Source organism: Acinetobacter sp. 1294596 (genome assembly GCF_000582925.1).
Classification (GTDB): Bacteria; Pseudomonadota; Gammaproteobacteria; order Pseudomonadales; family Moraxellaceae; genus Acinetobacter; species Acinetobacter radioresistens.
Genome location: NZ_JFCC01000005.1, coordinates 1 through 115,343 on the forward strand (window position 1 = coordinate 1; position 115,343 = coordinate 115,343).

At 41.2% G+C, this 115,343-nt stretch carries 109 protein-coding genes, 6 tRNA genes and 1 pseudogene (1 of these 116 running past the window's edge); 67 read left to right on the forward strand and 49 right to left on the reverse strand.

Annotated elements, in window-relative coordinates; genetic code table 11:
* Window positions 1-407: 407 nt before the first annotated feature.
* Window positions 408-545, forward strand: a pseudogene (locus tag J502_RS17095) (KGG domain-containing protein); the annotation flags it as partial.
* Window positions 546-682: 137 nt separating this feature from the next.
* Here the strand turns inward: J502_RS17095 and J502_RS03420 are convergent.
* Window positions 683-2,137 carry a SulP family inorganic anion transporter gene (locus J502_RS03420; protein WP_005014988.1) on the reverse strand — a complete coding sequence of 485 codons (1,455 nt, stop codon included), beginning with the start codon at window positions 2,135-2,137 and terminating at the stop codon, window positions 683-685.
* A 328-nt stretch (window positions 2,138-2,465) separates the two neighbouring features.
* On the opposite strand from J502_RS03420, the gene J502_RS03425 reads away from it, so the two are divergent.
* From J502_RS03425 to rnhB, 7 genes are all read left to right on the forward strand, one after another.
* Window positions 2,466-2,687: a hypothetical protein gene (locus tag J502_RS03425; protein ID WP_005014986.1), complete on the forward strand. Its 222-nt coding sequence runs from the start codon at window positions 2,466-2,468 to the stop codon at window positions 2,685-2,687.
* 481 nt (window positions 2,688-3,168) lie between these two features.
* A complete protein-coding gene (locus tag J502_RS03430; protein ID WP_005014984.1) occupies window positions 3,169-4,488 on the forward strand; it encodes an NCS2 family permease in 1,320 nt (439 codons plus the stop codon).
* Between the two features lie 73 nt (window positions 4,489-4,561).
* A complete protein-coding gene (locus tag J502_RS03435; protein WP_005014983.1) occupies window positions 4,562-5,560 on the forward strand; it encodes an adenosine deaminase in 999 nt (332 codons plus the stop codon).
* 142 nt (window positions 5,561-5,702) lie between these two features.
* Complete coding sequence (locus J502_RS03440; RefSeq protein ID WP_034683145.1) at window positions 5,703-6,458, forward strand: HAD-IIB family hydrolase; 756 nt, start codon at window positions 5,703-5,705, stop codon at window positions 6,456-6,458.
* 14 nt (window positions 6,459-6,472) lie between these two features.
* Window positions 6,473-7,684 (forward strand): glycosyltransferase family protein, encoded by a 1,212-nt coding sequence (locus J502_RS03445; RefSeq protein WP_005014978.1) that lies wholly within the window; start codon window positions 6,473-6,475, stop codon window positions 7,682-7,684.
* 103 nt (window positions 7,685-7,787) lie between these two features.
* Entirely contained in the window at window positions 7,788-8,168 is a 381-nt protein-coding gene (locus tag J502_RS03450; RefSeq protein ID WP_005014977.1) for a hypothetical protein, read from the forward strand.
* A gap of 61 nt (window positions 8,169-8,229) precedes the next feature.
* Window positions 8,230-8,805 (forward strand): ribonuclease HII, encoded by a 576-nt coding sequence (rnhB, locus tag J502_RS03455; RefSeq protein ID WP_005014975.1) that lies wholly within the window; start codon window positions 8,230-8,232, stop codon window positions 8,803-8,805.
* 81 nt (window positions 8,806-8,886) lie between these two features.
* Here the strand turns inward: rnhB and csrA are convergent, their stop codons facing one another.
* From csrA to alaS, 3 genes are all read right to left on the reverse strand, one after another.
* A complete protein-coding gene (gene csrA, locus J502_RS03460) occupies window positions 8,887-9,141 on the reverse strand; it encodes a carbon storage regulator CsrA (protein WP_005014972.1) in 255 nt (84 codons plus the stop codon).
* Between the two features lie 254 nt (window positions 9,142-9,395).
* The gene (locus J502_RS03465; protein ID WP_005014971.1) at window positions 9,396-10,676 is read right to left on the reverse strand and encodes an aspartate kinase; all 1,281 of its coding nucleotides are present in this window, start codon (window positions 10,674-10,676) and stop codon (window positions 9,396-9,398) included.
* Between the two features lie 65 nt (window positions 10,677-10,741).
* Window positions 10,742-13,435, reverse strand: coding sequence for an alanine--tRNA ligase (gene alaS / locus J502_RS03470; RefSeq protein WP_171072012.1), 2,694 nt, complete (start codon window positions 13,433-13,435; stop codon window positions 10,742-10,744).
* 254 nt (window positions 13,436-13,689) lie between these two features.
* On the opposite strand from alaS, the gene J502_RS03475 reads away from it, so the two are divergent.
* From J502_RS03475 to J502_RS03500, 6 genes are all read left to right on the forward strand, one after another.
* Window positions 13,690-14,712, forward strand: a complete 1,023-nt coding sequence (locus J502_RS03475; protein ID WP_005014969.1) for a type I glyceraldehyde-3-phosphate dehydrogenase — start codon at window positions 13,690-13,692, stop codon at window positions 14,710-14,712.
* 81 nt (window positions 14,713-14,793) lie between these two features.
* Complete coding sequence (locus J502_RS03480) at window positions 14,794-15,114, forward strand: hypothetical protein (protein WP_005404224.1); 321 nt, start codon at window positions 14,794-14,796, stop codon at window positions 15,112-15,114.
* 326 nt (window positions 15,115-15,440) lie between these two features.
* Complete coding sequence (locus J502_RS03485; protein ID WP_005404223.1) at window positions 15,441-16,607, forward strand: ATP phosphoribosyltransferase regulatory subunit; 1,167 nt, start codon at window positions 15,441-15,443, stop codon at window positions 16,605-16,607.
* Between the two features lie 70 nt (window positions 16,608-16,677).
* Complete coding sequence (locus J502_RS03490) at window positions 16,678-17,997, forward strand: adenylosuccinate synthase (RefSeq protein ID WP_034683150.1); 1,320 nt, start codon at window positions 16,678-16,680, stop codon at window positions 17,995-17,997.
* A 144-nt stretch (window positions 17,998-18,141) separates the two neighbouring features.
* Complete coding sequence (locus J502_RS03495; protein WP_005014961.1) at window positions 18,142-18,450, forward strand: phosphoethanolamine transferase domain-containing protein; 309 nt, start codon at window positions 18,142-18,144, stop codon at window positions 18,448-18,450.
* A 317-nt stretch (window positions 18,451-18,767) separates the two neighbouring features.
* Complete coding sequence (locus J502_RS03500) at window positions 18,768-19,547, forward strand: M48 family metallopeptidase (RefSeq protein ID WP_005014959.1); 780 nt, start codon at window positions 18,768-18,770, stop codon at window positions 19,545-19,547.
* Between the two features lie 51 nt (window positions 19,548-19,598).
* Here the strand turns inward: J502_RS03500 and J502_RS03505 are convergent, their stop codons facing one another.
* Window positions 19,599-20,648 carry an NADP(H)-dependent aldo-keto reductase gene (locus J502_RS03505; protein ID WP_034683152.1) on the reverse strand — a complete coding sequence of 350 codons (1,050 nt, stop codon included), beginning with the start codon at window positions 20,646-20,648 and terminating at the stop codon, window positions 19,599-19,601.
* 239 nt (window positions 20,649-20,887) lie between these two features.
* Complete coding sequence (crp, locus tag J502_RS03510; RefSeq protein ID WP_005014956.1) at window positions 20,888-21,604, reverse strand: cAMP-activated global transcriptional regulator CRP; 717 nt, start codon at window positions 21,602-21,604, stop codon at window positions 20,888-20,890.
* 146 nt (window positions 21,605-21,750) lie between these two features.
* Between crp and J502_RS03515 the strand changes: the two genes are divergently transcribed.
* Both J502_RS03515 and clpB read left to right on the forward strand, forming a co-directional pair.
* Window positions 21,751-22,173 carry an OsmC family protein gene (locus J502_RS03515; protein WP_005014955.1) on the forward strand — a complete coding sequence of 141 codons (423 nt, stop codon included), beginning with the start codon at window positions 21,751-21,753 and terminating at the stop codon, window positions 22,171-22,173.
* Between the two features lie 236 nt (window positions 22,174-22,409).
* Window positions 22,410-24,989, forward strand: a complete 2,580-nt coding sequence (gene clpB / locus J502_RS03520) for an ATP-dependent chaperone ClpB (protein WP_005014950.1) — start codon at window positions 22,410-22,412, stop codon at window positions 24,987-24,989.
* Between the two features lie 69 nt (window positions 24,990-25,058).
* Here clpB and rlmKL read toward each other — a convergent pair whose 3' ends face one another.
* On the reverse strand, window positions 25,059-27,263 hold the full coding sequence (gene rlmKL / locus J502_RS03525; protein WP_005014949.1) for a bifunctional 23S rRNA (guanine(2069)-N(7))-methyltransferase RlmK/23S rRNA (guanine(2445)-N(2))-methyltransferase RlmL: 2,205 nt from the start codon (window positions 27,261-27,263) through the stop codon (window positions 25,059-25,061).
* Between the two features lie 301 nt (window positions 27,264-27,564).
* Between rlmKL and J502_RS03530 the strand changes: the two genes are divergently transcribed.
* The 7 genes from J502_RS03530 (at window position 27,565) to J502_RS03560 (ending at window position 34,957) form a co-directional block, all read left to right on the forward strand.
* Entirely contained in the window at window positions 27,565-27,900 is a 336-nt protein-coding gene (locus tag J502_RS03530; RefSeq protein ID WP_005014948.1) for a hypothetical protein, read from the forward strand.
* A 221-nt stretch (window positions 27,901-28,121) separates the two neighbouring features.
* Window positions 28,122-29,138 carry an aspartate carbamoyltransferase catalytic subunit gene (locus J502_RS03535; protein ID WP_005014947.1) on the forward strand — a complete coding sequence of 339 codons (1,017 nt, stop codon included), beginning with the start codon at window positions 28,122-28,124 and terminating at the stop codon, window positions 29,136-29,138.
* Window positions 29,139-29,148: 10 nt separating this feature from the next.
* The gene (locus J502_RS03540; RefSeq protein WP_005014946.1) at window positions 29,149-30,384 is read left to right on the forward strand and encodes a dihydroorotase; all 1,236 of its coding nucleotides are present in this window, start codon (window positions 29,149-29,151) and stop codon (window positions 30,382-30,384) included.
* 202 nt (window positions 30,385-30,586) lie between these two features.
* Window positions 30,587-32,047, forward strand: coding sequence for an OmpA family protein (locus J502_RS03545; protein ID WP_005014945.1), 1,461 nt, complete (start codon window positions 30,587-30,589; stop codon window positions 32,045-32,047).
* A gap of 293 nt (window positions 32,048-32,340) precedes the next feature.
* Complete coding sequence (locus J502_RS03550; RefSeq protein WP_005014944.1) at window positions 32,341-33,363, forward strand: lysozyme inhibitor LprI family protein; 1,023 nt, start codon at window positions 32,341-32,343, stop codon at window positions 33,361-33,363.
* 87 nt (window positions 33,364-33,450) lie between these two features.
* The gene (locus tag J502_RS03555; protein ID WP_034683186.1) at window positions 33,451-34,233 is read left to right on the forward strand and encodes a Rossmann-like and DUF2520 domain-containing protein; all 783 of its coding nucleotides are present in this window, start codon (window positions 33,451-33,453) and stop codon (window positions 34,231-34,233) included.
* Window positions 34,234-34,282: 49 nt separating this feature from the next.
* Window positions 34,283-34,957: a class I SAM-dependent methyltransferase gene (locus J502_RS03560; RefSeq protein WP_005014940.1), complete on the forward strand. Its 675-nt coding sequence runs from the start codon at window positions 34,283-34,285 to the stop codon at window positions 34,955-34,957.
* Between the two features lie 37 nt (window positions 34,958-34,994).
* Here the strand turns inward: J502_RS03560 and trmB are convergent, their stop codons facing one another.
* The gene (gene trmB, locus J502_RS03565) at window positions 34,995-35,711 is read right to left on the reverse strand and encodes a tRNA (guanosine(46)-N7)-methyltransferase TrmB (RefSeq protein WP_005014937.1); all 717 of its coding nucleotides are present in this window, start codon (window positions 35,709-35,711) and stop codon (window positions 34,995-34,997) included.
* A 262-nt stretch (window positions 35,712-35,973) separates the two neighbouring features.
* On the opposite strand from trmB, the gene J502_RS03570 reads away from it, so the two are divergent.
* A complete protein-coding gene (locus J502_RS03570; RefSeq protein WP_005014936.1) occupies window positions 35,974-36,585 on the forward strand; it encodes a glutathione binding-like protein in 612 nt (203 codons plus the stop codon).
* 48 nt (window positions 36,586-36,633) lie between these two features.
* Here J502_RS03570 and J502_RS03575 read toward each other — a convergent pair whose 3' ends face one another.
* From J502_RS03575 to J502_RS03595, 5 genes are all read right to left on the reverse strand, one after another.
* Window positions 36,634-37,419 (reverse strand): thiazole synthase, encoded by a 786-nt coding sequence (locus tag J502_RS03575; RefSeq protein WP_005025409.1) that lies wholly within the window; start codon window positions 37,417-37,419, stop codon window positions 36,634-36,636.
* A gap of 14 nt (window positions 37,420-37,433) precedes the next feature.
* Window positions 37,434-37,631, reverse strand: coding sequence for a sulfur carrier protein ThiS (thiS, locus tag J502_RS03580; RefSeq protein WP_005014927.1), 198 nt, complete (start codon window positions 37,629-37,631; stop codon window positions 37,434-37,436).
* Window positions 37,632-37,647: 16 nt separating this feature from the next.
* Window positions 37,648-38,013 (reverse strand): DUF423 domain-containing protein, encoded by a 366-nt coding sequence (locus J502_RS03585; protein ID WP_005014926.1) that lies wholly within the window; start codon window positions 38,011-38,013, stop codon window positions 37,648-37,650.
* A gap of 133 nt (window positions 38,014-38,146) precedes the next feature.
* Window positions 38,147-39,016, reverse strand: a complete 870-nt coding sequence (gene rpoH / locus J502_RS03590; RefSeq protein ID WP_005404220.1) for an RNA polymerase sigma factor RpoH — start codon at window positions 39,014-39,016, stop codon at window positions 38,147-38,149.
* A gap of 134 nt (window positions 39,017-39,150) precedes the next feature.
* Window positions 39,151-39,390 (reverse strand): sulfurtransferase TusA family protein, encoded by a 240-nt coding sequence (locus tag J502_RS03595; RefSeq protein WP_005014924.1) that lies wholly within the window; start codon window positions 39,388-39,390, stop codon window positions 39,151-39,153.
* Window positions 39,391-39,777: 387 nt separating this feature from the next.
* On the opposite strand from J502_RS03595, the gene J502_RS03600 reads away from it, so the two are divergent.
* Entirely contained in the window at window positions 39,778-39,990 is a 213-nt protein-coding gene (locus J502_RS03600; RefSeq protein ID WP_005014923.1) for a cold-shock protein, read from the forward strand.
* Between the two features lie 101 nt (window positions 39,991-40,091).
* Window positions 40,092-41,243 carry an ATP-dependent RNA helicase RhlB gene (gene rhlB / locus J502_RS03605; RefSeq protein ID WP_034683154.1) on the forward strand — a complete coding sequence of 384 codons (1,152 nt, stop codon included), beginning with the start codon at window positions 40,092-40,094 and terminating at the stop codon, window positions 41,241-41,243.
* Between the two features lie 58 nt (window positions 41,244-41,301).
* Here rhlB and J502_RS03610 read toward each other — a convergent pair whose 3' ends face one another.
* Window positions 41,302-41,685 carry a hypothetical protein gene (locus J502_RS03610; RefSeq protein ID WP_005014919.1) on the reverse strand — a complete coding sequence of 128 codons (384 nt, stop codon included), beginning with the start codon at window positions 41,683-41,685 and terminating at the stop codon, window positions 41,302-41,304.
* Between the two features lie 208 nt (window positions 41,686-41,893).
* Between J502_RS03610 and J502_RS03615 the strand changes: the two genes are divergently transcribed.
* The 12 genes from J502_RS03615 (at window position 41,894) to J502_RS03670 (ending at window position 54,299) form a co-directional block, all read left to right on the forward strand.
* Window positions 41,894-42,469: a nitroreductase family protein gene (locus J502_RS03615; protein ID WP_005404218.1), complete on the forward strand. Its 576-nt coding sequence runs from the start codon at window positions 41,894-41,896 to the stop codon at window positions 42,467-42,469.
* 38 nt (window positions 42,470-42,507) lie between these two features.
* Window positions 42,508-43,581, forward strand: coding sequence for an NAD(P)H-dependent glycerol-3-phosphate dehydrogenase (locus J502_RS03620; RefSeq protein ID WP_005404217.1), 1,074 nt, complete (start codon window positions 42,508-42,510; stop codon window positions 43,579-43,581).
* Between the two features lie 67 nt (window positions 43,582-43,648).
* Window positions 43,649-44,104 carry a SixA phosphatase family protein gene (locus J502_RS03625; RefSeq protein WP_005404216.1) on the forward strand — a complete coding sequence of 152 codons (456 nt, stop codon included), beginning with the start codon at window positions 43,649-43,651 and terminating at the stop codon, window positions 44,102-44,104.
* Between the two features lie 31 nt (window positions 44,105-44,135).
* Window positions 44,136-45,278 carry a type II secretion system protein GspL gene (gspL, locus tag J502_RS03630; protein WP_005405096.1) on the forward strand — a complete coding sequence of 381 codons (1,143 nt, stop codon included), beginning with the start codon at window positions 44,136-44,138 and terminating at the stop codon, window positions 45,276-45,278.
* A complete protein-coding gene (locus J502_RS03635) occupies window positions 45,278-45,757 on the forward strand; it encodes a type II secretion system protein M (RefSeq protein WP_005404214.1) in 480 nt (159 codons plus the stop codon). The genes gspL and J502_RS03635 overlap by 1 nt, the downstream gene beginning before the upstream one ends.
* A 90-nt stretch (window positions 45,758-45,847) precedes the next feature.
* A complete protein-coding gene (locus J502_RS03640) occupies window positions 45,848-46,852 on the forward strand; it encodes a quinone-dependent dihydroorotate dehydrogenase (RefSeq protein ID WP_005404213.1) in 1,005 nt (334 codons plus the stop codon).
* A gap of 3 nt (window positions 46,853-46,855) precedes the next feature.
* Window positions 46,856-47,443 carry a CvpA family protein gene (locus tag J502_RS03645; RefSeq protein ID WP_005014905.1) on the forward strand — a complete coding sequence of 196 codons (588 nt, stop codon included), beginning with the start codon at window positions 46,856-46,858 and terminating at the stop codon, window positions 47,441-47,443.
* A gap of 24 nt (window positions 47,444-47,467) precedes the next feature.
* A complete protein-coding gene (purF, locus tag J502_RS03650) occupies window positions 47,468-49,006 on the forward strand; it encodes an amidophosphoribosyltransferase (protein ID WP_005014903.1) in 1,539 nt (512 codons plus the stop codon).
* Window positions 49,007-49,086: 80 nt separating this feature from the next.
* The gene (locus J502_RS03655; protein ID WP_005404212.1) at window positions 49,087-50,976 is read left to right on the forward strand and encodes a M48 family metalloprotease; all 1,890 of its coding nucleotides are present in this window, start codon (window positions 49,087-49,089) and stop codon (window positions 50,974-50,976) included.
* A 131-nt stretch (window positions 50,977-51,107) separates the two neighbouring features.
* Window positions 51,108-51,782: a hypothetical protein gene (locus J502_RS03660; RefSeq protein ID WP_005404211.1), complete on the forward strand. Its 675-nt coding sequence runs from the start codon at window positions 51,108-51,110 to the stop codon at window positions 51,780-51,782.
* Window positions 51,783-51,803: 21 nt separating this feature from the next.
* On the forward strand, window positions 51,804-52,775 hold the full coding sequence (locus tag J502_RS03665; protein ID WP_005404210.1) for a 2-hydroxyacid dehydrogenase: 972 nt from the start codon (window positions 51,804-51,806) through the stop codon (window positions 52,773-52,775).
* A gap of 69 nt (window positions 52,776-52,844) precedes the next feature.
* Window positions 52,845-54,299 (forward strand): M48 family metalloprotease, encoded by a 1,455-nt coding sequence (locus J502_RS03670; protein WP_005405097.1) that lies wholly within the window; start codon window positions 52,845-52,847, stop codon window positions 54,297-54,299.
* An 18-nt stretch (window positions 54,300-54,317) separates the two neighbouring features.
* Here the strand turns inward: J502_RS03670 and J502_RS03675 are convergent, their stop codons facing one another.
* Window positions 54,318-54,764, reverse strand: coding sequence for a GatB/YqeY domain-containing protein (locus J502_RS03675; protein ID WP_005014888.1), 447 nt, complete (start codon window positions 54,762-54,764; stop codon window positions 54,318-54,320).
* Window positions 54,765-54,798: 34 nt separating this feature from the next.
* Window positions 54,799-55,014: a 30S ribosomal protein S21 gene (gene rpsU / locus J502_RS03680; protein WP_001136722.1), complete on the reverse strand. Its 216-nt coding sequence runs from the start codon at window positions 55,012-55,014 to the stop codon at window positions 54,799-54,801.
* Between the two features lie 147 nt (window positions 55,015-55,161).
* On the opposite strand from rpsU, the gene tsaD reads away from it, so the two are divergent.
* Window positions 55,162-56,178, forward strand: coding sequence for a tRNA (adenosine(37)-N6)-threonylcarbamoyltransferase complex transferase subunit TsaD (tsaD, locus tag J502_RS03685; protein ID WP_005404207.1), 1,017 nt, complete (start codon window positions 55,162-55,164; stop codon window positions 56,176-56,178).
* Between the two features lie 64 nt (window positions 56,179-56,242).
* Complete coding sequence (locus J502_RS03690; RefSeq protein WP_005404206.1) at window positions 56,243-57,064, forward strand: OXA-23 family carbapenem-hydrolyzing class D beta-lactamase OXA-813; 822 nt, start codon at window positions 56,243-56,245, stop codon at window positions 57,062-57,064.
* Between the two features lie 104 nt (window positions 57,065-57,168).
* On the opposite strand, the gene J502_RS03695 is transcribed toward J502_RS03690, so the two are convergent.
* The gene (locus tag J502_RS03695) at window positions 57,169-58,041 is read right to left on the reverse strand and encodes an ATP-binding protein (protein WP_005025424.1); all 873 of its coding nucleotides are present in this window, start codon (window positions 58,039-58,041) and stop codon (window positions 57,169-57,171) included.
* A 172-nt stretch (window positions 58,042-58,213) separates the two neighbouring features.
* Here J502_RS03695 and J502_RS03700 point away from each other — a divergent pair, with 172 nt between their 5' ends.
* The 8 genes from J502_RS03700 (at window position 58,214) to J502_RS03735 (ending at window position 61,311) form a co-directional block, all read left to right on the forward strand.
* Window positions 58,214-59,722, forward strand: coding sequence for a DUF3336 domain-containing protein (locus J502_RS03700; RefSeq protein ID WP_034683158.1), 1,509 nt, complete (start codon window positions 58,214-58,216; stop codon window positions 59,720-59,722).
* Window positions 59,715-60,509 (forward strand): protein kinase domain-containing protein, encoded by a 795-nt coding sequence (locus J502_RS03705; protein WP_171053869.1) that lies wholly within the window; start codon window positions 59,715-59,717, stop codon window positions 60,507-60,509. The genes J502_RS03700 and J502_RS03705 overlap by 8 nt, the downstream gene beginning before the upstream one ends.
* Before the next feature lie 117 nt (window positions 60,510-60,626).
* A tRNA-Leu gene (locus J502_RS03710) sits at window positions 60,627-60,711 on the forward strand.
* Window positions 60,712-60,773: 62 nt separating this feature from the next.
* A tRNA-Trp gene (locus tag J502_RS03715) sits at window positions 60,774-60,847 on the forward strand.
* Window positions 60,848-60,876: 29 nt separating this feature from the next.
* A tRNA-Leu gene (locus tag J502_RS03720) sits at window positions 60,877-60,961 on the forward strand.
* Window positions 60,962-61,023: 62 nt separating this feature from the next.
* Window positions 61,024-61,097 (forward strand) — tRNA-Trp (locus tag J502_RS03725).
* A 29-nt stretch (window positions 61,098-61,126) separates the two neighbouring features.
* A tRNA-Leu gene (locus J502_RS03730) sits at window positions 61,127-61,211 on the forward strand.
* Window positions 61,212-61,226: 15 nt separating this feature from the next.
* Window positions 61,227-61,311: transfer RNA gene (locus J502_RS03735), tRNA-Leu, on the forward strand.
* A gap of 144 nt (window positions 61,312-61,455) precedes the next feature.
* Here the strand turns inward: J502_RS03735 and J502_RS03740 are convergent.
* The 9 genes from J502_RS03740 to J502_RS03780 form a co-directional block, all read right to left on the reverse strand.
* Window positions 61,456-61,659 carry a hypothetical protein gene (locus J502_RS03740; protein WP_005014876.1) on the reverse strand — a complete coding sequence of 68 codons (204 nt, stop codon included), beginning with the start codon at window positions 61,657-61,659 and terminating at the stop codon, window positions 61,456-61,458.
* Window positions 61,660-62,006: 347 nt separating this feature from the next.
* Window positions 62,007-62,738, reverse strand: coding sequence for a hydroxyacylglutathione hydrolase (gloB, locus tag J502_RS03745; protein ID WP_005014874.1), 732 nt, complete (start codon window positions 62,736-62,738; stop codon window positions 62,007-62,009).
* Between the two features lie 125 nt (window positions 62,739-62,863).
* On the reverse strand, window positions 62,864-64,147 hold the full coding sequence (gene purD / locus J502_RS03750; RefSeq protein ID WP_005014871.1) for a phosphoribosylamine--glycine ligase: 1,284 nt from the start codon (window positions 64,145-64,147) through the stop codon (window positions 62,864-62,866).
* A 145-nt stretch (window positions 64,148-64,292) separates the two neighbouring features.
* On the reverse strand, window positions 64,293-65,867 hold the full coding sequence (purH, locus tag J502_RS03755) for a bifunctional phosphoribosylaminoimidazolecarboxamide formyltransferase/IMP cyclohydrolase (RefSeq protein ID WP_034683161.1): 1,575 nt from the start codon (window positions 65,865-65,867) through the stop codon (window positions 64,293-64,295).
* 69 nt (window positions 65,868-65,936) lie between these two features.
* Window positions 65,937-66,206: a DNA-binding transcriptional regulator Fis gene (fis, locus tag J502_RS03760; protein WP_005014868.1), complete on the reverse strand. Its 270-nt coding sequence runs from the start codon at window positions 66,204-66,206 to the stop codon at window positions 65,937-65,939.
* Between the two features lie 360 nt (window positions 66,207-66,566).
* A complete protein-coding gene (locus J502_RS03765; protein WP_050762825.1) occupies window positions 66,567-67,436 on the reverse strand; it encodes a DUF3426 domain-containing protein in 870 nt (289 codons plus the stop codon).
* Between the two features lie 16 nt (window positions 67,437-67,452).
* Window positions 67,453-68,355: a 50S ribosomal protein L11 methyltransferase gene (gene prmA / locus J502_RS03770; RefSeq protein ID WP_005404202.1), complete on the reverse strand. Its 903-nt coding sequence runs from the start codon at window positions 68,353-68,355 to the stop codon at window positions 67,453-67,455.
* Window positions 68,356-68,476: 121 nt separating this feature from the next.
* Window positions 68,477-69,358 carry a bile acid:sodium symporter family protein gene (locus J502_RS03775; RefSeq protein WP_034683164.1) on the reverse strand — a complete coding sequence of 294 codons (882 nt, stop codon included), beginning with the start codon at window positions 69,356-69,358 and terminating at the stop codon, window positions 68,477-68,479.
* A gap of 166 nt (window positions 69,359-69,524) precedes the next feature.
* On the reverse strand, window positions 69,525-69,872 hold the full coding sequence (locus J502_RS03780; protein WP_005014853.1) for a hypothetical protein: 348 nt from the start codon (window positions 69,870-69,872) through the stop codon (window positions 69,525-69,527).
* A gap of 252 nt (window positions 69,873-70,124) precedes the next feature.
* On the opposite strand from J502_RS03780, the gene mnmG reads away from it, so the two are divergent.
* Entirely contained in the window at window positions 70,125-72,005 is a 1,881-nt protein-coding gene (gene mnmG, locus J502_RS03785) for a tRNA uridine-5-carboxymethylaminomethyl(34) synthesis enzyme MnmG (protein ID WP_005404200.1), read from the forward strand.
* A 379-nt stretch (window positions 72,006-72,384) separates the two neighbouring features.
* On the opposite strand, the gene J502_RS17070 is transcribed toward mnmG, so the two are convergent.
* Window positions 72,385-73,383 carry a helix-turn-helix transcriptional regulator gene (locus J502_RS17070; RefSeq protein WP_005405104.1) on the reverse strand — a complete coding sequence of 333 codons (999 nt, stop codon included), beginning with the start codon at window positions 73,381-73,383 and terminating at the stop codon, window positions 72,385-72,387.
* 250 nt (window positions 73,384-73,633) lie between these two features.
* Here J502_RS17070 and J502_RS03795 point away from each other — a divergent pair, with 250 nt between their 5' ends.
* The 4 genes from J502_RS03795 (at window position 73,634) to J502_RS03810 (ending at window position 77,365) form a co-directional block, all read left to right on the forward strand.
* Window positions 73,634-75,220, forward strand: coding sequence for a circularly permuted type 2 ATP-grasp protein (locus J502_RS03795; protein ID WP_034683166.1), 1,587 nt, complete (start codon window positions 73,634-73,636; stop codon window positions 75,218-75,220).
* Window positions 75,221-75,248: 28 nt separating this feature from the next.
* A complete protein-coding gene (locus J502_RS03800; protein ID WP_034683167.1) occupies window positions 75,249-75,848 on the forward strand; it encodes an alpha-E domain-containing protein in 600 nt (199 codons plus the stop codon).
* Window positions 75,849-76,153: 305 nt separating this feature from the next.
* The gene (locus tag J502_RS03805; protein ID WP_005014845.1) at window positions 76,154-76,888 is read left to right on the forward strand and encodes a proteasome-type protease; all 735 of its coding nucleotides are present in this window, start codon (window positions 76,154-76,156) and stop codon (window positions 76,886-76,888) included.
* Between the two features lie 54 nt (window positions 76,889-76,942).
* Window positions 76,943-77,365 carry a BLUF domain-containing protein gene (locus tag J502_RS03810; protein ID WP_005404197.1) on the forward strand — a complete coding sequence of 141 codons (423 nt, stop codon included), beginning with the start codon at window positions 76,943-76,945 and terminating at the stop codon, window positions 77,363-77,365.
* Between the two features lie 15 nt (window positions 77,366-77,380).
* On the opposite strand, the gene alr is transcribed toward J502_RS03810, so the two are convergent.
* From alr to J502_RS03870, 12 genes are all read right to left on the reverse strand, one after another.
* The gene (gene alr, locus J502_RS03815; RefSeq protein WP_005404196.1) at window positions 77,381-78,451 is read right to left on the reverse strand and encodes an alanine racemase; all 1,071 of its coding nucleotides are present in this window, start codon (window positions 78,449-78,451) and stop codon (window positions 77,381-77,383) included.
* 687 nt (window positions 78,452-79,138) lie between these two features.
* On the reverse strand, window positions 79,139-80,584 hold the full coding sequence (gene dnaB, locus J502_RS03820; RefSeq protein WP_005014838.1) for a replicative DNA helicase: 1,446 nt from the start codon (window positions 80,582-80,584) through the stop codon (window positions 79,139-79,141).
* 190 nt (window positions 80,585-80,774) lie between these two features.
* Window positions 80,775-81,221 carry a 50S ribosomal protein L9 gene (rplI, locus tag J502_RS03825; protein WP_005014836.1) on the reverse strand — a complete coding sequence of 149 codons (447 nt, stop codon included), beginning with the start codon at window positions 81,219-81,221 and terminating at the stop codon, window positions 80,775-80,777.
* An 8-nt stretch (window positions 81,222-81,229) separates the two neighbouring features.
* Complete coding sequence (gene rpsR / locus J502_RS03830; RefSeq protein WP_004928375.1) at window positions 81,230-81,457, reverse strand: 30S ribosomal protein S18; 228 nt, start codon at window positions 81,455-81,457, stop codon at window positions 81,230-81,232.
* A gap of 11 nt (window positions 81,458-81,468) precedes the next feature.
* The gene (gene rpsF, locus J502_RS03835; protein WP_005014834.1) at window positions 81,469-81,855 is read right to left on the reverse strand and encodes a 30S ribosomal protein S6; all 387 of its coding nucleotides are present in this window, start codon (window positions 81,853-81,855) and stop codon (window positions 81,469-81,471) included.
* Between the two features lie 210 nt (window positions 81,856-82,065).
* On the reverse strand, window positions 82,066-82,944 hold the full coding sequence (gene cyoE / locus J502_RS03840; RefSeq protein ID WP_034683168.1) for a heme o synthase: 879 nt from the start codon (window positions 82,942-82,944) through the stop codon (window positions 82,066-82,068).
* 10 nt (window positions 82,945-82,954) lie between these two features.
* Window positions 82,955-83,281 (reverse strand): cytochrome o ubiquinol oxidase subunit IV, encoded by a 327-nt coding sequence (gene cyoD, locus J502_RS03845; protein ID WP_005014830.1) that lies wholly within the window; start codon window positions 83,279-83,281, stop codon window positions 82,955-82,957.
* Window positions 83,281-83,901, reverse strand: a complete 621-nt coding sequence (gene cyoC, locus J502_RS03850) for a cytochrome o ubiquinol oxidase subunit III (protein WP_005014829.1) — start codon at window positions 83,899-83,901, stop codon at window positions 83,281-83,283. The genes cyoD and cyoC overlap by 1 nt, the downstream gene beginning before the upstream one ends.
* A 4-nt stretch (window positions 83,902-83,905) precedes the next feature.
* On the reverse strand, window positions 83,906-85,888 hold the full coding sequence (cyoB, locus tag J502_RS03855; RefSeq protein ID WP_005014828.1) for a cytochrome o ubiquinol oxidase subunit I: 1,983 nt from the start codon (window positions 85,886-85,888) through the stop codon (window positions 83,906-83,908).
* 3 nt (window positions 85,889-85,891) lie between these two features.
* The gene (gene cyoA, locus J502_RS03860) at window positions 85,892-86,959 is read right to left on the reverse strand and encodes a ubiquinol oxidase subunit II (RefSeq protein ID WP_034683169.1); all 1,068 of its coding nucleotides are present in this window, start codon (window positions 86,957-86,959) and stop codon (window positions 85,892-85,894) included.
* Between the two features lie 292 nt (window positions 86,960-87,251).
* The gene (locus J502_RS03865) at window positions 87,252-88,019 is read right to left on the reverse strand and encodes an RDD family protein (protein ID WP_005014816.1); all 768 of its coding nucleotides are present in this window, start codon (window positions 88,017-88,019) and stop codon (window positions 87,252-87,254) included.
* Between the two features lie 630 nt (window positions 88,020-88,649).
* Window positions 88,650-89,138 (reverse strand): hypothetical protein, encoded by a 489-nt coding sequence (locus J502_RS03870; RefSeq protein ID WP_005014815.1) that lies wholly within the window; start codon window positions 89,136-89,138, stop codon window positions 88,650-88,652.
* Window positions 89,139-89,600: 462 nt separating this feature from the next.
* On the opposite strand from J502_RS03870, the gene J502_RS03875 reads away from it, so the two are divergent.
* Window positions 89,601-89,858 (forward strand): hypothetical protein, encoded by a 258-nt coding sequence (locus J502_RS03875; protein ID WP_005014813.1) that lies wholly within the window; start codon window positions 89,601-89,603, stop codon window positions 89,856-89,858.
* Between the two features lie 216 nt (window positions 89,859-90,074).
* Here J502_RS03875 and ppsA read toward each other — a convergent pair whose 3' ends face one another.
* The gene (gene ppsA / locus J502_RS03880; RefSeq protein WP_005014811.1) at window positions 90,075-92,453 is read right to left on the reverse strand and encodes a phosphoenolpyruvate synthase; all 2,379 of its coding nucleotides are present in this window, start codon (window positions 92,451-92,453) and stop codon (window positions 90,075-90,077) included.
* A gap of 154 nt (window positions 92,454-92,607) precedes the next feature.
* Here ppsA and ppsR point away from each other — a divergent pair, with 154 nt between their 5' ends.
* Window positions 92,608-93,444, forward strand: a complete 837-nt coding sequence (gene ppsR / locus J502_RS03885) for a posphoenolpyruvate synthetase regulatory kinase/phosphorylase PpsR (protein ID WP_005014809.1) — start codon at window positions 92,608-92,610, stop codon at window positions 93,442-93,444.
* Window positions 93,445-93,536: 92 nt separating this feature from the next.
* Entirely contained in the window at window positions 93,537-94,298 is a 762-nt protein-coding gene (locus tag J502_RS03890) for a hypothetical protein (RefSeq protein ID WP_005014807.1), read from the forward strand.
* Window positions 94,299-94,355: 57 nt separating this feature from the next.
* On the opposite strand, the gene J502_RS03895 is transcribed toward J502_RS03890, so the two are convergent.
* From J502_RS03895 to J502_RS03915, 5 genes are all read right to left on the reverse strand, one after another.
* Window positions 94,356-94,916, reverse strand: coding sequence for an NAD(P)/FAD-dependent oxidoreductase (locus J502_RS03895; protein WP_005014805.1), 561 nt, complete (start codon window positions 94,914-94,916; stop codon window positions 94,356-94,358).
* Between the two features lie 21 nt (window positions 94,917-94,937).
* Window positions 94,938-95,867 carry a hypothetical protein gene (locus J502_RS03900; protein ID WP_005014804.1) on the reverse strand — a complete coding sequence of 310 codons (930 nt, stop codon included), beginning with the start codon at window positions 95,865-95,867 and terminating at the stop codon, window positions 94,938-94,940.
* Window positions 95,868-96,068: 201 nt separating this feature from the next.
* Complete coding sequence (locus J502_RS03905) at window positions 96,069-97,073, reverse strand: LLM class flavin-dependent oxidoreductase (RefSeq protein WP_034683170.1); 1,005 nt, start codon at window positions 97,071-97,073, stop codon at window positions 96,069-96,071.
* Window positions 97,074-97,206: 133 nt separating this feature from the next.
* Complete coding sequence (locus tag J502_RS03910; RefSeq protein ID WP_034683171.1) at window positions 97,207-97,707, reverse strand: glycine zipper domain-containing protein; 501 nt, start codon at window positions 97,705-97,707, stop codon at window positions 97,207-97,209.
* A gap of 186 nt (window positions 97,708-97,893) precedes the next feature.
* Window positions 97,894-98,328: a glycine zipper domain-containing protein gene (locus J502_RS03915; RefSeq protein WP_005025482.1), complete on the reverse strand. Its 435-nt coding sequence runs from the start codon at window positions 98,326-98,328 to the stop codon at window positions 97,894-97,896.
* 364 nt (window positions 98,329-98,692) lie between these two features.
* Here J502_RS03915 and prfA point away from each other — a divergent pair, with 364 nt between their 5' ends.
* The gene (gene prfA, locus J502_RS03920) at window positions 98,693-99,781 is read left to right on the forward strand and encodes a peptide chain release factor 1 (RefSeq protein WP_005014798.1); all 1,089 of its coding nucleotides are present in this window, start codon (window positions 98,693-98,695) and stop codon (window positions 99,779-99,781) included.
* A complete protein-coding gene (prmC, locus tag J502_RS03925; RefSeq protein WP_005025484.1) occupies window positions 99,781-100,605 on the forward strand; it encodes a peptide chain release factor N(5)-glutamine methyltransferase in 825 nt (274 codons plus the stop codon). The genes prfA and prmC overlap by 1 nt, the downstream gene beginning before the upstream one ends.
* A 356-nt stretch (window positions 100,606-100,961) precedes the next feature.
* On the opposite strand, the gene J502_RS03930 is transcribed toward prmC, so the two are convergent.
* Window positions 100,962-101,987 (reverse strand): AraC family transcriptional regulator, encoded by a 1,026-nt coding sequence (locus tag J502_RS03930; protein WP_005025487.1) that lies wholly within the window; start codon window positions 101,985-101,987, stop codon window positions 100,962-100,964.
* A 173-nt stretch (window positions 101,988-102,160) separates the two neighbouring features.
* Between J502_RS03930 and J502_RS03935 the strand changes: the two genes are divergently transcribed.
* From J502_RS03935 to J502_RS03945, 3 genes are all read left to right on the forward strand, one after another.
* A complete protein-coding gene (locus tag J502_RS03935; protein WP_005014791.1) occupies window positions 102,161-102,931 on the forward strand; it encodes an SDR family NAD(P)-dependent oxidoreductase in 771 nt (256 codons plus the stop codon).
* Between the two features lie 17 nt (window positions 102,932-102,948).
* Window positions 102,949-104,085 (forward strand): acyl-CoA dehydrogenase family protein, encoded by a 1,137-nt coding sequence (locus J502_RS03940; protein WP_034683172.1) that lies wholly within the window; start codon window positions 102,949-102,951, stop codon window positions 104,083-104,085.
* 247 nt (window positions 104,086-104,332) lie between these two features.
* Complete coding sequence (locus J502_RS03945) at window positions 104,333-105,985, forward strand: AMP-binding protein (RefSeq protein WP_034683175.1); 1,653 nt, start codon at window positions 104,333-104,335, stop codon at window positions 105,983-105,985.
* Window positions 105,986-106,071: 86 nt separating this feature from the next.
* Here the strand turns inward: J502_RS03945 and J502_RS03950 are convergent, their stop codons facing one another.
* A complete protein-coding gene (locus J502_RS03950; RefSeq protein WP_005014787.1) occupies window positions 106,072-106,572 on the reverse strand; it encodes a pyridoxamine 5'-phosphate oxidase family protein in 501 nt (166 codons plus the stop codon).
* A 355-nt stretch (window positions 106,573-106,927) separates the two neighbouring features.
* Here J502_RS03950 and J502_RS03955 point away from each other — a divergent pair, with 355 nt between their 5' ends.
* From J502_RS03955 to J502_RS03970, 4 genes are read left to right on the forward strand one after another with little or no spacing between them, the layout of a single operon-like run.
* On the forward strand, window positions 106,928-107,668 hold the full coding sequence (locus J502_RS03955) for a HesA/MoeB/ThiF family protein (protein ID WP_005025496.1): 741 nt from the start codon (window positions 106,928-106,930) through the stop codon (window positions 107,666-107,668).
* Between the two features lie 46 nt (window positions 107,669-107,714).
* Complete coding sequence (locus J502_RS03960) at window positions 107,715-109,019, forward strand: ABC1 kinase family protein (RefSeq protein ID WP_005014783.1); 1,305 nt, start codon at window positions 107,715-107,717, stop codon at window positions 109,017-109,019.
* Window positions 109,020-109,038: 19 nt separating this feature from the next.
* A complete protein-coding gene (gene folB / locus J502_RS03965) occupies window positions 109,039-109,419 on the forward strand; it encodes a dihydroneopterin aldolase (protein ID WP_005014782.1) in 381 nt (126 codons plus the stop codon).
* The gene (locus J502_RS03970) at window positions 109,376-109,819 is read left to right on the forward strand and encodes a 2-amino-4-hydroxy-6-hydroxymethyldihydropteridine diphosphokinase (RefSeq protein WP_005014778.1); all 444 of its coding nucleotides are present in this window, start codon (window positions 109,376-109,378) and stop codon (window positions 109,817-109,819) included. The genes folB and J502_RS03970 overlap by 44 nt, the downstream gene beginning before the upstream one ends.
* Before the next feature lie 60 nt (window positions 109,820-109,879).
* On the opposite strand, the gene coq7 is transcribed toward J502_RS03970, so the two are convergent.
* Both coq7 and J502_RS03980 read right to left on the reverse strand, forming a co-directional pair.
* Window positions 109,880-110,515 carry a 2-polyprenyl-3-methyl-6-methoxy-1,4-benzoquinone monooxygenase gene (gene coq7 / locus J502_RS03975; RefSeq protein ID WP_005014776.1) on the reverse strand — a complete coding sequence of 212 codons (636 nt, stop codon included), beginning with the start codon at window positions 110,513-110,515 and terminating at the stop codon, window positions 109,880-109,882.
* A gap of 2 nt (window positions 110,516-110,517) precedes the next feature.
* A complete protein-coding gene (locus J502_RS03980) occupies window positions 110,518-111,837 on the reverse strand; it encodes an MFS transporter (protein WP_005014775.1) in 1,320 nt (439 codons plus the stop codon).
* A 170-nt stretch (window positions 111,838-112,007) separates the two neighbouring features.
* Between J502_RS03980 and J502_RS03985 the strand changes: the two genes are divergently transcribed.
* The gene (locus tag J502_RS03985; RefSeq protein ID WP_034683177.1) at window positions 112,008-114,764 is read left to right on the forward strand and encodes an autotransporter assembly complex protein TamA; all 2,757 of its coding nucleotides are present in this window, start codon (window positions 112,008-112,010) and stop codon (window positions 114,762-114,764) included.
* A gap of 29 nt (window positions 114,765-114,793) precedes the next feature.
* Window positions 114,794-115,343, forward strand: partial view of a translocation/assembly module TamB domain-containing protein gene (locus J502_RS03990; RefSeq protein WP_005014773.1) — the 5' portion only. 3,965 nt of this gene lie beyond the right edge of the window; only the first 550 of its 4,515 coding nucleotides appear in the window; its start codon is at window positions 114,794-114,796; its stop codon lies beyond the right edge, outside the window.

A 115,343-nucleotide genomic window follows, 5' to 3' on the forward strand; every position in this document is an offset into this window, starting at 1 on the left:
AAAGTAGGTAAAATTTACATTAAAATAAATGAAGCATTGATATTAAAGTAGTTATAAGTATGTCTAAATTTATATCCCAGAAGAATGATTATATAAGTATATTGAAGTCACACTTATGAATACCTAACTCAAATGCTTTAAATAAAACTCATCCTTAGTTATAACAAAACTTATTACTAGCTCCCTTATAGTGAAGATGTTCGTTTGATAACGACCAACCTGAAACCAACTCAATATTTGTTATGAGGTGTGAAATGGCTAATCAAGATAATAAACGCGACAATAACCAGCGCCAGCAACAGGGCAGCAATAATCAGCAACAGCAAAGTGGCAGTAATAATCAGAAACAGCAAGGTGGTGGCGGCCAAAATAGTCGTCAGCAAAGTCAACAAAGTGGCAATAACAGCTCAGGACGCGGCTTTGCTAGTATGGATGCAGATAAACAGCGCGAAATCGCTAGTAAAGGTGGTAAAGCAGCCCATGAAAGTGGTAATGCACATGAGTTTACCTCAGAGGAAGCTCGTGAAGCAGGCTCACAAAGCCACAAAAATGATAGATAATTATCAAGGACTTTAATTTTATTAAGAAGTCTTTAGATAATTTTCTAAAAGGAAAGGGTTGCTTGGAGCAACCCTTTCCTTGTACTTCTGATATATAATTTGGTATGAATCGGATGAGGGTGTCAGATCTTGGCGTGAGTTCCATATTTATCGATCATGATTGAACTTGCTTCATTTAAGCCAATTACTTCACAGGAAGTACCGCGCTCGGTAAATTTTTTGATAACGGAATCCAGCATAGCTACAGAGGTTACATCCCAAATATGGGAATGGGTAAGATCAATAATTACTTTTTCCACCTGTTCATTAAAATTAAAACTCTGGTAAAAACGTTCGGATGAACTGAAAAAGATCTGTCCCACCAAGCTGTAAATTCGGACACCTTCCTTCAAAGCAGATTCAACTCGAATATCATTTTCCAGTTTGTTGGCTAAAAACAGTGCAGAGAGCAACACACCAGTCAGTACGCCCAAAGCCAAGTTATGAGTGGCAACTACGACCACCACAGTTGCGATCATTACACTGTTGCTACTCTTCGGGTTTTTATGAAACTGTATGACTGATTGCCAGTTAAATGTGCTAATTGAAACCATAATCATGACTGCCACTAAAGCTGCCATTGGTATCAACTTAAGCCAGTCACTGATAAATACCACCAGAATTAAAAGAAATATCCCTGCACAGAAAGTCGATAAACGTTGTCGACCGCCAGATTTCACATTAATCATTGACTGTCCAATCATGGCACAGCCAGCCATACCCCCCATAAAGCCGGTAACAATATTTGCAATACCTTGTCCTTTACATTCTTGATGCTTATCACTTGAAGTATCAGTCATTTCATCCACAATACTGGCGGTCATCATTGACTCTAAAAGGCCTACTGCAGCCAGAGCAATAGAATAAGGCAAAATAATTCTGAGCGTTTCAAAGTTAAGCGGAATGTCTGGTATAAGAAATACGGGCAGACTATCAGGTAAAGTACCCATATCGCCTACAGTACGTATATCACTATTCAACCAGATTGAAAGCAGGCTAATCACGACAATACACACCAACGGGGAAGGTAACCAGCTGCCAAGTCTTGGAACATAGGGAAATAGATAGATAATACTAAGGCCTACAGCAACAAATAGATAAACCTGCCAGCTGACATTGATGAGTTCAGGTAATTGAGCCATAAAAATTAAAATGGCGAGGGCATTTACAAATCCAATCACCACAGATTTAGATACAAAACGCATCAGCTTGGCCAGTTTGAGGTAACCAGCCAGTATCTGGATGATGCCAGTCAGTATGGTAGCCGCAAGTAGATACTGTAATCCATGCTCTTTAACCAGAGTAACCATAACTAAAGCCATAGCTCCAGTTGCAGCTGAAATCATGGCAGGTCTGCCCCCTACAATGGCAATTACTACTGCCATAGAAAATGAAGCATATAAACCGACTTGCGGATCGACTCCGGCAATAATTGAAAAGGCAATTGCCTCGGGAATAAGTGCCAGACCTACTACCAGTCCAGCCAGCACATCAGCACGAATGTTTGAAAACCACTGTTCACGGAAAGAAGACAACATAAAGAAAGCCCGTATTTTTATTGGAACAGGCGAGTGAGGTGACAATATTGTGAAAAAGACATAATTACGCCACACCACTAACCTTTAATATAGCAATGAGAAATTACTTCTAGGAAATGAGTAATCAGGGTGGCGTAAGAAACATAGAAAATAGTAAGAAGGTTTAGATTATAGGGCACCGAGAATAACACGTTTCAAGTTCTTAGAAAATTGGTGCTGATCTTATCGGCCATAGTGTTAAAAGAAATTCAGTTTTAAAATGCATGAAGCATTACGCTTTTGATAAAATTACATCAAGATTTTTTGATAACAACTAAAGATAAGAGATATGAAAACAGTTATAACGGTAATCGCAGCAGTTACAGTCGTCTCGGTAGGCTATATAACCTATCATAGTATCCAGCAAAAACGTCAGCAGGAGATCAAGCAGGTCATCCAGGAAGCACAGAGCTCTTTAGAGCAGGCTCAGCACAACCCGCATCATCTCGAACGGAGTACTTTCCCGGCGCTTGATACTGCAGGGAAATCCGTTCAGACTGAAAAAATGTAGAGATTTTTATACTTTTTTGGGGTTAACGGGAGAGAAAATAAAAAACTTGCAAGTTTATTTAAAATTAAGCGCCTGATTTTAAATATTTTAAAAATAGTAAGTGTTCCAAATTAATCTAAGAAGATTAAACCTGATAATCAAAAATAAAATCAGTGTGTTATAATCTGGCCGAAAAAATTTAGCGGGTGGATTTAAGTTCACACTTTTTTCTACAGGTTAGATGAAAAAGCTGCATAAGATGATGCAGCTTTTTTGTTTGCCTCGCCTATTAGTGGCACTCATCAAGTGTTTAGTAAGTTTGGGCTCAGGTGCAGCTTGAAGATGGGAAGTAATTAGGATGGCATAGGTCTTGCTGTTTTATCCAGAATTACTTGCACAATATCTGATTTTGATGCATTTAAATTTTATAGCAGTGTGGTGATTTGAGGCTTTTCAGGCCGAGGATTCAATCGCAAAGATCTTAATTCTCAGGGGCGATGTAATGACAACTCCCAATACCTCAGCCGGTATGCTTGAGCGCTTGTTCAAGCTCAGCGAAAATAAAACCAGTTTTAGAACAGAAGTTCTAGCAGGTGTAACCACATTCTTGACAATGTGTTACATCATTATTGTTAATCCAATGATTTTATCCGAAACCGGAATGGATCATGGAGCTGTCTTTGTCGCAACCTGTCTTGCAGCCGCAATTGGCTGTCTGGTTATGGGAATTGTGGCCAATTATCCAATTGCCCTTGCACCAGGTATGGGACTAAATGCCTATTTTACTTATTCAGTGTGTTTAGGGATGGGGGTGCCTTGGCAAACGGCACTAGCTGCGGTATTTGTTTCAGGTCTGGTATTTATTGCTATCAGTATGTTCAAAATCCGTGAGGCAATCGTTAATGCCATTCCCATGTCATTAAAACTGGCGATTGGCGGCGGTATTGGGCTGTTTTTAGCCTTGGTCGCGCTCAAGAATGCCGGCATTATTGTAGATAATCCGGCTACTTTGGTAGGGCTGGGCGATATCAAACAGCCAACAGTTTTACTGGCCCTGTTAGGTTTCTTTCTTATTGTCATCATGCATCATTTTAAGGTCCGTGGTGCAATCATTCTCAGTATTCTGGTCGTAACTGCAATTGCAACTGCTTTAGGCCTGAATGAATTTAAAGGCATAGTAGGTGCTGTGCCATCATTGGCTCCAACATTGTTACAAATGGACTTTGAGGGCCTGTTTACGGCCAGTCTGGTAGGGGTGATTTTTGTATTCTTCCTGGTTGACCTGTTTGACTCTACCGGTACTCTTGTAGGGGTTTCTCATCGTGCTGGCCTGCTTAAAGATGGCAAGTTACCACGCTTGAAGAAAGCATTATTTGCTGACTCTACTGCCATTGTAGCTGGGGCCGCACTAGGCACTTCATCTACTACGCCTTATATTGAATCTGCATCGGGTGTGGCTGCAGGCGGCCGTACTGGCTTAACTGCTGTTGTCGTCGGTTTCATGTTTCTGGCGTGTTTGTTCCTGGCACCGTTAGCCCAGTCTGTACCGGGTTTCGCGACAGCACCGGCTTTACTGTTTGTTGGGGTATTAATGATCCAGGGTATTACCCATATTGAATGGGATGATATTACTGAAGCGGTTCCTGCTTTCCTGACTATCGTTTTCATGCCTTTTACCTATTCAATTGCTGATGGTATTGCTATGGGCTTTATCAGCTATGCACTGGTGAAGCTTTTTACAGGCAAAGCAAGTACGGTTCCTTACATGGTATGGATCATTGCCGTGTTATGGGTAATCAAATTTGTTGCTTTTGGTGGCTAATTTTTATACATCATTCAGGGTGTAAACGGAAGTTTGCACCCTTTTTATTTATTGCGAATTCCAAGGAGAGACCATGAGTCATACTGAACTCATTCGTGCTTTACCTAAAGCTGAACTGCATGTACATATTGAAGGGACGTTTGAGCCTGAACTCATGTTTGAAATTGCACAGCGTAATCAGATTGATATTCCTTATAAGTCTGTAGAAGAGGTAAGACAGGCATATAATTTTCATAACCTGCAGTCATTTCTTGATATTTATTATGCAGGGGCAAATGTACTCATTCATGAAGAAGATTTCTATGACCTGGCTTGGGCATATTTTAAAAAATGTGCTGAAGATCATGTAGTACACACTGAAATATTCTTTGACCCGCAAACTCATACAGATCGTGGCATAGCATTTGAAACAGTTCTGAATGGTTTGCAACGTGCCTGTAATGATGCAAAAACAAAATTGGGTATCAGCTCATACCTTATTATGTGCTTTTTACGCCATTTAAGTGAAGAAGCAGCATTGAAAACTCTGGAGCAGGCACTTCCTTATAAGAATCAGATTATTGCAGTAGGCCTGGATTCAAGTGAAGTCGGCCATCCACCAGCCAAATTTACCCGGGTTTTTGCCAAAGCCCGCGAAGCAGGCTTTTTGGTGGTTGCACATGCGGGTGAAGAAGGTCCACCAGAATATGTTTGGGAGGCTTTAGACCTGTTAAAGGTTAACCGGATTGATCATGGTGTGCGTTCTGAGGAAGATCCGGTACTCATGCAGCGGCTGATTCAGGAAAAAATGCCTCTTACAGTTTGTCCGCTGAGTAATCTGAAACTTTGTGTAGTGGATGATATGCAGCAGCATAATATCCACCGACTGTTACAGCAGGGCGTTAAAGTAACAGTAAATTCAGATGATCCATCTTATTTTGGTGGTTATATGAATGATAATTTCTTTGCTATTCAAAAAGCGCTAAATTTGTCTGAAGCTGAACTTAAACAGTTAGCGATTAATTCTTTTGAGGCAGCTTTTATAGACAATACTGAAAAGCAATCATGGATTAAGAAAATTCAAGCTCTGTAATCAATTAAAATGAAATCAATAGGTTTACTCTATGTAGGCCTGTTGATTTATTGTTATAAAAAGTAAGCTGAAAAAAATAGTGATAAAAGCCTTATATGATCAGGAAACAAATGTGCAATTTAACTGATCAATATTATTTATTATGCCTGATTATCTTATTTTTACAGATTTAGATGGAACACTATTAGGCCACGATACTTATACTTATACGGAAAATCTGGAGCTAATCAGACAGCTTAAAAGATGTTACCCTATTATTTTATGCAGCAGTAAAACCGCATTAGAAATTAAAAATTTACAAAAAAAATTAGGTCTAGTAGATATGCCGTTTGTTGCAGAAAACGGGGCATATATATTTTTTAATTCTTTCTATCAGTTTCAGAGTCCGGTCAGGCAGGCAGCCATTACTGAAGCATTACACCAACTCCGTATACAGTACCATTTGAATTTTCAGCTTTTTAGTGAACATACATCCCAGCAGATTGCTGAGTTAACCGGATTAAGCTTAGCTAAATCATGTCAAGCCCTACAACGGTTTTATAGTGAAGTGATTATCTGGGGTAGCAATCCACAATATGAGCAGCAAATTATTGCCCGGCACTTGGCCAAAAACTTGCATATAGTACATGGCGGGCGCTTCAGTCATGTATTGAGTACAGCATGTGATAAATCTATAGCAGTACGCTGGCTACAGCAATTTTATCCAGCTGAAGCTGTCCGGATTGGCTTGGGAGACAGTGAGAATGATATTGATATGCTAAAAGCCTGTGAGCATGCTGTGGTTGTAAAGCGTCCTTATAAACCGGTCCTTCAATTTGCGCATAATTCTGTCTACTACTCTCAGAAAATGGCTCCAGCAGGCTGGAAAGAAGGTCTTGAATACTTTTTAGAACAATAAATGGAGAGAAAATAATGGTCGATTTTGCACAAGAAGGTATGATTACGACGATTCATGATCTAAAGCAGCGCCAGCTGGAAGATTATGAAAATGAATTGCGTGAATTTACTAAATATAGACCGGTTACCTTAGTTTTACCTTCACTTTATTCTGAGCTGGAAAGGCCTGCACTTACTAAAATTGTGCAGGAATTGAAAGAAGCTGATTATATCCAGCAGATTATCATTGGACTGGATCAAGCTAATCCTGAACAATTTAAGCATGCCAAGGAGTTTTTTTCCGAGCTACCTCAGCCGCATACTATTTTATGGAACGACGGACCGCGTTTACAGAAAATCCATCAGCATCTTGAAGAATTAAAAGTTGCACCTTCGCAACGTGGAAAAGGCCGTAACGTCTGGTACTGTGCTGGCTATGCACTAGCTGAAAGTAACAGTAAGGTCGTGGCACTCCATGACTGTGATATCAGTACATATCAGCGTGATATGCTGGTGCGGTTAATTTATCCTATGGTTCATCCACAGTTTAATTTCCAGTTCTCTAAAGGATATTATGCCCGCGTAGCTGAGCATAAAATGAATGGCAGGGTATCCCGCCTGCTGGTTTCTCCACTCTTACTTGCACTCAAGAAAGTCTTTGGCCCACTGGATTATCTGCTTTATCTTTCAGCCTTCCGTTATCCACTTTCAGGCGAAATGGCAATTCATCTGGATGCATTACGTGATTTAAAAGTTTCAGGTGACTGGGGGCTGGAAATTGGAGTTCTTTCTGAAATCTATCGTAATTATTCTACCAAACGGATCTGTCAGGTAGATATTGCTGACCGCTATGAACATAAGCATCAAAATGTAGTGAATTCAAATGGAGAGGGTGGCTTGAAGCGTATGAGCCGTGATATTGCTCTAGCACTTTTTCGTAAACTTGCCACGCTGGGCGTTCCAGTTAGCCTAGATAATATCCGGATTCTTCGTGCAACTTATTATCGAAATGCTTTAGATATGATTGATCACTATTATTATGATGCAATAACCAATGGTTTACATTATGACCGGCATAGTGAAGAAAATACGGTTGAACTTTTTGCCCAGAGTATTGTTGAGGCGGGAGAGCAGTTTATGAATTTTCCGAATCAGCAGTCGTTTATTCCAAGCTGGAACCGTGTACATTCAGCTTGTCCAAGTATTTATAAGGATATTAAACAGGCAGTAGCGCTCGATAATATGTGATTTGAAGATTCTTTAGGCAGTTATTTACATTTAACAGTGTTGAGATACTTCATAATCTTTAAAATTGGTCCAAAATTTATATATACACTGATAAAGGATAAACATGAAGAAATCTATATATGTACTGGCACCTTTAGCCTTAATTTTATCGGCGTGTACAACTTCAGGAATAGAGCAATCGGCCAATACCATCACAACTACACAGCAATTAGGAGCAGCTGCCATTAAAGTGGCAGTAAATGCAAAATGTAATACTGAACTAAACAACCAGCCCGCTTGGCAAAATATAACTAAGGTAATGACAGCTGAGCAGAAACAGGCAGTTCAGGCCGATATTTGTGGTTGTGTGAGTGATAAAGCTCCACAAAATATAACAACTGTGGATCTGGCTACAGCAGCGATTGATCCGGCTGCACGTACCACCATCATAACCAATGCAGTCACTAAAACAATTAATGCATGTGTAGCAGAAGTTTTAAATTAAGTTTTTTCAGTATTGAGCAGGATGATACAATCAGCCTGCTTTTTTATGAGTAAATAGTTTGATGAAAATCGCAGGTGTAGATGAAGCAGGGCGTGGACCATTGGTAGGTGCTGTCGTGGCAGCTGCAGTCATTCTCGATCCAGCTCGTCCAATCGAAGGTTTGAATGATTCCAAAAAACTGACAGAAAAAAAACGTGAAAAGCTTTTTGTCGAAATTCAGGAAAAAGCTTTGGCTTGGTACATTGCAGAAGCAAGTGCTACTGAAATTGATGAAATAAATATCTTGCAGGCTTCATTACTGGCAATGCGCCGTGCTGTGGAAGGCTTATCAATTCAACCGGATAAAGTGCTGGTCGATGGTAATAAGGAACCTGCTGGCCTACAGATGAGCTGTGAAGCTGTAGTAGGAGGGGATGCTTTATACCAGGAAATTTCGGCCGCAAGTATTCTGGCTAAAGTAGCACGTGACCGGCAAATGGTCTTACTAGATCAACGTTACCCACATTACGGTTTTGCCAAACATAAAGGTTATCCGACCAAAGCTCATTTTGAGGCAATTGGTATACATGGTGTAATTGATGAGCATCGGCGTAGCTATGCGCCGGTTAAGAAGGTCTTGGCTTTGTTAAATGAGTAATAATTTTATCTAATTTCTTAATCACCTTAAAATATTAAAGCGGCCAATAAAGCCGCTTTACTAATCAAGAATGGCCATCTGCTATCGATTAAAATCATTTTGTGAATAATTCTCATCTTCGAAAGAAGGCTGATAGTCTTGGTCGAGGTGTTGAAGATGTTCATGCATCGCACGTTCATGCTGAATACGTTGGTAAATCTCTTCCCGGTGAACAGATACTTCTTTTGGAGCATTGACACCAATACGGACCTGGTTGCCCTTTACTCCAAGTACAGTAACACTGACTTGGTCCCCAATCATTAATGTTTCTCCGACGCGACGGGTCAGAATCAGCATGTTTATCTCCTTGCTAAACGCTAAACCTGCAAAAGCTCTAATCAAAAAAGCGAAAAGTCACAACCTTGGTATCAGAGAAAATTTTAACAGGATTATATGACAAATTAGGTAGCTGAATAAATTCTACTAAAATTTTCCAATAACCTTAATCGGTAATATAACAGAGCCACTATAGAAAAAACTATAGTGGCTTTGATTTTTTATTCTTATTCTCTGAAAGAACAGTATAACTATTGTTCTTTCAGAAAAGGCACTTAAGCGCGAACGCTGGATTCACCATGCTCGCGGTCTAGACCAAACGTAGTGTGTAAAGAGCGTACAGCCAGCTCCAGATAATTCTCTTCAATGATGACAGAGATCTTAATTTCAGATGTAGAAATCATCAGAATATTGATGCCTTCTTCAGCCAGACCAGTAAACATTTTGCTTGCTACGCCTGCGTGGGAACGCATGCCAACACCGACAATAGAAACTTTGACGATATCATCACGAGTTGCAACTTCACGCGCACCAATCGCTTTAGCTGTTTCTTCAAGAATAGCTTTTGCTTTAGCCAGCTCACCACGGTTAACAGTGAAGGTGAAATCCGTAGTTCCATCTTCTTCAACATTCTGGATAATCATGTCGACTTCGATATTGGCTGCACCAATCGGAGACAGAATTTTAGATGCAATACCCGGCTCGTCAGGAACTCCTAAAATAGTCAGTTTTGCTTCGTCACGGTTAAACGCGATACCTGAGATGATTGGCTGTTCCATGTTATCTTCCGCTTCTGTAGTGATGAGTGTGCCCACGTTCTTTTTGAATTCTTCGTCAAATGCGCCGTCTTCGTCATTGTCAAAACTTGATAATACGCGCAAAGGAACCTGATATTTACCTGCAAATTCTACAGAGCGGATTTGCAGTACTTTTGAACCAAGAGAGGCCATTTCCAGCATTTCTTCAAAAGAAATACGATCAATTTTTTTAGCTTTTGGAGCAACACGGGGATCAGTGGTATAGACACCATCAACATCGGTGTAAATCTGGCATTCATCTGCTTTTAGTGCTGCAGCAAGTGCTACACCAGTTGTATCTGAGCCGCCACGACCAAGCGTTGTGGTATTGCCCAGTTCGTCTACACCCTGAAAGCCGGCAACTACGATCACACGACCTGCATCGAGGTGTTGGGTCATAACGTCAGTGTCAATTGATTCGATACGTGCCTTGGTGAATGCGCTATCGGTTTTAATGCCAACCTGGCGTCCGGTCAATGATTTAGCGTCAACGCCAATAGAGTTCAGCGCCATTGCTAACATGGAAATCGTTACCTGTTCACCCGTAGAAACCATCTGGTCAAGTTCGCGTGGGTCAGGATTTTCGGTAATGGCTTTCGCGAGAGCAAGTAAGCGGTTGGTTTCACCACTCATTGCTGACACTACTACCACTACCTTGTGGCCGTGCTCATGCCAGCGCTTCACACGACGAGCAACATTTAAAATGCGCTCGGGGGTACCCATAGAAGTACCGCCATATTTTTGAACGATTAATGCCATAGTTGTTCCATATAAGCCATGACCCCGATTTCACCGATCAGGGTCAGTTACACAAAAAGTGAAGTTTATTTTGCTTCAAGCCAAGCAGTTAAATCTGCCATGACCTGTTCAAACTTCTCGTTAAGTGGCGCGCCACCTTGTGCCAAGTCAGGTTTACCTCCACCTTTGCCACCGAGTTCAGTTGCAAGATGTTTAATGATGTCACCTGCCTTGATAGATGAAGTGAAGTCTTTTGCTACAGATGCAATCAGGCTGACTTTGTCGCCGTCTACACCTGCAAGTACAATCACTGCATGGTCTAGTTTAGACTTGGTACTGTCGTGCAGGTTACGAAGAGATTTCGCATCCATACCCTGAACAGTGGTGATCAGTGTAGAACGCCCCGCCACAGTCTGAACTTGGCTTAAAAGTTCAGCTGCCTGGAAGTTTGCCAACTTTTGGTTGAGCTGTTCAATCTGCTTCTGTAATGCGGATACATTTTCAACCGCAGTTTGAACACGCTCTACAGTTTGATCTTTTTGTGCTTTTAACAAGCTGTTAATCTGATGAATATCAGAATCTGCCTTTTGAACCAGCTCAAGCGCTTTCGTACCTGTCACTGCTTCAATACGTCGAATACCTGCGGCCACACCACTTTCAGAAGTGATTTTAAATAGACCAATATCACCTGTACGTTTAACATGAATACCACCACAGAGCTCAACTGAGAAGTTTTTCTCTTCAATAATCGAACCCATAGATAACACACGTACTTCACTGCCATATTTCTCGCCAAACAGCATCATTGCACCTTTGGTTTTGGCAGTTTCAATATCCAGCAGTTCGGTAGTCACAGCAGTATTTGCAATAACCTCAGCATTAACAAGACGTTCGATTTGTTGAAGCTGCTCGAAAGTGACAGGCTGGTCATTGGCAAAGTCAAAACGCAAAATGTCGGAAGCAACCAGAGAGCCTTTTTGCTGTACATGCGAACCCAGAATCTGGCGAAGCGCAGCATGCAACAAATGTGTTGCTGAGTGATTACGCGCAGTTGCTGCACGAAGTTCTGCTTTCACGGTTGCTTCTACATTTTGAGTAACTTTTAGGTTACCCATCGTCACGATGCCCTGGTGAACAAAAGCATTGCCAGATTTTTTAGTGTCCTGAACTTCAAAAATACCTGTTTCATTTTTGAAGATACCTGTATCACCAATCTGGCCGCCACTTTCTGCATAAAATGGCGTCTGGTTTAATACGATTAAAGCTTCGTCACCTTCAGTGACTTCATCGACTAGAGTCCCATCTTTATAGATGGCAATAATCTGACCCTGACCTTCAATAGCATCATAGCCACTGAACTCGGTTTCATCTTCAACTTTAACAATGCTGTTATAGTCCACTGCAAACTTGCCTGCTTCACGCGCACGTTGACGCTGGGCAGCCATTTCTTTTTCAAAACCTGCCTCATCAATACTCAAGTCACGTTCACGTGCGATATCCGCTGTCAAGTCAACCGGGAAGCCATAAGTATCGTAAAGTTTAAATACAATTTCACCTGGAATTATTGAGCCTTTTAGCTGAGTCAATTCACCTTCAAGAAGTTTTAAACCTTGCTCGAGTGTTTTTGCAAATTGCTCTTCTTCTTTGATCAGTGCAGCTTCGATACGTGCTTTATTGGCTTCAAGTTCCGGATAAGCTGTACCCATTACTTCAATTAGCGGCTGTAGCATTTTATAGAAGAATGTACCTGTTGCGCCGAGTTTGTTTCCATGACGTACAGCACGACGGATAATACGGCGAAGAACATAACCACGGCCTTCATTAGACGGGTTAACACCGTCAGCAATCAGGAAACAGCAAGAGCGGGCATGATCTGCAACTACTTTTAAAGAAGCCGGGTAATGAACAGGCGTATTTTTTTCTTTAGCTTCGGCTTCAAGTGAAGCGGTATCTACACCAATAATTTCGGCAGCAGCTTTAAGTAAGTGCTGAAACAGGTCAATTTCATAGTTTGAATTAACATGCTGTAAAACTGCGGAAATACGTTCGAGTCCCATACCGGTATCCACAGAAGGTGCCGGAAGTGCATGTAAAACTCCGTCAGCAGTACGGTTAAACTGCATGAAAACGTTGTTCCATATTTCAATAAAGCGATCACCATCTTCTTCAGGAGTGCCTGGCAGTCCGCCCCAAATATGGTCACCGTGGTCATAGAAAATTTCAGAACATGGACCACATGGACCTGTATCACCCATTGCCCAGAAATTATCCGAAGCGTATTTTTCACCTTTGTTATCACCAATACGGATAATGCGCTCGGCATCCAGACCAATTTCCTTGTTCCAGATATCAAAAGCTTCATCATCAGTATGATAAACCGTTGCATATAAACGGTCTTTAGGAAGTGCCAGCCATTGCTCGCTGGTTAAGAATTCCCAGGCAAACTTGATGGCATCACGCTTAAAATAATCACCAAAAGAAAAGTTACCCAGCATTTCAAAGAAAGTATGGTGGCGGGCTGTGTAGCCTACATTGTCGAGGTCATTATGTTTGCCGCCAGCACGTACACATTTCTGGCTAGAGACTGCTCGTACATAATCGCGTTTTTCCGCACCTAAAAAGCAGTCTTTAAACTGGTTCATGCCTGCGTTGGTGAAAAGCAGGGTAGGATCATTGGCGGGTACTAGTGAACTTGACGCGACACGTGTATGCCCTTGCGATTCAAAGTAACGCAAAAATGCTTCACGAATTTCAGCTGATGTCATAAAACGAGTACTCACAACCAAGTCACTCCTTAGTCTTAATTTGGTTAGGTACATCTAATTCTAAGGTCAAAAGGTGACAGCTTAGCGATTGATGTAAAGGTAAAACTTTAAAAAAACGCCAAATTATACCGGAAAATATAAGGGGCACCAACGCTTTTACCATCAAAATAGCGATAAAACCAGGATTATTCAAAAATGCTGTGTCCAAGTACAAGCTGGATGTTTTAACATAGGCATCGTTCTTTTACTGGGTAAAACAAGGATCTGTCATGCAGCGAGTGGCCATCAATGGTTTTGGACGTATCGGTCGAAATGTACTGCGTGCCTGGTTTGAAAACCCGAAAGCCTTTAATTTTGATATTGTAGCCATTAACGATATTGCTGATGTAGAAACTCTGGTTCATCTGTTCAGGTATGATACTACTCACGGCCGTTTTGCTGGGAATGTAGAAATATCACAGAAAAATGAACAGATTGTGCTAAATATTTCTGCCGGTACAAAAACACTTAATGTGCGTGTATTAAATATCGCGGAACCGGCAGCGCTTCCATGGCAGCAGCTTAATGTTGATGTTGTACTGGAATGTACCGGACTATTCCGTTCACGTGAGGCGGCTACCCGACATATTAAGGCTGGTGCGAAACGCGTTATTATAGGTGCTGCACCTTTTGACACGGTGGATGCTGCAATTGTATATGGGGTGAATCATCATGAAATCAAAGCCAGTGACCAGATTATCTCTAGCGTGTCTTGTACCACGCAGGCTTTAGTACCACTCGTCAAGATTATTGATGACGCATTTGGCATAGATACGGCCATGATGACCGAGATTCATGCCGTCACTGCAGACCAGACCGTACTGGATAAAGCTCATCGCGATCTGCGTCGTGCCCGGGCATCAGGTCAGAATATTATTCCTACTACATCTAGTGCATTGGGGGCCTTAAAACGGGTTATGCCCAAAATGGAAAACCGGATTGAAGGTTATTCGATTCGTGTACCTACAATTAATGTCGCGGCTATTGATCTGACCTTTATTTCGCATACGCCTATTACAGTACATAAAATTAATGAAGTATTAATCAAATCCGCGCAATATGATTATGCCCAGATTATGGCGGTGACCGATGAGCCTCTGGTGTCAAGTGATTTTAACCATTCACCTTATTCATTAATTGTCGATCTATCACAAACTCTGGTGGTCGGGCACCAGGCTAAAGTGTTTGCTTGGTATGATAACGAGTGGGGATATGCCAACCGTTTGCTGGATTTATGCCAGTCTTTTGAATAACAGATATATAGAATGAATTGAGAAGGACAACCCGCAAAATATTTACAACACGGTCTTTAACTTTTTCTTGGGGATAATACGATGTTTTTACTGATGTGGGCTTTTATTGCTGTATTAATAATTGCGGTCATTTTTCTGTTCTGGCTAAACTTTCGTAAAGAACAGAATATGGAAACGGACTTGGATCAACAACACCATCTGGAAGAAAAAATTGTTCTTCTGGAAGGGAATCTGAAACGTACGCTAGAAATCATGCAGGAACTGGTTAAAAGTGTACATACTGATCGTGAAATTCTTAGCCAGACCGTAACTAAACTAAATGCGCTCGAACAACAAAATGCAGAGTTGGTGATTTTGCTTAAAAAATACCAAGCTTTGCTTGGAAAGACTGAACTAAAATAAAAGAGTAAAATTGATAATTTATATTTAAAACTGGCTTTATAATTTTGAATTTTCAAAAATTCATTTTATGCTTTGAAGTCTGATACAAAATATAAAGTGTAGCTGCTCTCTGTATGAAAAGTTTAGACAGTAGAGTAAAAGCTCGGTAAAAGTCTCTGTTTTATTTCATTAAACATAAAAATTAGGTCAAGCTTAGAAAGCTTTTATAAAACTGAAAAACTCTGGTGCATGACTGAAATGATCGTGCTAAGATAGGAGAAATCGGGTGTGTTCCCGATTTTTTTATGCGGATCATTTCCGCGCTGACAAGAATTTAGGTTTACCGCATGCCCATTTCAGAGACATGGTTATTACCTGATGGTGTAGCTGATGTATTGCCAGAACAAGCGCAAATAATTGAAAAACTGCGCCGTAAAGCTTTAGATTTCCTCGTCTCACGAGGTTATCAGTTAGTCTATACACCTTTTATAGAATATATCGAATCTCTATCTTCTCTTTCAGAAGCAAATCAAGACCTGGACCTTGCCACTTTCAAGGTAATTGACCAGTTAACAGGCCGGTTACTGGGTATACGTGCAGACATGACTCCGCAAGTAGCCCGTATTGATGCACATGTGCGTCCGGTAGAAGGTGTAGCTCGCTATTGCTACGCAGGTACTGTCTTGCATACTAAACCTCAGGGTTTTAGTGCCACCCGTGCACCGCTGCAACTGGGTGCTGAGCTTTTTGGTTCAGAAAGTATAGATGCTGATGTTGAAATGGTTGACCTGATGATCAGCCTGATTCAGAAAGCTGGCCTGACTGATGGTATTCACCTGGATCTGGGCCATGTAGGACTGTTCCGTAGTCTGGTAAAACAAGCGGCCTTAAATAAAGCTACTGAACACCAACTTTCGGATTTATACCAGCGTAAAGCTCTACCGGAGCTGGCAGAATTTACCCAAACACTTCATTTCGGTTCAGATTTCTATGTACTTGGACGCTATGCCAGTGATCTGGGTGCTTTAGAAGCAAATTTAAGTGCTGAAATTTTAAAGAATGCAGCTTTTAAACAGGCATTTGATGCAGTGAAAACGACGCAGTCTGAAATTCAGGCACGTTGGCCGAACCTGCATATCGGTATCGACGTAGTCGAACTGCGTTCTTACCATTATCATACTGGTCTGATGTATGCCGTGTATGCGCCAAACCGTGCAGCACCACTGGCACAGGGTGGCCGTTATGATGGTATTGGTGAGCATTTCGGACGGGCGCGCCCTGCAACTGGTTTTAGCTGTGACTTATATGCTTTAAGTGCAGGCCAGTTTAATGAGTTAAGTATTGTTGTTGCCCCTAAAGGTACCGATACCGACTTGTTAAAGATGATTGAGCGGTTACGTACAGAAGGGCTGAGTGTAGTTCAGCTGCTTGGACAAGATGACTTGAGTTCTGTGCCAAATGCAACACACCAGTTAGTGCAAGTTGCAGGTCACTGGAATCTCGAAAAAATTTAATCGCCTGTTTGAATGTTCATGTCATTCGAACTGGTTTTCAATTTTAACAGCATGATGTAATGAGGCTATTATGGGCAAGAATGTTGTGGTACTTGGTACCCAATGGGGCGACGAAGGTAAAGGTAAAATCGTCGATCTGCTCACTGATCAGGCGGCTGCAGTTGTTCGCTATCAGGGTGGACACAATGCGGGCCATACACTAGTGGTCGGTGGTAAAAAGACTGTTTTACACCTCATTCCATCAGGAATCTTGCGTGAAAATGTTCTGTGCCTGATTGGCAATGGTGTTGTGCTTTCTCCAGCAGCACTAATTGAAGAAATGAGTATTCTGGAAAAAGAAGGTGTACCGGTAAAAGAGCGCCTGCGTATTTCTCCTAACTGCCCACTTATTTTGCCTAACCATATTGCACTTGACCAGGCACGTGAGAAAAAACGTGGTAATGCTAAAATTGGCACGACTGGTCGCGGTATTGGACCTGCGTATGAAGACAAGGTTGCACGTCGTGCCATCCGCGTTGCTGACCTAGTACGTGGTGGTGAACATCTTACAGCTCAGCTGACTGAACTTCTGGACTACCATAACTTCCAGTTGACTCAATACTACGGTGTTGAAGCAGTTAAACTGGAAGATGTGCTGGCACTGTGTGATGAATGGCGTAAGGTTGTTGCTCCACTGGTTGTGGACGTAACTACTGAATTGCATAACTACCGTAAAAACGGTGACAACATCATGTTCGAAGGCGCGCAAGGTTCACTTCTTGACGTTGATCACGGTACATATCCGTATGTAACTTCTTCGAATACAACTGCTGGTGGTGTAAGCTCTGGTTCAGGTCTAGGTCCATTGCATCTTGATTATGTACTGGGTATTACCAAAGCGTACACAACGCGTGTAGGTGCAGGCCCATTCCCAACTGAGCTGGTGTATGACGCTGCAAATGACACAGGTGATGTAATTGGTAAACACCTAGGTACGATTGGTAATGAATTTGGTGCCTCTACTGGTCGTCAACGTCGTTGTGGCTGGTTCGATGCTGAAATTCTGCGCCGTTCAGTTGATGTAAACTCACTTTCTGGTATTTGCCTGACTAAACTTGACGTTCTTGACGGTTTGGAAGAAGTGAAAATCTGTGTAGGCTATGAAGCTACAGATTCTGGTTGTGTTGGTTCTTCTGATGCGCTTGCATTCGAAACTTTAAAACCGATTTACGAAACTATGCCAGGCTGGTCTGAGTCAACTTTTGGTGCGAAATCACTGGATCAGTTGCCACAAGCTGCATTGAACTATATAAAACGTCTTGAGCAATTGATTGAATGTCCAATCGACATCATTTCAACTGGTCCGGACCGTGCAGAAACTATTGTATTGCGCCATCCGTTTGATGCCTAAATAATAAACGGTTAAAAGCCTCGCTTCAGCGGGGCTTTTTTATGCACACCAAGCTACTCACCGACTAAAGTCGTGCTGTAAAAAATGTAAAGGCTAATTAATCTGCCTTTTAAAATTTTTAGTTGAATATGTTCAGGAAAGAAAATGCAAAGTAACACGTCTAAAACCATGTTTTACTCATTGCTTTTTGCCATTGGAGGCGCACCCACATTAGCGATGTGGATGATTTACATACAGACTAATGGTGCTCTTGAACAACACTGGACAACTTTACTGGCTTTATCTTTTGTACTGGCTGCGATCATTGCGCCTCTCATCCTGATTCAGAATTTTTATATATTATGGAAACGAAAAAAAGTTGATATTGAGGACAAGATTGAGCCAATTGCCCACTTTTATTTTGTACTGGATCTGGTGTGTTTAGTATCATGGATTCTTATCAGTTTTCTCTAATAATTCTATCCGGTTAAGATGAACTGGTTTATTTGAGATAGATCTTGAGAATAATAGGGAATAATGGAAAAAAAGCAATAAGCTCATTTTGTAAACCAAGACATGAGTGATATTAACGAAAACATCATGCCTTAAGCAGTTTAAACACTGATGCGCTTAGCCATTGGCTCTAAAGAATACCTTTATAATCAAAAAATACTAATTACATAAATCCTATGATTATGAAGCGTTTATATATTTTAAGGTGATGACGCTTTCAATATAATGCATCTGTTTATATTGAGGATGACCGTGTCATCCATGTGGAGAGCATTATAATGAACAACAAAATTCTACTCAGCTTTTTTGCTGCTGGTGCAGTGACATTATCAGGATGTAGCACACTTGCTGATTTTGCCGGCGCAGATACCGCGACCCTAAATGCAACAGCCGCACAAAGCTATAACCAAATGGTGCAGGAAGCACGTGCTAAGAATCAGCTAGATACGTCTTCAAGTACTTACCGTCGTGTAAATACTGTATTTAACCGTTTGCGTCCGTATGCTGACCAGATGAACCAGACTGGTGTGAAATTTGATTGGCAGCTAACTGTTTTGAAATCTGACCAGATTAATGCCTATGTTGCACCAGGCGGTAAGGTGGTGGTCTATACCGGTATTGTCAACAAGCTTAACCTGACTGATGCAGAAATTGCTGCAGTTATGGGGCATGAAATGGTCCATGCCCTTGAAGAGCATGCTAAAAGCAAGATTGGTGCACAGGCTTTAACTGGTTTGGCATTAAATGTAGGCAAGGCTTATGCTGGTGATGCTATTGGAAGCCTAGGTTCTGCAGCGCTTGACTTGGGTGCTCAGGTAGGCGTGGGTTTACCCTATTCACGTAGTCTGGAAAGCCGTGCCGATCAGGGTGGTTTAATATTAATGGCACGTGCTGGTTATAATCCGCAAGCTGCAATTACCTTATGGGAAAAAATGAACAAGCTGGAAGGGGCAGGTGGCTCTTCATGGTTATCGACGCACCCATCAAATGGTGAGCGTATTGCTGCAATGCGTAAGAATCTGCCAGCAGCACAGGCAATTTATAATCAGCGTAAATAAAATTGATTTTATAAAAAGGATGCCACGGCATCCTTTTTTTATTGGGCTGCGTTAAGGTGCCGGATTAGGTTGCTGCTTATGAATTTCTTCTATACCTTTCAGAATTTCTGGACTCAAATCTATTTTAAAGGCATCTATATTTTCTTTAAGCTGGTCTAGATTGGTTGCGCCAATAATTGTTGAGGTGACAAAGAACTGCTGCTTAATAAATGCCAGCGCTAGCTGGGTTAATGTTAACCCATGCTTTTCTGCAAGCAAAGCATACTGTTCGGTGGCCCATTCGGATTGCGGGTTAGAGTAGCGTGAAAAACGCGAGTAGAGTGTTACCCGTGCATTTGCAGGTCGTGCGCCATTGCGGAATTTGCCAGTCAGATAACCGAATGCCAGTGGGGAGTAAGCCAGTAAGCCGACACCTTCATATTGGGCAATCTCTGCCATGCCAATTTCATAAGTGCGATTTAATAAATTATAGGGATTTTGAACACTTAAAAATTTTTCTAGTCCCATTTTTTCCGCTAATTGTAAAAATTTCATGGTCCCCCATGGGGTTTCATTGGAAAGGCCAATATAGCGGATACGACCTTTCTTAATTTCATCATTTAAGGCAGTAAGTGTCTCTTCTAGTGGAGTAACCTGGTTAGATAGTTCTATATGCTGGTTACCATAACCAAGTTGACCAAAAAAATTGGTCGGACGCTGTGGCCAATGTAATTGGTACAGATCAATATAATCAGTTTGTAATCTTTGTAGGGATTGGTCTAGTGCAGTAGAAATGTCTGAAGCAATAAAACGGGTATTACCATCACGAATATGGCTACCGCCTTGAGAGGGGCCTGCAATTTTAGAAGCCAAGAATAATTTATCACGGCCACCATGCTGGGAAATCCAGTTACCAATAATACGTTCAGTGGCGCCTTGGGTTTTTGGTTTAGGCGGGACCGGATACATTTCTGCAGTATCCCAGAAGTACAGACCTTGTTCTAAAGCATATGCCAACTGTTGGAAAGCTTCGGACTGGGTATTCTGCTCACCAAAAGTCATGGTACCTAGGCAGATTTCTGGTAATTTAATCCCTGTCTGGGCAAGTGGATGAAATTTCATAATGGTCCCTTTAAAAGTCTGTTATTAGCATAATACAGGGTATAGAGATAGCCAACTTGGTCTTAAGGTGAGTTAAACGTTGCCTGATCTATAAATTCTGGATGAAAAAATAGTACTCGACACAATAATGAGAAATAGATAACTAACTGGTCGATAGTATGAGAATACCTCATGCAATATTACCAAGAAAAAGGCAAATCCGAAGATTTGCCTTTAATTCAATAGATAAAAACTAGAGTTTATTCTTCATCTTCAGTATCAAAATCTGAGGCAGATGATTCATTATTCTGTTCAAGTGAACTATCAAAGATCAGTATCGCTTTACCTTCTGTTTCAATCATACCTTGCTCCTCAAGAGTTTTGAGGACACGGCCAACCATTTCACGTGAGCAGCCTACAATACGGCCGATTTCCTGACGGGTAATACGGATCTGGCGGCCATTAGGTAAAATCATGGCCTCAGGCTGAGATGCCAGATCAATCAGGCAGCGCGCAATTCGTCCAGACACATCAATAAAAGCCAGATCAGTTACTTTACGTGTAGTGTTTTTCAGGCGGCGTACGAGCTGGGCAAATACTGCATAGCTTAAATCGGGAAATTGTTTACTCAGTTCATGAAAATTCTCATAACTAATTTCTGCAATTTCACACATCTCCCGGGTACGAACTTCAGCTGTACGTTGTGGATTGGCTTCAAAAAGCCCCATTTCTCCGAAAAAGTCACCTGGATTTAAATAGGCTACCACAATTTCACGGTCATCATCTTCGCGCAGTACAATAGAGACAGAACCTTTAAGGATGAGATATAAAGATTTGGATTCTGTACCGGCATCAATAATGGTAGTACGTTTTGGAAATCTATTAATTTTTGCTCGTTTTAGTAGTGCTTTCACCGATTCAGGTAGTTGACCTGGAGAAAGGGCGTCAGTACTGAGTTGTGAAAAATTAGAATTCATGCCTAGAGTTCCGAAGGGGATAATAAGAAGATCGCACAAGACCTAAGATGAACTTGTCACACAGCAGAGATGAAATTCCTTATCAACTCGTTTTATGTTAGTGTACAGGTACTTGGTAAATTTATAGCTTTTTTTAGGTAGTTGCAATGCAAACAAGTGTTCATTGGCTAGAGAATGTTGCTTTCGAAGCTAAATCTGAAAGTGGTCATAGTGTCATCATGGATGGGTCAGCGGAATATGGTGGAGAGAACCGTGGACCGCGCCCGATGGAACTTATCCTGATGGGATTGGGTGGATGTGCTTCATTTGATATTGTGACGATTCTGAAAAAATCTCGCCAAGATATTCAGGACGTGGTGTGTCAGCTTAAAGCTGAACGTGCTGATACCATTCCTGCTGTATTTACAAAAATTCATCTGCACTTTGTTGTAACGGGTAAAGATATAAAAGAAAAACAGGTTGCCAAGGCAGTTGAGCTTTCTGCTGAAAAATACTGTTCTGCCAGTAAAATGCTTTCCGATGGCGGCGTAGAAATTACTCACGATTATGAAATTATTGAAACGGTTTAAGCAGTCTAGACTGCCTGAATCAGCATGCCGGTTTTTACCGGCATTTTTTATTGTTTATTTTTATAAAAAAGAACTCCCTATACTTGAAACCTTCATGATGTGAGCTCATATTATAACTGAAATCTAATGTTTTTGTTTTAATAAGATTTTGAAAAATATATATAATTCTGTTTGAATTTTACAAAAGTGTTCCCATCTATTACTCAAGTACAGAATTTTTGTGAGGAATAACAAGAATGCGATTCGAAAAATTTACTAACCGGTTACAACAGGCTCTATCTGATGCCCAGTCTCTAGCAATGGGTAAAGATCATACTGCAATTGACAGTATCCATATTTTGGCAACTTTAATTGAGGAACCTTCCAACTTAAGTTTGCTACAACAGGCAGGTGCCAATCTTCGTGAACTACAGCAACGGCTTGAAAAAGCCTTCAATGATGCGCCAGTGTTATCTAACCCTACTGGAGATATTAATTTAAATCCTGATGCTGTAAAAATATTAAATCTGGCTGACCGTTATGCACAAAAGGCAGGAGATGAATTTATATCTACCGATTGGGTCATGCTGGCACTAGCAGAGTCAGGAAATAGTAAAACTATTTTAAACGGCGTGGGCGTAACTGCAGAGACGCTACGCCCTGTAATTGAAAAAATTCGAGGTAGTGAGAAAGTCATGAGTAATAATCATGAAGAACAACGCGACTCATTAAATAAATATACCATTAACCTCACTGAACGTGCACTGGCCGGAAAACTTGATCCGGTTATTGGCCGTGATGATGAGATTCGTCGTACGATTCAGGTCTTGTCACGACGTACCAAAAATAACCCGGTACTGATCGGTGAACCCGGAGTAGGTAAGACAGCCATTGTAGAGGGCTTGGCTCAGCGTATTGTAAACGGTGAAGTCCCAGAAAGCTTGAAAGATAAACAGGTACTGTCTTTAGACTTGGGTTCACTTCTGGCTGGTGCAAAATATCGTGGTGAATTTGAAGAGCGTCTAAAAGCGGTTTTAAATGACCTGGCTAAACAAGAAGGCAGGGTGATCCTGTTTATTGACGAGTTACATACACTGGTAGGTGCAGGTAAAACCGATGGCGCCATGGATGCAGGTAATATGCTCAAACCTGCTCTAGCCCGTGGTGAACTGCGTTGTGTGGGTGCTACTACACTCGATGAATACCGTCAGTATATTGAGAAAGATGCCGCACTTGAACGTCGCTTTCAGAAAGTTCTTGTAGATGAACCAAGTGTAGAAGATACCATCGCAATTTTGCGTGGTTTAAAAGAACGTTATGAAGTGCATCACGGTGTCAAAATTTTAGACTCGGCAATTATTGCTGCAGCGAAAATGTCGCATCGTTATATTACTGATCGGCAGCTGCCGGATAAAGCCATTGACCTGATTGATGAGGCAGCTTCACGAATTAAAATGGAGCTGGACTCTAAGCCTGAAGCTTTGGATAAACTGGACCGTCGTCTGATTCAACTGAAAATGCAGCTTGAAGCCGTTAAGAAAGATGAAGATGCCGGAAGCAAGTCTGAAGTCAACTATCTGGAAAAACAGATTGAGGAAGTTCAGAAAGAATATAATGATCTTGAAGAAGTATGGAAGGCTGAAAAAACGCTGGTAGAGGGAACCAAAAAAGCACAGGTGGAGCTGGATCAGGCTCGGGTTGCTTTAGAAAAAGCCCAACGTGAAGGAGACTGGGCTGAAGCCAGCCGTTTGCAATATGGTGTTATTCCGGAATTGCAAAAACAGCTTGAGCAGGACGAAGTGATTGAAGACCACGAAGAGCCTAAATTGCTGCGTAATAAAGTGACTGATAATGAGATTGCAGAAGTCGTCAGTGCTGCCACAGGTATTCCTGTCGCGAAAATGCTGCAAGGTGAGCGTGAAAAACTGCTGCATATGGAAGAGTTTCTGCATAATCGCGTAGTTGGGCAGGATGAAGCTGTAATTGCGGTATCCAATGCTGTTCGTCGTTCACGTGCCGGATTGTCAGATCCAAACCGCCCAAGTGGATCATTCCTGTTCCTTGGCCCAACGGGTGTAGGTAAAACAGAATTAACTAAAGCTTTAGCGAATTTCCTGTTTGATAGTGACGATGCCATGATCCGGATTGATATGTCTGAGTTTATGGAAAAACATTCAGTCAGCCGCTTGGTAGGCGCACCTCCAGGTTACGTAGGTTATGAAGAAGGGGGGGTATTGACTGAAGCAGTACGCCGTAAACCTTATAGTGTTATTCTGTTTGATGAAGTCGAGAAGGCTCATCCAGATGTCTTTAATATTTTATTACAGGTACTGGACGATGGCCGACTGACTGACTCGCAAGGACGAGTGATTGACTTTAAAAATACTGTCATTGTAATGACTTCGAATCTGGGTTCACAAGATGTTCGTGAACTGGGTGAAGGGGCCAGTGATGAAGAAATGCGTTCTGTGGTTATGAGTGCAGTAAGCCATCATTTCCGTCCGGAGTTTATTAACCGGATCGATGAGCTGGTGATTTTCCATTCACTGAAAAAATCACAGATTCGTGGTATTGCTGACATTCAACTGGAACGTTTACGTTCACGTCTGGCTGAACGCGATATGAGCTTGACAATAGATGATACAGCCTTTGATCTGTTAATTGATGCAGGTTTCGACCCGGTGTATGGCGCGCGTCCATTGAAACGTGCTATCCAGTCACAGGTAGAAAATACTTTGGCACAAAAAATTCTTTCTGGTGAATTCCAGGCTGGAGATAATATTTTGATCAAAGGGGAACATGGTCATCTTGAGTTTGATAAGCTCAAACTTAACTAAATTTGTATAAAAAAGCCCACATTCAATGTGGGCTTTTTTATTTTATACATAACTTTATCTAGATAAAATTTAATTTACTGGATAATGCTGGATTTTCCAGGCACGGTGGATTTTCTGATTGCGTTTGAAATCCGGCCCGATAGTCTCCTGAGTGATTTCTTCAATATCAAACATGGCTTCAATTTCTTCATCCATCTCGAAACCGCGGTAATTATTTGAAAAATAAAGCGTACCTTCGGTTGTGAGACGGTTCATGGCACGTTTAAGTAATGAAACATGGTCACGTTGTACATCAAAGGTTCCGTAGAACTTTTTCGAGTTTGAGAAAGTGGGCGGATCAATAAAAATCATATCATACTGTTCATGGCCTTCTTTAAGCCACTCAAAACAGTCACTGGCAAAGAACTGGTGCTGCTGGTCAGGATGGTCAACAGTTAAGCCGTTTAAAACAAAATTTTCTTTAGACCAGTTTAAGTAGGTATTTGACAGGTCTACACTGGTTGTACTGGCTGCCCCGCCGAGTGCAGCATGCAGGCTGGCTGTAGAAGTATAACTGTACAGATTCAGGAAGTGTTTACCTTTAGCCTCACGTGCAATACGTAGGCGCATTTGACGGTGGTCGAGAAACAGTCCGGTATCTAGATAATCTGTCAGGTTCACTAAAATTCTGGCTTGTCCTTCCTGAACAATAAACCGTTTGGACGCCGTACTCTGCTTTTCATACTGTGCTTTACCTGCTTGACGGGCACGGGTTTTAATAAATATCGCATCACGCCCCAGGCCCGTCACTGTCCGGATAGCGGCAAGTGCCAAATTAAAACGTTTCTTGGCTTTTTCCGGATCAATCGTTTTTGGTGGAGCATATTCCTGCACATGCAAACGGTCACCGTACAAGTCAACTGCAACGTTAAAATCAGGCAGATCTGCATCATAAAGACGCAGGCAGAACACACGATCCTTGGTTGCCCATTTTTTCAAGGTTTGCATATTTTTTTGCAATCGATTAGCAAAATCTTGAGCCCCTTCAATTTCTACATTTTGAGGCTGCCATTTTTCTAGGAAAGGTATGTTATCGGATGCAGGTTTGATAGTTCCAAAACGAATATAAATTGGCAGCTTACCATTCATTAGGCGTAGAGTTTCAGGATGCTCAAATGCCAGAACATCTGCCTGTTCTACTTGTGCCGCAATTATTGCTGCATATTGGTTAGGAAAGTGTTTCTGTAACTGGCCAGATAAACCGAGATAAAGTGCCCGGTTAGAAGCTTTCTCGCCTAAACGTTCGCCATATGGGGGATTGGTGACAATAAATGCAGTTTTTTCAGTAGCATCGAATTCAGGCCAGTCAGCAAGTGTACGTTCTTCTACCTGAATCTGTTCCAGCTGTTTCTCGAATCCGGCGGCGGCAATATTCTGGCGGGTAGCTTTAACCGCTTCCCAGTCCGCATCAAAAGCATAAAATTTAGGTAAAGGCTGTTCAAGTGCCTGCTCGTGGCGTTCTACTGCTTCGGCTTTAAGTGACATCCATAATTCACGGTCATGACCATGCCAGCCATTAAAGCCAAAACGGCGTACCAGGCCCGGAGCCCGGTCAGTCAGAATCATGAGAGACTCAATAATAAATGTACCTGAACCGCACATTGGATCTAAAATAATATCCGGCTTTCTTTTTTCAATACCAGCCTTATGTAATATTGCTGCTGCTAGATTCTCTTTAATCGGTGCATCGGTCATATAGCGACGATAGCCGCGTTTATGCAGGGAATCTCCGGATAAATCCAGACAATAAGTATGTTCAGTTTTACCAGCCAATACGTATAAGGTAATTTCTGGTTGCTTTGTATCAATACTAGGACGGCGGCCCACTGCTTCCATAAAGGCATCGACTACACCATCCTTAACACGTAAGGTGGCAAACTGGGTATTGACCTTAATATCACGCTCTACGTGCAGACGGATAGCAAAAGTACTTTGAGGTGCAAAAATAAGTGACCAGTCAAAGCTAAGCGCACCATCATACAGTTCTTCAGCCACATCGCGGGCGTCATGACTAAACTCGATTTCCTGGGTATGAATGGGTAACAATACGCGTGAGGCCAGACGTGACCACATACAGATACGGTAAGCAGTCTCCAGAGAACCTTGAAAAACTAACCGGCCTGGTTTGCGTTCTACATTTGACGCACCGAGTTGTGCGATTTCCTCTTCAAGCAAGAGCTCCAAACCATCAGCACAGGTGACCCAATAAGTAGATAAACGTTGCGATGCATTCATGCAAATTTCCAAACCAGACAAGCAAACGACAATTTTAACGTATTTTCGTTGTTTTAGGCGGATGATCTTAAGAAGTTATTTCAGAAATTGTTTATCTTCATTATCCCGTGCATTATTAAAGAGAATGATTTCTCTTGATGAAACTAAACAGGTTTAAACATAATTCCTTTCATATTTTAAATTTCTGGTATGTATCTTGCTAAATTCTTGAACATATTAGTGTTTATTTGCCATACAAGCAGATGTACTAACCATGTACAAAACTGACTTAATATTTTTTAAAATAAAACAAGGGGATTTTATGAATATTTTATCTTCAAATCACAGTGATATTTTTTCTATCGCAACTTTAATTTATACACGCTTACGCCGTGTATCTGGACGCGTAATTGATGTGATGTATATGGTGGAAAGTGAAAGCTACACTCAGTATGTCATGGAGTTGGCCAAAAAAACGCAGGATGCAGAACTCATCCGTTTGGTAACACGTCTCTCTGCTCTAGTTTGTCCACCAATCATGGCAGAGGTGGAAGCACAAAATAATGAAGAGAGCACTGAGTTGTTTGATAGAGAGGTGACGAAAGAGCCAGATTATCAGGCGCAGGTAGCTCATCATTATATTGGTGCACTCAGATAATAATGCTCTAAACAGGGAAGTTTTAAGACTTAATCTGGATTTAAATTTAAATAAAGAAAAATAATTTCTTAATATGAAGAACTGATTTAATTTATCTTTTTGAAATAGATGGTTAATAGTTCATAAAATAAATAATTCTACTAAAAATTTTGAAAAATCTGGCTGCCCAAACTGAGGGAGAATCTATATAATGCATTAACTTAACGTCTAAGGAATCTCTCATGCATTTGGCTGCACTGCATACGCCGAGTCAGATTCAGCTCAATCAATACGGTCATCTTAAACATTTTCTGACCATTGAAGGCCTTTCCCAGCAAACCCTCATAAAAATTCTCGATACTGCTTCTTCCTTTTTTAATGATCAAAACCAACTCATAACCTCACCTTTACTCGAAGGCCGTACGGTCATGAACCTGTTTTTCGAGAACTCGACCCGCACCCGCACAACTTTTGAAGCTGCTGCTAAACGTTTATCAGCCAATGTACTGAATATTGATATCGCCCGTTCCAGTACATCTAAAGGTGAAACCCTGCGTGATACGCTGTGGAATCTTGAAGCAATGGCGGCCGATCTTTTTGTTGTACGCCATTCATCTTCAGGTGCTGCACATTTTATTGCAAAAGATGTGTGCCCGAATATCGGGATCATTAACGCGGGAGATGGACGTCACGCCCATCCCACCCAGGCTATGCTGGATATGCTTACGATCCGTCGTGAAACTGCCCGGCCATTTGAAGAGTTAAGTGTTGCCATTATTGGTGATATCAAACATTCACGGGTAGCACGTTCGGATGTAGCCGCGCTACAGACCTTAGGCTGTAAAGATATCCGCGTCATTGCGCCGAATACCTTATTACCTTTTGGCTTTAAGGAATTTGGTCCGGAAGTCCGACTTTTTAATAACATGGATGAAGGCGTAAAAGATTGCGATGTCATTATTGCACTTCGCATCCAAAATGAACGTATTGATTCACCTGCACTTTCTTCACAGTCTGAATTTTATAAAATGTATGGACTGAATGAAGACCGGCTGGCATTAGCAAAACCGGATTGTATTGTCATGCATCCAGGCCCAATGAACCGTGGCGTAGAAATCGACTCCAGCATCGCTGATGGTCCGCAGTCAGTAATCTTGCGTCAGGTGACCAACGGTATAGCAGTACGTATGGCTGTGCTGGCACTAACAATGCAAGGGCAGTTAGAAGAGAAAGGTTTGATTGAAGCGCTGGCGATATAAGGGTAAAGAAATGAGTATTGTCAAAATTGAAAATGTACGCGTTCTTGACCCGATCGCCAAAACTGACAGGATTGAAACAATCTTTTTGCAAAATGGTACGCGTGTCGATGCCAGTGATGATGTCGAAAGAACTATTAATGGACAAGGTAAATGGCTTATGCCAACTATGGTTGACCTGTGTGCACGGTTGCGCGAACCGGGTCAGCAGCAGCATGGGACATTAAAATCTGAAGGCCGGGCTGCACGTCATAATGGTATTTTGCATGTGATTACACCGCCAGACTCCAAGCCGATTGTTCAGGATAATGGCTCGCTGATTCATGGCTTACAAGAGAAAGCTATGTTGGATGGTGGTATTTATCTGCATATTATCGGTGCACAGACTCAAGGTCTAAATGGTAAGCAGCCTGCCAATATGGCTGGGCTGAGAAAAGGGGGATGTACTGCAGTTTCTAATGCTCATGCACCTTTTGAGAATGATGATGTAGTTATCCGTACCTTGGAATATGCAGCGGGTCTGGATATGACCGTTGTGTTTTATGCTGAAGAGCCGCAAATTGCCAAAGATGGCTGTGCCCATGAAGGTTTTGTCGCTTCACGCCAAGGCTTGCCTATGATTCCGGTTATGGCAGAGACCGTCGCTATTGCTAAATATCTGCTTATGATAGAGGCAACCGGAGTACGTGCCCATTTTGGTCTGCTATCTTGTGGCGCATCTGTTGAACTGATCCAGATTGCTAAGGCCAAAGGCTTACCTGTAACTGCTGATGTTGCCATGCACCAGTTGCACTTAACTGACCAGTTGACAGATGGATTCAATTCACTGGCGCATGTACGTCCTCCTCTACGCTCAGCACAGGACAAAGAACTATTACGCCAAGGCTTGAAAACGGGAATAATTGATGCCATTTGTACGCATCATGAACCCTTATCCGGTTCTGCTAAAATGGCGCCGTTTGCAGAAACCTTGCCGGGAATCAGTGCATTTGATACTTATATTCCGTTTGGTATCCAGCTGGTTAAAGAAGGCCTGTTCAGCCCGTTAGAATGGGTAGAAAAAGTAACATTGGAGCCGGCACGAGTAGCCAATATGGTAAAACGCTGGCAGTCAGAATCAGGCTGGGTACTGGTTGATCCTGAGCTGGAATGGACAGTCAGTAAGGAAAATATGCTGTCTAAAGGTAAAAATACACCACTGATTCAGCAAAAGGTGCAAGGTAAGGTCGTAGAAATATTCCTGCCTTGAACAGAATGATATGGAAGAAATAGAAAAGCCAGCATAAGCTGGCTTTCTTATTGAGTTTTTCAGTGATTTATTAAAATTTCTATAACATTTTGTTATTTCTAAAGAGTTTCGCTAGTAACCATATTAATATTCAGCATAGTATAAAAAACAGCTTATTTTAAATGCATTAATTCCAATAATAATGCCAATAAAAGAGAGAATGATGATGAGTATAAATTTTATTGAATTATTGAGGCAAAAGGTTTCAGCTATTGTTCTAGAAGGTGAGACCACTTATCTGGTAGAAAAGTCTGATGCACTGGCACAATTTTATCCAGTTTTACTGGCCATTTTAAAAGCTCGGCCTGAGCTGATACCTTCTTTAGAAAACCAGTTAAATCCGACTCTAAATGAATTATTCGGACATCATGTCGCTCTTAAAGAACAATTTTTAAATCAGGTAAGTGGTAGTATTCCTCATCTCGAAACCGAGCGCATATTAAACCAGTCTATTACACCGACAATGGCTGTTTTAATCGAAGAGGCGGGGAGTCCAGACCCGGAAGCGATCAGACATCTGCTTTATACTCATCAGGATATTATTCTGGCTGTATTACCACACTGGGCGATGGCACTATTAGCCGGCTTAGGTATTAATCCTGCAGCAGGGGAAACTCTTTATCAGGCCCCACGAGAACCAGATCCGGTCATTATAGAGGATCGAAGAACCAATCTTTTATGGCCATTGATTGGTATTGTTGTTTTAGCAATTCTGGCAGCACTGATGCTCAGGGCGTGTGATGATGATCAAGAGACTGATCAGCAGGCTGTAGTCAATGGAACCCAGCCAGCATACTTTCAGTTAACCACTGGAGATGAAGGTGAGTTGATTACCTGCCAGATAAGAATCAGTGATTTAAAATATGTAGATATTTTACAAGGCGAGGTTAAGTATACTTTTAGTCATCCTTCTGGTTGTGGTGTAGATACCCAGTCTATCTATCATGCAAGTTTTATGAATCAGGATGCTTTACCAAGTGTATTGAAAATCGTACAGGGTGTACCAAATTCTTCAATTACCTGGACAGGTAAAGAAATTAATATCCAGTCTTCCCGTAATAGTGATGCACAGAGTCTGGTTAGTCAGATTCGCTTGCTAGTACCAGATATGACTATCACCACCCAGCAACCCGTTGCCAACAATCCTCCGCCAACCCATGCTGGAATTACAGATGCTGAACGTACCTTATCACAAATTAATCCTGATAATATTAAACCACTAGATATAGCTACCGCACTGAATCTTGAAGTAATTCATTTTGCCAGCGGTTCTGCACAAGTACCGGATGTTAATAAACCGATTCTTGATCAGGCGGCTGCCCTGTTGCAACGCGTGCCAAATGTAGTCGTCACTGTAAAAGGTCACACCGATGCTGAAGGCAGTGAAGCTGTTAATAACAATCTGTCTGTACAGCGTGCTCAGGCTGTGGTGAATTATCTGGTAAGCCGAGGAGTGAGCCCAAGTAAGCTGCAAGCTTTAGGATATGGTCAGGACCAGCCGGTTACTGATAATGCAACCAGTCAAGGCAAATTTCAGAATCGCCGGATTGAGTTTGAAATTTTGAATACGGATACGGGTGTAGTTCGTGAAGTAAATGAACAAGGCGTTAAACCTGCTTCATGATTTTAATATTAGATAAAATAAATATTTTTAAAAAGGTCAGTTAAACTGGCCTTTTTATATCATTTGAATTTTCATATTTTAATGAAGATAAAAATTTAAAATAACGATTGATAGATTAAAGCAGATTTATGCTTGGTGTTTTATAAAGCGCTTTAATAATAAAATATAAAAAAGGTTTATATTATTTTATTAGTTTGAACTGTAGATAAAAATAAGCATGAGAAATCTGGTCAGTTACCTCAAAACCTGATTAAAATACGCCCCATAAAATTACAATACACTCTGGATTAAAGATGAAAAAATTATTAGCCCTATCAATGCTTTCATGTATTGCTGTATTAGGGGGATGTGATGGCTTTAAAAATAAAGATAAACAGGATCAGGCGGCTGTTCAGGATATGGCAGACTGGAGCTGTACCAATCAGGATAATCTGAACCAGATTCAAAAATACCTTAAAAGTGAATATTTAAAAGAAGTTGAAAAGAACCTCAGGCAGTCTGACTATTATGAAGCAGACCGGGAGCTTCTGGCTAAAATCAACCAGAGCTTAAGGTTTGAGGTTAAAAATGTGCGTACCGTGACCGAAGATCCTAAGAATGCGAATCAGTTAAACTGTGAAAGTCAGCTGGTTGTACATTTTCCAAAAGGCTTATTGCAACGTGCAGAAAATGCCTATCAGAAATACTTGGAAAACTGTGAAGAATGTGAGGGCGGAACGACTATAGCTGACTATCTGGAAGAAGGTGAATCAGGTTTATCCCTAAATAATAACCAGTTGCGCGGTACATTTTCTTATGACATTAGCAAGACTGACAAAGAAGGCTTGAGTCTGGATATTCCTAATCAGAACGCAGTCATCGATGGTGTGGTTTTTGTTACGGTAAAAGCAGTGCAATATGCAGCTTACGTCAAAGAAAATCAGGAAATTCAAAATTCTATCAAAGAATCTGTTCATGAGAATACTGTCCAGACTGAACTTGCACAAAAAGCAATGGATATCCGCAAAAAAGAACTGGATGCTGAAAAACAGAAGCAAGTAGAACGTTTGAACCAGATTTGGGACAGTCTGACAGAAGAGCAGCGTACTCAGTTAAAGCAAGACCAGTCTGACTGGTTTGAAAAACGTGATGTAGATTGTAAGGTAATCTCGCAGAGAAGTGTTTATCAGATTCCTGAAGCAGAACGCGAGGTTTATCAAAAGCAGTCAAATTACTGGGATAAAGCCATGGAGCAGCAAAATCAGGATATGCAGTACACCAAATGCTTTAATCAGAAAACTGCTGAACGTAGTGTCTATCTCAATAACCTGTTTTAATGGATGACTGTTGAAAAGAAAAAGGGCGGATTGATTCGCTCTTTTTTTATTGGCATGCTAGAGCATTATTTTCACTATCAGTCTTTTATGCGTATTAGTTTTATCGGTTCAGGCAAGGTAGCGACTCATCTGGCACGGGGACTTGCAAAACAGCATCAAATTGTTCAGGTGTTCAACCGTAATCTGGTTCATGCCAGACAACTTGCAGAGCAATTCAATGCTGAACCAATTGACCACTATCATGATATCAATTCACAGATTGACCTGATAATTATTGCAGTAAGTGATCAGGCAATTACAGAAACAATTGTTCAGTTAGCTCCGTATTTATCAAGCAGTCTCGTCGTACATACATCCGGAAGTACTGCTTTAAATATCCTATCGCAACATTATTCTCATGCGGGTGTTCTATATCCGTTGCAGACTTTCAGTTTTGAACGTGAGATTGACTGGCAGGCTACTCCAATATTTATTGAGGCAACTGAAGCTAAAAATCTGGAAATTCTTAAATATTTGGCAAATAGCCTAAGTCAAAGGATATATAACTATTCTTCAGCCCAGCGTTTAAGCCTGCATCTCGCTGCCGTATTTGCCTGTAATTTTACTAACTATTGTTATGATCTGGCCAAACAGATAGTAGACCAGCAACAGGTAGATTTTTCGCTGCTTTATCCCTTGATCAGTGAAACTGCCCAGAAGGCACTGCAACATGATCCACATTTAATGCAAACTGGTCCTGCAGTGCGTGGAGACCAGAATATCCTTAATATGCATATGCAGCTACTTAATCACGCTGAGCGTGAAGATTTAAGGGAAATATACCAATTGATGAGTCAAAGTATTTTAAAATCACATCAATGTATTAAATAAAAATATTGGACTCGCTCAAACTTGAAGCAGTAAAAAACAGGACCGAAGTATGGCAAAGGATTTTAATAGCTCCAAGGTTGTGAACACTTATAATGAGCACATCCGTAAACTGATTCCAGGTTATGAGTTGGTACATCAGCAAATTCAGGCTTTATTGAAAGCCTATATTGCCGGTAACCAAGTACACCTATTAATTATAGGTTGCGGTACTGGCTATGAGCTGGGTTATCTGCTTCAGCAATTTCCAGAGTGGAAATTTACTGCAATTGATATATCTGCCACCATGCTTGATAAGGCCAAACAATATGTTCAACAATTTGATGGCAATAATCGAGTAAATTTTATTCTGGGTGATATGAGTCAGCTAGATACTGATCAGAATTTTGATGCAGCCTTATCTATATTAGTCACACATTTTATTAGTTATGCTGAGAAATCTAAATTTTTAAAACAGATCTATGAGACCTTAAAACCAGGCGGAATGTTTATAACTTTTGATCTGGTAAAAATGGTATCACTGCAGGAAAAACTCAGCTTAAAGTATATATGTGAAAATAATGGTCTCAGTGAAAAGCAGACTGGAGCCATGCTTCAACGTTTAGAAGATGACTTTTTCGCTTTGTCTCAACAGGAGACTTTCCAATTTTTAAAACAGGCTGGCTTTAGCCAAGTCAAAAGATTTACCCAGCTTTTATGTTATGAGGGGTTTATTGCACAGCGTTAAGCTGGCGAATATCTTAATTCACCAGCTTGTTTTTTAATCACTGAATCTTTTTAAAAATAAAGTCATTAATTTTGTGGCCCGCTTCAATACCACGGCGCTCAAATTTGGTTTGTGGACGCCAGTCCGGACGTGGATAACTATGACCTTTTCCTGCAAGGTTTTCCAGTCTAGGACGATTGTCTAGAACCTCAAGCATCCATTCTGCATAAGGTTCCCAGTCAGTAGCCGAGTGGAAGGTACCACCGAGTTCAAGCTTTTGTTCAACCAGTTCCATACGTTCATGAGCTACAAAACGGCGTTTGAAGTGGCGTTTTTTCTGCCAGGGATCTGGGAAATACAGCTGAATGCAGTTGATACTGTTATCTGGCATTTCACGCAGTACCTGAATAGCATCGGCATCCAGTAAACGCAGATTTTTTAGTCCTGCCATACCTGCCTCATAGACACATTGTGCTATACCGGGCACATGTACTTCAATCCCTATAAAATTACGCTCAGGATTGGCTTTGGCCATAAGCACTAGCGAACGGCCCATACCAAAACCAATTTCTACAGTCAGCGGGCGTTCAGGGTATTCAAAGTGTTGACGTAAGTCACCTACCGGATACTCTAAAATCAAATTACGATACTGTTCCAGAGCTGTGCGCTGTGAAGTATTTAGCGGTGAGGAGCGACGCATAAATGTCACAATTTCACGATGTTCAGGCAAATTGTCCAGTTCGGTAATTTGCGTTTCTAACTGATCGGTTGACATAATCTTGGCAGTACTAAAATCTGAAAACGCTATTTTAAAGACTGAAAAGGGCAAGTCAAATTTTTTGCACTCACTTAAGCTTAAAACATGCAGGTACTAAAAATAGCACTTTAAAACTTGAAAAATTATTGAATCTTCTCAATATTGTATAAAGTAAATTTTATTTCAATATTTACGCTTTTTTGCAATTTATAACTTTGTTGACTTGAAAGTCTTTATGAAGCGTTTTAAAACATTATGAGTTAAATAACAAGGATCATATATGAAGCTTTATTATTCTCCAGGTGCATGTTCACTCGCAGCGCATATTATTTTAAATGAAATTAATGTGGATTTTGATTTAGAGCGAGTGAATTTAAAAACTCATAAAACAGAAAAAGGTACTGATTATTACGAAATCAATCCAAAGGGTTATGTGCCTGCGCTTGAGATCAATCCGGGTCTAATTTTAACTGAAAATGTAGCCATTCTTCCTTTTCTTGCCCAGCATGACCCAAAACAGGATCTAATTCCGCCATCAGGCATGGGACGTGCCAAAGTGCTTGAATGGCTGGGATATCTGAATTCTGAACTGCATGACGCTTACGCTGTATTTTTTACAGGTAAACTGGGGGATGATGAAAAAGAAAAGGCCTATGCTGAGGTTGACCGACTACTAACGTATATTGACAATTATCTAGAAAACTGGGAATGCGATTATCTGGTTGATGATAATTTTGGTCCGGCTGATGCTTATCTATTTGTGCTCACCAACTGGTCAAATCATATTGAACATGACCTGAGCCCATATAAGAATATTGTGGCTTTACGCAACAAAATTGCAGAACGTCAATCTGTTCAGATTGCAATGCGTGATGAAGGCTTGATTCCTTAAGCTGGTTGCTTTAAAAAGGACTCATATTGAGTCCTTTTTTTATTAATACTATTTAAAGAAGTAGCCCGTCTCTGGGGAGCTAGCATTTGCCATACGTTTACGTGGCATACGACCAGCCAGATATGCTTCACGGCCAGCTTCAACTGCTTTTTTCATAGCAGAGGCCATTACTACCGGTTGCTGTGCAGCAGCAATTGCAGTGTTCATGAGTACACCATCACAACCAAGCTCCATAGCAATTGCAGCGTCACTTGCTGTACCTACTCCTGCATCAACCAGTACCGGAACTTTGGCATTTTCTTTAATAATCGAAATAGTATGAGGATTCAGAATTCCCAAACCTGAGCCAATCAGGCTACCAAGTGGCATAATCGCTACACAGCCCATACTTTCGAGTTCTTGGGCTACGATTGGGTCATCCGAGGTATAAACCATAATCTCGAAACCATCGTCAATCAGGGTACGTGCAGCTTTTAGTGTAGCTGTAACATTCGGATATAATGTTTTTTCATCACCTAGTACTTCAAGCTTGACCAGATTATGGCCATCAAGTAATTCACGTGCCAGCATACAGGTACGAATGGCACTATCAGCATCAAAGCAGCCTGCTGTATTCGGTAAGATCGTATATTTTTCTGGAGGAATAACAGAGAGCAGGTTAGGCTGATCTGGATGCTGTCCAATATTCACGCGCCGGATGGCAACAGTTACTATTTCAGCACCACTTGCCTGAATAGCCAAATCAGTTTCATTTAAGTCTTTATATTTTCCGGTGCCAACCAGCAAACGTGAACTGAATTGACGGGAACCAATAATTAAAGGGGTATCTTGCATGGAAGAGCTCCAGATTAGCCGCCACCGACAGCGTGAATAATTTCAATACGATCTTGATCCGAAATAGGGGTATGTTCCAGTTTGCTTTTAGGAATGATCATTTCATTCATTTCTACTGCAAAACGCTTACCCTCTAGTGCAAGTGACTGGACCAATTCTAAAAGGTTCTGGCAGGGCGTATGCATAAGTTCGCCATTTAAATAGATCTGCATACCATTATTTCCATTCTTATCTTAAATATTTAAATGCATTCCAGGCCAGCAATAACCATCCACCAATCATCAGCGCCCCCCCAATAGGTGTAATCGCGCCAAGACCACGCGGAAGCCCTAAAGCCATAATATACAGTGAGCCACAAAACAGAAAAATACCAAACTGGATGAGCAGGAAACTGCCTTTAATTGGGAGCTGAGGCAAAGTCTTACTTATCACACCTAAAATCAATAAGCCTAAAGCATGATAGAAAAAGTATTCTGTTGCTGTGTGCCACCAAGCCAGTTGAGCTTCACTGGCGCGAGTCTTTAAACCGTGTGCACCAAAAGCACCTACCATGACCGCCAAGGCAAGGTTGAGTGCGGAGATTGCAATCCACATAAGCCATAACCACCTGAAAAACTAGATGAACATTAACATAGATTTACATAGAGAATAAGGTTAATAAATAACAAAAATGAGAAACTAAAAAATAAGAAAGGGCAATAAATGCCCTTGGATTTCGAGAAAATAATCAGGTTGTAGACATGGCAACCTTGATTTTTTCCATTGCATTTTTTTCTAACTGACGAATACGTTCTGCTGAAACATTATATTCTGCTGCCAGTTCATGTAGGGTTGACTTGTCATCATCGAGCCAGCGGCGTTGCAGGATATTCCGTGATCGGTCATCTAACTGATCCATAGCATTATGTAATGCCGAGTTGCTCTGTTCTTCCCAGTCCTCGTCTTCTACCAGACGGGCAGGATCATAGCGGCTGTCTTCCAGATAAAGTACCGGCGCCACATGACTAGATGAATCATCATCGTCATCACCTTGTGCCTCAAAAGCAGCATCATAGGCAGTAAGACGGCCTTCCATTTCCAGAACCTGCTCTGGTGTTACATTTAAATCATTTGCAATTGAGCGCGCTTCTTCGAGCGTTAACTTTTTACTGGACTTTTTTAAGCTACGCAGATTAAAAAATAATTTACGCTGTGCTTTCGTAGTGGCAATTTTTACAATACGCCAGTTACGAATAACGTATTCATGTATTTCGGCTTTAATCCAGTGAACTGCAAAAGACACCAAGCGCACACCCATGCTTGGATCAAAGCGTTTGACTGCTTTCATTAGTCCCAGATTACCTTCTTGAATCAGGTCACCCTGAGGCAAGCCGTAACCTGCATAACTGCGTGCAATGTGAACAACGAAACGCAGGTGCGACATGACCAGCATTTTCGCTGCATCTAGATCCTGATCATAATAATAACGTTCAGCAAGTTCTTTTTCCTGCTCGGCTGTTAAAATGGGGATCTGGTTAACGGTGCTAATATATGCACCGAGATTGACCCCTGGCGCAGATAATGACAGGGGCATCAATTGATTGCTGCTGTCACTCATGAGTTCTCCTTGTAGGACGATAATCGTACCAATGCATTTATCTTAATCGGAAAGATTTCCATAATTAAGGAATATTGGGTAGAAAAATGTAAAGTTTTATACCTTTAACACTGTATTATCTTAAAGGAAAATAATTAAGATTCAATTAAATAGTGGTATTCTTGAGCATGATTCTGAGTCAGGGTACATTTAATCTGATGGAGCCGGCAGTAACGTACAATATCTATCTCGCTATTTGGATCGGAAGCTTTTAAAATAAAGATAAATGGCGCCTTGGTTTGCTTTAAGGCCCGTTTTAACATTAGTAGTGGCATTGGGCAGGGCTGACCCAATGCATCGATTTCTACAGGGGTTGCCCCAAAAGTTTCGTTCATAATCTGAACTCAGAAAAAATTAGCTTTCATGAAAGGTATTTTAGCAAATAAAATCAGCTGACTGAATTTGCATTAGGAATCAATAGTAAAATATTTAAAAATAGAATTCAGTTCAATTATCATACAAAAACATAAACGAACGTAAAGAAGAATTCATTAAAAAAACTATTAATTGTCATAAACCCATGCTAAGCTCGTTGCGTACTTAGGGATTACCACTACCTAAATTGTGGTGAAACTTAAATATTTATGGATGTAACCGGGAATTTGTTAATAGTTTTACAGAATGATTACAAGCTTAGAAATAATAACTATTTTTAAATCTTGTTTGCTCTGCTGTTTGCAACACCGGAAGGTCCTTTAATTGAAGCAACTGAGGATTGACTTATGACAGCTCGTGAACAAGGCGTAGTAAAGTGGTTTAACGACACTAAAGGTTTTGGTTTTATTCAGCGTAACGGTGGTGATGACGTATTTGTTCATTTCCGTGCGATTATGGGTGAAGGCCATCGCTCACTACGTGACGGTCAACGCGTTGAATTCAGCGTAGTAAAAGGTCAAAAAGGTTTTCAGGCTGAAGAAGTGCAGCCTTTAGACTAATTCATCAATTTTGATTGATGAGAGGCGCTCCAATTTTCGTATTGGGGCGTTTTTGTTTATAATGAACGCCAATTTGGGTGATTAATAGTTAGAGCACGTATATGGCATCTGGTTTTGAAACCTTGAATTTACATCCGAAACTGAAAAGAGCGATTGATGCTTTAGGGTTCAAGGAAATGACTCCTATCCAGCAGAAGGTGTTAAATTATACCTTGGCTGGACACGATGCAATTGGTCGTGCGCAAACTGGTACGGGTAAAACAGCGGCCTTCCTGATCAGTGTAATCAATGATCTGCTTAATAATCCGATTAAAGAACAGCGTTATCGTGGTGAGGCAAGGGCTCTAATCCTGGCTCCTACACGTGAACTGGCTCTGCAAATTGAAAGTGATGCTAAAGAGTTAACCAAATTCACAGATCTGCATCTGGTTACATTACTGGGTGGTGTAGATTTTGATAAGCAGAAAAAACAGCTTGATCAGAATTTTGTTGACATTATTGTGGCAACTCCAGGACGTTTGATAGATTTTGTAGAACAAAAAGAGGTTTGGCTGGACCAGATCGAATTTTTAGTGATTGATGAAGCTGACCGTCTGCTGGATATGGGATTCATTCCTTCAGTGAAAAGGATTGTACGGTTTTCACCTCGTAAAGAACAACGTCAGACTCTGATGTTCTCGGCTACGTTCAGTTATGATGTACTGAACTTGGCTCAGCAATGGTTATTCGAGCCTGTTACAGTAGAAATTGAACCTGAAAAGAAAACCAATGCTGACGTTGAACAACGTGTGTATATGGTAGCGAACCGGGACAAATATAAGCTGCTACAAGAAATTTTACGTGATGAACCAATTGAAAAGGTTATGATCTTTGCAAATCGTCGTGATCAGGTGCGCCGTCTCTATGATCATTTGAAAAAGGATGGTTACAAAGTCGTTATGCTTTCAGGTGAAATTGCTCAGGATAAACGGCTGAAAATGCTGGATCAGTTCAAAAATGGCAAGCATAACATCATGATTGCTACTGATGTGGCCGGACGCGGTATTCATGTTGATAATGTTTCACATGTTATTAATTTTACTTTACCTGAACAGTCAGATGATTATGTTCATCGTATTGGTCGTACTGGTCGTGCTGGCGCACAGGGTGTCAGTATCAGCTTTTTATCAGAAGACGATGCGTTTTATCTGCCAGCCATTGAAAAAGCAATTGGACAGAAACTGCCACTTACTCGTTTAGATGGTTATTGTTAATTAAAGTGTTTAGATGAATTATCCCGGTCAATATGCCGGGATTTTTTATGAAGCTTATTTATGAATTAGTGCGACAGTAAAACGTTAATACAGTCTGATAATCGTCGTCGCGGGAGATATCTGTACGGTTACCGGTAATCGCACCAAGAACACCAGCAGCAGCTTGTACCATTTGGCCAGTCTGCTCATCCACCACACCTTTGAGTACACCGTTATAACTGGTTTTTTCATCTACAACTACAGCAGTTGCTTTACTGCCACAAGTGCTGTTAGCTGCACTAATAGCATTATTTTTAGAAATAATATTGGTTTTACCAATTCCAGTCACTTCATACTGATTATTTTCCTTCTGAATTGCTAGACTGTTTTTTGGGGTGGTAGCACAGGCGGTCAGCATGAGCGAAGCAGCGAATAGGGAACCCAAACTTAGAATTTTTTTCATCATACACCCTAAAACTATTATTAAAAGATTGGAACTATTTGAGCATATTTACTCTGAATCATATTGAACGGGTTGTATGGAAATTGAGGTTTTATAGATATTATTTGTGAAAGCTGTTAAAAGCGCTACTGGCAAATTGTCTGTAACTCAATAAAATGAAAAGATTGTGCTAATCTAGTTTAATCTTGAATTTTATATTTAAAAATTAATGGAAGACAATACTGTAGAGCTGATTCATCACAATATTCATCAGCGGCAATCAATTGGACATTTGATTGAACCTGCTCCAAATGCAGAGCAGCTGGAACTCGCCTTTCAGGCAGCATTAACAGCACCAGACCATCACCGCTTAAAACCGACTCATTTTGTGGTTATTGCACCTGAGCAGCGCGAAACATTTGGGGAACTATTATCACAGGCAGTGGCTGATATGGGTACAATGGAAGCAGCACAGATTGAACGGGTAAAGAATCATCCTTTGCGTGCTCCGTTACTGGTCTTGGCGTTAACCCGTTTTCAAGATCACCCAAAAGTTCCTTATTTTGAACAAACATTAAGTTCAGGTGCGGCTATCCAGAACTTTTTGCTTTCCCTGCAAGCGCAAGGGTTTTCAACAATGTGGCGTTCAGGTGCTGTGGTAGAGTCCAGCTTGCTAAAAAAAGCTTTGAATTTGCGTGAACATGATTTAATTTCAGGCATTATCTATATTGGTACAGCAGCTAAAGCAATTGCACCGCGTACAGAGATAGATACACAGAATTTTGTAAGTTACTGGTCTGAATGATTTTGTTTCCATAGTATGGAACATGAAGGATAAAAATAATGTCAGAGTTGAAGTTTAGCGATCTGGTTGAACCTGTTGAAATTGACCGTAAAACTGCATTAAGAATCACTGTACTGGGTGGTGGAAGTTTTGGTACAGCTATGGCCAATATTTCTGTACGCAATGGTTGTGATACCAAGATCTGGATTCGCGATGAAGAAATTGCCCGGGAAATTAACCGGACACATATCAACCAACGCTACTTGCCAGATTATCCTTTAGAGAAAGAATTGCAGGCAGTATCTGATCTTGAAGAGGCAGTACGCGACCGTGATATTATTCTGGTAGCCATTCCAAGCCATTCTTTTCGGGATGTTATACAAAAAATTAAACCTTTTATCAGTGCGCAGGCAGTGGTTTCGCTTACGAAAGGAATTGAAGCTAAAACCTTTAGCTTTATGAGTGACATTATTCGTGATGAGTTGCCAGAAGTTCCTTATGGAGTGCTTTCGGGCCCGAACCTGGCAAAAGAAATTATGGCAGGTATGCCGGCGGGGACAGTAATCGCCAGCCATTCGGAATTGGTGCGTTATGCGGTGCAACAGGCTTTGCATAGCGCTTTATTTCGTGTATTTGGTAGTGATGACGTACATGGAGTAGAACTTGGTGGTGCTTTAAAAAATATTTATGCAGTCGCGATGGGAATGGCGGCGGCCTATAATGTAGGTGAAAACACCAAAAGTATGATTATTACACGTGCCTTGGCTGAGATGAGCCGTTTTGCTGTCAAACTGGGTGCTAATCCTTTAACATTTTTAGGTTTGTCTGGCGTTGGTGACCTGTTTGCTACCTGTAACAGTCCACTCAGCCGTAACTATCAAGTGGGTTTTGCTCTGGGTAAAGGTAAAACTTTAGAACAGGCTACGCAGGAATTAGGACAAACTGCGGAGGGGATCAATACTATCGTTCAGGTACGTACACGAGCACAAGAGCTTGAGGTATATATGCCAATCACTAATGCTTTATATGAAGTTATTTTTGAAAATGCACCGCCACTAACAATAGCCTTATCTTTGATGAAAAATGGTCATCGCAGTGATGTAGAATTTGTGTTGCCACATAATCAGGTCTAATCATCCAGACGTATCATAAATGTCATGAAAAAACGTTATGATAGGTCTGAAGTAATGGGGATAATATATGCAATTAGTTCTGATTCGACATGGTGAGGCAGCCCATCCGCCGGAAGTAACTGACAGTAAGCGACCTTTAACTGAGCGGGGTCATACACAGGCTGAGGAAACTGGAAAATATTTGAAAGATTTAATAAAGCCAGAGGTTCTTGTTGTGAGTCCGTTATTACGGGCACAAGAAACCTTGGTCCATATTCAAAAGAATTTCCCTGATGTTCCGGTACTGGTCTGTGATAAAATTAAACCAGATGATCAGGCAAAAGATGCGATTGACTGGCTAGCACAACTGCCTTACCAGTCGATTACTGTCGTGTGTCATATGAATGTTATTGCACATATTGCCGAGCAGCTTGTTCATGAGTCATTCCATCCTTTTGCACTGGCTGAAGCGCGAATTTATGAACTTCCCGTAATTGCAAATGGTCTGGCAGTCCAGCAGCAGAACTTTATTCCAGTACATTAAAATAAATTAGAAAAATGGTAGATCAGACTTAATGTTGTATTTATGGATGCCAGAAGCCAATGGAGTTTGGCAATGGTCAAATGGGGATGCCTGGAGTGAAAGCTCGAGTCTTGAACAGCTGATTCAGGAAATTAAAATATATCAAGGTGAAGAAACAGTTGTTTTTTTTCCAAGTCGCGGGCTACAACTGCTTCAGCAGCAGATGAGTAAATCTCAATATAAGCAGCTTGGTACAGAAGGGGTACGCTATCTGCTGGAAGAGTACGTAATACAGCCGATTGATCAGCTAAAAGTACTGCACTATTTTCAGGCTGCTGAAGAACGATTAACAGTCATGGGAATCGCACAGAATTCAGTAGAAACATTACTGCATTCACTGAATTTACTTCCTTTAAAAGTTGCTGCACTTTTGCCAGATTTCCTGGTTTTACCCCAGCCTGATCCCGGTGAAACTATACTTGCAAATATTCATCAGCGGTTACTTGCACGTGAAAATGAGTTTAGTGGCAATTCAATAGATGAGCTTGGAGTTTATCTGGAATTTATTCATCCGGAGACCCGTTTCCGTTGTAGCGGGCTGAGACCAGATCAGCAAATAGTACTAGATGCAGTAACTACTCAAGAGCAGAGACAGTACTTTAGTTATCAGTTCGAGCCTATTAAAAAGCCTAAACAGCATCCCTTCAATATTTTGCCTAAAGCACAAAAAAGTGAACAGTTTTCTGGTTATTGGAAAGCTTGTGCAGCAGTATTTTGTGCCATTCTTATAGTACAGTTGAGTTATGATGTATTACGCTGGTCAAAATTAAAAAAACTGGCTGATCAGACTGCGATACAGGCAATTGACCAGTATCAAGACTGGTTTGGACCTAATAGCCGTATTACTGAAGAAAATATACAAAGTCAGTTTGAAAGCCAATTGCGTATGAGCCGTAGTGCAAATACTGAGGCACTGCAAATTTTGAGCCGGGTTGGCCCAATCTTGGCCCAGCAGCAGATTCTGGCAGAGCGGGTAGGATATGAGTCATCAATATTAAGTCTTGATTTGAAAGCCAGTTCATCTGAACAGTTGCAGGCACTTACCCAGCAGTTAAACCAGCAAGGTTTTAAAGCTGAACTTGGTAATGTACAAACCCAGGGGGCGGGAGTAATCGGTTTGGTGAAAGTACAATAATGAAAATATTTGAGAAAATAGACCATTCATGGAAAAACCTGGCTGAGCGTATAGAAGACTATCTGGACGGACTTTCTCTGCGCGAAAGAATCATGGTAATTTTTACCACAGTCTTTGTGCTGGTCACAGCCGTTGGATGGTCACTCTGGACCATACATCAAGCTGCGGATGACCAGCAAAAACGTTTAAATGACCTCAAAGATCTTATGGTCTGGATGCAGACCAATGCAGTAACCATGAAACCAGCGGGAGAATCGCAGCTAACGCCGGCAGAGAAAGTGCAGCGTATTTCTCAACAGCAGGGGTTATCAGCCAGTATCCAGGCCACCGGAAAGCAGCTTCAGATTTCAGTGCAGCATGATAATTATGCTGTATTAGCCAACTTCCTAACCCAAATGGCACAGATGGGTTTAAGTATTGAAAAAATGGAGCTTATAAATCAAAACCAGCAAATCAGGCTCATTGTGACCGTGCAATAAGCTGTAAAAATAAACATAGTTCAGGCATAGCCTTTTATGTAACCTGTGCCTATAATATGGCAACTTGTAAAGCGGTAGATTTTTGCTGATATGTTCTATTCTCTGGCCCGCCCCTTGTTGTTTTCGCTAGCACCAGAGCGTGCACATGAACTGACCTTATCATTGCTAAAATCAGCCCATAAGTTTGGAATTGGACATCAGACAGTTGCCCATAAGCCTGTGACCTGTATGGGAATCGAATTCCCCAACCCGGTCGGTCTAGCAGCAGGTTTGGATAAAAATGGCGCTTATATTGATGCTTTAGCTGCATTGGGTTTCGGTTTTATTGAAATCGGAACAGTTACTCCACGTCCCCAAAGTGGTAATCCTCAGCCACGTTTATTTAGGATTCCTGAGGCAAAGGCCATCATTAACCGTATGGGTTTTAATAATGATGGTGTTGATCGGCTGGTTGAGAATGTAAAAGCAGCGAAATATAAAGGCATTCTGGGAATTAACATCGGTAAAAACGCTGATACCCCTGTAGAAAATGCAGTTTCGGACTATCTGACCTGTCTTGAAAAAGTATATAATTATGCTTCTTATGTGACAGTAAATATTTCTTCCCCAAATACCAAAAATTTACGCGATCTGCAAAGTGGTCATGCTTTGACCGAGTTGCTTAAAACATTGAAAAACCGACAGCTTGAGCTCGCAGAGCAATATCAGCATTATGTGCCTCTAGTTTTAAAGGTTGCGCCGGATCTGAGCCAGCAGGATATCGAATTTATTGCTTCCCAGCTGGTTATCTTCAAAATTGATGGGCTGATTGTGACCAACACTACTTTATCCCGTGAAGGAGTAGAGGGTTTGGCCTGTGCAGATGAGAGCGGTGGATTGTCTGGTGCACCAGTATTTGAGAAAAGTAACCAGTGTTTGCAGGAATTTGCGAAAAGGCTAAAAGGTCAGGTCGCTCTGGTGGGTGTGGGTGGGATTGTGTCTGGAAACCAGGCTGCTGTAAAACAACAGTATGGTGCCCAGCTTGTACAGATTTACAGTGGTCTTATCTATACTGGACCAAATTTGATCAAAGACTGTGTTGATGCCATGAATTAATTTATGAATACCATCGATATAGTTATCCTGATTATCCTGCTCATTGGAGGGCTTAACGGTTTGCGACAAGGATTTGTAAAGGCCTTTGCGAACTTGGTAGGATGGGTATTTGCACTGATTATTGGTGCAAAATATGCCAATATTCTCGCGCCTTCTATGGTGGTACTCAGTCATGATCCGGTGGTCCAGAAAATTGCCGCCTTTGCATTTATTGCCCTGATCATTGTTGTGCTGACTTGGATTGTCACCGCATTTCTGAATGGTATTCTGAAAACTTTTAAATTAGGTCCATTAAACCGTTTGGCTGGTGGAGCTTTTGGTTCGCTTAAAGGCCTGCTGGTAGTCTTGATTACTATGCAAGGCTTGGGCCCTTGGGTGGAAAGTTCTCCTCACTGGAAGCAGTCCAGACTGATACAAGCCTTATTACCTTATGCGCCTATGGCAACTGAAATCTCTAAAAATGTGGCGAATCATGCATTAGATGAAATGAAGTCTGAACAACAGCCTGCATCTTCTCCTTCTCGGCGTGAGTCCAATGATACAGCTGCCAGTGAGCGTTCAAACCATTCAACAAATAATCCTTTTTATTAATCCTAGCCTGTCTGCGAGGTTGTTATGTGTGGAGTAGTTGGTATAGCCGGTAAAGCGCCAGTTAACCAAATGTTGTTTGATGCTTTGACGATGTTGCAACATCGTGGACAAGATGCAGCTGGGATTGTAACCTGCCATGAAGGACGTCTTTTCTTGAGAAAAGATAATGGTATGGTACGCGATGTATTCCATACGCGTCATATGCGCGCCTTGCTGGGTAATTACGGCATCGGACATGTACGTTATCCTACTGCGGGTTCATCAAGTAGTGCCGAAGCCCAGCCATTTTATGTAAACTCACCTTATGGGATTACCTTGGCACATAACGGCAATCTGGTAAATGCAAAAGACATTCATGAAGACCTGTTCAAAACTGACTTGCGTCATATGAACACTGATTCGGATTCAGAAGTGCTGCTTAATGTATTTGCCCATGAGTTACAGAAGAGTGGCAAGTTAGAGCCATGTGCAGAAGATATTTTCCATGCTGTAAGCCGTGTGCATGATCGCTGTAAGGGAGCTTACGGTGTAGTAGCCATGATTACGGGACATGGTGTAGTCGGGTTTCGCGATCCTAACGGGATTCGCCCTTTAATTTATGGATCACGTGAAACAGAAGAAGGTACTGAATATATTATTGCTTCAGAATCTGTGGCAATTACTGCGCTGGGTTTTAAAATCGAGCGTGATGTAGCACCAGGCGAGGCCATCTTTATTGATTCACAAGGTCAGCTATTTACCCAGCAATGTGCCAAGAACCCTTCTTATCGTCCATGTATCTTTGAATATGTTTATTTCGCACGTCCTGATGCCATTATTGATGGTATTTCGGTGTATAAATCCCGTTTACGCATGGGAGAAACACTTGCAGCAAAAATTTTGCGTGAATGGGGCGAAAATCATGATATTGACGTGGTGATTCCTATTCCAGATACCAGCCGTACATCTGCATTGGAGTTGGCTAATATTCTCGGGGTGAAATTCCGCGAAGGTTTTATGAAGAACCGCTATATCGGACGAACCTTCATCATGCCGGGGCAGCAGCAGCGTAAGAAATCTGTACGCCAAAAATTAAACCCGGTTGAGTTGGAATTCAAAGGCAAAAATGTCTTGCTGGTAGATGACTCAATTGTTCGCGGTACTACCTGTAACGAAATCATTCAGATGGCACGTGATTCTGGAGCCAAACAGGTCTTTTTTGCTTCGGCTGCACCAGAAGTCATGTATCCGAATGTTTACGGGATTGACATGCCGGCCAAATTTGAACTGATTGCGTCAGGCCGTAGTGTTGAGGAAGTGCGTGAAATTATTGGTGCTGACCGTTTGATTTTCCAGGATCTGGAAGACTTGAAAGATGCGGTTCGTACCAAGAAAGTTCCTCATCTGACCGAGTTTGATTGTTCTGTATTTGATGGTATATATGTGACAGGCAATATTGATGAAATTTATCTAGAAGATCTGGAAAAATTGAGAAACGATATGGCCAAAAAGGGTAAAGACCCATATATCGATGTCAATATTGATGCCGCTTCTGTTGATTTGACCGGAATCAGGGAAGAGTAAGCGCAAACACGTTAAAAAGCGGGTTTTGCCCGCTTTTTTACTTTAAGATAGGCAAAACAATGTAATCAGGTAATTTTACATTGAAAGACGTCAGCCATTATTTAATTACTAATAAAAATATGATGTGGTCCATGAGCATTTGCCTGCTTGCGATCATTTTAAGTATATTTATTCTCAATAGCCTGTTGGGTCTAATAGTTCATTTTTTTGATCCTGAACAAGCTGTCATGTGGCATGTATTCAGCCCTTATCTGATCTTATTGTTATTACTGGTAATGGGTGGTTCGGTTGCCTATGAACGCTATGTATTTCGTTCTGGGGGGCATACGCTTGCTAAACAGCTAAAAGCTCGGCGTCTTAATCTGATTGAAAGCACACCTGAGGAAAGTGTAGCTATTCATTTAAATGAACATTTGGCACAAAAGTTCATGATCAATCCTCCAACTTTATATGTGCTGCCGGATGAGATCGGTGTAAATGCTTTAACCGCTGGCTTCCATCCCCAGGATATTGTAATTGTGTTGACATGGGGGGCATTGCAAAACCTCGATGAGTTAGAACTTTACGGGTTACTCAGTCATGAGTTTAACCAGATACTTTCTGGCGAAACAGCTGAAAATACCCGGCTTAAGATCGTTTATAGTAGCCTGACTACTTTTAGCCAATGGGGCAGTAAAATTGCCAAATTAGGGTTTCGAAAAACTACTATCAATAAACGTCACCAATTTGAAACAACGTTTGTCGCAATAGGAGGTATTATCTGGCTGGTTGGCAGTTTGGGCGTGTTGGTGACTCGTCTGATCAAATATCTGACTTTAGGTGGACGTACCTTCCGGAATGATTTTAAAACCAAGCGTCTTATTCAAAACGATGCCAATATTCAGACCTTACTCCGAATTTATGTGCATCATGCAGGTTCACAGATTCATAGTGAATATTCAGAATCAATTGCCCATATGTGTTTTGCCAACTCATTGAGTCCGCAAAGCTGGATGAATATTCATCCCAATATTGAAGAAAGAATTTACGAACTAAATCCTGCCTTACTACAAGACTTACAGCTTGAAAACCTGAAAAAGCTGCGTAGCCAACCATTTTTTAGCCTGTTTCGTTCTCTGGAAGAAATTAATGGCGAAGTCTACAATCCCTGGACTTCTCCACAACCGCTACCTTTATTACGTTTGTCTCCTATCAGCTTTGCTATTAATGATGCAATCAAACCTCTCAAGCCTGAAATACGTCGTGGCATGAAGCGCCCCGAGCTGATCCAGCGTGCTATGTTGACTGCTACTGGGTCAAGAGAAGTTATGGTTGCGATCTTGATGATTCGTCAATATCGGGAATTTATTCCTAAAGAAGCTGAAGTTAGCCGTGCAATTGTGGATGCATTGCTGAATCTGGACGGTCGTGTACATATCCAGATTTTTTTAGAGGCCTGTAAAAATATTGGTCATATACCCGCATCTATTGCCCGTCAATTTCTAACCCGACTGGCAAAAATTATTCAAGAAGATGGTGAAATTGGACTGCTCGATGCTTTATTGCTCGAAAAAGTTAAATATGAGCTAAATCTGATGCCTTTGCACATGCCTGTATCTTTAGAAGACGCTAAACCGCAGATTGTACGGCTGGTCGACGCACTATTGCATGTACAGCAGATTAACAGTCCAAACCAGCTAGATGTACGATATAAAATTTTACAACAGGTTCTTACTCTGGATGAGCTGTCTTTATATGAAGAAATTTCTGATGAGCCGCTCGATTTGGCAGAGATTTTAAATGATATTGCGGGGCTATTACTGCGTGACCGGTTAAGCATGCTGGGAATTGCCGAGCTTTGCCTGTGGCATGACCGGATTATTACCCAAGATGAGCTCGATGTACTAGAGTTGCTCTACTGGCGATTGGGTTTTGAAACCAGAGAAATTATTGACCAGATGCAAAAGAAGAATAGTGTCATGATTATTTGAAACTGGTGACGATTTTATTGAATCAGAATATGCACCATGATGAATGAATAAAATATCTGAACCGGCCAGAAACTACAGCAAAGCATATAAAAGCCCGTTAGAATAGCTTTCAGGAAAATTAGGGTAGTAACATGATTGGGCATGAGCGGAAAATACTGGCAACTTTAGGAATTGATGTCTGGATTCCTCGAGGTACTGTATCAGCACGCCTTGGCAATACACCAATCTGGCGTGACCAGACAGCAAAGGTTGAGCCGTTACATTTTCATGATCATGTAAAAAATGTTAAGCCTGATTCTGCTACAGAAAACCTGCAAAAAAAAATCACGGATATTGTTGAGCAGGTAGTAGCTATTGATACACTACCACCTCAAGCTGAAAAAGAGCACCTGCCAGCAGCTTCCAAGGATGCAAATGCTGCAGAGGCTGTCAATCCTATAGTAGAAGTTGAAGCTTTTAGTGTGCAGGCTTATAGTTTGGTGCACTGTACAATTTTAATAAATGCTACCCGTCTAACTGAGCCGCAGCAACAGCTATGGTTAAATATTCAGCGTAGCTTGTCAGGGCAGTATAGTTTGTTGGAATGGCCTTTCCCATTGCCCAATTTTCAGGATAATCGTGGTGTAGGTTGCTATGTACAAGGTTTTATTGATGCTATTGCCTATGAAAAATCAATATTAAGCTTAGGTGATATTCCATATCTGAATCATTCAAAAATTATCCGTTTAGCCAGTTTGCAGGAAATGCTAGATAAACCGTTACTGAAGAAACGCCTGTGGCAATTTATGTATAAAAAGATGGAATAGCAGATAAATAGGAATACAAAAATGGATAAAAAGCGCGTAGTTGTATTTAGCCAGATTGATCAGACCATTCTTGAGCGTTTGCAACAGCAATATGAAGTTCAGGTATTAAATCCTAAATCAGGTGATATTAATGAGCAAATCCGTCAGGCAGTAACAAATGCTGATGGCATGATTGGTTCGGGACGAGTGCTGAATGAATCTAACCTAGCGAGTGCACAGCAGCTTAAGATTATTTCAACTGTAAGTGTTGGTTATGATAATTATGATGTGGATTATCTAAACCAGAAAAAAATCTGGCTTTCAAATACTCCGCATGTCTTAACAGAGACTACTGCTGATTTGGCTTTTAGTTTATTGATGAGTGCAGCACGCAGAGTGCCTTATCTGGACCAATGGACCAAGCAGGGTCAGTGGAAACGTACGGCGGGGACTGAACAGTTTGGTCAAGATATTTTTGGCAAAACTTTAGGTATTATTGGTTTGGGGAATATTGGTGCGGCAGTCGCACGTCGTGGATATTATGGTTTTAATATGGATATTCTATATCATAACCGCCGTGAGAAACCTGAACTTGCCCAGCCTCTTGCAGCAAAATATTGCTCAATGAGTGAACTGCTTCAGCACTCTGATTTTATAGTCATGGCAGTCGACTTAAATCATGAATCTAAAGCTCTCATCGGCCAGGCAGAATTTGATCAGATGCAATCCCATGCTGTATTCGTCAATATTGCACGTGGTTCAGTTATAGATGAAGCAGCACTGATCAATACTCTAAAACAGAACAAGATTTTTGCTGCCGGACTTGATGTTTATACCAAAGAACCTTTACAGGAATCTGAACTGTTTAACCTGTCAAATGTTGTTACTCTGCCTCATGTGGGTTCTGCAACAGAAGAAACCCGTAAAAAAATGGCCGAGCTGGCTTATCAGAACTTAGTACAGGCTCTGGAAGGCCAAATTCCACGCTATCTGGTTAACCCTGACTTTAACTAAAGCTTCATAACACTTCACTGCATTTTTCTTCAATGTTGAGTGTTATATTAGCTAAAGATGAATTCAGCTATGGAATCAAGATTGAAAAAGTTTTTGCTTGCAGCGGGACTGAGCAGTCTGACCACTTTCAGTCCAGCACTTACTTTTGACGCTCCTTCTTCATTTGGTCAGGTAGAAGTACCTGATATTGGTGGAGGAGTAGGGTTAATTGATCAGCAGCAAGAGCGCTTCATTGGTGAAAAAGTTTATCGTGAAGTTCATAAACAAATGCCGGTCATGCAAAACCCTTGGCTTGAAGACCAGTTATATTCTATTTTTACCCGTATCTTAAGCCAGACTCAAGCAGGGCAGCCAATTGGACTAGTAGTAATTAAAGATTCTCAAATTAATGCTTTCGCTGTGCCGGGCGGGCTGTTTGCAATTAATACGGGGATGGTAACTTCTGCCCGTAATATTGATGAGGTGGCAGGGGTGATGGCACATGAGATTGCGCATGTTACCCAGCGACATTACAGCCGTTCTAAAGAGGCATTTAAAGGTCAGGGTCTGCTTGCACTGGCTGGTGTTTTGGTGGGAGCAACCATTGCTTCACAGGCTGATGGAGAAGCAGGTACAGCAGTTATGCTCGGTACTCAGGCTGCCTTAATGGATAAACAGCTAACCTACAGCCGCAACCAGGAACGTGAAGCAGACCGTATAGGCATGCAATATATGTACTCGGCTGGCTACAATCCACAAGGCATGGCAGATTTTTTTGAGCTGATGAACCGTTCTACTAGCCGTGTCAGTTTTATGCCAGATTTTTGGCTCACTCATCCCTTAACCTCACAGCGCATGAGCGAAGCAAGACTACGTGCTAACCAGTTGCCTAAAGTAAAAAGTAGTTTATCTGACCCTGATTTTGAAATTGTTAAGCTTTATACTGCGGTGGTCGCTAATCAGGCAACTGAAAATCAGCTGTCTATTTTGGCAAAACAGGGCAGCTTTGCAGGCCAGTTGGCGTTAGCTACATTTTATGAACAGCAGGGCGATTATGGTCAGGCACAAACAGCATTAAATCAGGCAAAAATGGCAAACCGTCCACATCCGCTGATTTCTCTTATACAGACTGATATTTATCTTGGACAAAACAAGATAGATCTGGCTTTAAATACAATTAGCCCGTTACAGCGCATTATGCCAGAAAATCGGTCATTAGCTTATAAACTGGCTGAAGTACTAATCCAGCAACAGCAGCCAATACAAGTAATTAAACTGGTACAGCGCTTTACTAATAATAATCCAAGAGATGTATATGGATGGCATTTAATGCAACAGGCAGCTACACTTGAGCCGGCTTCAGCCTTAAAAGCTGTGAATGTATTACGTTATCGTGCTGAGGTGGAATACTGGAGTGGAGAAGAAGAAGCGGCAATTAAGTCGATGTTGCATGCACAGCGACTGGCAAAAAATAATAATGCGATGTCTGCCAGAATTGATGCACGATTAAATCAGATGCAACAGGAGCGCCAATTAAAAATCTAAATGATAGAGACCAGAACGTTAAGAAAGCTTGGCCTTGATTTTACCTGAAACAGCAGAAGGGTCGGCACGTCCGGCTATGATCGGACGTAGAGAATTCATCACCTTACCCATATCTTTCATGCTAGTCGCTCCTTGAGCAGCAATTGTTTGCTCAATGAGAGAATCAAGTTCTTCCTCAGTCATAGCTGCTGGTAGAAATTGGGAAATAATCTCAATCTCGGCTTGTTCTTTACTAGCTAAATCTTCGCGGCCAGCGCCCTGATAGGCTTTTACTGACTCTTTACGTTGCTTGATCTGTTTCTCAATGACCGCAAGAACCTGAGAATCATCAAGCTCTTTGCGTTCATCAATTTCGATTTGCTTGATGGCTGCCTGCAGACCACGAAAAACAGTCACTGTTGCCATAGCTTTGGCACGCATTGCAGTTTTCAATGCATCAGTAATCTGTTCTTTTAAAGTAGTCATAATATTTTCCAGGCAGTAATCAGTCACAAATTAATTAGTAAAGGCGAGTAGTACGTACAGATTCACGAGCCAGTTTTTTCTGGTAACGCTTAACTGCAGCAGCTTTTTTACGCTTACGTTCTTGAGTTGGTTTTTCGTAGAATTCACGCTTACGAACGTCAGCAAGAACACCTGCTTTTTCGCATGAACGTTTGAAACGACGGATAGCTACGTCTACTGGTTCGCCTTCTTTCAACTTAACTTGTGGCATGAAGAATCCTCTAAGTTTATGGATAAGTACACAGGCAGGATTGCCCGCATACACAAGTGAAGGCCATTATTTTACTCATTTACTTCTCATACCACAAGTCTATAATAGTTTCTGCATTATTTTTTCGCATTGGATAAAGGCAGTTTAATGATTGTTTTAGGCTTGGAAACTTCTTGTGATGAAACCGGATTGGCTCTTTATGACAGCGAGCAGGGTTTACGTGGGCAAGTACTTTATAGCCAGATCAAGCTGCATGCAGAGTATGGTGGAGTAGTGCCGGAGCTGGCTTCACGGGATCATGTACGCAAGCTGATTCCGCTTTTAGATGAGCTGCTGATACAAAGTGGTGTTAAAAAGACTGAAATTGATGCAGTTGCCTATACCCGTGGGCCAGGTTTAATGGGCGCGCTAATGACCGGAGCACTTTTCGGACGTACTCTGGCATTTGCCTTGAACAAACCGGCAATTGGGGTTCACCATATGGAAGGCCATATGCTGGCGCCCTTACTTTCAGATACTCCACCTGAATTCCCATTTGTCGCGCTTTTGGTTTCAGGTGGGCATTCCCAGTTAATGGCAGCTTATGGTATCGGACAATATGAATTACTGGGTGAGTCTATTGATGATGCCGCCGGTGAGGCTTTTGATAAAGTCGCGAAAATGATGAATCTGCCGTATCCGGGAGGACCAAATATTGCCAGACTTGCCCAGCAGGGTAATCCGACTGCATTTGATTTTCCACGTCCGATGTTACACCAGGGTCTGACCTTTTCATTTAGTGGTTTAAAAACTGCTGTTTCGGTCCAGCTTAAAAAAGTTGAAGGCCAAAATCGTGAAGCCGATATTGCTGCCAGTTTTCAAGAAGCTATTGTCGATACTTTAGTAAAAAAATCAGTCAAGGCATTAAAACAGACCGGGTTAAACCGTTTGGTAATAGCAGGTGGTGTAAGTGCAAACCAGCGTTTACGTGAACAGCTGGAAAGTAGCTTAAACAGAATTAAAGCTTCAGTTTATTATGCTGAGCCTGCACTCTGTACAGATAATGGTGCCATGATTGCATTTGCTGGTTACCAGCGTCTGAAAGCAGGACAACAGGATGGCTTATCTGTAACCACTACACCGCGCTGGCCAATGACAGAGCTTACTTGTCCGGCAGAAATATAATTTTGGTTTAATTAAGGAAGAGGCTTTTGCCTCTTTTTTATTTTCTATTGATCTGGTGTTTAAAATGAATAAATATTTTACTTGCTATGTGTTTGCTTCTCTTTTTCTTTCTGGTTGTACGGTTCAGCATAATTTAATAAATGAAACCCCGAGTCAGATTGCTCAAGGACATAATCAGGTGATTCATCAATACTTTGATGAAAAAAACACCTCAGGTGTGCTGGTTATTCAAACAGATAAAAAAATTAATCTGTATGGTAATGCTCTAAGCCGCGCAAATACAGAATATGTGCCAGCCTCTACATTTAAAATGTTGAATGCCCTGATCGGATTGGAGAACCAGAAAACGGATATTAATGAAATATTTAAATGGAAGGGCGAGAAAAGGTCATTTACCGCTTGGGAAAAAGACATGACACTAGGAGAAGCCATGAAGCTTTCCGCAGTCCCAGTCTATCAGGAACTTGCGCGACGTATCGGTCTTGATCTCATGCAAAAAGAAGTAAAACGTATTGGTTTCGGTAATGCTGAAATTGGACAGCAGGTTGATAATTTCTGGTTGGTAGGGCCATTAAAGGTTACGCCTATTCAAGAGGTAGAGTTTGTTTCTCAATTGGCGCATACACAGCTTCCATTTAGTGAAAAAGTGCAGGCTAATGTAAAAAATATGCTTCTTTTAGAAGAGAGTAATGGCTACAAAATTTTTGGAAAGACTGGTTGGGCAATGGATATAAAACCACAAGTGGGCTGGTTGACCGGCTGGGTTGAGCAGCCAGATGGAAAAATTGTCGCTTTTGCATTAAATATGGAAATGCGGTCAGAAATGCCGGCATCTATACGTAATGAATTATTGATGAAATCATTAAAACAGCTGAATATTATTTAAGAGCTTGACAGAAACTCTAATTTTATAAAAAGCCCACTTGAGATAAATGGGCCTTTTATAATCTGTCTAAAAATGAAACCTGTTAATTTTTCTGGCTTAAAATTTTACAGTGCTTTTAGTTGTTGTGATCCAATCCAGTGTTTAGAGAACTGATAGGCGGCACGTCCTGACCGTTGGCCACGTGCCTGACACCAGCGTAGGGCTTCAGCACGGGCTTCGTCATTCATTGGCATATCTGCTTTAGCAAGATAGTGTTCTACAATGGTTAAATACAGGTTTTGATCCATTGGATAGAATGAAAGCCACATTCCAAAACGATCCGAGAGTGAAATTTTTTCCTCAATGGCTTCTTGTGGATGCAACTCGGTATATTGCGGTACATCTACACGAGTCACTGGCGTATTCTCATGCATAAACTCTGGTAACAGATGTCGACGGTTGCTGGTTGCATAAATAATAAAATTACTTGAACCTGACTGTAATGAGCCATCAAGTACACTTTTTAAGCTGCGATAGTTTTCATCTTCAGCATTAAAGGCCAGATCATCGCAGTAGACAATGAACTTTTCCGGACGCTTCTGGATGAGCTTCTGGATTTCAGGAAGATCAGACAGATCATCACGTTCAATTTCAATTAAACGTAATCCTTGATCTTTATACTCGGTTAAAAGGGCACGGACAATTGAAGATTTTCCTGTGCCGCGTGAACCGGTAAGGAGAACATCATTGGCGGGCAGATTCTGCAAAAATTGTCGTGTATTTTGAATAATTTTTTCTTTTTGTCTTTCGATTCCTTTCAGGTCATCTAAATAGATTTGTTTCGGTTCGAAAATGGGTTTAAGTTGTTTATCCTGCCATTTATAAGCCGGAGCAGAGAAGTCTGTCTGCTGTTTAAGCTCAGGTAAAAATTGCTGGACCTGCTGTAATACGGTAGAGAGAGTTTGAAGTATATTCTCTGGTAGAGTGAGGTTTGTCATAATTTTTCAGGTGTTATCGAAATAGCTAAATAGTAGCACTAGCAATACCGTAAATAGTACTACAATATCAAAAAGGCCAATGATTATAGTTTTTTGCAATTGATTAGTGGCGAAAAAGATCAGATATTCTCAATAAAAACTTTGAGCACAAATATCAAAGGATAGGCACATAATGTTAAAAGAATTAACTCAAACTATTAATCCGCATCAGGCATATCGGGTTAAAAAATTAAAACATCAGCTGGAAGGGGCCGAATCCTATGAAGAGTGGAAATCTGTTGCATTAAAACTTGATGAAGAAACCGGTGCTCAAGAATGGAAACTCGACAATAGCTCTCCTTATTTTGATACAGAGATTATTTCACATCGTTTGAACCTGCTTAAAAAATATCGCCTGCAGCAGCGCACTTTAGACCTGGTCGCTATTTTACGTGAAGGCTTAAGTTATGATATTGCCAACATTGGCCATCCAATGTTATTTACCGCAACGTATATTGGCACTAAAAAAATAATTGAAGATTACATTGAGGAAATGAGTGCAAGCTTGGCTTATATTGCCTCTAATGAATGTCATAGCTTTAACCTGAAAGAAAAAATAGACTTTTTTGAAAACTGCCAGATTGCTTATGGACAGCCAGTACTCATGTTTTCAGGCGGCGCTACTTTAGGGTTATTTCATACAGGGGTTTGTAAAACCCTGATTGAACAAGATCTGATGCCCAAAGTGCTATCAGGTTCGAGTGCAGGCGCCATTATGACTGCCATGCTAGGGGTTTCTTCGCCTAATGAACTGGAAAGTATTATGAGTGGAGAGAGTTTTTTTACCGAAGCTTTCCATTTTCGTAAACTGACTGATGTACTCAAAGGTAATGGCGGTCTGGCTGATGTGCGCTATCTCAAGCAGTTTCTGATGGAAAATCTTGGAGACCTGACTTTTGCTGAAGCCTACGAAAAATCCGGACTACACATTAACGTTGCTGTGGCGCCATATGATGCAACACAAAATGCCCGGATTATGAATGCCTATACTGCACCTAACTTGCTGGTCTGGAGCGCTGTATTGGCTTCCTGTGCGGTTCCAGTTCTGTTCCCACCGGTACGCCTGACCAGCAAACGCTATGATGGTCAATATACCCAATATATGGGCAATACTAAATGGGTAGATGGCAGTGTACGCAGTGATTTCCCACAAGAAAAAATGGCCCGTCTGTATAACCTGAATTATAGTATCGCCAGTCAGGTGAATCCGCATGTTGTGCCATTTATGCAAAGTGATGAAAACCGCTATCGTAAAGATGTTCTGAGCTGGCCCGAACGGATTGTACGGCGTCAAGGTAAAGTGATCGCTATGGGAATGATGGATTTTACTCGTGAACGCTTAGGTGCAATCCAGCCTGTACGCCGTTTGCTTGATCACGGCTATGGCATTATTGGACAACGTTATTACGGCGATGTAAATATTATCGCCAAATATAATTTACGTCATTATAGCTATATGCTGAAAAATCCGCGACCACATCTGTTTAAGCTATTACAGCGCGAAGGAGAGCAGGCAACCTGGCCTAAAATCTCCATGATTGAAATTCATGCCCGTATCGGAAAAACAATTCAGCATTGTCTGGAGCTTCTACATTATCAAGAAACTCAGCAAGAGAAAAGTCAAGATCATGCAGATGCCTGATCTTGAAAATTCATTTGAAAACCTGATTCTGCGAAATGGCCTGTCAAGCCAGAGGTTTGGCCGCCGTCTGTATCATTTGAGCCAAAATGGAACACCGTATTGGCTTAAGTTTCAACTATCCGAAGTGCAACCTGAATATGAAAAAGGATTTTTACATGAACTGCAAATTTATCGAAAGCTGGGAAAATTAGAGCCAAGTATTCTTCTGCCTGCACGTATCATTGAGTTAAATCAGATTGCAGAATTTAGCCACTTAAAAGGAGAGGGATTAATTCTGCCTCACAGTGATTACTGGTTGGGTGAGCCTGCACAGCAACTATCTTTTGAACAAGCACAGCAGAAAATTTTTGCAATGTTAGGCTGTTTGCAAATTTTGCATCAAACTGGCTGGATTCATGGTGACTTAAAGCCACAGCATTTTTTATATTGCCATAATCAGCTCACTTTAATTGACTTTGAGCAGAGTCAGCCAGTTACACAAGTTCATAAGGCCACCACATTGAATGCCACACCACGCTATATGGCGCCAGAACTGTTTCATGGAGAAATAAAAACGGTTAGAACTGATTTATATGCACTTGGAGTTATTTTATATGAGTGGTTAAGTGGAAAACGTCTAATTGCCAGAAATTATCAGGATTGGGCAGTGCTACACTGTCAGACGTTAAAAATAAGATTACCAGACGTATTTATACCATTTTTTCCGCTTTTAAATGGCTTGTTAAGCAAATATAAAGATCAGCGTTTTCAACAGGTAAATGAAGCGCTCTATCATTTGAAATATTAGAAATGTTTCAAAAATAAACATAAGTTTTTGATTTGTTTTTTATTTAAGCAAACGTTAGGTTTTTTCATAAAAAAGGCTTGTCATGATTCTGTCTTCTCTATAATATACACAGCCATCGGGGGCGTGGCGAAATTGGTAGACGCACTGGATTTAGGTTCCAGCGCCGCGAGGGGTAAGAGTTCGAGTCTCTTCGCCCCCACCATTTTAAAGAGAATTATTTTCTTTAAAATTTATTTAGGTGAAAATCCTGAATACGCTTCAAATAGAGGATTGGTGTAATGGTAGCATGACGGTCTCCAAAACCGTTCGTCAAGGTTCGAATCCTTGATCCTCTGCCAATTATCTTTTGAGATAATTTTATATCATCGGGGGCGTGGCGAAATTGGTAGACGCACTGGATTTAGGTTCCAGCGCCGCGAGGTGTAAGAGTTCGAGTCTCTTCGCCCCCACCATTTTAAAGAGAATTATTTTCTTTAAAATTTATTTAGGTGAAAATCCTGAATACGCTTCAAATAGAGGATTGGTGTAATGGTAGCATGACGGTCTCCAAAACCGTTCGTCAAGGTTCGAATCCTTGATCCTCTGCCAATTATCTTTTGAGATAATTTTATATCATCGGGGGCGTGGCGAAATTGGTAGACGCACTGGATTTAGGTTCCAGCGCCGCGAGGTGTAAGAGTTCGAGTCTCTTCGCCCCCACCAATGATGATAGATAACGGGGATGTGGCGAAATTGGTAGACGCACTAGCTTCAGGTGCTAGCGCCGCGAGGTGTAGGAGTTCGAGTCTCCTCATCCCCACCAGATTCAAAAAGACCAGTATATTTAATACTGGTCTTTTTTTTTATGGGAGAAATTATTGAAAACTTGAAAAAATACCAGCTATTTAAAATTATATAAGCTGGCCTTTTAAATATTAATGCAAAAAATATAAATAAAATGATTCACTTAAGCTTTTAGATGATCTTCGAATTCTTCCCCAAGTTGCACAGCCAAAGAATTACCTGAAAGTTCACAAGTGACTAAACCATATTGTTTTTTAAAACTGAATGTAAACCCACGGCCATCGGCCAGACTTTTAACTGAGTACCCCAATTTTTCTAACCAGATTTTGAAAGCTATTAAATTTTTTGCTTTGACAACTCTTTTCATCAGAGATCTCCTGCTTGACATATAAGTAAATTAATAAGGCTATTGCTTTATAATTTAAAGGGCAGATATATATCTTTTGGTGAGATAATATTATTTTAATTAATATAGAGTTGTAAAAATAATCAAATTTCACAGAAAATATTTTATTTAACTTATTGAATAAATTACTTTTAAACTAAATAGGCCTGTAGAAAAAACTTTAATCAGGTAATTGTAAAAAATAATGTCTAATTTAAGAAAAAATAATTATCTAGGCTGTTAAAAGCTATGTATAAATCAACCTCAAGACAGCTTGTTGAAAGGCTTATCCTTAGCAAGGATAAACCCAGTTCAGAATTATGTACCACTTAGAAATTATCTTTTAGTATGCGAATACGCGAAAACTCTTCTTCGCTCTCCGCCCTTAAAAAAGGATTGGTTTCAAGTTCCAGTGCAATCGTAGTTGGAAGTGTGCATTGATGGGAGTCACGCATTTTTCTCACCTGCTCCACACGGCTATGTAGTGCCAGATTATCTGGTTCAACTGTCAGCGCAAATTCAGCATTGGAGAGTGTATATTCATGGGTACAATATACTTGTGTCCTTGGAGGTAAAGCGGCTAACCGATTAAGTGAGTGATACATCTGTGCATATGTCCCTTCAAATACTCGCCCACACCCCATGGCAAATAAAGTATCACCACAAAATAAAATGTCTAGCTCATCAATAAAATAAACAATATGGCCCAAGGTGTGTCCCGGTACAGCTAAAATATCTACTTTTAAATGGTTAAATTTAAAGTGATTCTCATGCTGTAAGGGATGAGAAATAAAGGGAATATGGCTAAGTTCTTCTCGTGGCCCATAGACTGGAATATTCCGCTCAGTAATCAGTTCAGGCACACCACCAATGTGATCCTTGTGCCAATGAGTGAGCCAAATCTGTGATAATATGAGGTTACGGGTTTGACAGAAGTCTTGTACGAGTTGAGCCTCAGTAGGATCAACTACAACTGCTTCCTTGGTTGAACTATCTTCAAGTATCCAGATATAATTCTGAAGCTGGTTTTTAACATCAATGCAATGCACTTTATATGTCATGTTTTTCCTAAACACTCAGATCTTTTTATTAGTATAACCAATCTCCAGAAAGAATTATGTGCTTATATTTTTCGACTAGAAAGAAAAAAGCCCACCGCTAGCGAGCTTAATTTATTGATAAAAAATTAGCCCTGTTCGCGTGCAATTGCACGATACCCAATATCTTTACGGTATTGAACGCCATTGAAGGTTACTTTTTGGCAAAGTTCTAATGCTTTTGCTTGTGCCTCACCAATAGTATTGCCAAGGGCAGTCACACAGAGTACACGGCCACCCGCCGTCACAATTTCGCCATTTTCATTGGCTTTGGTTCCTGCATGGAATACTTTGGCATCCGTCATTTCAGTGTTTAGACCAGAAATCACATCACCACTGCTTGAGGTTTCTGGGTAGCCTTTAGACGCTAAAACGATACCAACCGTTTTACGCTCATCCCATTCAGCTTCTGAAGGCAAATTACCTTCAATACCTGCTTGAACCAAATCAACCAAAGATGATTTTAAACGCATCATAATTGGTTGCGTTTCAGGGTCGCCAAAACGACAGTTAAACTCGATTACTTTCGGTTGACCTTGTTCATCAATCATTAAGCCTGCATATAAGAAACCTGTATAAACATGACCGTCTTTTTTCATACCTTCAACGGTAGGACGCATCACTTCATTCATAGTTTTTTCAAATACGTCAACAGTCACCACAGGCGCAGGAGAGTAAGCACCCATACCCCCAGTGTTAGGACCTTGGTCCCCTTCAAAAATACGCTTATGGTCTTGAGATGTTGCCATTGGCAAGATGTTGTCACCATCAATCATACAAATGAAAGATGCTTCTTCACCTGCAAGGAATTCTTCGATCACAACACGAGAGCCCGCATCACCAAATTTGTTACCAGCAAGCATGTCGTCAATCGCAGCAAATGCTTCTTCATTGGTCATCGCAACGATTACGCCTTTACCTGCAGCAAGACCGTCAGCCTTGATCACGATCGGTGCACCATTTTTTTCAACGAATGCTTTTGCAGCATCTACTTCAGTAAATACATCGTAGAAAGCTGTTGGAATGTTATGGCGTTTTAAGAAATGTTTAGCGAACGCTTTAGAGCCTTCCAGCTGTGCAGCGAATTGAGTTGGACCCCAAATTTTAACGCCCGCTTCGCGGCAAGCATCCACAACACCATTCACAAGCGGTGCTTCAGGGCCGACAATAATCAGGTCAATTGCATTATTTTTTACAAAATCAATAATGGCGGGGTTATCGAGAATGTCTAAAGCGACATTTTCACATTTATTTTCAGTTGCGGTGCCTGCATTGCCCGGTGCAACAAATACCTGTGCTACTTGATCGTCTTGTGCGATTTTCCATGCAAGCGCATGTTCACGGCCGCCACTACCTAAAACTAAAATGTTCATCTTTAGAAAATTCCCTCGAAAATGAAATTCCACAAACCCAATGAGATTCAAAATTGTTTAATATCTTATAGCAAGATATTAAATAATCTACTGATGTAGCAAACCCTCCTTGTGAAAAGGAGGGTCTGGAATTTATACTTAAAAATTAGTGGCGGAAATGACGCATACCCGTGAACACCATGGCAATACCATGTTCATCCGCAGCAGCAATTGTTTCTTCATCACGCATTGAACCACCTGGCTGAATAATGCATTTGATACCTGCTTTGGCAGCATTGTCGATACCATCGCGGAACGGGAAAAATGCATCCGATGCCATGACTGCACCTTCAACTACAAGTCCTGCATGTTCCGCTTTGATTACAGCAATACGTGCAGAGTTGACACGGCTCATTTGACCTGCGCCCACACCAATCGTTTGGCGGTTTTTAGCATACACAATCGCGTTAGATTTTACGTATTTCGCCACTTTCCAGGCAAAAATCAGATCATCGATTTCCTGTTCAGTTGGTGCACGTTTCGTCACAACTTTAAGATCATCTTTAGTGATCATGCCCAAGTCTTGATCTTGAACCAGCAAACCGCCATTTACACGTTTATAGTCAAGCTGTGGAGCACGTTCATCAATCGCAGGAAGCTCGCCACAAACCAGTACACGTACATTTTTCTTCGCACCAGTGACTTCAAGCACGCCTTCAGCAATACTTGGTGCAATGATCACTTCAACGAATTGACGGTCAACAATCGCCTGTGCAGTTTCGACGTCTAATTGACGGTTGAATGCAATGATGCCACCGAATGCAGATTCTGGATCCGTTGCGTATGCAAGGTCATACGCTGCTTTGATACCGTCCAGAGAAACTGCAACGCCACATGGATTCGCGTGTTTTACAATCACGCAAGCAGGTTTGGCAAATGATTTCACACATTCAAGTGCTGCATCAGTATCAGCAATATTATTATAAGATAATTCTTTGCCCTGTAACTGTTTTGCAGTGGCAACAGAAGCTTCGGTTGCTGCTGGATCTATATAGAATGCAGCAGATTGATGCGGGTTTTCACCGTAACGTAAATCTTGAGCTTTATTTAACTGAGTATTGAACGTACGTGGGAATTTATCTGCTTGGCCTTCTTCTTTACCGACACGAGCGCCTAAGTAAGATGCAATCATACCGTCGTATTGTGCAGTATGTTCAAATGCTTTCACTGCCAGGTCAAAACGGGTTGCATAAGATAAAGCACCCTCAGCTTTAAGCTCAGCAATCACAGTTGCATAATCAGAAGCATTTACTACAATACCTACAGAGGCATGATTTTTTGCCGCAGCACGAACCATGGTAGGGCCACCGATGTCGATGTTCTCAATTGCATCTGCCAGTGAACAGTCAGGTTTTGCAACAGTAGCAGCAAATGGGTACAGGTTAACAACGACCAGATCAATCGGAGCAATATTGTGTTCTTGCATAACAGCTTCGTCTAGACCACGACGTGCAAGAATACCCCCATGAATTTTTGGATGCAGGGTTTTAACACGGCCATCCATCATTTCTGGAAAACCGGTATGCTCTGATACTTCAACCACAGCAATATTATTGTCTTTAAGTAGTTTGTAAGTACCACCAGTTGAAAGGATCTCCACTCCTAATGCAACAAGGTTTTGAGCAAAATCTACGATGCCCGTCTTATCAGAAACAGAGATTAAAGCGCGTTTAATAGTCATGATTTTTAAGTCTACAGATTAAAACAAATAGGCATAAAAAATGCCCACGAAGCGTGAGCATTTTATCATTTATTCACTCATCAAACCGTGAGCTTTCAACTTTTTACGTAAAGTACCACGGTTCAGTCCAAGAATCTCGGCGGCCCGTGTCTGGTTACCGCGAGTATATTCTAGAACTACAGATAAAAGAGGTTTCTCCATTTCTGCCAGCACCATGTCATATACCTGAGATGGTTGCTCACCTTGCAAAGACGCAAAGTAATGGCGAACCGCGCGATCTACATGGATGCGAAGTGCAACATCAGATTGTGCAGTAAAAATAGGAGATTTGCTATTCATGCGAGTTAATCCGAAAATCAAATATCACTTGGGTAAAGCGATAAATATGGTCTAGAAAAATGAAGCTCCGTCTTAGATCCTAAAAACGGAGCTCTAAAACTGGAAACAACTAGCTTGCCACAACTTCTCAAAATTGAGCAAAAAATAAGCGTAACAATAGTTGAAGTTTTGTTACAGTTACTTTTCAAAACAAAAAATCGGCTACATGCGCTAAATTTATATAAAGCACATATTGCTTAACTGTATTTGTTGTGAATAAAAGCGAGAAGTATGTAAGGCTAAGCTTTCGTGGCGCGTATGATACCATTGTCTAAGAAAAAGTGAGCAAATTAACTGCAATTTTTTTTAATTTTTTTACAATTATGGACGGATTATTCCTAAATGGTAGTCATCAAAGTCTTTGCTGTCCACTGGAACTGTAAATTTGAACTTAAATGGACTATGCGTTGGTATACGGCGAACTTTATATAAATCATTCGTGAGATACTGTTCAGGGAGTATTACTGTATTAAAAATCTCTGCATTATGCTTATTAAGGCTAAGCTTGATACTTGGTATTTGAAGACTATTTTCATATTCATTCATTATTACACCAGAAAAAACTGTTTGTCCTTTACCGGCACGATTAACTTTAACTTTATCAATTTTAACCTGAGAGTAATAATCTTCCAGTTTTTCACAAGTCAGTAAGGTACACACCTGTTTAAATAACAGGTTAAAGAAGGGACTATCATTGATTATTTTAGGGTTAAACCAGAGTACCTGTAATATAAGCACCATAGCCAACAATACATTGATACTGCCCCAGAGCAGATAATAAAATCTTGTACTTCTAGGGTGGGGAGCTTCTTTAAGTGCATTGCCCCCTGAAAGATGCAGGGCTGGAAGTGATAACGTGCTTTCATTATGAAAATAATTCAGATTATTCAGATAAGTCAGCAGGTCAATATTTGAGTTCTCAATTTTGCGTTCAAAAATATCAAGAATATTGGCACTGGGCTCTGAACCAATTTTTTTACGTTCTCCAATATGGGTAGGTAAAGTACTTTTCTTTATTGCATAGCCCCGGGTTTCAGAGGAAACAGCAGGCTGAACCAGATGAGTTAGCGCATTAAAATTGATAGAACATTTAGGACAACAGACCATACCCTGAGCAATTGTAAGCTGGGTTAATGTTACCTTATAGATAGTAGTACATTTGGGGCAGCGGGTCTGTTTGTCACTCATCATTAAGTGCTCTCTATTATTAGTACTGGTGACGTTTTCCTGAAATACGGCACCAGTTTTCTTCACGTTTCTCTACGTCCAGAATATCGAAGTATTCTGAATAAACGCCAGATACATCATTTACCTGTTCTTCAATCACGCCTGCCAGTGCAAACTCACCTTCGGACTTGATCAATGTTGAGAACTCAGAAGCTAATGCCATAAGAGGGCCAGCAAGAATGTTTGCAACGAGTACATCGGCTTGCTGACCTTTAAAAACAGTATTAAATTCCTCGGGTAATCCCACATATAATCGTTCTAGTACGCTATTTAGCTCGGCATTCTGTTGGGTAGCCAGTACAGCTTGTGGATCAATATCAGTAGCGTAAACCTGTTTCGCCCCTAACAGTAAGGCAGCGACACCTAAAATTCCGGAGCCACAGCCATAGTCGATCACAACTTTATCTTTAAGATCTGTCTTACCGAGCCATTGCAGACACAAGAAAGTACTTGCATGATTCCCTGTACCAAAAGCCAAGCCTGGATCAAGCTTAATATTGACTGCACCGGCTTCTGGCGGCTCTAACCATTCAGGCACGATCCAGAATTTTTCACCAATCTGAATGGGTTCATAATAATCCATCCATGAGCGTTCCCAGACTTGGTCTTCAAGCTCTTCACTACGAATAGGTGCTTCAGGTAACTGGCCATGAATAAAGGCTTCAAGCTTTTCTGTATCAATCGGATCATTTTCATCATCCTGATAGATACCTGTGACAATAACTTTATTCCATAGCGGGGTTTCGCCTGGAAGCGGCTCAAGCAGGTCCTGGTTTTCTGCATCATCTAAGGTCACGCTGACTGCCCCTAATGACATCAGCAATGTTTCAGTCAAATCAACCTGGTCCTGATTAACAGTAATATGAATTTGTAACCACTTCACAAGAAATAACCCAATCTATGTTTATTAAAAGACTATTGTAGCCGATTCATGACTAAAGCCTAGTTAAACTCTGGTAAAAGTTAAAAAAGCTGAGCTGCGTCTGGGATGTATAGTGCCCTGATCAGGCTAACTCCTCTTGTAATTGAGGTTGAGGTGAATAACGATTAAGTAAGGTGCCAAAGATCGCAGCAAAAATATACATAATTAGTGAATAAACCACTGCTGGCATGGCAATGGTTGTACTTGACATAATCGTTAAGGCAATGGTCATGGCAAGCGTGCTGTTATGAATGCCAATTTCAAAAGCACAGGCTCGAGCTTGCGCACTGTTAATCCCAAAGAGGCGCGGTATAAAATAACCAATTAACAGACTTGCAAAACAGAACAGGGCAGTTGCTGCACCAATTTGCATGAGATAGTCAAGAATGTTATTACGCTCTTTAAACACCGCCACAATAATAATCAGAACAAGAAATATAACTGCAAATATGCGTACCGGACGATTAAGTTTCTCGGCAATGCGAGGGGAAAAATGTCTCAATAACATGCCTAAACAGACCGGAACAATAATAATTAAAAAAACTTGAGCCACTTTGGAAAACTGTAAACCCACCTGTTGGCCATCAGTCATAAAATGCTGAATAGCCAGATTTACAATAAAGGGTAAGCTAAACGCTGCAACGACTGAGTTAATCGCAGTCAAGGTAATATTTAGGGCAATATCTCCCTTATAAATGTAGCTGAACAAGTTTGCTGTTGGCCCGCCAGGGGAAGCCGCAAGTAACATCAAGCCTACCGCTAATGCAGGCGATAATGCCAATATTTTGCAAATAAAAAATGCAATACCTACTAGAATAAAAAGTTGACAGAATAATGCTAAAACTACAGCTTTTGGGTGTTTTTTAATACGGGTAAAATCTTTAGGGGTGAGTTCGAGACCAAGCCCGGCCATGATAATTGCCAGAGCAATAGGCAAAAATATGGTAATCAATCCTGAATCCATTGTTATTCCTTTTTTATTGTTAATGTTATAAATCTAATTTTTATTCAGTTTAGCGAAGTTTACGAGAAATACAAATGAAAAACGGTCAATGAGCAAAAGCTTTTAACCGTTTAACTAAAAACAGCCTTTACATTTAATATGCTAAAGGCTGAATTTATAGACCAAATTAACGTGGGTGTGGCGGAGTAAAGCCTAAAGCACATTTACCACTCATTTGTTTACCATTAATTGTTGCTGTAGCTGTACCACTTGCAGTTGTACAAGCATTATAAAGTTCTGGTTCGTCACCTATGAGGGAACTAGGATTGCCTGTAGGGAAGAACCGTGGTTCACAAGTACCATTCCAGATAATGCCACGATAAGCAAAACTTACCCAAGTGCCTTGGCTTTTGCCCTTACAGACTTGCTGATATTTTTGAGGATTATAGACTCGGTCAACTTTATCATTTGCGTTTGCAAAAGAGCTGACACATAAACCGCACAGGATACTAGATAACAATATTTTGGTTTTCATGGCATGTTTCCTTCTTAGTATAATCAAACTTAAGGATAAAAAATAATCAGAATAAAACAATTTTGATCTGGTAAGTTTTCATAAATTCTTGTGTACTTTTGAGGTAAATATGCAAATCTTAATTACATTTTTTAAAAATAAACGAGGTAGAATGAAAATAGAGGAACTAAGGAAAAATCTTCTACTCACTACGTCAAAATAAAATTTCTGCTATAATATTCTGTCCCCTTTTTTAGACTTATATTTACCACTATGCATTATCCTAAAGTATACGATGTCATTGTTATCGGTGGCGGTCACGCGGGTACGGAAGCGGCGCTCGCTGCTGCACGTATGGGTCGACAGACCTTGCTCTTGACTCATAACATTGAGACTTTGGGGCAAATGAGCTGTAATCCGGCCATTGGTGGTATTGGTAAGTCACATCTGGTGCGTGAAATTGATGCCTTGGGCGGTGCAATGGCACTGGCAGCGGATAAAGGTGGTATACAGTTCCGTATTCTGAATTCGCGTAAAGGTGCTGCAGTACGAGCAACCCGTGCACAGGCAGACCGGATTCTTTATAAAGCAGCTATCCGTAATGTTCTGGAGAATCAGACAAATCTGGATATCTTCCAACAGGCTGCTGATGACCTGATTGTAGAAGGCGATACTGTTAAAGGTGTCGTAACGCAAATGGGTATCCGCTTTGATACCAAGACAGTCGTGTTAACAACAGGTACTTTTTTGGGTGGCGTCATTCATGTTGGTCTGGAAAAATCAAGTGGTGGTCGGGCAGGTGATCCACCGTCAATTTCTCTAGCACATCGTTTACGTGAATTGAAATTGCCAGTAGGTCGTCTGAAAACAGGTACACCGCCACGTATTGATGCAAGATCAGTTGATTTTTCAGTGATGACACCACAGCCGGGTGATTTTCCTTCTCCAACCATGTCTTTCATGGGTGATGCATCTATGCATCCTGAACAGGTAAACTGTTATATTACCCATACTAACGAGAAGACTCATGAGATCATTCGTGGCGGACTTGACCGTTCACCAATGTATACTGGTGTGATTGAAGGGGTAGGACCGCGTTATTGTCCGTCTATTGAAGACAAGATACACCGTTTTGCCGATAAAGATTCGCATCAGGTGTTCCTGGAGCCAGAGGGCTTGGATACTCATGAGCTGTATCCTAATGGAATTTCAACCTCTTTACCATTTGATGTGCAATTTGAGCTGGTTCGTTCAATTCGCGGTATGGAAAATGCCCACATTCTGCGTCCAGGCTACGCCATTGAATATGATTATTTTAATCCGCAAGCCTTAAAATTTACTTTAGAAACCAAAGCTATTAATAACCTGTATTTTGCCGGACAGATTAATGGTACGACTGGCTATGAAGAAGCAGGTGCACAAGGTTTGCTTGCAGGTCTGAATGCTGCACGTCGTGCCTGGGAGCAGGAAGAGTGGACACCTAAACGTGATCAGGCGTATATAGGAGTCTTGGTGGATGATCTCATTACGTTAGGAACTAAAGAGCCTTACCGTATGTTTACCTCACGGGCGGAATATCGTCTGATGTTGCGTGAAGATAATGCTGACCAGCGTCTGACTCCAGTAGGTCGTGAAATGGGTCTCGTCGATGACGTGCGTTGGGCGGCATACTGTGAAAAAATGGAAGCTGTTGAGCGTGAAACGTCTCGTTTGCAGCACCTGTGGGCGGCGCCTAATAATCCGATGGGTAAAAAATTCGTTGAGATGACAGGGCAGGATTTAAGTAAGGAATCTAGTGCAATTGACCTGTTAAAACGTCCGAATGTAACTTTTGAGCAAATTGCTGAACTTACAGACTCTGAAGTCACTCAGCAGGTGGGTGACCAGATTGAGATTGCTGTAAAATACGCGGGCTATATCAATCGCCAGCATGAAGATGTTGCACAGATGAAACGTCTAGAAGAAACCCGGATTCCGGCTGATTTTAATTATGATGTAGTGTCTGGTCTTTCCCGTGAAATTACCCAGAAACTAAAAACTGTACTGCCTGAAACCTTGGCACAAGCTAGCCGTATTCCGGGTGTAACACCGGCAGCAGTACAACTGATTATGATTACGATCCGTAAAAATGCCCAGATAAAAAAGACAGCTTAACTTAAAAAAAGCCTGCTTAACGCAGGCTTTTTTATATATGTATTTCCGTAAATATTTTCAAAATAAATATTAAGATAAAAATTTAGAAAACTTAGCTGATCTACTTATTTCACAGCTCATATATTCAATTGTTAAAGTACTCTTACACCCAAATAGAGGAGAGTTATTTTATGACAATATGCCGTACACGCTTTAATACTGACATGCTGGCTTGCCGATGTTAATAGCTGATTTAGATAGTATAAAAAACGGGTTTTTAGGATTATATGGCTATAGCATATGTAAAACTGGCCTGAATCTGGTTTAAAAAAATAATATTTTTTCTGTTATTTAAAATGATAATAAAAAGTCTCAGAGAGCTACAAACAGCTCTCTTTTTTTATTCTTCGGTTTCATACACCGCAGCAGCGACCTGTGCAGGTTCTATACGTAATAGCTTTTTACCAAAACTTCTTAACCACCAAACCAATTGTGATGTAAAGGGCACATGAGCACTAATTTCAACCACATGCTCCTCAAGTATACTAATGGTCTGATCTTTACTGAGCTGACTTTCGTAAAAACTTTGAGCGGTACTTTCTGACATTACCAGTTTCAGCTCAACTGTTTCAGTGGGCTTGTTATAATCTACACGGAAGCCTAAAGCGCCTGACTCGATATAGACATCAATATCGAAATCTACGGGATGTAATGATCTTGAGTTGAGTACTATGGCAGATTTAAAACGATGAAGAGCAAAGGTCTGTACTTCATTTTTATCATGACGGGTACAGATCAGATAAATGATGGCACCTTTTTGTACCAGCCCTAATGGATTTAAAATATAGGTTTTTTCTTCCGAATGATGCCCACGTGCGCGATAAACACATTCTATCTGTTTATCTTGCAATAACCCTTCATAAATAGCCTGTTGTGCCTGCCGGTCTACTACAGGTGGAATAAGCGGCTGGGTTGCAGGAACAATCCGGACCCGGTTAATCCATTGCCGGACATTGTTTTGGGCAGAAAGGCTGCGCCGGGCCAGATCAAACCATGGGTTCATTTCTTCAATTAAACTTGGCGGCAACAGGTGTTTAAGATGTTCTTCTACCATCATAAAAGTTACAGCCTGAGAGCTGGTCATATGCGGTAAGCTCTGAATAGGCGCATCTGAGCGCCAACGCCAGCCCTGAGGCACGGTTTTATTACTTTCAATCGGGAATCGTTGCGAAATCTGATTCAAGTCCCGTTGGATCGTTCTCAAGCTGATATCAATACCTTCACGCTCAAGAATCTCTTGAAGTTCTCGCGTGCCCATCCATTTGCCCGTAGACAGGCGGGAAAGGATTTGCCACTGACGATACAGACTATTAGAGGTTTCTTTTTCTTGTGAGGTCATAATCACTATAAAGCTGGAAAAGTTGAATGAGTTAAAAGAATTAAAGAATACTTGGCAGTATCACAATAAAAAAAGTTGCAAGTATTAGCAATAGCTTAACAGAAAAAATACGTACACATATCTCGAAACAAGTTGCTGCATTAATACCATTGAGAAATAACAAGGTTTCAGCAATAAATAAGCTCCAAGATGACAAAAACTGGCATCCAATTTGCTAAAAGTAGAAGATATAACTTAAAGGGATCATCCAATGTTAAAAGATGAATGTGAAACGAGTTTAATGATCGAAAGTTATAACGACACATGTATCGAACATTTTAATAAAAATAAAAAGATTGTAGTAGCTAATAGCGAAGACAAATTCAAACAACAATGTAGTCATAACATGCCTCCAACAGCTTATTTATTTGACCAGCTCAAATCAAAATTTTTTAATGAAATGCTGGATGACCAAAATATTAGCGGTGAAGCATCTAAAAAAATTGAAGAATGGTTATGCATGCGCAGTCTGCCTGAACTTCTAAGTCTACAACAACAGGCAAAAGAATATTTTCTCTATGAGGGAATTACCTTTACCGTTTATGGAGATGCAGAAGGGACAGAACGGACAATTCCTTTTGATTTGATTCCTCGTGTTATTGCCAGACAGCAATGGGATAAGATTGCTCAAGGCTGTGTACAGCGTGCAAAGGCTCTTAATTTATTTTTAGATGATATTTACCATCATCAGCATATTTTAAAAGAGGGTTTGATACCTGCAGAGCAGATCTTGCAGCATGAAGCTTTCTTACCACAGATGATGAATTGCTCCTTAAAAGGCCAAGTCTATTCGCAGGTTAGCGGTATTGATATCGTACGTGATAGCAGTGGAAGCTTTTTTGTGCTTGAAGATAATCTGCGTACACCTTCGGGCGTATCCTATATGCTGGAAAGCCGAAAAATCAGCAAAAAACTGATGCCTGATCTATGTCGCAGTAAACAGCTTTATGAGATCAGTCACTATCCACTTTTACTTAAAAGCATTTTAGAAGAAAGCGCTGATGTAGATAACCCGCAGATTGTGATTATGACACCGGGCCGTTTCAATAGCGCCTACTATGAACATGCATTTTTAGCGCGAGAGATGGGTGTGCCGCTGGTTAAAAACAGGGATCTATATGTTGAAAATAATAAAGTCTATATGAAAACTATTCGGGGCCGTAAGAGAATTGATGTGATCTACCGGCGGCTCGATGATGCCTTTCTGGATCCGACGACGTTCCGTCCCGACAGCGCTTTGGGGGTGCCGGGCCTGATGTCTGCATATTTAAGCCAAAACGTTGTACTGGCTAATGCTCCAGGTACAGGAGTAGCAGATGATAAATCTGTCTACCCATACGTTACTCAAATGATTGAATACTATTTGGGTGAAAAAGCTATATTAAATAATGTGCCTACCTATCAGTGCCGTTATTTGCAGGATTTTGAATATGTCATGGATAACATGTCAAAACTGGTTATTAAGGAAGCTCAAGGTTCAGGCGGGTATGGAATGCTGATAGGCCCTCAAGCTTCAGCCAAGGAACTCAGGGAGTTTCGAGAAAAAGTCCGTATACAGCCTCATTTATATATTGCCCAGCCTACTTTAGATCTTTCTGTCTCACCGACTTTGGTGGAAGAAGGGCTTGCGGAACGTCATATTGATCTTCGGCCATTTATTCTTAGTTCACCGCAACGTACTGAAATTGTACCGGGTGGGCTAACTCGAGTAGCAATGCAAAAAGGGTCTTTAGTAGTAAATTCCTCACAGGGTGGAGGTATTAAAGATACTTGGGTGGTAGACACATTGCACTCCTGAACAATCGAATCGATAGAGGAAAAGTTAAATGATACTGTTAAGTTCGAATGCTTATAATATTTACTGGTTAGGTCGCTATCTGGCACGAACTCAATATCTATGTGGTCGTGTACCATTTAAAAATGATCAAGAAGCCGTTGAGTTTGCTCATGCTTTCTGTTTCCCCGCCTATGATGCCTGTTCACTTAATGAATTGGTTTTTGACCCTGAACAACCCTATTCATTTAGCCAGCAATTTAAAACTGCTAAAGATAATATTCAGGAATTAAGAGGCTTGTTGAGTGCCAAGGCATATGCTGAATTAAATCAGCTGATTCGTCAGGCAAGTTCAAATGCCAGTTATTTATGTGATGTTGTGACAGACTGTACCGAAATTTTTGAATCTGAAGAACAGGATGTATTCCTGTTCTTTATGTTAGGACAAAAAATTGAAATCCTTGATACACAACTGCGTTTCAAGCAAAGCATTCAAGGTACTCTTAATGATCTTGATACCATCGTAATGATGCTACATAGTTTGGGTTGGGAAGCGGTAGAGCTGGCTTGGCAAGAATTAAAAGAACATCCGACACTGATTGCTTTTTATGCATTTAATGACCAATTGCAATATATGTTTGAATTGAGTTAATAAATTAAAGAGGTCAATTAATTAGTCTGAGAAAATCTATCTGAAAAAATAAGAATGTCCGATTTGGTTACTTTATTTAATGTATTGAATGTTTCACTATACAATTCAAATAGAGAGCTATACATGACAATAGGTTTTTTTAATCAATAAATGCTATCGTTTTGGAAGAAGCTTTTATACAGTAAAGGTGTCGTGTATTAAATGATACAGGCAAAAATATATCAGCTTAACTGTAATGTATAACGATCAAATCATTGTTTTCATAATCAGCTATTTCATGTTGAAAGCAGAAAGGATTTTTTGAAATGACCTATTGTTGTGGACTTCGATTAAAAGATGGGCTGGTGTTTATAAGTGACACGCGAACCAATGCAGGAGTAGATCATATTTCTGTATTCAAAAAATTATTCAGCTTTGGTGTAGAAGGTGAACGTTTCATTGTGATACAGACTTCTGGAAATCTGGCTACTACTCAAGCAGTGATTGGTCACTTAAAAAATCATTTGGCTCTGGACCAGAAACCCCATCTTTATAGTGTCAATACTATGTTCGAAGTGGCAGAGCTAATAGGACACACCTTAAAACGGGTAATTGCAGATGTGACTACTGACCCTGATGAAGAGAGCAATTACTATTGTAATCTACTGGTCGGTGGACAGATTAAAGGTTCGGCAATGCAGCTTTACCATATTTATCCTCAGGGAAATTTCATTTGCGCTACAAGCGATACCCCTTACTTTCAGATAGGGGAAAGTAAATATGGTAAACCAATTCTGGACCGGGCATTATCTTATGATATGCCGCTGGATGAAGCATTTCGTTGTAGTCTGATTTCTTTTGATTCTACCTTACGTTCAAATGTCTCTGTGGGAATGCCACTAGACTCACTCGTTTACCGTAAAGACAGTTTACATATACCGTTAGGCAAACGTATTTATAGTGAAGATCCGTATTTCGAACACATCAGCAAGCAATGGTCAGATGCTTTACGCCGAGGTTTACAAAACTTACCTAAACCGACAGATGACTACTGGTTATAAAATTTAAAAATAGTGGCATAATATATTTCAATTCATAAATATAAAGACTACAAAGTGATACAGTTATGTTATGCCAGCAAGACCACTTCGCCTTCTGATTATTTACTTATGGATTTAAGAGAAATTCTTTCAGAAGCCCAATCATTTAATGCTCTTAATAGTATTAACGGTGTGCTTTTCTATGCAGATCAGTACTTTTTCCAGTGCTTGGAAGGCGAGCGTGAGCAGGTGCTTGATCTGTTTGAAAGAATTAAAGAAGATCAGCGCCATCAGGAAATTATAGAGTTTGGTGTACATCCAATCAGCGAGCAGAATTTTGATGGATGGGCAATGAAATTTGTACGTCGTAATAGTGAAGTAAGCGAGTTTTTTCAAAAACTCGGCCATTTACATTTTAGTCCGACTAAACTTAACCAGCAGAATTTAAATGATTTTCTGCATATATTGACTAAAGCAAGACAAGAAACCCAAGCCTGAGCTTGGGTTTTTAGTTTACTTAAGTATGCGCTTTGGTCTGTTACTTAGCCGGCAAAGCAGTTCATAGCCAATAGTCCCATTAGCTTCGGCTACTTCATCGACCAGACGCTGTTTGCCCCAGAGCTCTACCTGTGTGCCTAAAGTCACAGTCAAACCGCTTACATCCACCGCAATCATGTCCATAGAAACTCTTCCGATGACTGGCGCTGGCTTATTGTTAATCATGACATAATTTGGTTTTATAAAAGCACGTGGATAACCGTCACCATAACCAATAGATACGATAGCAATTTGCATATCTTGAGAGGCCACAAAAGTAGAGCCATAACCTACCGCCTCACCTGTTTGGATCTGATTTAATGCAATGATTGCTGCATCAAATGTCATCACCGGCTTCAAGTCAAGCTCATGAGCAGACTTATCAGCAAAAGGTGAAGCACCATAAAGCATAATACCGGGACGCACATAATCAAAATTTAGCTCTGGCCATTTGAAAATCGCAGCAGAATTACAACAGGAGGCAAGTACAGGATCACAAGCCTCTTTAACCTGCAAGAATTGAGTTTTTTGTTGTTCATTCAGGGGATGATCAGCATCAGCATTTGCAAAATGCATGGCTAGCACACAGCTAAAGCCTTCAGCCTTTAAGGAGTTAATAATCTCGATAATCTCAGGAACTTTAAAACCTAAGCGGTTCATACCACTATTCAGTTTTACCCAGACTTTCAGATTTTTTGTAATATACTCTTCTTTACGGGCTTTTAACCAATCTAGTTGTGCTGATTGATGTATAACGCATTCAAGACCGTACTGAATAACGCTATCCATTTCCTCTTCAGAAAATATCCCTTCAATTAAGGTAATTGGTTGCTGATAACCTAATTTACGTATTTCCAGCGCCTCTTCTAGACAAGCAACACCAAAGTTATCCGTTGAATTTAAGGCTGCAAGACAGTCTTTGATTCCATGTCCGTAAGCATTGGCTTTAACCATACTAACGATTTTAGCAGTTGGGGCAAGTTGTTTAACACGGTTTAAATTATATTGCAGAGCCTGACTGTCAATATAAACTGTTGCTTGACGCACCCTAGTTACTCCTTGAGGGATTACAAATGCTGAGCTAATACAGTGAGTGCTGTATTAGTGAGTTGAATAGATATACTTAAAGACATCTGTTTAAAGATAATCAATAGCTGATCATATTGGTTATTATTGTATTCCTCTCATTTAAAAATAGACATAAATACTAATTAATTTATTAAAGGCTAATCACAGAAGTGTTACTTATTTAGTGCTAATTTACAATAATATTGAAAGATTACTTGGGTAACAGTCTACTCACATCAGCTTATAGCCATAATATATCGTGTAATAAAGATATTAGTTTATAGTGAGTATAGATTTATTTTATAAAATAACAGGTTAATCTATTATGTGCACAGTAGGGGAAAAGATTAAACGCTGATTTAAAGTACAAGCTGATTGTGGTAAGCCTGATAAAGATTTTAAGTCAGAAAGATTGGCTAGGTGAGTATAAGTAAATAGTAGCCCATAGAGCAGCGTCTAAAAAATTTTGCAGTTAATTATAATAAGCTCAGCAAATATTTGAGTAGGTTGTGAATTTATAAGAAGAATTAAATAGGTTTATCAAACAGAAAATGCCTAGACTCATTAAGGTTACGCAAAAATTGAAAGCTGCACTAGGACTAGGGTTTAGCATAACAAGTGAAGCTGAATCCTTAACTTATACAGAAATTAAGGATTTTTAAGTATCTATTCCTCATCATCAAACTGATTATAATATTCAGGAGAAAGATTACTAAAACGGGTATATTGGCCTTCAAAAGCTAGACGTACACTGCCAATTGGACCGTTACGTTGCTTTCCAATAATAATTTCAGCCGTGCCCGCTTCTTTAGATTCTTTGTTATATACTTCATCGCGATAAATAAACATAATCAAATCGGCATCTTGTTCAATTGCACCGGATTCGCGTAAGTCTGACATTACCGGACGTTTATTAGGTCTGTTTTCCAAAGAACGGTTAAGCTGTGACAGGGCAATAACCGGGCACTGCATCTCTTTAGCTAAAGCTTTTAAGCTTCGCGAAATTTCGGAAATCTCGCCGACACGGTTATCTCCCATGCCTGGAACTTTCATCAGTTGTAAATAATCGACCATGATACAGCCAAGTTTACCACCATGCTGTTTAGCAATTCGGCGTGCTCGTGCCCGTAATTCCGTTGGAGGCAGGGCAGAGGAGTCATCTATATACAAATGCTTTTCTTGTAACTGTAAAATAGTACCGGTGACTTTAGACCATTCATCCCCATCGAGCTTACCCGAACGTAAATGACCCTGATGCACCTTGCCGTATGATGAAATCAGACGCATAGCAATTGAGTCTGCGGGCATTTCCATAGAAAAAACCAGTGCAGGCAAATTACAGTTAAACAAGACACTTTCGACCAGATTCATGGCAAAAGTAGTTTTACCCATTGAAGGACGAGCTGCAACAATAATCAAGTCACCAGACTGCATGCCGTAAGTCTTATTATCAAGCTCAATGAACCCGGTAGATAAACCTGTCAGGCTTCCTTCAAGTTTAGAAAGTTCATCAAGCTTGGTAATTACTTCAGCCGTAACCGTACTAATTGACTTGGGTCCAGAGTCTTTTTTATTGTTGTTATGCTGCTCGGCAATAGAAAATATATTGGTTTCTGCTAGATCCAGAATCTCACTGACACTGCGACCTTTAGTATCATAGGCATTTTGCAGAATTTCAGTGCTGATTTTAATCATGTTGCGTAGAGTCGCAAATTCTTTAATTTTAGCAGCGTAAGTTTCTAGGTTATAAAAACTAGATGGCGAATCTGCCATTAATTGCATTAAATATTCTTCACCGCCTACAGCATCAATCAGATTTTGTTTTAGCAGCCAGTCATTGACCAGTACTGCATCATAAGGCGAATTTTCCTGAGCAAGCTTTTCAATAGCCCTAAAAATATATTTATGGCGAGTAGCATAAAAATCATTTTCTTTTAAAACATCACCAACCTGTTCAAAAGATTCAGCAACAGTCATCAGCGCCGCAAGTACAGCCTGTTCAATCGCTAAATTATGCGGAGGCGTACGAAATTCTTTAAGCTGAGCTGTTTCAGTGGCTTTATTTTCCAGTAGTGTGGGATTAAGGATGGCCTTGGCACTTGCCTGTGACATATAAAGTCCTGATTTTTATAAAACAAAAAATGAAGAGATGACTTTCAATTCAGGTTACTTATCTTAATGCAAAACAGCAGAAAAAAACGCTCAAATCGAAAATTCAATTAAAAAAATAAAACTGTAGAATCAATAAAAAATTTAAGAATAAAAAAAGCATGCCAAAGCATGCTCTTTTCACTGCAGAGAATTACTCGGATACGATAGTAACCAGAACTTCAGCAGTTACGTCATGGTGCAACTGAATAGCGATGTTGAATTCACCAGTGTTGCGAAGTGCGCCGTTTGGAAGGCGAACTTCAGCACGGTCAACTTCAAGACCAGCATTAGTCAGTGCATCAGCGATATCACGAGTACCAATAGAACCGAACAGTTTACCTTCATCACCAGCTTTCGCAGTAATTACAATATTAACTTCATTCAGTTGGTCAGCGCGTGCTTGAGCAGCAGCTAAAATATCAGCTTCTTGTTTCTCAAGTTCAGCACGACGAGCTTCAAAAGCAGAAGTGTTAGCTTCAGTTGCAGCAACAGCTTTACCCTGAGGGATAAGGAAGTTACGGCCATAACCTGCTTTTACAGAAACTTTATCGCCTAACTTACCTAGGTTTTTAATGCGTTGTAATAAGATAACGTCCACAGATCACCTCACTTATGGTTGTCAGTGTAAGGGATCAAAGCCAAATAACGAGCTTGTTTAATAGCAAGCGCTAATTGACGTTGATAACGAGCCTTAGTACCAGTGATACGGCTAGGAACAATCTTGCCGTTTTCAGTGATGTACTGTTTTAAAGTATCGATATCTTTGTAGTCGATGTACGCAACATTCTCAGCTGTAAAGCGGCAGAACTTGCGACGACGGTAAAAACGTGCCATTGATGTTCTCCTTAAGCTTCAACAGAATCTTGATTGTGTTGTGCTTCTTCACGTTGAGCTTTACGCGCACGTTTTTCTTCAGCACTTTTAGCCAATAAAGACTCTTCAGTGATTGCGTTTTCACGACGGATGATAACATTACGAATGATTGCGTCGTTATAACGGAATAATTCTTCTAATTCATCAAGAGTCGTTTGACCACATTCAACATTCATTAAAATGTAGTGCGCTTTGTGAATCTTGTTAATCGGGTAAGCCAGTTGGCGGCGGCCCCAATCTTCTAAACGGTGAATTTGACCATCAGCTTCTTTGATGTGAGTCAGGTAACGTTCTACCATACCCACAACTTGATCGCTTTGGTCTGGGTGTACCAGAAGTACGATTTCGTAGTGACGCATTGTCAGCTCCTTACGGTTTAAACAGCCCCTGAATTATGGTATCAGAAGCAAGGAGTCTCGATTTCTAGTCGAGCCGCATAAATTGCGAAGCGGCAATTATAGGGAAAAACCAAACCAAAGACAAATGCTTTTCAAGAATAGCGCTAGAAAGTGGGAAATCAAGTACATATCATCTACGAGAGTGGCTTACAGACAACCACTCTGTATTGACTAAAAGATAGGGAAATGAGGAGCAGGGGACACTGAAGTAAAACTGAAGCTCAGGCTGACAATCGTAATCAGAGTAACTGAAAATAAGAAGAAACGCTTTGCCCAGAGCTGGTCATTTTCAGCCTTCAGGCCAATCAGACCAATGTAAAACCAGTAAATGCACAGAAGGTTCAAGATAACCAAATACAGCCAGTTGGTATAGCCATAGATGAATAGGGCATTCATGGCAATACTGAATAGGACGATATAAATCAGGGATTCAATCTTGGTGCGTAGAATAGAACGTGCTACAGGTAAAATAGGGATACCTGCATTTTTATAGTCATCAAAACGGTAGATTGCAATTCCCCAGGAATGAGGCATTTGCCAGAATGCATAACCTGCGAAGATGAGTAGGGCGGCCAAGTCAAATTCATTGGTTACTGCTGTATAACCAATCACCGGAGGACTTGCTCCAGAAATACTGCCAATCAGTGTCTGATGGATACTGGTACGTTTGGTCCAGAGACTATAGAAGCCTACATACACCACGAAACCAACCACAGCAAATGCAAAGGCATAAGTGTTCACCCAAAACCATAGTATGCTAAAACCGATCACTCCCAAAACCAGCGCATATAGCATGGCAACAGGTACAGAAACAGTTTTTTTTACAAGAGCACGATTTTGAGTGCGTTGCATTTTCTGGTCGATGTCTTGGTCAATTATATTATTGACGACACAACCTGAGGCAACAACAAGCGTTGTACCGATAAGGGTTAAAAAAAGCAAAAGGAAATCTACAGAGCCTTGGGCGGCTAATAAAAAACCGCCCAAGGGGGGAATGAAATTACCGAAGAGAATTCCTGGTTTGGTCAGGAATAGATACTTTTTCAGCATGACGACCAGTTTAGATCATCATGTTGAAGTGAAGGTAATTCATAATCCATACCGAGCCTACAAGTAAAATTGCAATACATAGGACAGTATAGATAAAAGCAATTACGTTCCAGCGCTGTTCTGAAGAGGCATTCATATGTAAGAAGAATACCAGCTGAACAAGCACCTGTGCAGCAGCAGTAATGGCAATTACAGTAACCAGTAAGCCACGCTCAAATCCACCACTCATCACCATCCCGAATGGGATGATGGTCAGAATTACGGATAGGATAAAGCCGATCGTGTATTGCTTGAAATTACCGTGCGCTGCACCAGCAGAGTTATGATCGTGACTCATTAGAGAACTCCCATTAAGTAAACTACGCTGAATACACAGATCCAAACGATGTCAAGGAAGTGCCAGAACAAGCTTAGGCAAGCCAGACGACGCATATTTGGAAGAGTCAAACCATTTTTCTTGATTTGAATCATCAAAATGATCATCCATACCAGACCTGAAGTTACGTGGATACCGTGCGTACCGACCAGCGTAAAGAACGAGGAAAGGAAAGCACTGGTAGTTGGGCCGTAACCTTCATGAACTAGATGATTGAACTCATATAGTTCCATGCCGATGAACGACGCACCAAAAAGCCATGTAACTGCAAGCCAGGCAATAACCTGACCCACATTTTTCTTGTATGAAGCAAGTACAGCAAAACCAAAGGTTACTGAAGAGATCAGAAGGGCGAAGGTTTCAGTTAAAACAAAACCAAGAGAGTCGCCAAACAGATCTCCTGCACTTGGAGTACCCGGTGGAACATGACTGCTTAATACAGCGAACGCGATGAAGAGTGTACCGAATAAAATCAAGTCACTCATCAAGTAGGTCCAGAAACCAAAGACAGTGATATCAGTATCATCGTGATGATGATGTTCATCATGTCCATGGTTGTCGTGATGAAGTACTTCAGCCATATCCTTAGTCCTTCTTCAAGTGTTTTTCAAGTAAAGCATAACGTTCATCTTCGATACGCTTAACTTCAGCTGCAGGTACATAGTAGTCCACTTTCTTAGTAAATGAACTCACGATGAAGCTAATAATAGCAGCAGCGAAGGTAATGAATACTAACCACCAGATATGCCAGATCAATGCAAAGCCCATAACTGTAATAAACATTGCAATTACAAAGCCGGCAGCACGGTTAGTTGGCATATGGACATCTTCATAACTCGTTGGACGAGCATATGCCACACCATTCTCTTTGTCTGTCCAGAAACGGTCAATACCGTTACCTTCTGGCAGGTGAGCAAAGTTATAAAATGGGGCAGGAGAAGATGTAGACCATTCAAGTGTACGGGCATCCCAAGGGTCGCCAGTCAGGTCCAGATTGTCATTACGCTGTAAGAAACCAACGATAATTTGCATCAGGAAGCAAGCGATACCGATAGCAATCATGACAGCACCGAACATTGCAATAGTTACATACGGATCCCAGTCTGGATTGTCATATGTGTTCAGACGACGAGTCATACCCATGAAACCTAGGATATAAAGTGGCATGAACGCAAAGTAGAAACCAAAGAACCAGAACCAGAATGCAGCTTTACCCCAAGTTTCATTAAGTTTCCAGCCAAACATTTTTGGCCAGTAATAAATGATACCTGCGAACATTGCAAATACAACACCACCAATAATTACGTTATGGAAGTGAGCGATCAAAAACAGTGAGTTGTGAACCAGGAAGTCTGCTGGTGGAACTGCCATCAGTACACCTGTCATACCACCAATACCAAAGGTAACCAGGAAGCCTAGAGTCCATAGCATTGGCGTTGTATAGGTAATGCGGCCCTTGTACATGGTGAACAACCAAGAGAAGATTTTCACACCAGTCGGGATCGCAATAATCATGGTCATGATACCGAAGAACGCGTTAACGTTGGCACCTGCACCCATGGTAAAGAAGTGGTGAACCCATACAACAAAAGACAGTACAGTAATTGCTACAGTTGCATACACCATCGATTTATAGCCGAATAGTGCTTTGCGGCAGAATGTTGCAACAACTTCCGAGTAAATACCAAATGCTGGCAGTACCAAGATGTATACTTCTGGGTGACCCCAAGTCCAGATCAGGTTCACATATAACATTGGGCTACCACCCATGTCATTAGTGAAGAAATGGAAACCGAAGTAACGGTCCAGAGACAGCATTGCAATGGTTGCAGTCAGTACAGGGAAAGCAGCAATAATCAGTACAGAAGTACATAGTGCAGTCCAGGTAAAGATCGGCATATCCATCAGTTTCATGCCAGGTGCACGCATCTTAATAATGGTAACAAAGAAGTTAACACCAGTAAGAAGCGTACCTAGACCAGAAATCTGGAGTGCCCAGATATAGTAATCTACACCTACGCCAGGCGAGTATTCGATACCTGACAGCGGAGGATAAGCCATCCAGCCTGTAGCGGCGAATTCACCAATTGCCAGAGAAGCCATCATCAAGCCAGCTGCGCCCGCGAAGAGCCAGAAGCTTAAAGAGTTAAGCAGTGGGAAAGCAACGTCTCGTGCACCAATTTGTAGAGGTACAGAGATATTCATCAAGCCTACAACTAGACCCATCGCTACGAAGAAAATCATGATCACGCCATGCGCGGTGAAAATCTGGTCGTAGTGCTCCGGATGCAAATAACCTTCACCACCACCTCTAGCGAGGAACTGCTGAAGACGCATCATGATCGCATCGGCAAAGCCACGCAGCAGCATGACGACAGACACGATGATATACATGATACCAATTTTTTTATGGTCTACTGATGTGAACCATTCGTTCCACAGGTAGCCCCATTTTTTGAAATAGGTTAGTCCTACGACAAGCGCCAGACCACCTAGTACCATCAATGCAACTGTAACCAACACGATTGGATCGTGCGGAATTGCATCAAAACCAAGCTTACCAAACATGTCTTATTCCTCTACAGAAGCAGTCGCATGTTCAACATTTGCATGAGATGCACCAGCATGCTCGGCACCCGCTTGCGCTGAGTGGTCTGCACCGTGGTAGTTGCTCATGTATTTGTTAATCACTGATTCGAACAATTTAGGCTCAACTGAAGAATAGTAAGTCACAGGATGTGGCTTAGTCGGGTAAGTACCCTCAGCTTCAAGTTTTGCCGCTTCCGCTTTCTCTTCTGGAGTTACAGCACGTGCAACAATCGATTCAATTTGATGTTTTGCCCGATTACCATCACGTAAGGTTGCAAATTCAGCTTGGTCTAGAATACCTTTTTGAATTGCTTCTGGATTTACAGAAGTACCATTACCTGCTTTAACCGCAGCAACCCACTGATCAAACTCTGGTCGAGTGACACTGTATGCCAAGAAACGCATTTGCGAGAAACCGTAACCTGAGTAGTTGGCAGAGAAACCGCGGTATACACCAGTTTCTTCAGCTAATACATTCAGATGAGTCTGCATTCCCGCCATTGCATAGATCTGACCTGCTAACTGCGGAATGAAGAATGAGTTCATTGTAAAGTTAGACGTCAGGCGGAAGCTTACTGGTGTATATACTGGAAAGCGTAATTCATTTACTGTTGCAATATTCTGCTCTGGATAAATGAACACCCATTTGAACTGTTCTGCAATCACTTGCACGTTCAATGGCGCTTGCTCAGATTCTATAGGACGGTATGGGTCATACTTGTGTGAACCCACCCAAGTCAACCAAGCTAGAATACCAATAATAATAACAGGGATACCCCAAACTACAACTTCAATCGTAGTAGAGTGCGCCCATGTAGGTTTATAGTCTGCATCTTTATTTGACGCGTGATATTTCCAACCAAACCATAAAGCCATGATGATTGATGGAATCACCACAAGCAACATCAGATAGATTGCTGTCATCATCAGGTTACTTTGACCTGCAGCAACTGGACCTTTAGAGTTTAGAAGTACTAGATCACCACCACACCCGGTTAGGAGTACGGCAAGCGTTGATAAAGACAATACAGCTAAAATTGTTTGTCTCATTTTACAACCTCGGTGAAGAGTCCCATTACTAAATAAATATGGGATAGCGATTAAAGTGCCGCATCAGTTAAACAACAGCTTCTGGATTGAAGAAATCATTTTTTACCGGGCACCGCTACGTTGTAGGGCATTATGCCTTATATCAACAAACTAAGCTACACATAAAGTGGCTTTAAATTACTGTAAAGAAAACTGATTTTTTTGGTCGGGATTGGTTTTTTCGTATTAAAAAATCAATATTTTCAAAGTGGTGAAAAATTAAAAGGGTAAATCCATTTACCCCTGTGAATGACTACTTAGTACGTTTAATAACCTTGGTTTTGGCGATCATATCATGTAAGGTTTGTCTTTTTTGTCCTAAAGCAAATAAAGCATCAATAATTGCAATAAAGGGCACTACTGTCAGTGTAAGCAAGATTACCAGGACACTTCTCAATAAAAAAACACGGGTTAAATTTACTTTACCAGAAGTGTTAGCGTCTACAATCTGGATATTAGCCAACTTTTTACCAATACTTTGGCCTGTCCGGGCGAGTAACACAGCCTGGATCACAAGCATAATAAGCATATACACCAGCATTGCCTGCCATGCTTCAGCTGGAATAAGTGCAAGAAACTGGTTTTGAAGGTCTATAGCCTTCGTTGTGCTATCTGCAGACTGCATTTGTGCCTGAATGCGTGTGAGCTCAGTCATCTGGGTAGGGGTAAGGAAAAAAGAAGGTAGGGCTGCTATAGGTAGCCACAACATGAGATCAATTACTTTTGCCAGTATTCTTGAGCCGATTGAAGCCTGCTGCTCTGCGACCTTAGGTTTATTTTGTACATGAGTTTTCTGGATCACAGGATTATTAAATACAGGCTGGGCTGAAGAAGACTGGTAGCCTGCCGGCTCATAACTCAGTTTTCCCTGTGTAAGTTCACCTAATGCTTTCCATTCGGTCATACCTTCATGCCAAGCTAAGTCAGTCAACAAAACCTGCTGACTGGCAAGCATCTGATTGACTTGTTCTAGAGTATACGGGCCTGCCTGTTGATTATTTCTAGCCAAATAAATCTGCATAAATTTTGAATCTCGAATACCTGAAATAAATGAAACAAAAAAGAAAAATATACACTCAAACTTTTCTGCATATATTTAAAGACATCATTAAATATCTTTAATTCATCTGCTTTATAACATATTGCTCTAAATAACTAGTCAAATTTGTCTGTAAACAGGGGAATACGCAGATTTTAAAAGTGAAGTAGCTGTAATCTTTTTATATTAAACCACATTGGAGGAACTTGGAAATCTTAAATATGAGATAGCTGAAAGCTTAAATTTGACTAAGCGAAAGCAGCTTAAAGTAGAGTGAGGCAAAACGGATTATAACTAAAAAAATTAAGCCTGATGGATCAGGAATAATGAGTTTTAAGAATATATTAGTATTTTATATAAGTGCAGCTAAACATCTTGGAGCTTATACAAAATATTTTAAAAAGTCATATTTTATCAAATGGATAAGTTAAAGAGAATAGAATCTATAACAAGGCAGGCCAGTGTTTCTGGCAGTAAACGATAAAGATATTTTAATTTCCGGATTTGGACACCAACGGCAGCTTAGAAGCCAAAAAGTCTAATTGCAAAATAAACAGGGATTATAATTACTTAATAATCCCGATTTAATTTAGTTGTTATTAATTAGGCAGCTTAGTTTGCTAGTCTGAAATAGGAATAGCTGACATTTTTATCTTTATAGACATCATAACTTTTTTGTTTAAAGTCAGAAACCCAACTGTTACCGCTATAGCCAGCTATATGACCATATTGATGTTTCTGGGTACGATGAATTATATAAATATCGCCTTCTTTAGGATGGTCAAAAGAGGGTTTAATTTCACGATAACCCAGAGAAAGCAAAGTATTTCCCCAGTCTGAAGCTGCAACAGGATGAGACTGTATTTTGGCACCAGCAGATTGCAATGCAACTCGAATACTTTTAGCGCATTTACTGGTACTGGATTGACGAGTAATACTCTTTAATTTATTGGTGAAAGTATTAAGGTCAAAATAATCTGAAACCATACCTCGGACACCACCGAATGGACCTGAGTGGGGAGTAGAAGACTCTACAATAACCTGTGGCTGAGGCGTAGAATGTAAATAAGACGTATCAGAAAGAGAATAATCGTAAAGCATTTAGAACATAAGATAACTTAAGACGGCAGTATAAATAACACAATTATCTTATAAATAACACGAATGTAATATTTTGAAATATTATTACATTACAGTTAATCAAAGTTTTCTATTTTTAAAGGGAAGAAGCCAAACTAGAAATCTTGATGTAAATTAGATTGAAAATTAACTTTCTAGTATCCTATTGAATTTTGTAAGAATGACTATTTTCCGGATATAAATAAAATTTTTGGTTAAAATGTGAGCTTTTGTGATAAGTTGTTATATAAATTACTTGTTGTTTTAGAGGTGTAAATGTAAACTTCGTCACAGTTAAAGAACTTTTAAGTTTATTGCCCATACTCAATGTATGGGTATTTTTTTTGAAAGTTGAATGAGTGGGTTTAAATTTTAATTTTTAAAGAAAGAACATGATTAAGTAGTCACTTTTATTTGATCTAAACTTTTAATATAGTGAAAATTATGGAAAGAATTCATACAGAACAGCCACTAAGCCTTCACCTGACAGAGTCTTATAAGGGCGTAACTAAGACTAATTTGAACATCCTGCCGGGTAGCCAAGAAAGTTTTTCGCTCAATGAACTGTATGAAAAATCTAAAAAATTCGAGGACGAACTTAAAGCTGAAGAGAATGAAGTAGTAAAGTTCCAAAAGAAAATGATCATTTTAATCTGGGCTTTTTTCATCATCATCGGGCTTCTTGTGACGTTAAGCTATTAGATTAAAAATTATAAATAACCGTAGAAATTCATAACTTTCATTAAAGTAATTTTAAAATATCATCACAGTTTGATTGTCTGTCCCTATAAAGTTGCGTCCAGTGAAACTAACCAATTTCTACCTATCTAAATTATTTATTTACTTTTAATAAGACTGCTTAAACTGGTGCTAATTGTAATAAAAAAGGCCCTGTTGGGCCTTTTTTATTACATATATTTAAGACTGTTTAATTTTTTCTTCAGCAAGGAAGAACCAGGTATCCAAAACAGAGTCCGGATTAAGTGAAACCGACTCGATACCCTGTTCCATTAACCATTTCGCCAGATCTGGATGGTCGGAAGGGCCCTGTCCACAAATCCCTACATATTTGCCTGCTTTACGACAAGCATGAATAGCCATAGACAATAGGGCTTTAACTGCTGGGTCACGTTCATCAAACAGGTGGGAAACAATACCAGAGTCACGGTCCAGACCAAGAGTAAGCTGCGTTAAATCATTAGAACCGATAGAGAAGCCATCAAAATGTTCAAGGAACTGCTCAGCCAAAAGTGCATTGGTTGGTAATTCACACATCATGATTACTTTAAGGCCATTCTCACCACGTTTAAGTCCATTCTGAGCTAGTAGTTCAATAACACGTTTTGCTTCAGTAACAGTGCGTACAAATGGAATCATGATCTGGATGTTAGTCAGACCCATTTCATCACGTGCTTTCTTAAGTGCACGGCATTCCAGCTCAAAACAGTCACGGAAGTTGTCAGAAACATAGCGGCTTGCACCACGGAAGCCCAGCATCGGGTTTTCTTCTTCCGGTTCATATAATTTGCCACCAATCAGGTTGGCATATTCATTTGACTTGAAGTCGGACATACGGACAATAACAGGCTTGTCTGCAAATGCAGCTGCAAGTGTTGCAATTCCTTCGACCAGTTTTTCTATATAGAATTCAACTGGAGAAGAATAGCCTGCTGTGCGTGCCATAACTGCTGCGCGGGTTTCACGTGGCAGGCTGTCGATATTAAGCAGGGCTTTAGGGTGCACACCAATCATGCGGTTAATGATAAACTCTAGGCGAGCAAGACCAATTCCTTCATTTGGCATTTGTGCAAAATCAAAGGCACGGTCTGGGTTACCCACATTCATCATAATCTTGAATGGAAGCTTCGGCATAGATTCGATTGAGTTGCGCTGAACTTCAAAGTCGAGTGCACCTTCATAAATGAAGCCAGTATCACCTTCAGCACATGAGACGGTAACTTCCTGACCATCTGCCAGTACTTCAGTCGCATTGCCGCAACCTACAATGGCAGGAACACCAAGTTCACGTGCAATAATTGCTGCGTGACAGGTACGCCCACCACGGTTGGTAATAATGGCAGCAGCACGTTTCATGACTGGTTCCCAGTCAGGATCAGTCATATCTGATACCAGAACATCGCCTTCTTGTACTTTGTCCATTTCTTTTATGGAAGTTACAATACGAACTTTACCTGAACCGATACGCTGGCCAATAGAGCGGCCTTCACAGATCACGCTACCACGCTGTTTTAGCAGATAACGTTCCATTGTGCCCACATCTTGACGGCTTTTCACGGTTTCAGGACGTGCCTGAACAATATAAAGCTGGCCATCATCGCCATCTTTTGCCCATTCAATATCCATTGGTGAGCCATAATGCTCTTCAATGATAAGGGCCTGTTTAGCCAGTTCATGTAATTCATGATCATTCAGTGCAAACTGCTGGCGTTCCTGTTTTTCAACATCGACCACAACTACTGAGTTACCGGCAGAACCTTCATCACCATAAATCATTTTCTGGTGCTTGGAGCCAAGGTTGCGACGTAAGACCGCATGCTTGCCGCCTGTTAATAAAGGTTTAGACAGATAAAATTCATCAGGGTTTACTGCACCCTGAACAACCATTTCGCCTAATCCATAAGAAGCAGTGATAAATACAACATCACGGAAACCAGATTCGGTATCAAGTGTAAACATTACACCTGCAGCACCTGTCTCTGAGCGAACCATACGTTGAATACCAGCAGAGAGCGCAACTAAGCTGTGTTCAAAACCTTGGTGCACACGATAAGCAATGGCGCGATCATTAAAGAGAGAAGCAAAAACTTCCTTGATAGCAATCAGCACATTGTCAATACCACGAATATTCAGGAAGGTTTCCTGCTGGCCTGCAAATGATGCATCTGGTAAATCTTCGGCAGTCGCAGAAGAACGAACGGCAACCGCGATATCAGGGTTGCCGTTTGAGAGAGCTGCAAAAGCTTCACGAACTTCTTTTTCTAATTCTGCAGTAAGTGGAGTGTCAACAATCCATTGACGAATTTTAGCTCCGGTTTCGGCCAGCGCATTAACATCATCAACATTTAATTGAGCAAGTTCAGCTTGAATCTTGGCGTTCAGGCCGCTCTGTTCGAGAAATTCACGATAGGCAGCAGCAGTTGTAGCAAAACCACCAGGTACCGATACACCAGCATTGGATAAATGGCTGATCATTTCACCCAAAGATGAGTTTTTCCCACCCACGAGTTCAACGTCGTGTTTCCCTAGTTTTTCCAGACCGATTACGCGCGCTTCCAAAGTTGTTACTCCACTTTTGCTGTATTAATCACTATCTTGGCATGAAATTATCTTAAAGCGCTTAGGTTTTTGATTTTACTAAGCGACAGTCATGTAAGATCGGTTTACTATAAAGATTATATAGTACTAAGACAAATGTTTGAGGAGAATTTTAATGACAGAAGGTAAACAAATTAAGCGGAGTGTGTTTTTTATTTCTGATGGCACTGCGATCACCGCTGAAACCTTAGGTCACTCCTTATTAGCCCAGTTTCCGCATGTTGATTTTGATATACACATCATCCCTTATATCACTACTGAAGAAGCTGCAACTAAAGTCGTCGAAGAAATTAATACCCGTGCAGATCGGGAAGGCGAGCAGCCTTTGGTATTTGATACGCTAGTTGACCCTAACGTACGTGATATTATTAATACGGCTAATGCAGTAAATCTGGACGTATTTGAGGGCCTTATCAGTAAGCTTTCCGATGTACTTGGCACACCTCCAACGACTTTGGTCGGGCAAACGCACGCTGTAACAGATTCTGAATCTTATAAAGCGCGTATTGATGCAGTACATTTTGCCTTAGATAATGATGATGGAGCACGTACCCGTCATTATGATAAAGCTGATCTTATTTTAATTGGAGTTTCCCGTTCAGGGAAAACACCTACTTCAATTTACCTGTCGCTCCAGTTTGGTATCAGGGTAGCAAACTATCCATTGACTGAAGAAGATCTGGACGATAACCGCTTACCAGCAGTACTTAAAGCACATAAGCATAAATTATTTGGATTGATGATTGATGCAGAGCGGTTAGTTGCCATTCGTACTGAACGTAAGGCTAATAGCCGCTATGCAAGTTTTAGCCAGTGCCAGATGGAATTACGTGCGGTAGAGGGAATTTATATTTCTGAAGGAATTAAATACCTGAATGTCTCAGAAATGTCGATTGAAGAAATTTCTACCCGTATTTTACAGATGACTGGACTTAAACGCCGTATTGGATAAATGTGTTACACAGCAGTATGACAGAACTCATACTGCTATTTTGTATAAAGACTTTTAGCTTGTTAAAATGTAAATCATTAAAGTGAGCAGCAATGTTAAAGAAAATTTTACTCGCAAGTTTACTGAGCCTTTCTTTTTCAAGTTACGCACAAACTCTGAGTCAATTTGAAAGTGGATTGCTCAAGCAGTATCAGCAAACTGAGATAAATAGCCGTATAGATGCAGATCAGTATAATCAGCAAATAGCCGAAGCTATACAGAAACAGTTGCTCAGCAATCCTGCAAGCTTTAATTATTCGTTTAAACAGCTGGTTGATGCAGGTAAATTGTCTATTAATTATAGTCCTGACAAAAAATTAAAATTTTATAGTTTTGATATTTCATCGGGTGGCACCATGCGTGAATTTGAGACTTGGGTACAGATCAATTCAGGAAAGCGTATTATGACCCAGCAAGTACCAACTGCCAGCCTGGTTCAGAATGTCTATCAAACAAACTTTAAAAATATGACTGTCTATTTAGTGCATGATATCGTCATTGGAAGCAGTCGTGAAGGTGCTTATAGTATTCAGGCGTTGCAACTTTCTCGGCAAAAACTTCGCCCTGTACAGATCTTCGAGACAAAAACTAAAAAGTTAAGTGAAATTACCGTCGAATATGATCGTGCGAATTTCCCTGAAAATCAGCCAGCATTTGAAGATTACCAACAGCTACCGCAGCAATTTATTCGGGTATCAAAAGACCTGAAGTATATTGATATCCGTGTCATTCAGGCATCCGGGAAATTGACTTCACAATATTTGCGCTATGTTAAGGCTGCAACGGCTTACCATTATCAGGGTACAGTGCAGTAAAAATCTTTTGGGTAAAAAAAGAGGCTTTGATTGCCTCTTTTTTTATTTATTTTGATTTTAAACATAAGTGGTAATAATTACGTCTATTAGATGTTCGACACCTTCCATACTCTGTATGGAATCGGCATTAATTCTGACCACAGGCCAGGTGATCAGTTTACAGTTATCGCGTTGCAGGGCTATGTAGTAATTATCCGATTTAAAAAACTTTTTATTTTCTGCACCTGTATTTGGTGTCAATTGGCGTCTTAACCACGTTTCTTTAACTTGGGCCTCAAGATGGCGGATAGCCAGCAGACTTTTAATACGATTATTAAATAAGCGGCGATTTTTGATAATTAACGGATGAGAAATCAGTTTGTGAATATGACTCTGGGTCTTAGGCAAGATAAAATGGGGAGTAATCTGGAAAACTTTAACAAACTGTGCTTTTTGACAGATATTTTCCAGCTTGCTAACAGTAGCCTGATCGGCACCAATAATTGCAACTTTCAAATCGCTTAAATCATACTGGTCAATATGCTCTGATGGAATAAGCTGGCCACGGAAATTCTCAAAGTCCCTGGCAGTATTCTGAAAAATAACCGGTTTATGCGGGTCCTTGGATTTAGTATTCATTTTATGCCTCAATTTTTATTGTTAGGATGCAGCTTTTGGTTCTGAAGTTAATTCATATATCCAAGAAGGAATCCGAGGTAAAGCCTTTTCTGGAAGCTTGTCAGTCATACTCACCATTGCATCAACGGGAATATGAAAAAATTTCCTGTCTCGGTTAATGACATTTTTAGCATGCCAGTTAATAATTTGGAACCATGGATTACGTCGTCCTTGTTGTGTACGTCCGCCGATTCGAGTGAATTTATTCATTGCCTGATACAGGTTATCTTCAGGTAAGCCCAGTTTAACAATATTGTCACGCATTTTATTGATCAGGGGTAAGTAGGCTAAAATGCCCAGTACTAAACGTGGATCAACGATGCGAGCTGCCATCTGGCCTAGCTGAATCAGATTTTTATGCATTCCCTGCTGCTCCATGACACTGAAACCTACACCTAGATGCCGTGCTTCATCCGCATTAATCAGCTCAAATGCCTGATGACAGACCGGATCATCTACCGTATCAAGTAAAAATTTACACAATGCACCATCCAGAGCGACTTCAAGCATTGGGATAACTGCACCAAGAATATAAAAGGGCATATCATCGGCATAGGTATCGAGCCATTCAATAATCAGGCGCAAATTCTTGTTGGGTTTGGGGATATCGTTCTCAAGCATTCCCCAGCGTTTCATCAGTGCCATTTCTGCATTCGCATGGCGCTGTTCTTCAGCATGGAAAATGGCATACATTTCACGCAAGGTTGCATTAGGTGCTTTTTTTGACATGGCTGAAAATGCCCGTGCACCCACATGCTCGATCCACATCAGATCAGCCATAAAGTCTTTTAGTTTTGGCCATTGTTCTGCGGTAATTTTTTCCCGACCTGGCGCATTCCAGTCAATATCGGATAAACACCACTGAGTACTTTTGACCTTTTGCAGCATTTTTTCCAGATCGATAGTGGCCATAGCTGTCTTCCTGTATTTTCTATTTTTTAATAGTGTAGGAAGCTGTAACACTAAAAGAGTAGGCAGAAATGCTTAAATTTGGTGGACAAAAAAGTCAGTGAAGTAAGGTATTGATTGTTGAATAATTTTTTAACTAAATTATTGATAATAAAAGAAAGGCTTGTCATTTTAGGACAAGCCTTATCTTTAAATAGAATCTCATTAGACAGAATGCTTAAGATCCATCAGTAAGCTAAACGTTTCAAGCCGTTTTTGAGTCTCATAAATATCACAGGTAAAAATAAACTCATCAACTTCATAATCATGCAGCAACTGTTCTAAGCCGGCTTTAACAGTAGCAGGGGAGCCAATCTGGCCCATTGCATAAAAGTTACGTACAGAGAGCTGTTCAGCTGGTGTCCACAAGCCATCCATACTTTCTACAGGTGGTTTAAGTTTTAGGCTCTGACCACGAATAAGCCCTAGAACACGCTGATAGGCACTGGTAGCCAGATAGTTTGCTTCTTCATCTGTAGGTGCAACGACGACCGGTACGCCCATAGAAACATAAGGTTTTTCAAGATACTCGGAGGGTTCAAAATTTTCTCTATAAAGCTGAATGGCCTGACCAAGCATACGCGGTGCAAAATGAGAAGCAAAAGAGTAGGGTAGCCCGAGCCTTGCTGCCAGCTGTGCACTGAACAGGCTAGAACCTAATAGCCACACAGGTACATGCGTTCCCTGTCCTGGTGTTGCCACAATTCTTTGTCCGGGTTGAGGTTCTTTAAAGTAGTGCAGGATTTCCTGTACATCCTGTGGAAACTGGTCTTCAGTTTCCTGCCGACCACGACGTAGAGCACGCATAGTTACCTGATCTGTGCCTGGAGCACGGCCCAGACCCAATTCAACCCGATCCGGATATAAGGTCGCTAGAGTACCAAACTGTTCAGCAACGACCAGTGGTGCATGGTTAGGTAACATAATTCCACCTGAACCGACGCGTAAATGCTCTGTATTGGCCAAGATATATCCGAGCAGAACAGCAGTTGCCGAACTGGCAATCCCGTCCATATTATGATGTTCAGCCAACCATAAACGCTCATAGCCTAGCTTTTCAGCATGTTGGGCTAATTCAAGAGAATGTTCGAGGGAGAAGCGAACGGTCTTGTCATCACGGACAGGAACCAATTCCAGAATAGAAAATCGAGTGTTGGCAAGATTAGGCATGATGATTCCAGATTAAGACAATTACTGAAAAGCATACGACGTTAAACAGGTTTTGTATATCGACAAAAAACGATATAAATACAAAAATAAAAAAAGCATCCGAAGATGCTTAAAGAGATAACTGGGAAATTAATTAGTAACGTTTACCATTTTTATAATGACCTAAATGACGGCCATTATCAGTATAGCGGTTGTTGTTGTAGCGGTAATCATTGTAACGGTAACGATTTGAGTTATAACGGCGTTCATCCCGGTCATCATAGCGACGGTCTTCACTTACACGCTGGCCTAATACTGAGCCGCCGGCAGAACCTAGCGCCGCACCAATATAACCACCATTTGTACCGCCCATATTCTTCCCAACGCTATAACCTGCTCCGGCACCCAGGGCACCTCCAATAATTGCGCCATTACGGTCGCGCTTATTACTGGAAACCGCAGCACCTGCACCGCCACCTACAGCTGAGCCAATCATTGCTCCTGTTTGTCCACCCATGTGCTGCCCAATTGCGGCACCTACTACACCGCCTAAAGCGGATGTAATTGCAGTATTGGTTGAATTACCTGCATTAGCTGCTGTCATACCCATGGCTGAGGTGGCTACAACAGCAATCATTAGAGTTTTATAGTTCATGAGTACACCTGTAAATATATCTGAATCTGGTTTCTATAGATCAAAATTAATAGCGTAAACCTGACTCAGCATGAAGATAACGTTATGAAATTGTATTTTGCTTATCCTTAATTTATCCGTAATTGTGCATACCCGTCTTATGCATTAAAAAAGCACCCGAAGGTGCTTGAATCTTGACTGCTATTATTAACGGTGACGACGGTATTTTTTATTCCATTGACGGGAGTTATAATAACGGCGGTCATCGTCTTTATCTTTAGCGATTTTATTGCCTAAAGCTGCACCTCCGGCTGCTCCCAGTGCGGAACCGATCAGGCCACCAGTTGAACCACCCATTTGTTTACCCAGGGCATAACCACCTACACCACCTACACCACCACCAATCGCAGATTCAGTACGGTTACGTTTATTACTCGCTACAGCTGCACCACCTGCACCACCTAGTGCCGAACCAATCATTGCACCAGTGTTACCACCCATATTTCTACCTAATGCTGTGCCTGCTACACTTCCGAGCGCACTTGCTGCTGCAACACGAGTGGTGTTGTCTGCATATGCATTTACAGTCATCATTGATGTAGTTGCTAAGGCTGCACTTAATAAAACTGTATTTAATTTCATTTTGTTCTCCATGTGCTCAGAACTTTTGAGGCTTATGCTTTCGTTGTGAGAAATGTAACAAAACGATTCGTACTAAATATGGAGAGCTGTCTCTGTATTTATAGTGTTTGGTTTCAGCTTTGTATGCTTTCTATTAAAAACGTCTAAAATCACGGCAAATAACTAGATTTTTAAAGCAAATATGGATGAATTCTGAAGATTAGCCTCCATATCTCTAAAAAATTTATAGAGGCAAAGTGTTACCTGCCAATAATGATGTCTTTTAAAAGTCAGAATCGGTACACTATGCGCAATTTTCTGATATGGCAGACTGTTTGATCGCTTTTAACAGTCGAATGCTGTTTGACTTGAGACATATTAAAAGATGAAAGAATCGCTACGTTTACGCCTTGATCAGTTATCTGACCGTTATGAAGAGCTGACCGCACTGCTGGCAGATGCTGAAGTTATTTCTGATAATAAACGCTTTCGCAAGCTGTCCCGGGAACATAGTGATCTAACTGAAATTACCGAAGTTTGGGCCAAATATCGTCAAGCTGAAGCAGATATTGAAACAGCTGAAGCCATGCTTTCTGACCCTGACTTTAAAGAAATGGCTCAGGAAGAAATTAGAGAGAACCGGGCCCTGATAGAGTCACTTGAAAGTCAGCTTAATATTCTGATGATTCCAAAAGACCCAAATGATGCCAATGCCGCATATCTGGAAATTCGTGCTGGAACAGGCGGTGATGAGGCGGCAATTTTCTCTGGTGATCTGTTCCGTATGTATAGTAAATATGCGGAATCATGTGGATGGCGGCTCGAAATTCTCTCTGAGAATGAAGGCGAACATGGCGGTTATAAAGAAATAATCTGTCGTGTCGATGGTGATGGTGTTTATGGCCGCATGAAATTTGAAAGCGGTGCACATCGAGTACAGCGTGTCCCAGCCACAGAATCCCAGGGGCGGGTACACACTTCAGCATGTACTGTAGCGATACTTCCTGAAGTAGATGTGGATACCACAGTAGACATCAATCCGGCTGATTTACGTATTGATACTTATCGTGCATCAGGTGCCGGCGGTCAGCACATTAATAAAACGGACTCAGCTGTACGTATTACCCATATTCCTACCGGCACAGTAGTTGAATGTCAGGAAGAGCGTTCGCAGCACAAGAATAAAGCCAAAGCGATGTCACTTCTGGTTTCACGTTTAGAGAATGCTAAACGTGCTGCACAAGAATCTGCCACTTCTGAAATGCGCCGTGATCTGGTGGGTTCGGGCGACCGCTCTGAACGTATTCGTACCTATAACTATCCGCAGGGACGGATGACTGATCATCGTATTAATCTCACATTGTATAAGCTAGATGCCATTATGGAAGGTGATCTAAATGAGCTTTTAGATAGCTTGCATCGTGAATATCAGGCTGATCAGCTGGCAATGCTGGCACAGGAAAATGGCGGCTAATGAAACTTAGTGAGGCCTTGACAATTCGGGGCATACCAGACAGCTATGAACGTCAGGAAAATATCTGGCTACTTGAACATATTCTAAATATAAAAATGTTTGAGTTCAGGTTCCGTCAGGATAAAGAGCTGACGGCCGAGCAGCAGCATGCTTATCTGGCTGCATTGGCTCGACTGGAAGCCGGCGAACCTCTCGCATATATTCTTGGTTCACAGCCATTCTGGACACTTGATCTGAAAGTGACCCGAGATACACTGGTACCACGGCCAGATACTGAAGTACTGGTCGAAACTGTTTTGACGCTGGACTTGCCTGAAGAAACCAAGATGGTGGATTTAGGCACAGGTACAGGTGCCATCGCTCTGGCGCTAGCCTCAGAAAAACCTCACTGGTCGGTTCTGGCTACTGATGTTTATATGCCCACCCTTACAGTTGCCCGTGAAAATGCAGACAAACATGGTTTACAGCAGGTAGAGTTTGCTTGTGGAGCCTGGTTTGCAGCATTGAACCAGTTACCTGAGCCTATATTTGATTTAATCGTATCCAACCCACCCTATATCGATGCAGAAGATCGGCATATGAAAGATCTGGCCACAGAGCCGGTACGGGCTCTCGTTGCGCTTAAGCAAGGTCTGGCTGATTTGGAGACGATTATTGAGCAGGGTAAAAGCTGGTTAAGACCAGAAGGCTGGATTGTACTGGAGCATGGGTATGAACAAGCAAAAGCCGTACGCTCTTTCTTTGAGAATAAAGGGTTTGAGTCGGTTCGTACTGTAAAAGACTATAGTGGCAATGATCGAGTTACATTGGGTCAGCTAATCTGATCGAAACTTATTTATATCGGGGCTTCATTAGGAGCCTTTTATTTACTGGTCATAATTTTGCTAACCTAAGCCTTAGCTTTCTATAAATTTCATCAAGTGGCCTGTTGTTTTTCCGGTATCCTGAGCAGGATAATTACGAAAATTACAGTAGCGGGAAACAATATTTAACGCCATCTCTCAGCCGATAAAAAGTATTGCCATTCTATTTTAACTATTTAAAGCTGTTTTAAGTAGATGACAGAAACTAAAAGAGATTTATATAATTAATAGATAATTAAAGTTATCCCGCTAGCTATAAAAGAAATTTCTTCGCTGACCACAGACTGTTTTTATGGTCATTCTCTTTAAAGTGCAAGTTAGAGCTTGCTCCGATTCTGCCGATAAGTACCCGGACTGACCCCTGTCCACTTCTTGAAGGCACGGTGAAAAGCACTGGCATCATGAAAGTCGAGTTGTTCACTAATATCTTGTAATGAAAGATCAGTATGGGTCAGATATTCAATGGCTATATCACGACGGATATCATTTTTTAGCTGCTGATAGCTTACACCTTCATATTTTAAACGTCGATGCATAGTGGTTTCTGACAGATTAAAGCGAGCAGCAATGTCGGTAAGTTCCGGCCACTCTGCTGGTATAAGCTTACTTAAGTATTTACGAATACTAAAGCTTAAGGAATCAGGATTTTTATAACGAACCAGAAGATTCTGGGGAGTATGCTTTAAAAAATCGTACCAGGCATTTTTATCTTTCTTAATTTTTATTTCAAGATAATGCCGGCTAAACTCAATCCGGTTTTGAGAAGCGCCATAGTAGATTTTTTCACAGAACCGAACCCGATAATCCTGATCATCTAGAGGCTGCATGCACCGCAGTTCAATTTTATCCAATATCACACGCTGGCCACTCAACCAGCATATTAAGCCATGTACCAGCATCAGATAAGTCGCGTAACTGAACATCCGTTTGACTGGACCTTGATCATGCAGCACCAGAAAAGCTTTATCTTGTTCAAGCTGAAGCTCAGCCTGTAAATCATCCAGTATAAAGTTCAGAAACTTCAGCATATCCTGAACTGCTTTTTCAAGTGTCTCTGCCTGTAGCAGCATTTTACTGAGTAACTGGTAACTACCACGACGCATGGGATGGCTATCCATCCCGAAGAACTCATCATTCATGTGATCAGCCAGTTCAGTCCAGAGACAGGCATATGCTGAAACCGGAATACGTGCTTTGGCTGAGTGCAGAATTTCAGGTGCTATTTCTGCTTTTTGCAGAATGAGCCGGGTATCAAGTCCACGGCTATAGGCCACCATCAAGGCTTCATGAACCAGACTGACGGATATTGTTCCTTTGCTTTCTTCTAAATCTGTCCGGTCCATTATATTTTCACTTGATCTCATCATGAATAATTGTTTGTAGAGCAGCTGGCCAGATTGCCCAAAACTGGCATCCCAATTGCACAATTTGGAAATTGTACTGTAAATAGAGAGCCATTACCCTGCATTTAACTAAACGTTTTATTTGAAAAGTATCGACAGCCGGATCGAAAAATATGAAAACTCAGGGAAAAGTATTTGTTATTACGGGTGGTGCTTCAGGCTTGGGTGCTGCCTCAGCACGACAATTGACCGGACAGGGAGCGCAAGTAATTCTGGTCGACATGAATCAGGATGCCGGTGAGCAGATGGTTCAGGAACTGGGACCAAAAGCCCAGTTTGTAAAACTCGATGTCACAGATGAGTCCACTGTCCAGCAGCTTTTTATCAATATCTCACAACAGTTTGGTGCATTGCACGGCTTAATCAACTGTGCCGGGATTGCACCTTCAGCCAAAATACTGGGGAAAAATGGGCTACATGAGCTCGCTCTATTTCAACGTGCTCTGGACATCAATGTAACTGGTAGTTTTAACATGCTGCGCTTTGCAGCTGAGTTAATGTCCAGAAACTCTATTGAAGAAGGGGAGGAAGAGCGCGGTATTATCATTAATACGGCATCTGTAGCGGCATTTGAAGGACAGATCGGGCAGGCTGCATATTCGGCCTCTAAAGGTGCTGTAGTGGCCATGACCTTACCGCTGGCCCGTGAATTGGCACAACACGCTATTCGGGTCATGACTATTGCGCCAGGTATCATGGAGACTCCAATGTTACAAGGCCTGCCAGAGAAGGTGCAGGAAGCATTAGGACAAATGGTACCGTTTCCACCACGATTAGCTAAACCCGCAGAGTTTGCCAAACTGGTTGCTCATATTGTTGAAAATACCTATTTGAATGGGGAAGTAATTCGTCTGGACGGTGCAATCCGTATGGCTGCCAAATAATACAAGGAAGTAAGCTGATGATTTTAACTGCCGAGCAACGTATGGTTCAGGACATGCTTCGTGATTATTCACAGCAAAAACTGAAACCCACTGCTGCCCACCGTGATAAAACGCATGAATTTCCTGCTCAGGAACTTAAAGAGCTGGCTGAGCTGGGTGCTTTTGGTATGGCGATACCGGTTGAATGGGGTGGAGCTGGACTTGACTATATTTCACTGGTGCTTGCTCTAGAGGAAATAGCGGCAGGGGATGGTGCAATTTCAACCATCATTAGCGTACAAAATTCACTGCCTTGTGGTATTACCTATGCATATGGCACTGAGGTACAAAAGCAGGAGTATCTGACCCGCTTTGCTTCAGGTGAATGGCTGGGCTGTTTTTGTCTGACTGAACCGCATGTTGGTTCAGATGCAAGTGCTATCAGTTGCCGTGCTGAACGTGACGGTGATGAATGGGTCATTAATGGTACCAAGCAGTTTATTACGTCAGGTAAACATGCACAGGTTGCGCTGGTTTTTGCAATTACAGATAAAACCTCAGGCAAAAAAGGTATCTCGTGCTTTTTAGTACCGACTCATACACCTGGTTATGTGGTCGCAAATATTGAAGATAAAATGGGACAGCATGCCTCAGATACGGCCACAATTATTTTTGAAAACTGCCGCATTCCTGCGAAAAATTTGCTGGGTAAGGAAGGAGAAGGTTACAAGATTGCACTTTCAAATCTGGAAGCAGGCCGTATAGGAATTGCAGCGCAATCTGTAGGAATGGCGCGTGCTGCTTTAGACGCTGCTGTACAGTATGCGAATGAACGTAAGGCTTTTGGTGTAGAAATTGTGCAGCATCAGGCAGTGGCTTTTCGTCTAGCAGATATGGCTACACAAATTGAAGCAGCTCGGCAGCTAGTTTTTCATACAGCTAGTCTGAAAGATGCTGGTCTGCCGTGTTTGAAAGAAGCCTCAATGGCAAAACTGTTTGCCTCTACCATGGCAGAGCGGGTCTGTTCAGATTCTATACAAATTCATGGGGGCTATGGCTATGTAACTGATTTTCCGGTCGAGCGTATCTATCGGGATGTTCGGGTTAGCCAGATTTATGAAGGTGCATCAGATATTCAGAGACTGGTGATTGCACGCGAAGTCACGAAAATCTGAAACTCTACCTATTTTTAGATTGAAAACTATCATGATCAGCCTGGATAATTTGAGTCATAGGCTGAATATGGCAGCTTATTTGACAGTTTTGGAAATTGTCACCAAAACCTGCAAGCTTTATTTTAAGTAAATCAAATTTATATGGAAGCTGAAGTCTCAAAAACTGAAGCAGTGACATAACAATAAAAATAGGGCTATGGCGGATCACAAGTGATCTGTGGCCTTAGAGGAACAAGAGGTCATCGGGATGAAGACACTAGAACAGGCATATCAGGATTTTGATCTGCAACAGGTAATTCAGCAACAACTTGTGGGTACGCCTGAAGCTGTCAACGCCTATGTAGAGTGTTGTGAGCGTCATACGGGTTCTAACCGTATTGCCCTGTACTGGCAAGGTAAAGACGGCCAACAGGCCGAGTACAGTTTTGATCAGCTGGCTCAGGCGTCAGGCCAATTGGCAAATTATTTCAAATCATTAAATATTCAGCCGGGAGACTGTGTTGCAGGGCTAATGCCAAGAACAGTGGAATTACTGATTACAATTTTAGCCACATGGCGTATTGGGGCAGTCTATCAGCCACTATTTACTGCATTTGAATCTAAAGCAATTGAGCACAGATTAACCACAGCCAATACCCGTCTGGTAGTGACTCATCACGAACAGCGAACCAAACTAAATGGAATTAGTATTCCATCAATTCTTACAGTCAATCTTGAAGAATACTCTGTGCCTCATCTGGAGAATGAAAGAGATTTTTGGCAAATACTCAAGCAGTATCCTGAAAACTGTCCAGTGACTATGCGCAGCTTTGAAGATGATTTCCTGATGATGTTTACCTCAGGCACAACCGGTCTGGCCAAGTCTGTGCCGGTTCCGCTAAAAGCAATGGTAGCGTTCAAAGGTTATATGCAGCATGCTGTCGATTTGCAAGAACAGGATTCATTCTGGAATCTTGCTGATCCGGGCTGGGCTTATGGACTGTATTATGGTGTTACAGGTCCATTAAGCCTAGGTCATAGTATTATTATGGATGAGCGAGGTTTTACGGTAGATCATGCATTGGAAGTCATTCGCAAGTATCGGGTCAGTAACCTGACTGGATCGCCTACTGCATTTCGCATGTTTTTTGGATTCAAACACAAATTTGACGAGAAAATCAGTGAGCATCTACGTGTGGTCAGCAGTGCTGGTGAGCCTTTAACACCAGAAGTCATTCACTGGTTTAAAGATAGTTTGGGGGTCAATATTTATGATCAATACGGCCAAACTGAACTGGGCATGGTAATTGCCAATCATCATGCTTTGGAACATCCTAAAAAGGTGGGTTCTGCTGGTTATGCCATACCCGGGCACCGTTTTGTAGTATTGGACTCGCAACATCAGGAACTGGGCGAGGGCGGTATTGGAATTTTGGGACTTGATTGTGAGCAGTCTCCCTTATTCTGGTTTAAGGGGTATGACGGGCATAACCGTAAAGCCTTTGTCGGAAAATATTATTTGACAGGCGATACAGTCAGGCTAAACGAATTGGGTGGAATCGATTTTATTGGACGTGCTGACGATGTAATTACTACATCGGGATATCGGGTAGGTCCGTTTGATGTAGAAAGTACCCTGCTTGAGTGCGAAGAGGTACTCGAATCTGCGGTGGTGGGTAAACCTGATCCTGAACGCACTGAAATTGTGAAAGCGTTCGTGGTACTTAAAGATCAGTATATGGCTTCTGAGCTACTTAAAGATAAATTACAAACCTATGTGCGTTCGCGTTTATCTAAACACGCTTATCCTAAAGAAATCGAATTTGTAAGTCAGCTATCAAAAACATCGAGTGGTAAAATACAGCGCAACCTGTTAAAACAGCAAGAAATTTCTCAAATGGAAAATAGAAAAGTGGGTTAAGGCATAAGATATTAAAAAAGCACCTATTCAGGTGCTTTTTATACATTGAGACTGATTAAATTTTGTATCCTCAATACTCTACATAGTTACAGGTCAAGACGCTTATGCTCAGAGTCAGGCTCCTCTGTCTTACCGGTAATGTTACCTTTTAAGACTTTTAAAAGATGTGTAACCTTATTGTCAGTGACATTCCAGTATTCTGCACTAACTGCCTTGGCAACAAGTACACGCACACTTGGGTCATCCTTGCCATCAAACCAGTTTTCTGCCCATGGGTTCCATAACTTATCAATTAAAGCGCGATCTGTACTGATTTCTCCATGTGCACTGATGGATACATAAATATCGTCAGAGGGTTTGGAAAAAGCCAATCCAAGTTGATTACGGCCTGCCTCAACCGCCTGCACAATATCATTGGTATCTTTTAAAATAAAATACACATTCTGGTCTTCATCCATACGTTCTGAGTTCAGCATAGTCATTGGCTGAGCATGAATTTCATGAGTTTCAGTCTGATGACTGATCATTGCAAAACGTACATCTTTAATAAGTTCCCATAATTTTTCACGATTTTCATGTTCTGTCATAACGATTCTCCTAATGTTAAGGTTTTCTTTAATTTAAATGATTTAATCTTGAGAACCTGTTCAGATTAAAACGATTTTTAGGAAAATAAGTCGTTGTCTCACTTAACTTATACATTTCAACAATGAAAGAACTCATCAATAAACAGAAAGTACATAACTAGAGTCTGAGAAGCTTTTAGATGGGGAAATTATGGTTAACATAGCGATCTATATTCTGGGAGCTGTTATAGCTTTACTATAAAATCAGCAGTTAAAACTATGAAAGATTCAGGATAGAATTACACACGCCGCAGAGCAGTCAGGGAAATGTAAGGTGATAAAACAAGATAACTGTCAGGAACTGAGTGATAATGAAATGCACTTGTACAGCCGCCAGATTTTACTCGATGGCTGGGATATTGACGCGCAGGAAAAACTCAAGCTGGCAAATGTCCTGATTGTTGGGGCAGGCGGGATCGGTTGCACCTCTGCCGAGTTGCTGGCACGGGCAGGCGTAGGTAAAATTACCGTAATTGATGCTGACACCGTGGAAATCAGTAATTTGCAGCGACAGACTGCTTTTTTGCCACAAGATGTCGGTTTTTATAAGGCTGAAATACTGGCGAAACGTTTAAAAGAGATCAATCCCTATATTCTGGTAGAACATGTTAATCAACGGCTTGATGCAGAAAATATAGTTGATTTAATTGCCAGACAGGACTTGGTTCTGGACGGATGCGATAATTTCTCTACTCGCTATCTGGTAAACCAAGTGTGTTATATACAACAGGTTCCTTTATTGAGTGCTTCAGCCATTGGCTTTCAAGGCCAGCTTTTTATGGTAGAAGGTAACTCTGCCTGTTATGAATGTATTTTTCCTAAAGGCCAGCATACAGATGAAAGTTTGCGCTGTGCTGATTCGGGAGTCTTGGCCACTACACCGGTAATGATGGCGTCATTACAAGCGCATCATGCTTTATTATATTTAGGTTTAAATCTTTTACCATTACGAGAAAAACTTTTACTCTGGGATGGTTTGAGTATGAAACAACGTATACTTAAATTTGAAAACGATACAAATTGTTCAGCCTGTCGAGCAAAAAGCCCTTTAAACTAGGGTGCATTTGTTAAAATCTCTCTCATTATTCTTGTATTTATAAGCTATGAAAAAAAATATATGGTTTGAAAGCATGCGGTCTGTAGCCCGTATAGGAGAAACTGCAGTAATCGCAGCCAAGACAGGTATTAAATATGCCACCGCGGCTGAAAAGCCCAATAATGCTAAAATGATGCGTGAAACTTTTGAATCCTTGGGTTCTACCTATATTAAACTTGGCCAGTTTATTGCCAGTACACCTTCACTTTTTCCACGTGAATTTGTTGAAGAATTTCAGGGTTGTCTGGATCAGACCCCTACTTTGCCTTTTTCTTATATTCAACAGGTTCTGGCTTCAGAATTTGCAGATCGCGACTTGTCTGAAATTTTTGCTTCAATTGATGAGACACCACTGGCATCTGCGTCTATAGCACAGGTTCATGCCGCCAAACTTAAAAGTGGTGAAGATGTGGTGATCAAAGTACAAAAGCCCGGTGTGGAAACCATTTTGTATACTGATCTGAATGTTTTGCACTGGGCCACCAAACTTTTGGAAAAAGTCGTACCCAAGGTCAAGTTTGCTTCACTGGCTGATATTGTTGATGAGATCAAGACACGTATGGTACGTGAAGTTGACTTTATTGAAGAAGCACAAAACCTCGATGATTTTATTGAGTATTTGAAAATCAGCCAAAATCAGGCTGCTACAGCACCAAAGGTTTATCATCAGTATTCTACCCGCCGTGTATTGACTATGCAGCGTCTGTATGGCGTACCTCTGACTGATTTTGAGGTGGTGAAAAAGTATGCTAAAGACCCGTCACAAGTGCTGATTACAGCTATGAATACCTGGTTTGGCAGTTTGATGCTCTGTAAGAGTTTCCATGCTGACTTGCATGCAGGTAACCTGATGCTGCTAGAAGATGGCCGGGTAGGTTTTATTGATTTTGGTATAGTCGGACAGTTAAAACCTGAAGTCTGGACAGCCTGTATTGCTTTTATGGATGCGTTGCAGCATACCAATTATCAGGCAATGGCAGAGAATATGTTAAATATGGGTATGACTGACCAGCAAATTGATGTACAGGTTTTAGCAGCAGATTTAGAGCGTTTATTTAGCGGGGTCTTACTGGCAGACCCGCAAGAAATACTGTCTTCTAACCCGGCAGACTTAAATGACATCATGATGGATATGGTAGCTGTTGGTGAGCGGCACGGTATTCGGTTCCCGCGTGATTTTGCACTACTATTCAAGCAGATGCTATATTTCGACCGTTTTATGCGTGTTCTGGCGCCATATACTGATATTTATGCGGACCAGCGTCTGCAAATGGTGCAGAATATGGATCCGAATTTATTGCTTAAACATTAATTAAATAAGTCAGGTCATTATGGATGCAATTATCATTGAGGGATTAAAGGTCGAAAGCGTCATCGGTTGCTTTAACTGGGAGCGCCAGATTACCCAGCCTTTACTGGTGGATCTTACGATCCACAATGACCTGAGCCGTGCAGCAGCCAGTGATGAACTGCAAGATACACTTAATTATGCTGAAATCTGTGAGCTGACTGCACAGGTCATCAAGCACGCACAACCAAAACTGATTGAACATGCGGCGCAGTTAGTAATTGAAAAACTTTTTACTACCTTTTTTAGTATTGAATCTATTATTATTACGGTCCGCAAGCCTGCCATTATCGCGCAAGCAAATTCTGTAGGAATTCGTCTTGAACGCCACCGTAACATGCTATCTACTGGCTCTGGCCAGTAATCAACAGCCTCATCAATATTTCCAGTTTGCACGTTCGGCACTGGCACAGTTAGGACGGGTTCACTGGTCTAAAGTTTATCTGATTCCCTGTCGGGATAGTATTGGCGCAGATTACTGGAATGCTGCCTGTCTGCTTGAAAGCCAGTTAAGTACGAAGCAGATGCAGCAATGGAGCAAAGAGCTGGAACAGCAGGCCGGGCGTATCCGGCCTTCTCATTGTATTACTCTCGATGTAGATGTAATTGCATGGGGGAATAACTTGCAACAGCTAAAATTTAATTCTAGAAAGATGCCTCTGCCGCTGGATGTCAGAATTCCACTGCAGGATGTCGGGGTAAAATTACAGCCACAAAAAATCCAGCATCCGTATCCCTGCTGGAATATCGATATGCTGGATTAAAGTAGTTTTATATATCAGAAGACTAAATATTCCTGTGATTTAAAACTAAAGGACAAAGCATTAAATGTAGTAACTGGTTTTAGTCATCAGTTTAGAAATTGCTGTCATGGTCATCCGGACTAGATAAGGCAGATCAACCCCTCCAGCATTCAATGCAGTATCCCGGTGATGCAATTCATCTTCGTTCATCTGTTCCAGAATTTTTCGTGAACGGTCATCCTGAGCCGGTAACTGGCGAAGATGATCTTCCAGATGTAGACTGACCTGACGTTCAGTTTCGGCAACAAAGCCCAGACTATACTTGTCACCTGCAATACCGGCAAGTGCGCCCATACCAAATGAAAGGCTGTACCAGACCGGATTGAGCAGGCTGGTGTGGCTATCAAGTTCCTTTAAACGATCTTCACACCAAGCAAGATGATCCTGTTCCTCAATGGCCGCCTGTTCCATTTCCCGGCGCACATTTGGCAGCTTGGCAGTCAGTGCCTGACCATGATAAAGCGCTTGGGCACATACCTCACCACTGTGATTCACACGCATTAGACCAGCCACATGGCGGGCATCACTTACAGTCAGATGGGTATCAGAACTATGGGCGGGATTATCACGTTGGGCTGTAGTTGCGCCCGGAACTAGACTTCTTAGGGCCTGATCAAAAGATTGAATAAGACGGTCCATACCGGTGTAATGACGCATGGTTAATCCTCCAGGGAGTTTTGAGTATTTTCAAGCATCGGTTTTAGCCTGATCAACAGCCAAATGGTAAAAATAGCACTCAGTACCGCAGTGATGACAAAAAGTATTTTAATATCAATTTTAAGTATGCTTAAGATTAAAATAGAAAAGATGGCGGAACTTACCATAAAAACAGCATTTAATATGTTATTTGCTGCGACCACCCGGGCCCGGTGTGAGCGAGGTGAATAAGCCTGCATCATGGCATACAGCGGAACAATATAAAAACCGCCACTGATACCCAATAAAGTGACTGCTAGCATGACATGATAATAAACCCAGTCCTGATGGAAAAAATCACTCAAACTCAGCATTTCACCAGTACGTTCGGGTACAAATATCAGGCTGCCAGCAAGATAAAGTGCAAATATAGTCAGGCCCACTGCACCAACGGGCACCATTTTGATATTGACCTCACTACCACCGATCTTGCGGCACATTAACGAACCGACTCCAATGCCTACAGAGAAAAAGGTTAATAACAGGCTGACCACATTTTCAGAAGCGTGCAGATTTTGCTGGGTAAGCTGAGGAATTTGGGTCAGGTAAGTGGCGCCATAAAACCAGTACCATGAGTTGCCAAGCAAAATAGTAAAAATTAATGGCAGACTTTTAGCATATTGAATTGTTTGGAAACTGGTTCTAAAAAAATTCCAGTCAATCTGGAGATCAGGGGCAGATACTTTTTGAGGTAAAATAAAACGGCTGGTTAAATAGCCTAAGCAAGCAATAACTACTACTGTCAGGCTGATCCAAAATAGATTGCCTTGAGAAATTGAGATCACGGCGCCACCTAAAATCATACCCATTAAAATCGCGATCGAGGTACCGGATTGAAACAGGGCATTACCAGACATTAACTCTTGTGGTTTTAAGATTTCAGGCAGAATCGCGTACTTAATTGGACCAAAAAAGGTCGAGTGAGTGCCCATCATAAATAGTGCAAGTAACAATAACCATAGATTACCCATTAGAAAGCCTGCACTGCCAATTAGCATGATCATAATCTCGAGAATTTTAATCATACGAACCAGGCGTGAGCGTTCATAACGATCTGCAATTTGTCCGGCAGTTGCTGAAAAAATGAAGTAAGGCAAAATAAATAACAGGGCAGCTAAGTTATTTAGGGTACTGACCGGCACACCTTGCTGGTGAATCCACCCATAAGTAATAACTAATAATAATCCCTGTTTATAAATATTATCATTAAGGGCCCCGAAAAATTGAGTTAAAAACATCGGCAGAAAGCGGCGCGAGCGAAGAAGATGTTCTGGTTTTTCCATGGGCAATAAACTTCATTAGTTTTATTAAGAAATGTGTGTAAATAGTAAAACTCTAAGTAATTTCATGTATGATATTTTTAACCGTTGAGCCATTAAAAACGAACTGTTTTGCCTGATTTCCGGTTTATTTATTAGGAAATTTTTCCACTAAAATAAATTTAGAGTTTTACATGCCTGCAAAAATTAACTTTAAACAGTCAACTCTGACCCGGTCAATACACCGTATACTGAAAATAAATCATATCAATAAACTGGTCTATACAAATGTATTTTTAAGTATATTTACTGCCTCTGTCTATGCACAGGAGGAACCTATCCCGACTTACCGGCCAGAATCCAAGCCAGTATTAACCAGTCGTAGTGAGGCAAAAGGCCAGCCTGAAGATGATCAGGATGAGATAGCCGCTGCACCTTCCATGACAGAACAAGAATTACAAAAAGTAGTTGAAGAAAAGAAAGAAGAAATAACGCAGGATCAGAGCGTAAATCAGGACAGCTTAAGATTGCTGGAGCAGCAGACAGATCAGGATACTAACTCAGCCTTTAAACCCATAGAGTTTGAAGATCTTGAAGAGTATCCGGTCGAGCAGATTGACCAGAGTATGGCCAATGAAATTTACCGTGTCGCAGAAGAGGCAAAATCAGAGGCTCAAGCATTTCGTGCAGGTTTAAACCGTGCTCCGGAAACGGCTATTCCTGAGGCAAGCCAGCAGGAGCTGACGGCCATTAACCAGGCGCCTGTAAATGTTGACCAGTTAATGCAGCAAATTCAGTCAGATCGTGCAATTGTAGCAGAAATCAACGAATCAGGTCGTACATTGGCTGCACTGGATACCGGAAAAACTACGCCTAAAGATGCTGAAAAACCGAATATCTTCAAACGAGTCTTGTACCGGATTCGTCCGCCACGAGATATGAGTACAGCAGAAACAGTGCCACGGATTACCGCGACTGTTGAGGGTGCTCCTCCAGAGCTGGCTGCCAATATACGAGGAAAACTTTCCAGTTTTACCCAAGAGTCATTTGAGGACTTTAATAGTGCTTTACCACAATTACGCAGTCTCTCAAATCAGGCTGCGCAGGCGGTGGGTTACTATAACTCGACCTTTCGCTTTGAAAAAGTAAGTGATAGCCGGGTACGGGTATATGTTCAGCCGAATGAGCCGGTACGCATTACCGAGCAGGATATTGAAATTTCTGGGGAAGGTAGTGAACAGCCACAATTTCAGGTTATCGAGCTTATTCCCGATCAGGACGTTGGTGATATTTTTCATCATGGACTTTATGAAGAGACCAAACGCCGTATCACTGACGCAGCTAGCAATAACGGTTATTTCGATGCTTACTGGCGCCTGCATGATGTCAAAATCAGTCAGCCGCAGAATACGGCAGAAATCAATTTGCGTTATGAAACGGGTGACCGATATAGCCTGAAGAAACCTGTATTCCAGATGAGTGACCCTTCCAAACCCTTTCCGCTGGATGACGATATCTTACAGAGTATGGTTCCCTGGAAAGAAGGTGATGACTACACTTCCTGGCGTATTAACACGCTGGCAAACAACCTCACTAATGCGCGCTATTTTAACTATACCCTGGTCGATGCAGTAAAGCCGGATCCGATAGAAAAACCGCTCGAACTTCCCCCAGATATACAGACACTGCTTGACCAGCAGCAAATTTCTGAACAGACATTAACACAGGATCAGCAACGTAATAAAAATACTTCTGCACAGGAAGTTACCCAGAATGTAGTCGATGAAAAACAGTTTGCCGGCACACAGCCAGATATACAACAAGCCTCACTGGCCCGGGAGCAACAACAGGTCCAGGATGAGCGGGAAGCACAGCAGGAACAGTTACGTGAGCAGGCTCGTGCAGAAAGAAGCATTCCGGTTCTCATTACTTTAAATGCCGATAGTTTAAATAGTGTTGAAACTGGTATTGGTTATGGTAGTGACACAGGCGCGCGCCTGCGTACCCAGTATCGTCGTGCCATCGTGAATCGGCGTGGTCATGCTTTTGACAGTAATCTGGAAGTATCTAAAATTCGTCAGGCGCTTGATGGCCGTTATACGATTCCATATAACCATCCAACTGACGATTATATTAACCTGGTTGGTGGATATGAGCGTGAAGAGCGGGAAGATGTCGGTAAAGGCCTTAATCTGGATATTGAGTCAGCAGTTGCAGGCATAGACCGGATTATCAAAAATCCGCGAGGCCAGTGGCAACATACTTTTGGGGCCCGTTACCGTTTAGACCGGCTGAACCAGCGTGGAAATATCGTATCAGACAGCATACCAGATGCATTTCAGATCCCCGGTTCAAATCCTGAACAGCAGTCTTTACTATTTGGCTATGAAACCTCACGTCTTGACAGCGATGCACGGGTAAATCCAACTCGTGGTTTTAGACAAACCTATAAAGTGGAACTGGGTAGTAAAACCTTACTTTCTGATGCTGATATGGCACTGGTTAATGCTGGCTGGCGCTTTATTTATTCGCTAGGTGAAAATAATGATCATCAGTTCGTGGGGCGTGCTGATGTTGGTTATATTTTTACAGAAAATTTTGATCAGGTTCCCTATAATATTCGGTATTTTACCGGCGGTGACCAGAGCATTCGGGGCTTTGATTACAAGAGCCTGTCACCAGAAGAGTTTGGTTATAAAGTAGGTGGCCAGGCTTTAGCAACGACATCGCTAGAATATAATTACCAATTTAAAGATGGCTGGAGAGCAGCAGTATTTGCTGATGCTGGCAATGCTTATGATAAAGATTTTAATACACCGACCGCTTATAGCGCCGGTTTGGGTATCCGCTGGAGTTCACCGGTAGGACCGATACGTTTGGATGTCGCCGCAGGGCTTTCAGATGATAATATACCTATCCGGTTACATTTTTTTATTGGCCCACAACTTTAATAAATATATAAAATTTTCTCGGGAATATTATGGCTGATGCAGAACAGCGGGTAAATTCACCCGCTCCAGCACCTAAAAAAAATCATCGTAAACGTGTAATTCGTAGTGCACTTTTAGCTTTATTGATTGTGATACTGCTTTTGGCATCCGCATTGGGGATTATGTTTTCTACAGACCGCGGCAGTAAATTTTTACTGGACCGGGTGCTGGAGCGACAGACCTTTATTGTATATGAATATGAAGGTGGAAACTTACTGCGTGGCATTACACTGCGTAATATTCTGGTTAAAGTGAAACAGGTCGATGTCAAAATTGACCGCGCCGAGATTACTTTGGGATGGCGGGCAATACTGCAAAAAGAACTGCATTTGAATTATGCCGACGTGCGTAATTTACAGGTGATTAATAATAAACCTTCTGATGGTAAACCATTTGAATTTAAAGATATCAAGCTTCCTTTTGTACTTCGGGTAGATAATGGAACAGTTGACCATTTACTGATTAAAACCACCACCTCTGCAGTGGATTTTTATAATATTGAATTAAATGATGCTCTCTGGTCAGGTACTGAGCTGAACT

What these genes read in the sequence shown, in the direction of transcription:
- J502_RS03620 (WP_005404217.1), top strand. Translation starts at nt 42,508, where the DNA reads ATGTCAGAGTTGAAGTTTAGCGATCTGGTTGAACCTGTTGAAATTGAC.
- J502_RS03690 (WP_005404206.1), top strand. Translation starts at nt 56,243, where the DNA reads ATGAATAAATATTTTACTTGCTATGTGTTTGCTTCTCTTTTTCTTTCT.
- cyoB (WP_005014828.1), bottom strand. Translation starts at nt 85,888, where the DNA reads ATGTTTGGTAAGCTTGGTTTTGATGCAATTCCGCACGATCCAATCGTG.
- J502_RS03595 (WP_005014924.1), bottom strand. Translation starts at nt 39,390, where the DNA reads ATGAACGAAACTTTTGGGGCAACCCCTGTAGAAATCGATGCATTGGGT.
- J502_RS03695 (WP_005025424.1), bottom strand. Translation starts at nt 58,041, where the DNA reads ATGACAAACCTCACTCTACCAGAGAATATACTTCAAACTCTCTCTACC.
- J502_RS03635 (WP_005404214.1), top strand. Translation starts at nt 45,278, where the DNA reads ATGAAAATATTTGAGAAAATAGACCATTCATGGAAAAACCTGGCTGAG.
- J502_RS03950 (WP_005014787.1), bottom strand. Translation starts at nt 106,572, where the DNA reads ATGACAGAACATGAAAATCGTGAAAAATTATGGGAACTTATTAAAGAT.
- J502_RS03535 (WP_005014947.1), top strand. Translation starts at nt 28,122, where the DNA reads ATGCATTTGGCTGCACTGCATACGCCGAGTCAGATTCAGCTCAATCAA.
- J502_RS03675 (WP_005014888.1), bottom strand. Translation starts at nt 54,764, where the DNA reads ATGACTACTTTAAAAGAACAGATTACTGATGCATTGAAAACTGCAATG.
- J502_RS03425 (WP_005014986.1), top strand. Translation starts at nt 2,466, where the DNA reads ATGAAAACAGTTATAACGGTAATCGCAGCAGTTACAGTCGTCTCGGTA.
- J502_RS03930 (WP_005025487.1), bottom strand. Translation starts at nt 101,987, where the DNA reads ATGGACCGGACAGATTTAGAAGAAAGCAAAGGAACAATATCCGTCAGT.
- tsaD (WP_005404207.1), top strand. Translation starts at nt 55,162, where the DNA reads ATGATTGTTTTAGGCTTGGAAACTTCTTGTGATGAAACCGGATTGGCT.
- J502_RS03955 (WP_005025496.1), top strand. Translation starts at nt 106,928, where the DNA reads ATGCACTTGTACAGCCGCCAGATTTTACTCGATGGCTGGGATATTGAC.
- J502_RS03570 (WP_005014936.1), top strand. Translation starts at nt 35,974, where the DNA reads ATGAAGCTTTATTATTCTCCAGGTGCATGTTCACTCGCAGCGCATATT.
- J502_RS03480 (WP_005404224.1), top strand. Translation starts at nt 14,794, where the DNA reads ATGTTTTTACTGATGTGGGCTTTTATTGCTGTATTAATAATTGCGGTC.
- J502_RS03465 (WP_005014971.1), bottom strand. Translation starts at nt 10,676, where the DNA reads ATGGCATTAATCGTTCAAAAATATGGCGGTACTTCTATGGGTACCCCC.
- J502_RS03875 (WP_005014813.1), top strand. Translation starts at nt 89,601, where the DNA reads ATGGAAAGAATTCATACAGAACAGCCACTAAGCCTTCACCTGACAGAG.
- J502_RS03795 (WP_034683166.1), top strand. Translation starts at nt 73,634, where the DNA reads ATGTTAAAAGATGAATGTGAAACGAGTTTAATGATCGAAAGTTATAAC.
- J502_RS03440 (WP_034683145.1), top strand. Translation starts at nt 5,703, where the DNA reads ATGCCTGATTATCTTATTTTTACAGATTTAGATGGAACACTATTAGGC.
- rpsR (WP_004928375.1), bottom strand. Translation starts at nt 81,457, where the DNA reads ATGGCACGTTTTTACCGTCGTCGCAAGTTCTGCCGCTTTACAGCTGAG.
- J502_RS03615 (WP_005404218.1), top strand. Translation starts at nt 41,894, where the DNA reads ATGGAAGACAATACTGTAGAGCTGATTCATCACAATATTCATCAGCGG.
- J502_RS03420 (WP_005014988.1), bottom strand. Translation starts at nt 2,137, where the DNA reads ATGTTGTCTTCTTTCCGTGAACAGTGGTTTTCAAACATTCGTGCTGAT.
- J502_RS03575 (WP_005025409.1), bottom strand. Translation starts at nt 37,419, where the DNA reads ATGCAAGATACCCCTTTAATTATTGGTTCCCGTCAATTCAGTTCACGT.
- J502_RS03665 (WP_005404210.1), top strand. Translation starts at nt 51,804, where the DNA reads ATGGATAAAAAGCGCGTAGTTGTATTTAGCCAGATTGATCAGACCATT.
- J502_RS03660 (WP_005404211.1), top strand. Translation starts at nt 51,108, where the DNA reads ATGATTGGGCATGAGCGGAAAATACTGGCAACTTTAGGAATTGATGTC.
- J502_RS03445 (WP_005014978.1), top strand. Translation starts at nt 6,473, where the DNA reads ATGGTCGATTTTGCACAAGAAGGTATGATTACGACGATTCATGATCTA.
- J502_RS03600 (WP_005014923.1), top strand. Translation starts at nt 39,778, where the DNA reads ATGACAGCTCGTGAACAAGGCGTAGTAAAGTGGTTTAACGACACTAAA.
- purD (WP_005014871.1), bottom strand. Translation starts at nt 64,147, where the DNA reads ATGAACATTTTAGTTTTAGGTAGTGGCGGCCGTGAACATGCGCTTGCA.
- J502_RS03775 (WP_034683164.1), bottom strand. Translation starts at nt 69,358, where the DNA reads ATGGATTCAGGATTGATTACCATATTTTTGCCTATTGCTCTGGCAATT.
- crp (WP_005014956.1), bottom strand. Translation starts at nt 21,604, where the DNA reads ATGAATTCTAATTTTTCACAACTCAGTACTGACGCCCTTTCTCCAGGT.
- prfA (WP_005014798.1), top strand. Translation starts at nt 98,693, where the DNA reads ATGAAAGAATCGCTACGTTTACGCCTTGATCAGTTATCTGACCGTTAT.
- J502_RS03980 (WP_005014775.1), bottom strand. Translation starts at nt 111,837, where the DNA reads ATGGAAAAACCAGAACATCTTCTTCGCTCGCGCCGCTTTCTGCCGATG.
- J502_RS03645 (WP_005014905.1), top strand. Translation starts at nt 46,856, where the DNA reads ATGAATACCATCGATATAGTTATCCTGATTATCCTGCTCATTGGAGGG.
- rhlB (WP_034683154.1), top strand. Translation starts at nt 40,092, where the DNA reads ATGGCATCTGGTTTTGAAACCTTGAATTTACATCCGAAACTGAAAAGA.
- clpB (WP_005014950.1), top strand. Translation starts at nt 22,410, where the DNA reads ATGCGATTCGAAAAATTTACTAACCGGTTACAACAGGCTCTATCTGAT.
- J502_RS03780 (WP_005014853.1), bottom strand. Translation starts at nt 69,872, where the DNA reads ATGAAAACCAAAATATTGTTATCTAGTATCCTGTGCGGTTTATGTGTC.
- gspL (WP_005405096.1), top strand. Translation starts at nt 44,136, where the DNA reads ATGTTGTATTTATGGATGCCAGAAGCCAATGGAGTTTGGCAATGGTCA.
- J502_RS03550 (WP_005014944.1), top strand. Translation starts at nt 32,341, where the DNA reads ATGAAAAAATTATTAGCCCTATCAATGCTTTCATGTATTGCTGTATTA.
- J502_RS03500 (WP_005014959.1), top strand. Translation starts at nt 18,768, where the DNA reads ATGAACAACAAAATTCTACTCAGCTTTTTTGCTGCTGGTGCAGTGACA.
- J502_RS03640 (WP_005404213.1), top strand. Translation starts at nt 45,848, where the DNA reads ATGTTCTATTCTCTGGCCCGCCCCTTGTTGTTTTCGCTAGCACCAGAG.
- ppsR (WP_005014809.1), top strand. Translation starts at nt 92,608, where the DNA reads ATGACAGAAGGTAAACAAATTAAGCGGAGTGTGTTTTTTATTTCTGAT.
- cyoE (WP_034683168.1), bottom strand. Translation starts at nt 82,944, where the DNA reads ATGCTGAAAAAGTATCTATTCCTGACCAAACCAGGAATTCTCTTCGGT.
- rpsU (WP_001136722.1), bottom strand. Translation starts at nt 55,014, where the DNA reads ATGCCACAAGTTAAGTTGAAAGAAGGCGAACCAGTAGACGTAGCTATC.
- rlmKL (WP_005014949.1), bottom strand. Translation starts at nt 27,263, where the DNA reads ATGAATGCATCGCAACGTTTATCTACTTATTGGGTCACCTGTGCTGAT.
- J502_RS03915 (WP_005025482.1), bottom strand. Translation starts at nt 98,328, where the DNA reads ATGAAATTAAATACAGTTTTATTAAGTGCAGCCTTAGCAACTACATCA.
- J502_RS03475 (WP_005014969.1), top strand. Translation starts at nt 13,690, where the DNA reads ATGCAGCGAGTGGCCATCAATGGTTTTGGACGTATCGGTCGAAATGTA.
- J502_RS03515 (WP_005014955.1), top strand. Translation starts at nt 21,751, where the DNA reads ATGCAAACAAGTGTTCATTGGCTAGAGAATGTTGCTTTCGAAGCTAAA.
- J502_RS03495 (WP_005014961.1), top strand. Translation starts at nt 18,142, where the DNA reads ATGCAAAGTAACACGTCTAAAACCATGTTTTACTCATTGCTTTTTGCC.
- J502_RS03890 (WP_005014807.1), top strand. Translation starts at nt 93,537, where the DNA reads ATGTTAAAGAAAATTTTACTCGCAAGTTTACTGAGCCTTTCTTTTTCA.
- J502_RS03945 (WP_034683175.1), top strand. Translation starts at nt 104,333, where the DNA reads ATGAAGACACTAGAACAGGCATATCAGGATTTTGATCTGCAACAGGTA.
- J502_RS03895 (WP_005014805.1), bottom strand. Translation starts at nt 94,916, where the DNA reads ATGAATACTAAATCCAAGGACCCGCATAAACCGGTTATTTTTCAGAAT.
- J502_RS03865 (WP_005014816.1), bottom strand. Translation starts at nt 88,019, where the DNA reads ATGCAGATTTATTTGGCTAGAAATAATCAACAGGCAGGCCCGTATACT.
- cyoA (WP_034683169.1), bottom strand. Translation starts at nt 86,959, where the DNA reads ATGAGACAAACAATTTTAGCTGTATTGTCTTTATCAACGCTTGCCGTA.
- J502_RS17070 (WP_005405104.1), bottom strand. Translation starts at nt 73,383, where the DNA reads ATGACCTCACAAGAAAAAGAAACCTCTAATAGTCTGTATCGTCAGTGG.
- cyoC (WP_005014829.1), bottom strand. Translation starts at nt 83,901, where the DNA reads ATGGCTGAAGTACTTCATCACGACAACCATGGACATGATGAACATCAT.
- folB (WP_005014782.1), top strand. Translation starts at nt 109,039, where the DNA reads ATGGATGCAATTATCATTGAGGGATTAAAGGTCGAAAGCGTCATCGGT.
- J502_RS03705 (WP_171053869.1), top strand. Translation starts at nt 59,715, where the DNA reads ATGCCTGATCTTGAAAATTCATTTGAAAACCTGATTCTGCGAAATGGC.
- J502_RS03585 (WP_005014926.1), bottom strand. Translation starts at nt 38,013, where the DNA reads ATGTGGATTGCAATCTCCGCACTCAACCTTGCCTTGGCGGTCATGGTA.
- purH (WP_034683161.1), bottom strand. Translation starts at nt 65,867, where the DNA reads ATGACTATTAAACGCGCTTTAATCTCTGTTTCTGATAAGACGGGCATC.
- purF (WP_005014903.1), top strand. Translation starts at nt 47,468, where the DNA reads ATGTGTGGAGTAGTTGGTATAGCCGGTAAAGCGCCAGTTAACCAAATG.
- J502_RS03435 (WP_005014983.1), top strand. Translation starts at nt 4,562, where the DNA reads ATGAGTCATACTGAACTCATTCGTGCTTTACCTAAAGCTGAACTGCAT.
- J502_RS03985 (WP_034683177.1), top strand. Translation starts at nt 112,008, where the DNA reads ATGCCTGCAAAAATTAACTTTAAACAGTCAACTCTGACCCGGTCAATA.
- J502_RS03805 (WP_005014845.1), top strand. Translation starts at nt 76,154, where the DNA reads ATGACCTATTGTTGTGGACTTCGATTAAAAGATGGGCTGGTGTTTATA.
- J502_RS03765 (WP_050762825.1), bottom strand. Translation starts at nt 67,436, where the DNA reads ATGATGAGTGACAAACAGACCCGCTGCCCCAAATGTACTACTATCTAT.
- J502_RS03935 (WP_005014791.1), top strand. Translation starts at nt 102,161, where the DNA reads ATGAAAACTCAGGGAAAAGTATTTGTTATTACGGGTGGTGCTTCAGGC.
- J502_RS03905 (WP_034683170.1), bottom strand. Translation starts at nt 97,073, where the DNA reads ATGCCTAATCTTGCCAACACTCGATTTTCTATTCTGGAATTGGTTCCT.
- J502_RS03900 (WP_005014804.1), bottom strand. Translation starts at nt 95,867, where the DNA reads ATGGCCACTATCGATCTGGAAAAAATGCTGCAAAAGGTCAAAAGTACT.
- rpsF (WP_005014834.1), bottom strand. Translation starts at nt 81,855, where the DNA reads ATGCGTCACTACGAAATCGTACTTCTGGTACACCCAGACCAAAGCGAT.
- J502_RS03910 (WP_034683171.1), bottom strand. Translation starts at nt 97,707, where the DNA reads ATGAACTATAAAACTCTAATGATTGCTGTTGTAGCCACCTCAGCCATG.
- prmC (WP_005025484.1), top strand. Translation starts at nt 99,781, where the DNA reads ATGAAACTTAGTGAGGCCTTGACAATTCGGGGCATACCAGACAGCTAT.
- fis (WP_005014868.1), bottom strand. Translation starts at nt 66,206, where the DNA reads ATGAATAGCAAATCTCCTATTTTTACTGCACAATCTGATGTTGCACTT.
- thiS (WP_005014927.1), bottom strand. Translation starts at nt 37,631, where the DNA reads ATGCAGATCTATTTAAATGGCGAACTTATGCATACGCCCTGCCAGAAC.
- J502_RS03555 (WP_034683186.1), top strand. Translation starts at nt 33,451, where the DNA reads ATGCGTATTAGTTTTATCGGTTCAGGCAAGGTAGCGACTCATCTGGCA.
- J502_RS03800 (WP_034683167.1), top strand. Translation starts at nt 75,249, where the DNA reads ATGATACTGTTAAGTTCGAATGCTTATAATATTTACTGGTTAGGTCGC.
- J502_RS03485 (WP_005404223.1), top strand. Translation starts at nt 15,441, where the DNA reads ATGCCCATTTCAGAGACATGGTTATTACCTGATGGTGTAGCTGATGTA.
- dnaB (WP_005014838.1), bottom strand. Translation starts at nt 80,584, where the DNA reads ATGTCACAGGCAAGTGCCAAGGCCATCCTTAATCCCACACTACTGGAA.
- J502_RS03450 (WP_005014977.1), top strand. Translation starts at nt 7,788, where the DNA reads ATGAAGAAATCTATATATGTACTGGCACCTTTAGCCTTAATTTTATCG.
- J502_RS03960 (WP_005014783.1), top strand. Translation starts at nt 107,715, where the DNA reads ATGAAAAAAAATATATGGTTTGAAAGCATGCGGTCTGTAGCCCGTATA.
- J502_RS03740 (WP_005014876.1), bottom strand. Translation starts at nt 61,659, where the DNA reads ATGAAAAGAGTTGTCAAAGCAAAAAATTTAATAGCTTTCAAAATCTGG.
- J502_RS03505 (WP_034683152.1), bottom strand. Translation starts at nt 20,648, where the DNA reads ATGAAATTTCATCCACTTGCCCAGACAGGGATTAAATTACCAGAAATC.
- J502_RS03610 (WP_005014919.1), bottom strand. Translation starts at nt 41,685, where the DNA reads ATGAAAAAAATTCTAAGTTTGGGTTCCCTATTCGCTGCTTCGCTCATG.
- J502_RS03670 (WP_005405097.1), top strand. Translation starts at nt 52,845, where the DNA reads ATGGAATCAAGATTGAAAAAGTTTTTGCTTGCAGCGGGACTGAGCAGT.
- cyoD (WP_005014830.1), bottom strand. Translation starts at nt 83,281, where the DNA reads ATGAGTCACGATCATAACTCTGCTGGTGCAGCGCACGGTAATTTCAAG.
- J502_RS03540 (WP_005014946.1), top strand. Translation starts at nt 29,149, where the DNA reads ATGAGTATTGTCAAAATTGAAAATGTACGCGTTCTTGACCCGATCGCC.
- J502_RS03530 (WP_005014948.1), top strand. Translation starts at nt 27,565, where the DNA reads ATGAATATTTTATCTTCAAATCACAGTGATATTTTTTCTATCGCAACT.
- trmB (WP_005014937.1), bottom strand. Translation starts at nt 35,711, where the DNA reads ATGTCAACCGATCAGTTAGAAACGCAAATTACCGAACTGGACAATTTG.
- J502_RS03870 (WP_005014815.1), bottom strand. Translation starts at nt 89,138, where the DNA reads ATGCTTTACGATTATTCTCTTTCTGATACGTCTTATTTACATTCTACG.
- rnhB (WP_005014975.1), top strand. Translation starts at nt 8,230, where the DNA reads ATGAAAATCGCAGGTGTAGATGAAGCAGGGCGTGGACCATTGGTAGGT.
- J502_RS03625 (WP_005404216.1), top strand. Translation starts at nt 43,649, where the DNA reads ATGCAATTAGTTCTGATTCGACATGGTGAGGCAGCCCATCCGCCGGAA.
- csrA (WP_005014972.1), bottom strand. Translation starts at nt 9,141, where the DNA reads ATGCTGATTCTGACCCGTCGCGTCGGAGAAACATTAATGATTGGGGAC.
- J502_RS03430 (WP_005014984.1), top strand. Translation starts at nt 3,169, where the DNA reads ATGACAACTCCCAATACCTCAGCCGGTATGCTTGAGCGCTTGTTCAAG.
- rpoH (WP_005404220.1), bottom strand. Translation starts at nt 39,016, where the DNA reads ATGAGTGACAGCAGCAATCAATTGATGCCCCTGTCATTATCTGCGCCA.
- mnmG (WP_005404200.1), top strand. Translation starts at nt 70,125, where the DNA reads ATGCATTATCCTAAAGTATACGATGTCATTGTTATCGGTGGCGGTCAC.
- J502_RS03560 (WP_005014940.1), top strand. Translation starts at nt 34,283, where the DNA reads ATGGCAAAGGATTTTAATAGCTCCAAGGTTGTGAACACTTATAATGAG.
- J502_RS03940 (WP_034683172.1), top strand. Translation starts at nt 102,949, where the DNA reads ATGATTTTAACTGCCGAGCAACGTATGGTTCAGGACATGCTTCGTGAT.
- coq7 (WP_005014776.1), bottom strand. Translation starts at nt 110,515, where the DNA reads ATGCGTCATTACACCGGTATGGACCGTCTTATTCAATCTTTTGATCAG.
- gloB (WP_005014874.1), bottom strand. Translation starts at nt 62,738, where the DNA reads ATGACATATAAAGTGCATTGCATTGATGTTAAAAACCAGCTTCAGAAT.
- J502_RS03490 (WP_034683150.1), top strand. Translation starts at nt 16,678, where the DNA reads ATGGGCAAGAATGTTGTGGTACTTGGTACCCAATGGGGCGACGAAGGT.
- J502_RS03545 (WP_005014945.1), top strand. Translation starts at nt 30,587, where the DNA reads ATGATGAGTATAAATTTTATTGAATTATTGAGGCAAAAGGTTTCAGCT.
- J502_RS03700 (WP_034683158.1), top strand. Translation starts at nt 58,214, where the DNA reads ATGTTAAAAGAATTAACTCAAACTATTAATCCGCATCAGGCATATCGG.